This window comes from Rheinheimera marina (assembly GCF_042654345.1).
GTDB lineage: Bacteria > Pseudomonadota > Gammaproteobacteria > Enterobacterales > Alteromonadaceae > Pararheinheimera > Pararheinheimera marina.
Map to the genome: position 1 here is coordinate 1 of NZ_JBHSGB010000006.1, position 113,941 is coordinate 113,941.

At 52.3% G+C, this 113,941-nt stretch carries 112 protein-coding genes, 6 tRNA genes and 2 riboswitches (1 of these 120 cut by a window edge); of the genes, 55 read left to right on the top strand and 63 right to left on the bottom strand.

The window, feature by feature from the left end:
- The first annotated feature begins 73 nt into the window (after positions 1-73).
- Entirely contained in the window at positions 74-703 is a 630-nt protein-coding gene (locus tag ACFO3I_RS05900; RefSeq protein WP_377332529.1) for a TIGR01777 family oxidoreductase, read from the top strand.
- On the opposite strand, the gene ACFO3I_RS05905 is transcribed toward ACFO3I_RS05900, so the two are convergent.
- Entirely contained in the window at positions 694-3,174 is a 2,481-nt protein-coding gene (locus ACFO3I_RS05905) for an ABC transporter permease (protein WP_377332530.1), read from the bottom strand. The genes ACFO3I_RS05900 and ACFO3I_RS05905 overlap by 10 nt on opposite strands.
- Positions 3,164-3,880, bottom strand: coding sequence for an ABC transporter ATP-binding protein (locus tag ACFO3I_RS05910; protein ID WP_377332532.1), 717 nt, complete (start codon positions 3,878-3,880; stop codon positions 3,164-3,166). The genes ACFO3I_RS05905 and ACFO3I_RS05910 overlap by 11 nt, the downstream gene beginning before the upstream one ends.
- Between ACFO3I_RS05910 and ACFO3I_RS05915 the strand changes: the two genes are divergently transcribed.
- Positions 3,879-4,481: an arylesterase gene (locus ACFO3I_RS05915; protein ID WP_377332534.1), complete on the top strand. Its 603-nt coding sequence runs from the start codon at positions 3,879-3,881 to the stop codon at positions 4,479-4,481. The two genes, ACFO3I_RS05910 and ACFO3I_RS05915, sit on opposite strands and share 2 nt — an antisense overlap.
- A 65-nt stretch (positions 4,482-4,546) precedes the next feature.
- Here the strand turns inward: ACFO3I_RS05915 and ACFO3I_RS05920 are convergent.
- From ACFO3I_RS05920 to tkt, 16 genes are all read right to left on the bottom strand, one after another.
- Positions 4,547-4,622: transfer RNA gene (locus tag ACFO3I_RS05920), tRNA-Ala, on the bottom strand.
- A 22-nt stretch (positions 4,623-4,644) separates the two neighbouring features.
- Positions 4,645-4,720 (bottom strand) — tRNA-Glu (locus tag ACFO3I_RS05925).
- Positions 4,721-4,745: 25 nt separating this feature from the next.
- Positions 4,746-4,821, bottom strand: a tRNA-Glu gene (locus tag ACFO3I_RS05930).
- Positions 4,822-4,851: 30 nt separating this feature from the next.
- A tRNA-Glu gene (locus ACFO3I_RS05935) sits at positions 4,852-4,927 on the bottom strand.
- Between the two features lie 26 nt (positions 4,928-4,953).
- Positions 4,954-5,029: transfer RNA gene (locus ACFO3I_RS05940), tRNA-Glu, on the bottom strand.
- A gap of 22 nt (positions 5,030-5,051) precedes the next feature.
- Positions 5,052-5,127, bottom strand: a tRNA-Ala gene (locus ACFO3I_RS05945).
- A gap of 248 nt (positions 5,128-5,375) precedes the next feature.
- Complete coding sequence (locus ACFO3I_RS05950) at positions 5,376-6,641, bottom strand: tetratricopeptide repeat protein (RefSeq protein WP_377332536.1); 1,266 nt, start codon at positions 6,639-6,641, stop codon at positions 5,376-5,378.
- A 4-nt stretch (positions 6,642-6,645) separates the two neighbouring features.
- Positions 6,646-7,266 (bottom strand): energy transducer TonB, encoded by a 621-nt coding sequence (locus tag ACFO3I_RS05955; protein ID WP_377332538.1) that lies wholly within the window; start codon positions 7,264-7,266, stop codon positions 6,646-6,648.
- Between the two features lies 1 nt (position 7,267).
- The gene (locus ACFO3I_RS05960; protein WP_337840902.1) at positions 7,268-7,669 is read right to left on the bottom strand and encodes an ExbD/TolR family protein; all 402 of its coding nucleotides are present in this window, start codon (positions 7,667-7,669) and stop codon (positions 7,268-7,270) included.
- A gap of 13 nt (positions 7,670-7,682) precedes the next feature.
- Complete coding sequence (locus tag ACFO3I_RS05965) at positions 7,683-8,207, bottom strand: MotA/TolQ/ExbB proton channel family protein (RefSeq protein WP_377332540.1); 525 nt, start codon at positions 8,205-8,207, stop codon at positions 7,683-7,685.
- Complete coding sequence (locus tag ACFO3I_RS05970) at positions 8,207-9,571, bottom strand: MotA/TolQ/ExbB proton channel family protein (protein WP_377332542.1); 1,365 nt, start codon at positions 9,569-9,571, stop codon at positions 8,207-8,209. Before ACFO3I_RS05970 ends, ACFO3I_RS05965 begins: the two co-directional genes overlap by 1 nt.
- 6 nt (positions 9,572-9,577) lie before the next feature.
- Positions 9,578-10,549: a DUF3450 domain-containing protein gene (locus tag ACFO3I_RS05975; protein ID WP_377332545.1), complete on the bottom strand. Its 972-nt coding sequence runs from the start codon at positions 10,547-10,549 to the stop codon at positions 9,578-9,580.
- A 42-nt stretch (positions 10,550-10,591) separates the two neighbouring features.
- Positions 10,592-11,656, bottom strand: coding sequence for a class II fructose-bisphosphate aldolase (gene fba, locus ACFO3I_RS05980; RefSeq protein ID WP_377332547.1), 1,065 nt, complete (start codon positions 11,654-11,656; stop codon positions 10,592-10,594).
- A 103-nt stretch (positions 11,657-11,759) separates the two neighbouring features.
- Positions 11,760-12,938 carry a phosphoglycerate kinase gene (locus ACFO3I_RS05985; RefSeq protein WP_377332549.1) on the bottom strand — a complete coding sequence of 393 codons (1,179 nt, stop codon included), beginning with the start codon at positions 12,936-12,938 and terminating at the stop codon, positions 11,760-11,762.
- 32 nt (positions 12,939-12,970) lie between these two features.
- A complete protein-coding gene (gene epd, locus ACFO3I_RS05990) occupies positions 12,971-13,987 on the bottom strand; it encodes an erythrose-4-phosphate dehydrogenase (RefSeq protein ID WP_377333441.1) in 1,017 nt (338 codons plus the stop codon).
- Positions 13,988-14,047: 60 nt separating this feature from the next.
- The gene (gene tkt / locus ACFO3I_RS05995) at positions 14,048-16,045 is read right to left on the bottom strand and encodes a transketolase (protein WP_377332551.1); all 1,998 of its coding nucleotides are present in this window, start codon (positions 16,043-16,045) and stop codon (positions 14,048-14,050) included.
- 384 nt (positions 16,046-16,429) lie between these two features.
- Here tkt and metK point away from each other — a divergent pair, with 384 nt between their 5' ends.
- Positions 16,430-17,581, top strand: coding sequence for a methionine adenosyltransferase (gene metK / locus ACFO3I_RS06000; protein WP_377332554.1), 1,152 nt, complete (start codon positions 16,430-16,432; stop codon positions 17,579-17,581).
- Positions 17,582-17,769: 188 nt separating this feature from the next.
- Here the strand turns inward: metK and ACFO3I_RS06005 are convergent, their stop codons facing one another.
- Entirely contained in the window at positions 17,770-18,312 is a 543-nt protein-coding gene (locus ACFO3I_RS06005; protein WP_377332556.1) for a DUF7010 family protein, read from the bottom strand.
- A 296-nt stretch (positions 18,313-18,608) separates the two neighbouring features.
- On the opposite strand from ACFO3I_RS06005, the gene ACFO3I_RS06010 reads away from it, so the two are divergent.
- The 6 genes from ACFO3I_RS06010 to ACFO3I_RS06035 all read left to right on the top strand — a co-directional run bounded on the left by ACFO3I_RS06010 (position 18,609) and on the right by ACFO3I_RS06035 (position 23,261).
- Positions 18,609-20,174: an AbgT family transporter gene (locus ACFO3I_RS06010; RefSeq protein WP_377332557.1), complete on the top strand. Its 1,566-nt coding sequence runs from the start codon at positions 18,609-18,611 to the stop codon at positions 20,172-20,174.
- A gap of 107 nt (positions 20,175-20,281) precedes the next feature.
- Positions 20,282-21,010 (top strand): 16S rRNA (uracil(1498)-N(3))-methyltransferase, encoded by a 729-nt coding sequence (rsmE, locus tag ACFO3I_RS06015; protein WP_377332559.1) that lies wholly within the window; start codon positions 20,282-20,284, stop codon positions 21,008-21,010.
- A 34-nt stretch (positions 21,011-21,044) separates the two neighbouring features.
- The gene (gene gshB, locus ACFO3I_RS06020) at positions 21,045-22,004 is read left to right on the top strand and encodes a glutathione synthase (RefSeq protein WP_377332561.1); all 960 of its coding nucleotides are present in this window, start codon (positions 21,045-21,047) and stop codon (positions 22,002-22,004) included.
- A 12-nt stretch (positions 22,005-22,016) separates the two neighbouring features.
- Positions 22,017-22,574 carry a YqgE/AlgH family protein gene (locus ACFO3I_RS06025; protein WP_377332563.1) on the top strand — a complete coding sequence of 186 codons (558 nt, stop codon included), beginning with the start codon at positions 22,017-22,019 and terminating at the stop codon, positions 22,572-22,574.
- The gene (gene ruvX, locus ACFO3I_RS06030) at positions 22,574-22,999 is read left to right on the top strand and encodes a Holliday junction resolvase RuvX (protein WP_465269135.1); all 426 of its coding nucleotides are present in this window, start codon (positions 22,574-22,576) and stop codon (positions 22,997-22,999) included. Before ACFO3I_RS06025 ends, ruvX begins: the two co-directional genes overlap by 1 nt.
- The gene (locus ACFO3I_RS06035) at positions 22,992-23,261 is read left to right on the top strand and encodes a DUF1653 domain-containing protein (RefSeq protein WP_377332564.1); all 270 of its coding nucleotides are present in this window, start codon (positions 22,992-22,994) and stop codon (positions 23,259-23,261) included. The genes ruvX and ACFO3I_RS06035 overlap by 8 nt, the downstream gene beginning before the upstream one ends.
- A gap of 6 nt (positions 23,262-23,267) precedes the next feature.
- Here ACFO3I_RS06035 and ACFO3I_RS06040 read toward each other — a convergent pair whose 3' ends face one another.
- Positions 23,268-24,383 carry a PilT/PilU family type 4a pilus ATPase gene (locus ACFO3I_RS06040; RefSeq protein ID WP_377332566.1) on the bottom strand — a complete coding sequence of 372 codons (1,116 nt, stop codon included), beginning with the start codon at positions 24,381-24,383 and terminating at the stop codon, positions 23,268-23,270.
- A gap of 3 nt (positions 24,384-24,386) precedes the next feature.
- The gene (locus tag ACFO3I_RS06045) at positions 24,387-25,472 is read right to left on the bottom strand and encodes a type IV pilus twitching motility protein PilT (protein WP_377332567.1); all 1,086 of its coding nucleotides are present in this window, start codon (positions 25,470-25,472) and stop codon (positions 24,387-24,389) included.
- A gap of 27 nt (positions 25,473-25,499) precedes the next feature.
- Here ACFO3I_RS06045 and ACFO3I_RS06050 point away from each other — a divergent pair, with 27 nt between their 5' ends.
- From ACFO3I_RS06050 to hemW, 7 genes are read left to right on the top strand one after another with little or no spacing between them, the layout of a single operon-like run.
- Positions 25,500-26,186 carry a YggS family pyridoxal phosphate-dependent enzyme gene (locus ACFO3I_RS06050; RefSeq protein WP_377332569.1) on the top strand — a complete coding sequence of 229 codons (687 nt, stop codon included), beginning with the start codon at positions 25,500-25,502 and terminating at the stop codon, positions 26,184-26,186.
- Positions 26,183-26,998 (top strand): pyrroline-5-carboxylate reductase, encoded by an 816-nt coding sequence (gene proC / locus ACFO3I_RS06055; RefSeq protein WP_377332570.1) that lies wholly within the window; start codon positions 26,183-26,185, stop codon positions 26,996-26,998. Before ACFO3I_RS06050 ends, proC begins: the two co-directional genes overlap by 4 nt.
- A gap of 8 nt (positions 26,999-27,006) precedes the next feature.
- On the top strand, positions 27,007-27,549 hold the full coding sequence (locus ACFO3I_RS06060) for a YggT family protein (RefSeq protein ID WP_377332571.1): 543 nt from the start codon (positions 27,007-27,009) through the stop codon (positions 27,547-27,549).
- 3 nt (positions 27,550-27,552) lie between these two features.
- Positions 27,553-27,846, top strand: a complete 294-nt coding sequence (locus ACFO3I_RS06065; RefSeq protein WP_377332573.1) for a DUF167 domain-containing protein — start codon at positions 27,553-27,555, stop codon at positions 27,844-27,846.
- Entirely contained in the window at positions 27,843-28,268 is a 426-nt protein-coding gene (locus tag ACFO3I_RS06070) for a DUF4426 domain-containing protein (RefSeq protein WP_377332575.1), read from the top strand. The genes ACFO3I_RS06065 and ACFO3I_RS06070 overlap by 4 nt, the downstream gene beginning before the upstream one ends.
- Before the next feature lie 30 nt (positions 28,269-28,298).
- Entirely contained in the window at positions 28,299-28,895 is a 597-nt protein-coding gene (gene rdgB, locus ACFO3I_RS06075; RefSeq protein WP_377332576.1) for an RdgB/HAM1 family non-canonical purine NTP pyrophosphatase, read from the top strand.
- The gene (hemW, locus tag ACFO3I_RS06080) at positions 28,892-30,034 is read left to right on the top strand and encodes a radical SAM family heme chaperone HemW (protein ID WP_377332578.1); all 1,143 of its coding nucleotides are present in this window, start codon (positions 28,892-28,894) and stop codon (positions 30,032-30,034) included. Before rdgB ends, hemW begins: the two co-directional genes overlap by 4 nt.
- Positions 30,035-30,040: 6 nt before the next feature.
- Here hemW and ACFO3I_RS06085 read toward each other — a convergent pair whose 3' ends face one another.
- Positions 30,041-30,460 carry an HIT family protein gene (locus ACFO3I_RS06085; protein WP_377332580.1) on the bottom strand — a complete coding sequence of 140 codons (420 nt, stop codon included), beginning with the start codon at positions 30,458-30,460 and terminating at the stop codon, positions 30,041-30,043.
- 126 nt (positions 30,461-30,586) lie between these two features.
- Between ACFO3I_RS06085 and ACFO3I_RS06090 the strand changes: the two genes are divergently transcribed.
- From ACFO3I_RS06090 to ACFO3I_RS06110, 5 genes are all read left to right on the top strand, one after another.
- The gene (locus ACFO3I_RS06090; protein WP_377332582.1) at positions 30,587-32,419 is read left to right on the top strand and encodes a DUF885 domain-containing protein; all 1,833 of its coding nucleotides are present in this window, start codon (positions 30,587-30,589) and stop codon (positions 32,417-32,419) included.
- A gap of 118 nt (positions 32,420-32,537) precedes the next feature.
- Positions 32,538-33,500: a magnesium transporter CorA family protein gene (locus tag ACFO3I_RS06095; RefSeq protein ID WP_377332583.1), complete on the top strand. Its 963-nt coding sequence runs from the start codon at positions 32,538-32,540 to the stop codon at positions 33,498-33,500.
- A 17-nt stretch (positions 33,501-33,517) separates the two neighbouring features.
- Positions 33,518-34,864, top strand: a complete 1,347-nt coding sequence (locus ACFO3I_RS06100; RefSeq protein WP_377332586.1) for a magnesium transporter — start codon at positions 33,518-33,520, stop codon at positions 34,862-34,864.
- A 74-nt stretch (positions 34,865-34,938) separates the two neighbouring features.
- Positions 34,939-35,847 (top strand): 30S ribosomal protein S6--L-glutamate ligase, encoded by a 909-nt coding sequence (gene rimK / locus ACFO3I_RS06105; protein WP_377332587.1) that lies wholly within the window; start codon positions 34,939-34,941, stop codon positions 35,845-35,847.
- The gene (locus ACFO3I_RS06110; RefSeq protein WP_377332589.1) at positions 35,847-36,905 is read left to right on the top strand and encodes a succinylglutamate desuccinylase/aspartoacylase family protein; all 1,059 of its coding nucleotides are present in this window, start codon (positions 35,847-35,849) and stop codon (positions 36,903-36,905) included. Before rimK ends, ACFO3I_RS06110 begins: the two co-directional genes overlap by 1 nt.
- 60 nt (positions 36,906-36,965) lie before the next feature.
- On the opposite strand, the gene ACFO3I_RS06115 is transcribed toward ACFO3I_RS06110, so the two are convergent.
- Both ACFO3I_RS06115 and ACFO3I_RS06120 read right to left on the bottom strand, forming a co-directional pair.
- Entirely contained in the window at positions 36,966-38,141 is a 1,176-nt protein-coding gene (locus ACFO3I_RS06115; RefSeq protein WP_377332591.1) for an SIR2 family protein, read from the bottom strand.
- Positions 38,142-38,290: 149 nt separating this feature from the next.
- Positions 38,291-38,746 carry a DUF6998 domain-containing protein gene (locus ACFO3I_RS06120; RefSeq protein WP_377332593.1) on the bottom strand — a complete coding sequence of 152 codons (456 nt, stop codon included), beginning with the start codon at positions 38,744-38,746 and terminating at the stop codon, positions 38,291-38,293.
- A gap of 342 nt (positions 38,747-39,088) precedes the next feature.
- Between ACFO3I_RS06120 and ACFO3I_RS06125 the strand changes: the two genes are divergently transcribed.
- From ACFO3I_RS06125 to ACFO3I_RS06155, 7 genes are all read left to right on the top strand, one after another.
- Complete coding sequence (locus tag ACFO3I_RS06125) at positions 39,089-40,540, top strand: circularly permuted type 2 ATP-grasp protein (RefSeq protein ID WP_377332595.1); 1,452 nt, start codon at positions 39,089-39,091, stop codon at positions 40,538-40,540.
- A 3-nt stretch (positions 40,541-40,543) separates the two neighbouring features.
- Complete coding sequence (locus ACFO3I_RS06130; RefSeq protein WP_377332596.1) at positions 40,544-41,506, top strand: alpha-E domain-containing protein; 963 nt, start codon at positions 40,544-40,546, stop codon at positions 41,504-41,506.
- Positions 41,503-43,797 (top strand): circularly permuted type 2 ATP-grasp protein, encoded by a 2,295-nt coding sequence (locus ACFO3I_RS06135; protein ID WP_377332598.1) that lies wholly within the window; start codon positions 41,503-41,505, stop codon positions 43,795-43,797. The genes ACFO3I_RS06130 and ACFO3I_RS06135 overlap by 4 nt, the downstream gene beginning before the upstream one ends.
- A gap of 7 nt (positions 43,798-43,804) precedes the next feature.
- A complete protein-coding gene (locus tag ACFO3I_RS06140) occupies positions 43,805-44,686 on the top strand; it encodes a transglutaminase family protein (protein WP_377332600.1) in 882 nt (293 codons plus the stop codon).
- Positions 44,687-44,747: 61 nt separating this feature from the next.
- Positions 44,748-46,082: an amidohydrolase gene (locus ACFO3I_RS06145; protein WP_377332601.1), complete on the top strand. Its 1,335-nt coding sequence runs from the start codon at positions 44,748-44,750 to the stop codon at positions 46,080-46,082.
- Positions 46,083-46,194: 112 nt separating this feature from the next.
- Positions 46,195-48,066, top strand: coding sequence for a DUF885 domain-containing protein (locus ACFO3I_RS06150; protein ID WP_377332603.1), 1,872 nt, complete (start codon positions 46,195-46,197; stop codon positions 48,064-48,066).
- A 151-nt stretch (positions 48,067-48,217) separates the two neighbouring features.
- Positions 48,218-49,537: a TonB family protein gene (locus ACFO3I_RS06155; protein ID WP_377332604.1), complete on the top strand. Its 1,320-nt coding sequence runs from the start codon at positions 48,218-48,220 to the stop codon at positions 49,535-49,537.
- Positions 49,538-49,595: 58 nt separating this feature from the next.
- Here the strand turns inward: ACFO3I_RS06155 and ACFO3I_RS06160 are convergent, their stop codons facing one another.
- Complete coding sequence (locus ACFO3I_RS06160; RefSeq protein WP_377332605.1) at positions 49,596-51,179, bottom strand: MFS transporter; 1,584 nt, start codon at positions 51,177-51,179, stop codon at positions 49,596-49,598.
- Between the two features lie 144 nt (positions 51,180-51,323).
- Between ACFO3I_RS06160 and bdpA the strand changes: the two genes are divergently transcribed.
- Positions 51,324-52,814, top strand: coding sequence for a BAR domain-like protein A BdpA (bdpA, locus tag ACFO3I_RS06165; protein ID WP_377332606.1), 1,491 nt, complete (start codon positions 51,324-51,326; stop codon positions 52,812-52,814).
- 83 nt (positions 52,815-52,897) lie between these two features.
- On the opposite strand, the gene ACFO3I_RS06170 is transcribed toward bdpA, so the two are convergent.
- The 6 genes from ACFO3I_RS06170 to ACFO3I_RS06195 form a co-directional block, all read right to left on the bottom strand.
- The gene (locus ACFO3I_RS06170; RefSeq protein WP_377332608.1) at positions 52,898-53,656 is read right to left on the bottom strand and encodes a DUF2884 family protein; all 759 of its coding nucleotides are present in this window, start codon (positions 53,654-53,656) and stop codon (positions 52,898-52,900) included.
- Between the two features lie 95 nt (positions 53,657-53,751).
- Positions 53,752-54,264 carry an Lcl C-terminal domain-containing protein gene (locus tag ACFO3I_RS06175; RefSeq protein WP_377332609.1) on the bottom strand — a complete coding sequence of 171 codons (513 nt, stop codon included), beginning with the start codon at positions 54,262-54,264 and terminating at the stop codon, positions 53,752-53,754.
- A 9-nt stretch (positions 54,265-54,273) separates the two neighbouring features.
- Entirely contained in the window at positions 54,274-55,947 is a 1,674-nt protein-coding gene (locus tag ACFO3I_RS06180) for an Lcl C-terminal domain-containing protein (protein WP_377332610.1), read from the bottom strand.
- Between the two features lie 114 nt (positions 55,948-56,061).
- A complete protein-coding gene (locus ACFO3I_RS06185; protein WP_377332611.1) occupies positions 56,062-57,735 on the bottom strand; it encodes a DUF342 domain-containing protein in 1,674 nt (557 codons plus the stop codon).
- 74 nt (positions 57,736-57,809) lie between these two features.
- Positions 57,810-58,145 carry a hypothetical protein gene (locus ACFO3I_RS06190; protein ID WP_377332612.1) on the bottom strand — a complete coding sequence of 112 codons (336 nt, stop codon included), beginning with the start codon at positions 58,143-58,145 and terminating at the stop codon, positions 57,810-57,812.
- 64 nt (positions 58,146-58,209) lie between these two features.
- A complete protein-coding gene (locus ACFO3I_RS06195) occupies positions 58,210-58,878 on the bottom strand; it encodes a DUF2982 domain-containing protein (protein ID WP_377332614.1) in 669 nt (222 codons plus the stop codon).
- A 207-nt stretch (positions 58,879-59,085) separates the two neighbouring features.
- Here ACFO3I_RS06195 and ACFO3I_RS06200 point away from each other — a divergent pair, with 207 nt between their 5' ends.
- Together ACFO3I_RS06200 and ACFO3I_RS06205 are read left to right on the top strand one after the other, a co-directional pair.
- On the top strand, positions 59,086-60,135 hold the full coding sequence (locus ACFO3I_RS06200) for an efflux RND transporter periplasmic adaptor subunit (RefSeq protein WP_377332615.1): 1,050 nt from the start codon (positions 59,086-59,088) through the stop codon (positions 60,133-60,135).
- 3 nt (positions 60,136-60,138) lie between these two features.
- Complete coding sequence (locus tag ACFO3I_RS06205; RefSeq protein WP_377332617.1) at positions 60,139-63,246, top strand: efflux RND transporter permease subunit; 3,108 nt, start codon at positions 60,139-60,141, stop codon at positions 63,244-63,246.
- Between the two features lie 425 nt (positions 63,247-63,671).
- Here ACFO3I_RS06205 and ACFO3I_RS06210 read toward each other — a convergent pair whose 3' ends face one another.
- Positions 63,672-64,421, bottom strand: coding sequence for a substrate-binding periplasmic protein (locus tag ACFO3I_RS06210; protein ID WP_377332619.1), 750 nt, complete (start codon positions 64,419-64,421; stop codon positions 63,672-63,674).
- A 133-nt stretch (positions 64,422-64,554) separates the two neighbouring features.
- Positions 64,555-64,687: riboswitch (cobalamin riboswitch) on the top strand.
- A gap of 116 nt (positions 64,688-64,803) precedes the next feature.
- On the opposite strand from ACFO3I_RS06210, the gene ACFO3I_RS06215 reads away from it, so the two are divergent.
- The 9 genes from ACFO3I_RS06215 (at position 64,804) to ACFO3I_RS06255 (ending at position 71,843) form a co-directional block, all read left to right on the top strand.
- Positions 64,804-65,580 (top strand): ABC transporter ATP-binding protein, encoded by a 777-nt coding sequence (locus ACFO3I_RS06215; protein ID WP_377332620.1) that lies wholly within the window; start codon positions 64,804-64,806, stop codon positions 65,578-65,580.
- Complete coding sequence (locus ACFO3I_RS06220) at positions 65,577-66,542, top strand: FecCD family ABC transporter permease (protein WP_377332621.1); 966 nt, start codon at positions 65,577-65,579, stop codon at positions 66,540-66,542. Before ACFO3I_RS06215 ends, ACFO3I_RS06220 begins: the two co-directional genes overlap by 4 nt.
- Positions 66,543-66,552: 10 nt before the next feature.
- Complete coding sequence (gene cobT / locus ACFO3I_RS06225) at positions 66,553-67,593, top strand: nicotinate-nucleotide--dimethylbenzimidazole phosphoribosyltransferase (protein WP_377332623.1); 1,041 nt, start codon at positions 66,553-66,555, stop codon at positions 67,591-67,593.
- Positions 67,590-68,378: an adenosylcobinamide-GDP ribazoletransferase gene (locus ACFO3I_RS06230; protein ID WP_377332625.1), complete on the top strand. Its 789-nt coding sequence runs from the start codon at positions 67,590-67,592 to the stop codon at positions 68,376-68,378. The genes cobT and ACFO3I_RS06230 overlap by 4 nt, the downstream gene beginning before the upstream one ends.
- Positions 68,360-68,893, top strand: coding sequence for a bifunctional adenosylcobinamide kinase/adenosylcobinamide-phosphate guanylyltransferase (gene cobU / locus ACFO3I_RS06235; RefSeq protein ID WP_377332626.1), 534 nt, complete (start codon positions 68,360-68,362; stop codon positions 68,891-68,893). The genes ACFO3I_RS06230 and cobU overlap by 19 nt, the downstream gene beginning before the upstream one ends.
- Entirely contained in the window at positions 68,880-69,479 is a 600-nt protein-coding gene (locus tag ACFO3I_RS06240; RefSeq protein ID WP_377332627.1) for a histidine phosphatase family protein, read from the top strand. The genes cobU and ACFO3I_RS06240 overlap by 14 nt, the downstream gene beginning before the upstream one ends.
- Positions 69,480-69,492: 13 nt before the next feature.
- On the top strand, positions 69,493-70,095 hold the full coding sequence (cobO, locus tag ACFO3I_RS06245) for a cob(I)yrinic acid a,c-diamide adenosyltransferase (RefSeq protein ID WP_377332629.1): 603 nt from the start codon (positions 69,493-69,495) through the stop codon (positions 70,093-70,095).
- Positions 70,092-70,919: a cobalamin-binding protein gene (locus tag ACFO3I_RS06250; RefSeq protein ID WP_377332631.1), complete on the top strand. Its 828-nt coding sequence runs from the start codon at positions 70,092-70,094 to the stop codon at positions 70,917-70,919. The genes cobO and ACFO3I_RS06250 overlap by 4 nt, the downstream gene beginning before the upstream one ends.
- A gap of 300 nt (positions 70,920-71,219) precedes the next feature.
- Positions 71,220-71,843: a DUF5610 domain-containing protein gene (locus ACFO3I_RS06255; protein ID WP_377332633.1), complete on the top strand. Its 624-nt coding sequence runs from the start codon at positions 71,220-71,222 to the stop codon at positions 71,841-71,843.
- A 3-nt stretch (positions 71,844-71,846) separates the two neighbouring features.
- On the opposite strand, the gene ACFO3I_RS06260 is transcribed toward ACFO3I_RS06255, so the two are convergent.
- A complete protein-coding gene (locus ACFO3I_RS06260; protein ID WP_377332635.1) occupies positions 71,847-72,686 on the bottom strand; it encodes a hypothetical protein in 840 nt (279 codons plus the stop codon).
- Entirely contained in the window at positions 72,677-73,054 is a 378-nt protein-coding gene (locus ACFO3I_RS06265; RefSeq protein WP_377332636.1) for a PH domain-containing protein, read from the bottom strand. Before ACFO3I_RS06265 ends, ACFO3I_RS06260 begins: the two co-directional genes overlap by 10 nt.
- A 122-nt stretch (positions 73,055-73,176) precedes the next feature.
- Between ACFO3I_RS06265 and msrA the strand changes: the two genes are divergently transcribed.
- Positions 73,177-73,695 (top strand): peptide-methionine (S)-S-oxide reductase MsrA, encoded by a 519-nt coding sequence (gene msrA, locus ACFO3I_RS06270; RefSeq protein WP_377332637.1) that lies wholly within the window; start codon positions 73,177-73,179, stop codon positions 73,693-73,695.
- Positions 73,696-73,772: 77 nt separating this feature from the next.
- On the opposite strand, the gene ACFO3I_RS06275 is transcribed toward msrA, so the two are convergent.
- Both ACFO3I_RS06275 and ACFO3I_RS06280 read right to left on the bottom strand, forming a co-directional pair.
- Positions 73,773-75,563, bottom strand: a complete 1,791-nt coding sequence (locus ACFO3I_RS06275; RefSeq protein WP_377332638.1) for a TonB-dependent receptor domain-containing protein — start codon at positions 75,561-75,563, stop codon at positions 73,773-73,775.
- A gap of 38 nt (positions 75,564-75,601) precedes the next feature.
- Positions 75,602-75,819: riboswitch (cobalamin riboswitch) on the bottom strand.
- A 74-nt stretch (positions 75,820-75,893) separates the two neighbouring features.
- Complete coding sequence (locus ACFO3I_RS06280; protein WP_377332640.1) at positions 75,894-76,376, bottom strand: YajQ family cyclic di-GMP-binding protein; 483 nt, start codon at positions 76,374-76,376, stop codon at positions 75,894-75,896.
- Positions 76,377-76,457: 81 nt separating this feature from the next.
- Between ACFO3I_RS06280 and ACFO3I_RS06285 the strand changes: the two genes are divergently transcribed.
- Together ACFO3I_RS06285 and ACFO3I_RS06290 are read left to right on the top strand one after the other, a co-directional pair.
- Positions 76,458-76,820, top strand: a complete 363-nt coding sequence (locus ACFO3I_RS06285; protein ID WP_377332642.1) for a VanZ family protein — start codon at positions 76,458-76,460, stop codon at positions 76,818-76,820.
- The gene (locus tag ACFO3I_RS06290) at positions 76,817-77,698 is read left to right on the top strand and encodes a ketopantoate reductase family protein (protein WP_377332644.1); all 882 of its coding nucleotides are present in this window, start codon (positions 76,817-76,819) and stop codon (positions 77,696-77,698) included. The genes ACFO3I_RS06285 and ACFO3I_RS06290 overlap by 4 nt, the downstream gene beginning before the upstream one ends.
- 27 nt (positions 77,699-77,725) lie before the next feature.
- Here ACFO3I_RS06290 and thiI read toward each other — a convergent pair whose 3' ends face one another.
- From thiI to pomA, 3 genes are all read right to left on the bottom strand, one after another.
- Positions 77,726-79,189: a tRNA uracil 4-sulfurtransferase ThiI gene (gene thiI, locus ACFO3I_RS06295; RefSeq protein ID WP_377332646.1), complete on the bottom strand. Its 1,464-nt coding sequence runs from the start codon at positions 79,187-79,189 to the stop codon at positions 77,726-77,728.
- An 84-nt stretch (positions 79,190-79,273) separates the two neighbouring features.
- On the bottom strand, positions 79,274-80,212 hold the full coding sequence (locus ACFO3I_RS06300; protein ID WP_377332648.1) for a flagellar motor protein MotB: 939 nt from the start codon (positions 80,210-80,212) through the stop codon (positions 79,274-79,276).
- 11 nt (positions 80,213-80,223) lie between these two features.
- Positions 80,224-80,991, bottom strand: coding sequence for a flagellar motor protein PomA (gene pomA, locus ACFO3I_RS06305; RefSeq protein ID WP_377332650.1), 768 nt, complete (start codon positions 80,989-80,991; stop codon positions 80,224-80,226).
- 189 nt (positions 80,992-81,180) lie between these two features.
- On the opposite strand from pomA, the gene xseB reads away from it, so the two are divergent.
- From xseB to dxs, 3 genes are read left to right on the top strand one after another with little or no spacing between them, the layout of a single operon-like run.
- Entirely contained in the window at positions 81,181-81,423 is a 243-nt protein-coding gene (xseB, locus tag ACFO3I_RS06310; RefSeq protein ID WP_377332652.1) for an exodeoxyribonuclease VII small subunit, read from the top strand.
- Between the two features lie 3 nt (positions 81,424-81,426).
- Positions 81,427-82,311 (top strand): (2E,6E)-farnesyl diphosphate synthase, encoded by an 885-nt coding sequence (ispA, locus tag ACFO3I_RS06315; protein ID WP_377332654.1) that lies wholly within the window; start codon positions 81,427-81,429, stop codon positions 82,309-82,311.
- Between the two features lie 14 nt (positions 82,312-82,325).
- Complete coding sequence (gene dxs / locus ACFO3I_RS06320) at positions 82,326-84,191, top strand: 1-deoxy-D-xylulose-5-phosphate synthase (RefSeq protein WP_377332656.1); 1,866 nt, start codon at positions 82,326-82,328, stop codon at positions 84,189-84,191.
- Positions 84,192-84,212: 21 nt separating this feature from the next.
- Here the strand turns inward: dxs and ACFO3I_RS06325 are convergent, their stop codons facing one another.
- From ACFO3I_RS06325 to glyA, 10 genes are all read right to left on the bottom strand, one after another.
- Positions 84,213-87,245 carry a ligand-binding sensor domain-containing diguanylate cyclase gene (locus tag ACFO3I_RS06325; protein WP_377332658.1) on the bottom strand — a complete coding sequence of 1,011 codons (3,033 nt, stop codon included), beginning with the start codon at positions 87,243-87,245 and terminating at the stop codon, positions 84,213-84,215.
- Positions 87,246-87,276: 31 nt separating this feature from the next.
- Entirely contained in the window at positions 87,277-87,756 is a 480-nt protein-coding gene (locus tag ACFO3I_RS06330) for a phosphatidylglycerophosphatase A family protein (protein WP_377332660.1), read from the bottom strand.
- The gene (gene thiL / locus ACFO3I_RS06335; RefSeq protein ID WP_377332662.1) at positions 87,756-88,715 is read right to left on the bottom strand and encodes a thiamine-phosphate kinase; all 960 of its coding nucleotides are present in this window, start codon (positions 88,713-88,715) and stop codon (positions 87,756-87,758) included. The genes ACFO3I_RS06330 and thiL overlap by 1 nt, the downstream gene beginning before the upstream one ends.
- Before the next feature lie 30 nt (positions 88,716-88,745).
- Entirely contained in the window at positions 88,746-89,159 is a 414-nt protein-coding gene (gene nusB, locus ACFO3I_RS06340; RefSeq protein ID WP_377332663.1) for a transcription antitermination factor NusB, read from the bottom strand.
- Positions 89,160-89,162: 3 nt separating this feature from the next.
- A complete protein-coding gene (gene ribH / locus ACFO3I_RS06345) occupies positions 89,163-89,633 on the bottom strand; it encodes a 6,7-dimethyl-8-ribityllumazine synthase (protein ID WP_377332664.1) in 471 nt (156 codons plus the stop codon).
- Positions 89,634-89,712: 79 nt separating this feature from the next.
- Positions 89,713-90,822, bottom strand: a complete 1,110-nt coding sequence (gene ribBA / locus ACFO3I_RS06350) for a bifunctional 3,4-dihydroxy-2-butanone-4-phosphate synthase/GTP cyclohydrolase II (RefSeq protein WP_377332666.1) — start codon at positions 90,820-90,822, stop codon at positions 89,713-89,715.
- 24 nt (positions 90,823-90,846) lie between these two features.
- Positions 90,847-91,500, bottom strand: coding sequence for a riboflavin synthase (locus ACFO3I_RS06355; protein WP_377332668.1), 654 nt, complete (start codon positions 91,498-91,500; stop codon positions 90,847-90,849).
- Positions 91,501-92,634, bottom strand: a complete 1,134-nt coding sequence (gene ribD / locus ACFO3I_RS06360; protein ID WP_377332669.1) for a bifunctional diaminohydroxyphosphoribosylaminopyrimidine deaminase/5-amino-6-(5-phosphoribosylamino)uracil reductase RibD — start codon at positions 92,632-92,634, stop codon at positions 91,501-91,503. It abuts the gene before it with no gap.
- A complete protein-coding gene (nrdR, locus tag ACFO3I_RS06365; RefSeq protein ID WP_337840400.1) occupies positions 92,634-93,086 on the bottom strand; it encodes a transcriptional regulator NrdR in 453 nt (150 codons plus the stop codon). The genes ribD and nrdR overlap by 1 nt, the downstream gene beginning before the upstream one ends.
- A gap of 58 nt (positions 93,087-93,144) precedes the next feature.
- Complete coding sequence (glyA, locus tag ACFO3I_RS06370; protein WP_377332672.1) at positions 93,145-94,398, bottom strand: serine hydroxymethyltransferase; 1,254 nt, start codon at positions 94,396-94,398, stop codon at positions 93,145-93,147.
- Between the two features lie 226 nt (positions 94,399-94,624).
- On the opposite strand from glyA, the gene dinB reads away from it, so the two are divergent.
- The gene (dinB, locus tag ACFO3I_RS06375) at positions 94,625-95,677 is read left to right on the top strand and encodes a DNA polymerase IV (protein ID WP_377332674.1); all 1,053 of its coding nucleotides are present in this window, start codon (positions 94,625-94,627) and stop codon (positions 95,675-95,677) included.
- 99 nt (positions 95,678-95,776) lie between these two features.
- On the opposite strand, the gene ACFO3I_RS06380 is transcribed toward dinB, so the two are convergent.
- Together ACFO3I_RS06380 and ACFO3I_RS06385 are read right to left on the bottom strand one after the other, a co-directional pair.
- Positions 95,777-95,989: a cold-shock protein gene (locus tag ACFO3I_RS06380; RefSeq protein ID WP_031565533.1), complete on the bottom strand. Its 213-nt coding sequence runs from the start codon at positions 95,987-95,989 to the stop codon at positions 95,777-95,779.
- Between the two features lie 289 nt (positions 95,990-96,278).
- Entirely contained in the window at positions 96,279-97,595 is a 1,317-nt protein-coding gene (locus tag ACFO3I_RS06385) for a DEAD/DEAH box helicase (protein ID WP_377332676.1), read from the bottom strand.
- A gap of 127 nt (positions 97,596-97,722) precedes the next feature.
- Here ACFO3I_RS06385 and ACFO3I_RS06390 point away from each other — a divergent pair, with 127 nt between their 5' ends.
- The 5 genes from ACFO3I_RS06390 to ACFO3I_RS06410 are packed head-to-tail and all read left to right on the top strand — an operon-like array spanning position 97,723 to position 100,501.
- A complete protein-coding gene (locus ACFO3I_RS06390) occupies positions 97,723-98,265 on the top strand; it encodes a DUF2058 domain-containing protein (protein ID WP_377332678.1) in 543 nt (180 codons plus the stop codon).
- The gene (gene arfB / locus ACFO3I_RS06395; RefSeq protein WP_377332680.1) at positions 98,259-98,690 is read left to right on the top strand and encodes an alternative ribosome rescue aminoacyl-tRNA hydrolase ArfB; all 432 of its coding nucleotides are present in this window, start codon (positions 98,259-98,261) and stop codon (positions 98,688-98,690) included. The genes ACFO3I_RS06390 and arfB overlap by 7 nt, the downstream gene beginning before the upstream one ends.
- Before the next feature lie 2 nt (positions 98,691-98,692).
- On the top strand, positions 98,693-99,547 hold the full coding sequence (locus ACFO3I_RS06400) for a TraB/GumN family protein (RefSeq protein WP_377332682.1): 855 nt from the start codon (positions 98,693-98,695) through the stop codon (positions 99,545-99,547).
- Positions 99,547-100,053 carry a GNAT family N-acetyltransferase gene (locus ACFO3I_RS06405; RefSeq protein WP_377332683.1) on the top strand — a complete coding sequence of 169 codons (507 nt, stop codon included), beginning with the start codon at positions 99,547-99,549 and terminating at the stop codon, positions 100,051-100,053. The genes ACFO3I_RS06400 and ACFO3I_RS06405 overlap by 1 nt, the downstream gene beginning before the upstream one ends.
- Entirely contained in the window at positions 100,040-100,501 is a 462-nt protein-coding gene (locus tag ACFO3I_RS06410) for a YaiI/YqxD family protein (RefSeq protein WP_377332684.1), read from the top strand. Before ACFO3I_RS06405 ends, ACFO3I_RS06410 begins: the two co-directional genes overlap by 14 nt.
- Here the strand turns inward: ACFO3I_RS06410 and ACFO3I_RS06415 are convergent.
- The gene (locus tag ACFO3I_RS06415) at positions 100,476-101,210 is read right to left on the bottom strand and encodes a class I SAM-dependent methyltransferase (protein WP_377332685.1); all 735 of its coding nucleotides are present in this window, start codon (positions 101,208-101,210) and stop codon (positions 100,476-100,478) included. The genes ACFO3I_RS06410 and ACFO3I_RS06415 overlap by 26 nt on opposite strands.
- 25 nt (positions 101,211-101,235) lie before the next feature.
- Between ACFO3I_RS06415 and gloB the strand changes: the two genes are divergently transcribed.
- The 3 genes from gloB (at position 101,236) to ACFO3I_RS06430 (ending at position 104,124) form a co-directional block, all read left to right on the top strand.
- Positions 101,236-101,985, top strand: a complete 750-nt coding sequence (gene gloB, locus ACFO3I_RS06420; protein WP_377332687.1) for a hydroxyacylglutathione hydrolase — start codon at positions 101,236-101,238, stop codon at positions 101,983-101,985.
- A gap of 66 nt (positions 101,986-102,051) precedes the next feature.
- Positions 102,052-103,611 carry a LysM peptidoglycan-binding domain-containing protein gene (locus ACFO3I_RS06425; protein WP_377332689.1) on the top strand — a complete coding sequence of 520 codons (1,560 nt, stop codon included), beginning with the start codon at positions 102,052-102,054 and terminating at the stop codon, positions 103,609-103,611.
- A gap of 27 nt (positions 103,612-103,638) precedes the next feature.
- Entirely contained in the window at positions 103,639-104,124 is a 486-nt protein-coding gene (locus ACFO3I_RS06430; RefSeq protein ID WP_377332691.1) for a hypothetical protein, read from the top strand.
- A gap of 6 nt (positions 104,125-104,130) precedes the next feature.
- Here ACFO3I_RS06430 and ACFO3I_RS06435 read toward each other — a convergent pair whose 3' ends face one another.
- The 11 genes from ACFO3I_RS06435 to ACFO3I_RS06485 all read right to left on the bottom strand — a co-directional run.
- Complete coding sequence (locus ACFO3I_RS06435) at positions 104,131-104,346, bottom strand: hypothetical protein (protein WP_377332693.1); 216 nt, start codon at positions 104,344-104,346, stop codon at positions 104,131-104,133.
- Between the two features lie 47 nt (positions 104,347-104,393).
- Positions 104,394-105,032: a maleylacetoacetate isomerase gene (gene maiA, locus ACFO3I_RS06440; RefSeq protein WP_377332694.1), complete on the bottom strand. Its 639-nt coding sequence runs from the start codon at positions 105,030-105,032 to the stop codon at positions 104,394-104,396.
- A 57-nt stretch (positions 105,033-105,089) separates the two neighbouring features.
- A complete protein-coding gene (locus tag ACFO3I_RS06445) occupies positions 105,090-106,106 on the bottom strand; it encodes a fumarylacetoacetate hydrolase family protein (RefSeq protein WP_377332696.1) in 1,017 nt (338 codons plus the stop codon).
- A 4-nt stretch (positions 106,107-106,110) separates the two neighbouring features.
- The gene (locus ACFO3I_RS06450; RefSeq protein ID WP_377332698.1) at positions 106,111-107,259 is read right to left on the bottom strand and encodes a homogentisate 1,2-dioxygenase; all 1,149 of its coding nucleotides are present in this window, start codon (positions 107,257-107,259) and stop codon (positions 106,111-106,113) included.
- On the bottom strand, positions 107,252-108,325 hold the full coding sequence (gene hppD / locus ACFO3I_RS06455; protein ID WP_377332700.1) for a 4-hydroxyphenylpyruvate dioxygenase: 1,074 nt from the start codon (positions 108,323-108,325) through the stop codon (positions 107,252-107,254). Before hppD ends, ACFO3I_RS06450 begins: the two co-directional genes overlap by 8 nt.
- A 217-nt stretch (positions 108,326-108,542) precedes the next feature.
- Positions 108,543-110,105, bottom strand: coding sequence for a transcriptional regulator TyrR (gene tyrR / locus ACFO3I_RS06460; protein WP_377332702.1), 1,563 nt, complete (start codon positions 110,103-110,105; stop codon positions 108,543-108,545).
- Between the two features lie 126 nt (positions 110,106-110,231).
- Entirely contained in the window at positions 110,232-110,573 is a 342-nt protein-coding gene (locus ACFO3I_RS06465) for a 4a-hydroxytetrahydrobiopterin dehydratase (protein ID WP_377332703.1), read from the bottom strand.
- 25 nt (positions 110,574-110,598) lie between these two features.
- Positions 110,599-111,525: a phenylalanine 4-monooxygenase gene (gene phhA / locus ACFO3I_RS06470; RefSeq protein ID WP_377333444.1), complete on the bottom strand. Its 927-nt coding sequence runs from the start codon at positions 111,523-111,525 to the stop codon at positions 110,599-110,601.
- 20 nt (positions 111,526-111,545) lie between these two features.
- Positions 111,546-112,763 (bottom strand): methionine gamma-lyase, encoded by a 1,218-nt coding sequence (megL, locus tag ACFO3I_RS06475; protein WP_377332704.1) that lies wholly within the window; start codon positions 112,761-112,763, stop codon positions 111,546-111,548.
- Positions 112,764-112,918: 155 nt separating this feature from the next.
- Entirely contained in the window at positions 112,919-113,905 is a 987-nt protein-coding gene (locus tag ACFO3I_RS06480; RefSeq protein ID WP_377332706.1) for a TIGR01620 family protein, read from the bottom strand.
- A protein-coding gene (locus ACFO3I_RS06485) for a YcjX family GTP-binding protein (protein WP_377332707.1) crosses the window boundary here: on the bottom strand, positions 113,902-113,941 show its end. Its footprint extends 1,343 nt past the window's final position; 40 of the gene's 1,383 nt are visible here — the last part of the coding sequence; its start codon lies beyond the right edge, outside the window; its stop codon occupies positions 113,902-113,904. The genes ACFO3I_RS06480 and ACFO3I_RS06485 overlap by 4 nt, the downstream gene beginning before the upstream one ends.

A 113,941-nucleotide genomic window follows, 5' to 3' on the forward strand; every position in this document is an offset into this window, starting at 1 on the left:
AAAAGTGATCGGATAAAACCGAAATAGGCGATCGGATTAAACCGAAATGGGTGATCGGATTGGACCGAAATGAGTGATCGGAATCAGCCGAAGCATGCACCAGCAGGCCAGCAGGCCTCCTGCAGTTCTCATCAGCGGCTCAGCTGTTGGTTTCTACGGCCGACAAGGGCCAGAACCAGTCTTTGAGCAACATGGCTCCTTTTACCCTGAGTTCAGCCATGATGTCTGTGCGCGTTGGGAAAATCTTGCCAACAGAGCAGCCAGTGACCGTACCCGTGTTTGCCTGCTCAGAACCGGCTTGGTGCTCAGTTCTGAGGGCGGCGCATTAGCCAAAATGTTACCGGCTTTTCGTTTGGGGCTTGGCGGTGCTATTGGCACAGGGCAGCAGTATATGTCCTGGGTGCATTTGGATGACATGGTCGCGCTGATAGATTATCTGCTCACCCATTCAGAGTTATGTGGCCCTTTTAATGCTACAGCTCCAAGGCCCGTCACCAACCAGCAATTCAGTCAGTTGTTGGCCGCTCGGCTCGGCCGAAAGGCCAGGCTACCACTGCCTGCATTTGTTGTCAGGGCGTTATTTGGCGAAATGGCGGATTTACTGTTGTTTGGACAAAATGTCCAGCCGCAGCGTTTGCTGCAGGCTGGCTTTCAATTCCGTTATACCGCACTGAAAGACGCCTTGGCTGCGCTTCAGTTTTGAAGCGCGCGCCGCAGCAGTATATTGCCAGGTAAACGCAATAAACCCCTGAGCTGCCAAGCCCCCAGCAAAGTCACCAACGCAATGCCTGCGACCGGACCTAACCACCACAAGGTCCAGTTTGGACTGTAACTCAGTTCGAAGAAACGCTGTTGCACCATAGCCAACAGGAGCTCTGCCAGCGCCGTGGCAAAAAGCCCAGCCAGTGCACCTAAAGCAGCAAACTCCAACAGCATAGCTGAGCGTAAAAACACAGAGCTGGCTCCTAAGGTGCGAAGTGTTGCCAGCTCCTGCTCACGTTGTTCCAGCGTCGCCTGAACCTGAGCCACCAGTACCAGCACGGCAGCGGCCACAACTAGGATCAGGATAAAGCTAAGCGCCACCGAGACCTGCGCGATAATGTCATTCACTTGTTTCAGAATGGCGTCGACAGAAATCACACTGACGGTCGGGAATTGCCGGACTAATTGGTTTAGCAACTCTTGCCGCTCAGGGGCTAAGTAAAACGCCGTAATGTAAGTGGCTGGGAAGTTTTGCATCAGATCCGGCGACAGGATCATATAAAAATTCGGCTGCAGGTTATTCCAGTCAACGGTGCGGATACTGCTGATCTTGGCGTCAAACAGCTGACCGCCAATAGAAAACTGCAGTACATCGCCCAGTTTCAACTGCAACCGCTGCGCAAGTTCAGCTTCCACCGACACTTCGGCCTGGCTGTCCGATGCAAACCACTGCCCTGAGGTCACTCTGTTGTTTTCCGGCAGTTCGCTGACCCAGGTCAGATTCAACTCACGACCTACCCCTTCGCGTCGCTCCGGACCTTCTTTACTCGCCTCGTCGCGAAACAGCTCGCCATTGACGGCCAGCACCCGGCCAGGAACCATTGGATAAAAGCCAGTCAGACTGAGCTGCTCTTTGGCGGCTATCTGCTCCAGCTGTGTTTTATCCTGTGCGGTCAGGTTGACCAAGAACTGATTCGGCGCCCCTTGCGGCACCTGGCGTTGCCACTGCTCCAGCAGCTCAGCACGCAAGAAATACAACAGCAGCGTCAGAAACAACGCCAGCGTAAAGGTGATCAGTTGGAATGCGTTGGGCCACAAACGTCGGCGTAAATTCGCCAATGCCAGTTTCAACGCACTGCTTTGCCCTGCTGCCATAGGCCGGGCAATTTTTACCATCAAAGCGGCAAAACCCATCAGTACCGCCGCAAATACAGCACAAAGTAAAAACAAGGCGGTACTTAAAAATACGTCATCACTGAACAGCCACATCAGCGCCCAAATGGCGACAGCGCCACTGAGCAGATGGATAGGGTCCAGTTTCATCCCTTCGTGTTGCTGCCTTAAGACATTCAACGCTGGCACTGCAGCAAGACGCCATAAGGGCCGGGCCGAAAACAACAGTGCACAAATCAGCGCCGTCAGTACGCCAAGACCCAGAGGACGCCAACTAAATTGTGCTTCGTATTCAGGTAAATAGTAGCGGATACCAAACTGGCTCAATTCAACGGCAAGCTGCCCCAACACCAAGCCTGCAGCCACACTAAAAAAGGTCACCAGCGCCAGATGACTGCTGTAAAGCTTACGGGTCAGCCCTACCCCAGCACCCAAGGCTTTCATCACCGCCACCGAGCGCCTATGGCGCTGACTGTAGCGGCTGGCGGCAACGGCCGCTGCACAAGCAGCCAGTACAATACCCAGCAGTCCGGCCAGCAGTAAAAAACGCTCAGCACGGTCGACAGCACCTCCTATCGCCGATTGCCGGTCCATCGTCTGCCATTTGTCCTGCGGACCCAGCACAGTGTCCGTTTGTTGCTCCAATTGCCCCAGGCTTTGTGGCGAGCCGGCAAACATCTGACGATAACTGATGCGACTGCCTGGCTGAACCACCTGGGTTGCGGCGACATCATCTATATGCATCAATAAGCGGGGTTGACCGCCGAACACGCTTAAAGGCGCATCAGGTTCATTAATAATAAAACCGCCAACCTGCAAGCGGGATGCTCCCAATTCCAATTCATCGCCCAGCTTCAGGTGCAACAAATTGAATAAGCGCTCTTCAACAAACACCTGACCTGGCGAAAGCTTTAACCCTGGGATCACACCGGTTGGGCTGGTTCCCAGTTCAAGTGTGCCGCGCAGCGGATACTGATCAGAGGCAGCTTTGACCGCAGTCAATTGCATTTGGTCGCCAGCAAACACCATAGAGTTAAATTGCAGCTGCTGGGCAGAAGCTAGCCCCAACTGATCAGCAGCTTGCTGCACCTTTGGATTAAAACCGACCGATGAGCGCAGGATTTTATCCGCAGCGACAAAGTTGGCGCTGCGTTGGTAGAGTGCCGCACGAACTGATTCAGTAATGCCCGCCAGGCTGACCACAGTCAGCACAGCCAGAAATAACGCGAAGGCAATGACCCATAGTTCGCCGCGTCTAAGCTCACGCCAAAATAACCGCCAGGCTAATTTACCCCACATGACGCTGCGCCTCACTTTGTTCTGAACTAACCACAGTAAGCTGACCGGCATGCATCCGATACCTGAACTGACAACGCTGTGCCAGCTCGTCGTTGTGGGTTACCAATACCAAGGTAGTGCCTTGTTGGCTATTGAGCTGAAACAGTAAGTCTTCCACTTTACTACCCGTTGCATTGTCCAGATTCGCCGAAGGCTCGTCCGCAAACAACACCTGAGGGTTAGTGATAAAAGCTCGGGCAATGGCGACGCGCTGCTGCTCCCCGCCAGACATCTGGCCTGGATAAAAATCGGCTCTGTGTGATAACCCAACTTGTTCAAGTAATTCCAACCCTCGCTGCCTGGCCTCCCTCATGCCCGCCAGTTCAGCAGGTAAGGTGACATTTTCCAGTGCCGTGAGACTTGGCAACAACAGAAATTGCTGAAATACAAAACCGACAGTTTTCGCCCTTAATGCCGCCCGCTCATCTTCTGTCATCTGATGCAGGGGCTGGCCATTCAGGAAACATTCGCCGGAACTTGGGGTATCAAGCCCGGCCAACAGCCCTAATAACGTTGATTTGCCTGAACCGGACGCACCGACAATGGCAACACTGGCACCTGCCGGGATACTCAGGTTAATATCCTGAACTATGGTCAGTGTTCCTTCGGATAACTGCACCTTTTTAGTTAACTGTGTCGCAATGAGATCTGAAGTAGGTGTTGTCATGAGTCGTCTTATTTCTGTATTAGGGTTGGTGTGTTGTCTTTGCCTGCCCGCGCAAGCTAAAACCATGCTTATTCTGGGTGACAGCCTAAGTGCTGGCTATGGCCTGAGTCAAAGCCAAAGTTGGGTCAATTTGTTACAAAAAAAACTGACCGAACAACAAAGTGAGTACAAGCTGGTAAATGCCAGTATTAGTGGAGAAACTTCAGCCGGAGGCCTGGCCCGCTTACCTGCTCTGCTCACTGAGCACCAACCTGACGTTGTCCTCATTGAACTGGGAGCAAACGACGGTTTACGTGGTTTCCCTCTGCCTCAGTTGGAGCAGAACCTGTCTGCGCTCATTAGCCAGGTGCAACAATCAGGGGCTCAGGCGGTGTTAATGCAAATACGCATCCCGCCCAACTATGGACCACGTTATACCAAAGGTTTTACCGAGTTGTATGGCAACATAGCGACTAAAACAAAGGTTCAGCTCTGGCCATTTTTTATGGAACAGATAGCGTTAAAGCCAGAATGGATGCAAGCAGATGGACTACACCCGAACCTAGAAGCTCAACCAGTTATTGCTGATTTAATGCTGAGCAAGGTGCAAAGTCTAGAATAAAACTGTAAACAAACATAAATGAGCGGCCGATGGTCGCTTTTTTGTCAGAATTGAAAAATAGAGTTTGGTGGAGCTAAGCGGGATCGAACCGCTGACCTCTTGCATGCCATGCAAGCGCTCTCCCAGCTGAGCTATAGCCCCACAGCAGAAGGTCGTTCTGAAGTGGCGTCCCTTAGGGGATTCGAACCCCTGTTACCGCCGTGAAAGGGCGGTGTCCTAGGCCTCTAGACGAAAGGGACACTGGAAAATCGTGCTGTTCAGAATTGGCGTCCCTTAGGGGATTCGAACCCCTGTTACCGCCGTGAAAGGGCGGTGTCCTAGGCCTCTAGACGAAAGGGACACATATCTGAACTAAATTGACTTGAGCGCTTGGCGTCCCTTAGGGGATTCGAACCCCTGTTACCGCCGTGAAAGGGCGGTGTCCTAGGCCTCTAGACGAAAGGGACCAGGCAAACAAGTCATCAGATTTTAGTGGCGTCCCTTAGGGGATTCGAACCCCTGTTACCGCCGTGAAAGGGCGGTGTCCTAGGCCTCTAGACGAAAGGGACGGACAAACTAAAATCTTAAATTTGGTGGAGCTAAGCGGGATCGAACCGCTGACCTCTTGCATGCCATGCAAGCGCTCTCCCAGCTGAGCTATAGCCCCACACCAGTCGTGGCTTCTGCGTTTCAGCATTCCCCCACAAGACGCTGCGAATTCTAGGGGGAGGGGCCAATAGTGTCAACAGTTTTTTAGAACACCTTGATCGTTCGGGCATTTTTTAAACTAACTGCTAATTTGTTGGCCATTTACAGCAAAATATGTGCCCCACCCTGCCCTGAACAAATTTCCCCAATACCAAATAACAAGCATAAAAAAACCCCGCTTAGCGGGGTTTTTTAACTGGCAAGAACTTACAGATTGATGCCCTTCTTCGAAGCGCGTTCTTTAATGTAAGATTCCCATGCTGCCGCCTGACGACCTAATTTGGCGTCAGACTTGACCTTTTGCACTGCCTGATACGCATCGCGGAACTTATTCTGATAGAAATAAGCTTCTACCAAACTTAAGTACACTTGGCCCTGGTTTTTAACACCAGCGTTGATTGCATTGTTTAATGCAGTCACTGCGTCAGCGTATTTTTCCGCCAGGATCAGTGATGAACCTTGACGACGATAAGCATCGCCATCGTTATCCAATTTGGCCGATTCACCATAGTACTGTGCCGCTTTGACCATATCGCGCGAGTTCTGGAATGAACTGGCCATGCTATTCAGGATATTTTTTTCCTTTTTGATCAGGCCTGACTTCACATGCTTTTCCAGAATGCTGGCAGCTTTATAAGGTACGTTGGCGTTGGCGTACAGCTGAGCTAACAGCTTGTACTCGTTTTCAGTTTCTAACATGCCTTGCTTGTTAGCCACTTCTAACGTTACCAATGCCTTTTCGTATTGCTCCTCCAGGCTGTAGAACTGAGCCAGGTAAGTCCACCAGCGTTTTTCGCTTGGGAATAACTTGACTGTAGTTTCCAATACCTCGATCGCCTTTTTGTTGTTCTTCAGCTCGTAGTAAGCAGAGAACTTCAACGTATATGGACCAGCGTTTGGCTTCGTTGGATCCTGCGCAGCTATTGCTAAATCTGCAGGCTCGATAACCTTGGTATACTGTTTGGTTTCCATATAGGCGCTAGCAACACGTAAGTACACGTTTGCGTCTTTTTCGCCAGTAAAATCTAACCACTGGTTATAAGTTTTGATAGCTGGATTGAACTGCTTATCGCTTAACTGCAAGTCAGCCAACAGGCGTAACGCAGCAGCGTGGTCAGTAAAACTCAGCACGTCAGGTGCAATGGCTTTTTGTAAATAACCGATTGCTTTCTTCTCGTCTTTCGCCGCCCACATGTTACCAAGGAAACGGTTCAGATAAGCCTGGTCAAAAGTATTGCTGCTTTCAACGCCGTTTAAGGCTGCAATAGCTTCTGTCAGTTTTTCCTGACCATAAAGCTCATAGGCTTTACCTATGGCTTTACCAACTTTTTCACCAACAGCCTGAGACTTTTGGTTTTTACGGGCTTCAATTTTAGCGAAGTCCGGGGCCGCAACAGCGTAACTTCCCAATGTAGTGATACCAAAAGCGGTCATCACAACAAGAGCCGAAGCAATAGATGTTAATTTTTTCATCCGATTAACCTCCACTCTGATCTAAAGAGAAGTCTAACTGTACAACGATGCCTGGCTGTTGAACTGCTTTACCGTTCACTACTTTCGGAGTGTACTTCCAGCGTTTCAGAGCGCGGATCGCTTCACGGTCAAATACGCGTTTCGGATCAGCATCAACGACTTCAACTTCGCCAACACTACCATCTTCCAGGATGGTGAAACGCATTTTTACCCAGCCTTGAATACCGTCACGTGCAGCTTGCACAGGGTATTTAGGTTCGATACGAACAATCGGAGTCGCATCGCCATCCCGCATCATTGCTGATGAAGGGTCGCCTAAACCAGTGCTGGCACCACCAACATCCACTGAAGGCATGTTGAAAGCAATAGCACCACCAGTGTTTGACTGGTTAGGTTCAGCTACCGGAGCCTTAGGTGGCTGCGGTGGTGGCGGTGGTGGCGGTGGCGGAACACGCTGCCGTGTCTGAGCTTTTGACTCAGGCGGCGTCGTGTTGATCTCAATAACGATTTGTTCCTTTTGTGCATTGGTGAACATATCATCCCCGCCGATCAGGAATGCCATCAATACGTACAGGAAAAACGTTATTACCGCACCAAGCACCAGTGATAGTAATAACCGTACCATATTAGTTCTCCGATGCTGCAATCGAGATCTTATCGATACCAGCCAGTTTGATCTGGTCCATTACAGAAACCACAACACCGTGCTTCGCTTCTTTATCAGCTTGAACGATTACAGTATCAGTTGGAGACTCAGCTAACAGTTTCTCGATTGTCGCGCCTACGCGCTCAACGTCAACCGCACGCTTATCCAACCAAATCTCACCATTGGCCCGGATAGCAACGAAAATCGTTGCAGATGGCTTTTTGGTGGCCTGAGCTGCTTTAGGACGGTTTACGTCAATACCAGCCTCTTTAACGAAAGAAGTGGTTACGATAAAGAAGATCAGCATGATGAATACAACGTCCAGCATAGGCGTTAAGTCAATCGCTGCTTCTTCGGCTTCACGTCTAGTTTTACGTGCCATAAATTACTCTCTATCAATGATGAGGCATGCTGTCCGCCAGCTCGTGAACGGCCGCGCGCACCTTACCTTCCAATTTAGACGTTACGAATACACCTGATAACGCAGCAACCATACCGGCCATTGTCGGAATTGTTGCCATTGAAATACCAGACGCCATCAAACGTGGGTTACCAGTCCCTACCATCGCCATAATTTCGAATACTGCAATCATACCTGTTACGGTACCCAGCAGACCGACCATTGGACAGACGGCTACTAAGGTTTTGATTACATTCATACGACTATTCAACAATGTCGTGGCTTCTGATACCCAAGCGTCACGGATTTTGTGCGCATACCATGAGGTGGTGTCCTCACGAGCATTCCAGTCAGCAATGATCTTGTCACGCATGGCTGGATACTCTCGTGCGATAAACCACCAACGCTCTATCATCAATACCCACATGATGAAGAGGACTGCGGCAACTACATAAAGTACATCACCGCCGGTCGCGATAAAATCCCTGACAGATTCCCAAAGCTCTATCAGGCCATGCATTAAGCTTTCTCCTTCTCCGCATGAGCAGCGATGATACCAGCGCTTTGCTCATCCAGAATGTGCAGGATTGAGTTTGATTTGCTCTGTAACAGAGAGTGAATAAACAGCAGAGGCAGAGCACAAACCAGACCTTGAACTGTAGTTACCAGTGCCATTGAAATCTGACCGGCCATGATTTTCGGGTCACCAGTACCGTGCAGGGTAATTACCTGGAACGCACCGATCATACCGATAACTGTACCTAACAGACCCAGCAGAGGACCTACAGCAGCGATCAGTTTGATGATACCGATACCTTTTTCGATAGACGGAGTCTCACGCATGATAGCTTCGTCCAGTTTCAGTTCCAGGTTTTCCACGTCAACGTTTTTGTTGTCATGGTAAACTTTCAGGATACGGCCCAAGGCGTTGTCAGCAGTTGGGTTGTTGACGTTTTTCAACTGAGCTTTGATTTTTGCACCAGCAGCAGTCAGAGATGCCCAACGAACAGCACCAATTAACAGACCGATAATCAATAACACAGTGATTACATAACCCGGAGTACCACCTTGGTGGAACTGTTCTTCCAGAGTTGCTTCCTGAGTTTTCAAACGCAGTAAGTTGCCACCAGTTGGGTCAACAAACACTGGAGCTACTGTGCCAGCAGAGGCGTTTTTGAAGTTCAGCGCATCAGCAACAATGTAAGACTCAGGTTGTTTAACCAGAGGTTGCATTTCTTTGGTGTCTGCGTTGTATACCAGGTAACCGATGTCAGAAATCAGGTTGAATGCGCCTACACGAGTCACTTGAGCTGGAGCTGCGTTACCGTCCAAAGCAGTTACGCTGCCTTCGAACTTAGCAACTTTGGCAGATTCTGTCATTTCAGTCTGCAGAGCAATCCACAGTTCTTCCAGTTCAGAAATAGTTGGCAGTTCTTTCGCATCAGCCAGTTTCTTCAGCAGGTCTTCACGGCCTTTGAACTGAGCGCTGATGTTAGAAGTAGCGATACCACCAATAGTTTCAGTGGCTGCACCACGAACGATACCGAACATTTCACCCAGAGTACCCTGAGCATTGACCAGCTCCTGCTCTTTGGCAGCCAGCTTGGTTTCGTTATCAGCAAAAGCTTTAGTCAGGTTACGGCCACGAGCTTCTTCTGCAGAGAATTCAGCTTTCGCTTTGTTCAGCAGCGCTTGCTTGTCAGCACGATCAGACAGGAATTCCTGCTCACGTTGTTGATTGATACGGCCTTCAGCAGTACGGTCTTTTTTTACTTGTTCCAGCAGCTGGTCCAGTTTAGCGGTGTCAGCGGCGGCATTTAAGCACACACCAGCAGACAAGGTTACTGCAGCAGCAACGATTAAACCTTTAAACACTTTCTTCATTTATTCTTACTCCGCTGCAATCACTGGAAGTTTTAACAGTTCTGGGGCAGCTTGTTTACCCGCTACACGAATTGCCTTTTTAGTGGAATCCAGGTACTCAGGACCTAACTCTTCCCACTGACCAGATGTTTTGTTCCACATCCAGGCGTGTTTTTCGTCCAGAGACATGGCTAACAGAGCAACACGGCCTACGTAAACGTAGTTTGCAGTGATTTCCTGACCACCTGCATTCAGCTTATCAGTGTAAGTAACCAGAGCTGTGCCCAAATCTTTTTCGATTTGGTAGGCTTCCAATACCAAACGGTATTGCTCAGAAGTGTTCACAGAAGAGTTCGACATAACAGCACGCAGACGTTCAATGCGCTCTAAACGCTTGTGCAGGTCGATTGGCATATCTGCTTTGATGAAAGCTTCCAGTGTATCGATCATACGGTACATCAGTGGAACGATACCTTGCTTGGTACCTTCGATAGTACCAATTTGTTTGTCCAGAGAAGCTAAAGAAGCATCCTGATCAGCAACCAGACGGGCAACGTGGTCGTTGTATACTTTCAGGTTTTCAGTTTGTTCAACTAATTGACGGTACTCGGCCAGTAACTCCTGGCTTTGGTCAAAAATGTTGTTGATTTTTTCTTGAGACTGAACTGCAGCACGGATGTTTTGCTGACCGGCTTTGTGCAATTCCACCAGTGGATCTGCGGCGACTGAAGTGCTGGCCATTGCAAATGCTCCGAACAGAGCAGAGGCAACCAGACTCTTACGAATGTTATTGTTAGACATAGTTCCCAACCAATAATTGCTGATTAACGTAACCTGTTTTAGGAAGGTCATTTTTGTTACAAAATATGACCTGGTTAAAGGGTAAACCGCCCGCATCATTGCAGCAAAACCGCGGATTGTCAATATAACCAAGGCAATCCACGATGACAGTTTTGTTGCAACAAAAAGGCTATTTGACCCTTTGTTCGGACTTGGCAAAATGTTGCAATTATTCCATTAACTGCATACTAACCATTTTGCTTATTTTATGTTCTGAGTCAGTTGACCAGACTCATACATAGTGACCATCTTTTCCAGTGAAATGGCTTTAATTTTTGACGCGTGACCGGCAGTACCAAACGCCTGATAACGGTCTTTACAAATATCAGCCATCGCTTTGACTGATTCCTGCAAATATTTACGGGGATCAAACTCCGCCGGGTGTTGCGCCATAAAACGACGAATGGCACCGGTAGATGCTAAACGTAAGTCCGTATCAATATTGATTTTACGAACCCCATGTTTAATCCCTTCCTGTATTTGTTCGACCGGCACGCCATAAGTTTCCGGGATAGCGCCACCGTACTCATTGATAATGGCCAGCCAGTCCTGCGGGACTGACGAGGAGCCATGCATCACCAAATGCGTGTTTGGAATACGCGCGTGAATTTCTTTAATCCGGTCAATCGCCAGAATATCTCCTGTAGGCGGTCGACTGAACTTGTAAGCACCGTGTGATGTACCGCAGGCAATAGCCAGCGCATCAACACCGGTCGCTTTGACAAACTGAGCAGCTTCTTCCGGATCGGTCAGCATCTGGTCGTGACTCAATACACAGTCAGCGCCAATGCCGTCTTCTTCACCGGCAGCTCCAGTCTCCAACGAACCTAAACAACCTAATTCGCCTTCTACGGATACACCACAAGCATGCGCCATTTCCACAACTCGACGGGTTACATCTACGTTGTAAGCGTAATCAGCGGGTGTTTTCCCATCATCACGCAAAGAACCATCCATCATCACCGATGAAAAGCCCAATTGCATGGCGCGTTGGCACACTGCCGGGGAAGTACCATGGTCCTGGTGCATCACCACCGGAATATGTGGAAACTCTTCCACCGCCGCCAGGATCAGGTGACGTAAAAACGGCGCACCTGCATATTTGCGGGCACCGGCTGACGCCTGCACAATCACCGGGCTGTCCGTCGCATCAGCCGCCAGCATAATGGCACGCATCTGCTCCAGGTTGTTCACGTTAAAAGCTGGTACTGCGTAACCGAATTCGGCTGCATGGTCCAGCATTTGACGCATAGAGATCAGAGCCATAAGTCCTCTCTTATTTTGTAGGGTAAGGGTTAAGGTATGGCAGAGTCCGGCGTCATCTTCAGATGATCAAGTTATACCCGGACTGTACTGCCGATAATGTTAATTATTGTTTTGCTCGTTGTTCCAGAATCTCCACTGCTGGTAGTGTCTTCCCTTCGAGGAATTCAAGGAAGGCCCCACCACCTGTTGAGATATATGAAATTTTTTCAGCTACTGCATATTTGTCGATCGCAGCCAGAGTGTCACCGCCACCGGCAATAGAAAACGCCTCGCTTTGTGCGATGGCATCAGACAAGGCTTTGGTGCCGGCTTCAAAGCTGGCAAACTCGAACACGCCGACCGGACCATTCCATACAATGGTGCCGGCATTTTTTAAGATGTCGACCAGCGCTTTGCTGCTGTCAGGCCCGATATCAAATACCATATCATCAGACTCAATGGCTGACACGGCTTTGGTTGTCGCTGGCGTATCTTCAGCAAAGGCTTTGCCTGTCACAACGTCGGTAGGCACCGGAATAAAACCACCACGGGCTTCGGCTTGGGCCATCAGGCGCTTCGCTTCGGGGATTAAATCCGCTTCGACTAAGGACTTGCCGACGTTGTAGCCCTGGGCAGCGATAAAAGTATTGGCAATGCCACCACCCACAATCAGTTGGTCCACAATACCTGACAGAGAGTCCAATACGGTCAATTTGGTCGACACTTTTGAGCCACCCACAATAGCGACCAATGGGCGTTTCGGGTTCTTCAGCGCCGCCGCCAAGGCATCCAGCTCAGCAGCCAGTAACGGGCCAGCGCAAGCCACAGGCGCAAACTGAGCCACACCATGAGTGGTGGCCTGTGCACGGTGAGCAGTGCCAAAAGCATCCATCACAAAGACGTCACATAAAGCGGCCAACTGCTTTGACAGCGTTTCGTCATTTTTGCCTTCACCTTTGTTGAAGCGTACGTTTTCAAACACCACTACTTCACCGGCTTGCACTTCAACACCGTTCAGATAGTCTTTGACCAGGCGCACAGGCACAGTCAGCGCCTGATTCAGATAATCCACCACAGGAGCCATGGAAAACTCCTCCGCATATACGCCCTCCTCCGGACGGCCCAAATGCGAACACACCATCACTTTTGCGCCTTTCTGCAAGGCCAGTTCAATACTTGGGATGGCGGCTTTCAGACGTGCATCTGAGCTGACTTTGCCGTTTTTGATCGGCACATTCAGATCTTCGCGGATCAGGACACGTTTCCCCTGCAAATCCAGATCAGCCATTTTAATTACGGACATACACTAACTCCTGTGATTTGAACTTTGTGGTTTTAACTATTCATCATGGCTCTGGCGGTGTCGATCATCCGGTTGGCAAAACCCCATTCGTTATCACACCACACCAGACATTTGACTAATTTCTTGTGACTGACCCGGGTTTGCGAGCCATCGACGATGCACGAATGAGGGTCGTGGTTAAAATCGACCGACACTAAAGGTTCTTCGGTGTAATCCAGAATACCCCGTAAGCCACCTTCGCTGGCTTGCTGCAGTACCTGGTTCACTTGCTGAATATCCACATCCTTATGCAACGTCACACTTAAATCCATCGCGGTCACGTTGACGGTGGGTACCCTGACCGCTATTGCTTCAAAGCGCCCGGCCAGATGCGGCAGAATACGCTCAATACCTCGGGCAAGCTTAGTATCAACCGGAATTATCGACTGGCTGGCGGCGCGGGTCCGGCGCAAATCGCTGTGATAGGCGTCTATCACCTGTTGGTCGTGCATTGACGCATGAATAGTGGTGATGGTGCCGCTTTCTACACCAAAGGCGTCATCCAACACCTGCAGCACAGGGACAATGCAGTTTGTGGTGCAGCTGCCGGCAGAAACAACCGTCATGCTGTCGGTTAACAACTGCTGGTTAATACCAAAAATAACGGTAGCGTCTATATCAGTATCGGCAGTAGCAGGGTTAGAGAACAGCACCTTTTTTGCACCTGCAGCCAGATGCAATAAGGCGTCTTCCCGGGTATGGAATACACCTGTGCATTCCAACACCACGTCAATTGCCAACTCTGCCCAAGGCAGTTGGGCAGGATCAGCCTGACTAAAGAGTTGAATGCTGTTGCCATCAACCTTCAGTCGGGAGCCATCCAACTCAACCTGATGTGCAAAGCGGCCATGTGAGGTGTCGTATTTTAATAAATGCGCAATGCCGTTGGCATCGGCCAATTCATTGATTGCGACGACCTGAACCTGCTGCTGTTGACCACTTTCATACAAGGCCCGCAGAATATTACGGCCAATGCGGCCAAACCCATTAATAGCAACCCGAATTGTCATGCTGGTAAAACCGGCTCCTTCAATAAACAAAAGGGGCACGCATGCCCCTTACACCAGCCGTCAGGCCAGAAGTTCTTCAGCGGCAGCCACAACAGCTGCTGTGGTTATACCGAAGTAGTCAAACAGCTGTTCAGCCGGCGCCGATTCGCCAAAACTGTCCATACCGATGATTTTACCGGTCAGACCGACATATTTGTACCAGCTGTCTTTAATACCTGCTTCGACGGCAACACGTTTGGTTACTGCAGCAGGCAACACGGCTTCACGGTAGGCAGCGTCCTGTGCTTCAAACACGTCCGTCGATGGCATAGAGACCACACGCACCTGGTAACCTTTGGCCGCCAGTTGTTTTTGCGCCTGCACAGCCAGTTCCACTTCTGAACCTGTGGCAATCAGCACCAGCTCAGGTGATTTTTCTGAATCCACCAGCACGTAACCACCTTTGCGTACCGCAGCCAGTTGCGCCGCAGTGCGAGGTTGCTGAACCAGATTCTGACGGGTGAAAATCAAAGTGCTTGGCCCTTCAGTACGTTCAATCGCCGCCTGCCAGGCCACGGCAGACTCCACCGCGTCACAAGGACGCCAGTTCATCAGATTTGGCGTCACACGTAAGGCAGCCAACTGTTCCACAGGTTGGTGAGTCGGGCCGTCTTCGCCCAGACCAATGGAGTCGTGGGTATAAACAAAAATCACCCGCTGTTTCATCAGCGCAGCCATCCGCACCGCGTTGCGGGCGTATTCCATAAACATCAGAAAGGTGGCACCGTACGGGATAAAACCGCCGTGCAGCGCAATACCGTTCATAATGGCCGACATACCAAATTCACGCACACCGTAGAATACATAGTTACCGCTGGCGTCTTCTTTGGTTAACCCTTTCGAGCCGGACCAAATGGTCAGGTTAGAACCAGCCAGGTCAGCAGAACCCCCCATAAATTCAGGCAATAAAGGACCAAAGGCATTCAATGCATTTTGCGACGCTTTACGGCTGGCGATGGTCTGTGGGTTTGCCTGCAGCTGTTCAATATAGGCCTGAGATTTTTCAGCCCAGTCGGCCGGTAATTCACCACAACTGCGGCGTTTCAGTTCAGCAGCCAGTTCAGGGTACGCTTCGGCATAAGCCGCAAATTTGGCGTTCCAGCTTTGCTGCGCTGCCGCGCCTTTGGTTTTGCCATCCCACTGTGCATAGATGTCAGCCGGGATTTCAAAAGGTGCGTATGGCCATTGTAAAAACTCACGTGATGCCGCAATTTCAGCATCACCTAATGGAGCGCCATGGCAGTCGTGCGAGCCAGATTTATTCGGTGAGCCGTAACCGATGACGGTTTTACAGCAAATCAGCGTTGGTTTGTCAGTGACCTGACGGGCTTGTTCAATAGCAGCAGCAACAGCATCGGCATTGTGGCCATCCACTGCCGGGATCACGTGCCAGCCATAGGCTTCAAAACGTGCAGGCGTATTGTCGGTAAACCAGCCTTCAACATGGCCGTCGATGGAAATACCGTTGTCATCCCAGAAAGCGATCAGTTTGCCAAGGCCCAACGTGCCGGCCAATGAACAGGCTTCATGCGACACGCCTTCCATCAGGCAGCCGTCGCCTAAAAAGGCATAGGTATAATGGTCAACAATGGCATGACCGTCACGGTTAAACTGAGCGGCCAGTGCTTTTTCTGCAATCGCCATACCCACAGCGTTAGTAATCCCCTGGCCCAATGGGCCTGTGGTGGTTTCAACACCAGGCGCATAACCATACTCAGGATGGCCAGGTGTTTTAGAATGCAGTTGACGGAATTGCTTTAAGTCATCAATTGACAGCTCGTAACCTGATAAATGCAGCAGAGAATACAGCAACATCGAGCCATGACCATTCGACAACACGAAACGGTCACGGTTTGGCCAGCTAGGGTCTTGCGGGTTGTGTACCAGATAATCACGCCATAACACTTCGGCAATGTCGGCCATGCCCATAGGGGCGCCCGGGTGACCTGATTTCGCTTTTTGTACTGCGTCCATACTCAAAGCACGAATGGCATTGGTCAGTTGTTTGCGAGACGGCATCTTCTCTCCTGCTATCTTATTTGTGTTCACTTTGATCCAAGGGGGGCTGAAATTCATATATACAAAACTAGTACTGCTCTTTTAAAGCGATCTTGAGTGTGCACTGGCAGTTTGATGGGTTCATTTCTGTTTTTTTATATGACTTCTGTTTTTTTACATGGAAGCCCAAAGCTGGCGGTATTTTCACAGAGCCACACCCAAAGCGCAAATATAAATCCCTTTGCTGCTGGAGTTTTCCGGAGCTATGGCGATATAAAGAGACATTTAGCATGAAAGACGTCCGGGCGGCAAAAAAAACTAGAATTCAGCGTTCGCTTTCTCTAGAATACCGGCCCCAAAATACAGCGCCCTGGCGCATTAACAACCAACATGTGGAAAACGTAAATGGCACAACACATTTTTACCTCTGAATCTGTTTCTGAAGGACATCCGGATAAAATTGCCGATCAAATTTCTGACGCGGTATTGGATGCCATTCTGGAACAAGATCCGAAAGCCCGTGTTGCCTGCGAATCTTTCGTCAAGACAGGCATGGTGTTAGTGGGTGGTGAAATCACCACGTCCGCCTGGGTTGATATTGAAGAGCTGACCCGCAGCACTATTCGTGACATTGGTTATGTTCACTCAGATATGGGCTTTGACGCCAATTCATGCGCCGTATTAAGCGCTATCGGCAAACAGTCTCCTGACATCAACCAGGGTGTGGATAAAAAAGATCCACGTGAGCAAGGTGCTGGTGACCAAGGCCTGATGTTCGGCTACGCCAGTAACGAGACCGACGTGTTAATGCCGGCTCCTATTACCTATTCTCACCGTCTGGTGCAACAACAGGCAAAAGTGCGTAAAGATGGCACCCTGCCCTGGTTACGCCCGGACGCGAAATCTCAGCTGAGCTTTGTCTACGAAGATGGCAAGCCAGTCGGTATTGATGCGGTGGTCCTGTCCACTCAGCACTGCGACACCATTTCGACAGCCGACCTGCGTGAAGCCGTGATGGAACATATCATCAAGCCAGTTCTGCCAACAGAATGGCTGACCAGCAACACCAAATTCTTTATTAACCCGACAGGCCGTTTTGTGATTGGTGGCCCTATGGGCGACTGCGGTTTGACCGGTCGTAAAATCATCGTTGACAGCTATGGTGGTATGGCGCGTCATGGTGGCGGTGCCTTCTCTGGTAAAGATCCGTCAAAAGTTGACCGCTCAGCAGCCTACGCAGCCCGTTATGTAGCGAAAAACATCGTGGCCGCAGGTTTAGCTGACCGCTGTGAAATTCAGGTGTCTTATGCCATTGGTGTAGCTGATCCAACCTCAATCAGCGTTGAAACTTTCGGCACCAGCAAACTGAGCGAAGAGCAGCTGATTGCACTGGTTCGCCGTCATTTTGACCTGCGCCCTTATGGCCTGATTGAAATGCTGGACCTGGAACGCCCAATCTACAAAGGTACGGCGGCCTACGGTCATTTTGGCCGTAATGAGTTCCCGTGGGAACAAACTAATAAGGCCGACGCATTGCGTGCGGATGCCGGTCTGTAATAGCACCACCATCAATCTAAAAGGGAGCTTCTGCTCCCTTTTTTTATCTGCGGCGCCATCGGTGAACTGTAGTGAAACTTCACCGATAGTTGCATCAGAACCTCAGGTGGGGGTAAGTATCAGCCTTATAATTCATTGATTTTGAATAAAATAACCTTACGCCCTTCTATCCCAATAACAACTCGGGATCAGCTAAGCGCAACCACACGTCGCTGCATTTGCACCAGGGTAATCAGATAGCAAGTGACAGTGACTAAAGCTGCCGCCGTAATTGAATTCAGCGGCAACCATAAAAACGCAGCAAAAAGGCCAAAAGCGCGCATAAATAAATGCTGCAAACCCAAACTGTGCTGAATAATCCAGCCGTATAAAGGCCAGTGAATAGCTAAACCCAAGGCGAGACTATAAGGCACAAGTTTCGGCTGAACGAACAGCAAGATGATATGCAACACCCAGAGTGAGTTCGCCATAATGACCCCGGTTAACATCAGCTTACCTAAACTGTGGCCTTTCATAAAAAAGTCTTCATCACGCAATTTGGCAAATAACAACGCCAGCGGAAAAATACAACCCGAGCCAAACAACATCACCAGTAGGGTGGTATTAAAAGGTAAAACAAAACTCAAACCCAGGACTACAGACCAAAACAGGGTACCAGCCAGCGGCATCGACATAGAACGGTTTGTTCTTTGTTCAAAGCTTTGCCGCAGTTGGCTTAAAGTTAATTCCATCACACACTCCGTTGTTTAAAATTATGTAAAAATAATAGTGAGTAGCTATCCCACAATCAAACATTAAACAATTGATTTACAAGAAACAATCAAAAGTTAGCTTTGCACCATAGTCCAATGACAGCACAAAACGGACAAACAGGTCATGCACCTTTTAGCCTGAAAAGTTGGAATGAGCCTAACCACAACTCAGATTACCAACATCCGTCTATTTACCTGTGTCCAACAACTGGTTAAGGTAACATCTGCATTGATAACAACAAGTTGCCTCAGGCAACATGAAATGGAGAGCAATTGTGACCACCCAGTCCCCCACAGAAACCAGCAGTTGGCTAAACCGAAGCCTGAATGCAATAGAACGTATTGGTAACAAATTGCCGGATCCGGCCATCTTATTTGCACTGTTAATGGCCTTAGTGTGGCTGCTGTCCTGGGCTTTGTCTGGCGTTGAATTCACAGACATTGATCCGCGCACAGGCCAGGCGTTTCAAATTAACAATTTGCTGGCGGCCTCCTCCCTCACAGAATTTATGGCGAAAATCGTTGCCACTTTTGTCAGCTTTCCACCACTAGGGGTTGTGCTGGTCGCCATGCTGGGTCTGGGGGTGGCTGAATACACAGGCTTTATCAATGCTGCACTGCGCGGTATTTTAGCGGTCACCTCCAAACATTTACTGACTCCGGTATTGATAGCCGTCGGTATCCTGAGCCATGTGGCGGTCGATGCAGGCTATGTGCTGGTGATCCCACTGGGCGCCGTTATTTTTTATGCCGCAGGTCGTCACCCGCTGGCCGGTATCGCCGCCGCTTTTGCCGGCGTATCTGGCGGCTTTGCTGCCACCCTGTTGGTGCCTTCCAGTCTTGACCCACTGCTGGCAGGCCTGACCCAGGCTTCTGCCCGTTTATCTGCCGATCCTGCGGCCGCCAGCCTGGTGATTAACCCATTGAACAACTACTACTTCACCACCGCATCTGTGGTGGTGATTGTGCTGCTGGGCTGGTTTTTAACCGACAAAGTCGTGGAACCCCGCTTACAGAGCACTGTGATTGACGGTGACAAAGAGCAACTGCCAAGCATGGATCCGCTCAGCGACAATGAGCGCAAAGGCCTGCGTTTTGCGTTGTTGTCGATGCTGCTGGCCGCAGTGGCGCTGGTAGTCACGGCGCTGCCGGCTGATTCAGCCTGGCGTGGTGCGAATGGTGATTTGACCGCATCTTCCGCGCCACTGATGCAATCCATTGTGGCGCTCATTTTTGTGTTTTTCCTGCTGCCTGGCATTGTGTACGGTTACGTCTCCGGCAAGGTCAGTAACCATCGCGATGTGGTTCAGGGCATGACCAAAGCCATGAGTGGCATGGGTTACTACATAGTGATGGCGTTTTTCTGTGCCCAGTTTATCTATGCCTTTGGTCAATCGAATCTGGGCGCATTACTGGCCATCAAAGGTGCTAATTTCCTGCAGCAGATGGATTTCCCGATGGCGGTGAATCTGGTCGGCCTGGTGTTGCTGACCGCTGTGGTGAATTTACTCATTGGTTCGGCGTCTGCCAAATGGGCGCTGATTGGTGCCGTGCTGGTGCCGATGCTGATGCAGCTTGGCGTTTCGCCTGACTTAACCCAAGCGGCGTATCGGGTGGGCGATTCGTCCACCAATATCATCACGCCATTGATGCCTTATTTTCCGTTAATCGTGGTATTTTGCCAGAAGTACGTCAAATCGACCGGTATCGGCACGCTGGTGGCATTGATGTTGCCTTATTCAGTTAGTTTTCTGATTTGCTGGACCAGCTTTTTAATTCTGTACTGGAGCCTTGGTTTGCCGCTGGGTATAGGCGCCAGCTACGTCTACCCAGCGCCCTAATCGCCTCAATTTAAAGCGCTTATAATGCCAGCAGCCGGGGTTGCTGGCATATTCAACTGCCGCACAGACTGCTACCATAGAGCATCACGAAGTTTGCCGGATGACTTATGCGTATCCCCCGTATTTATCACGATCTTTCCATTGCGCTGAACACCGAGTTTGCGCTGTCTGAGGACGGCAGTAATCATATAGGCCGGGTGTTACGAATGACCGCAGGGCAGCCCCTGCAGCTGTTTAATGGTGATGGCCAGAACTACGACTGTCAGATCAGCCGTGTCGAGAAAAAAGCCGTTTATGTGCTCTGCACCGCCCAAACAGCGAACCCGGTGGAGTCGCCCTTAGCCCTGCATTTAGGTCAGGGCATTTCGCGTGGCGACCGGATGGATTTTGTCATCCAAAAAGCGGTCGAACTGGGCGTTACCGAAATTACCCCCCTCTTTACCGAGCGCTGTGGCGTCAAACTGGACGCCGAGCGATTGGATAAACGCACAGAGCAGTGGCAAAAAATGGCGATTTCGGCTTGTGAACAATCGGGCCGCAGTGTCGTTCCCACTATCCATCGTGCTTTGCAGCTGAAAGACTGGCTGGCACAACCAACAAAAGATTTAAAGCTGACCTTGGATCCATGGACTGACGCCACCATTAAAACCATCAGTGGCAGCCAACAAATCCGGCTGGTCATTGGCCCTGAAGGAGGCTTCAGTGACGTCGAAGTCGCTCAGACAAAGCTAGCTGGTTTTCTGCCCGTGCGCTTGGGGCCTCGGGTGTTACGGACTGAGACTGCAGCTTTGACGGCCATCAGTGCACTGCAATTGCAATTTGGCGATCTGGCCTGAAACCGGCCACACAGCAGACAACAAGGAACAAAGAATGATTAAACTCGGTATCGTGATGGACCCCATCAGCGCCATCAATATTAAAAAAGACTCCAGCTTCGCCATGTTGCTGCAGGCGCAAAGCCGTGGTTATCAGCTGCACTATATGGAAATGGCCGACTTGTATTTGTCTGATGGCCAGGCCCGAGCCCGCAGTCGCTTGTTGTCTGTGCAGCAAAATGCCGAGCACTGGTACGATTTTGGCGGCAGTCAGGACATCGCGTTAAGCGACTTAGACGTGATCCTGATGCGCAAAGACCCACCGTTTGACACCGAATTCATTTACGCCACCTACATTCTGGAACGGGCTGAAGACGAAGGCACGCTCATCGTCAATAAGCCGCAAAGCCTGCGTGACGCCAATGAAAAGTTGTACACCAGTTGGTTCTCACAGTTTACCCCGAAAACCCTGGTTACCCGAGATGCGGCCCGTTTGAAGGCGTTTTATCAGCAAGAGCAGGATGTGATCCTCAAACCTCTGGATGGTATGGGCGGTGCCTCTATTTTCCGCTTAAAGCCAAACGACGCCAATGTCAGCGTGATTATCGAAACCCTGACCGAACACGGCAGCCGTTATGCCATGGCACAGCGTTACATTCCTGAAATTACCGAAGGCGACAAACGTGTGCTGGTGGTTAATGGCGAACCGGTGCCCTATTGCCTGGCCCGTATCCCAGCCTCAGGAGAAACCCGTGGCAATCTGGCTGCTGGTGGCCGCGGCGAAGCCAGACCTTTGTCCGAGTCGGATTGGGCTATTGCGCTTGCGGTAGGTCCCACACTCAAGGCCAAAGGGCTGATTTTTGTTGGTCTGGATATTATCGGTGACAAACTGACCGAAATTAATGTGACCAGCCCAACCTGTATCCGAGAAATTGAAGCGGCATTCCCGGTCAGCATTACCGGCATGCTATTTGACCAGATTGAGCTACTGTTAAGCCAGAAAGCCCAACATTAAGTCCGAGGTAGTATGGACAATCTGCAAAACCATTTATTAATCGCTATGCCCACGCTGGAAGATCCTAACTTCAAACGCAGCGTGACTTATATTTGCGAGCACAATGCCGAAGGTGCGATGGGCATCGTGATTAACCACCCCATGTCGGTCACTGTGGCGGACTTATTGTCTCAGTTGCAAATTGAGTTCGACCCACAGAGCAAAGCAGCCAAAGCACAGGTTTGCGCAGGTGGTCCGGTGCAAAATGACCGCGGTTTTGTGCTGCACTCACCGCAGCAAGGTTACGCCAGCAGCATGCAGCTGAACAATGGCCTGATGGTGACCACCTCCAAGGACATTCTGGAAAACCTGACCACAGCACAAGGCCCACAGCAGTTTATTCTGGCGCTGGGCTATGCCGGCTGGAGTGCAGGACAGCTGGAGCAGGAAATTGCCGACAACAGCTGGCTGGTGATCCCGGCTGACAACCAGATTATTTTTGAACTGTCGCACGCAGAAAAATGGCAAGGCGCGACCCATAAGCTTGGCATTGATGTCTGGCAAATATCCCCTCAGGCAGGTCATGCCTGATGAGCCAGACTGTCCTTGCCTTTGACTATGGCACGAAAAGTATCGGGGTGGCTGTCGGTCAGAGCCTGACAGGTACAGCCTCGCCACTCAAAGCCCTGAAAGCCAATGACGGCATTCCGAATTGGCAGCAGATTGAAGCGCTGCTCAACGAATGGCAACCGGATTACCTGGTGGTGGGTTTACCGCTGAATATGGACGGCACCGAACAGCCTTTAACAGCCAGGGTACATAAGTTCGTCAACCGGCTGCATGGCCGTTTTGGTATGCAGGTAAAAACCCAGGACGAGCGGTTAACCACTGTAGAGTCGCGTTCACAATTATTCGCCGAAGGTGGTTATCGCAAGTTGAGTAAAGACGCAGTCGACAGTCAGTCCGCCAAGCTTATTTTAGAAAGCTGGTTTGAAAATGGTGGCGCTTATGACTAAAACCGTAGCCGCCACAGCCCAGCTGCGCGCCGGGCTCTACCAGCATTACAAAGGGCCTTACTACCAGCTGATTGATACAGTGAGGCACAGTGAAACCGACGAGCTGCTGGTGTTGTACCGTGCCTTGTATGGTGATTTTGGCTTGTGGGTGCGGCCAGTCACTATGTTTACCGAGCAGGTGCAAACAGAGACAGGCCTGAAGCCACGTTTTGCCTTTGTGAGCGCCACAGTGCCGGCTGTACTCAGTCCACAGGCCAGCTGAGGCAGCTCAGCGGTCCATCAGACCTGCGATGGTCACGCCGGACAAGCCACCAGCGCCGCTCTGGCCACTTTGCAGTTTCATCATCAGGCGCAAATCATTAGGTGAATCTGCGTAGTGCAAGGCGTCACTCTGGCTGATTTGACCACTGCTGTATAACTCATAAAGTGCCTGGTCAAAGGTCTGCATCCCAAGCTCCCGAGATTTCGCCATTACCGCTTTGATTTCGCCGATTTCGCCGCGTTTGATTAAATCGGCCACCAAAGGCGAATTCAGCAGCACTTCTATCGCCGCCACCCGTTTTTTTCCATCCGCGGTTGGCACCAGTTGCTGGGCAACGATAGCGCGTAAATTCAGTGACAAATCGAACAACAGCTTGCCATGCTTTTCTTTTGGCACCAGGTGCATAATACGGTCAATCGCCTGATTGGCATTGTTGGCATGCAGTGTCGCAATACACAAATGGCCGGTTTCGGCAAAAGACAAGGCGTATTCCATGGTGTCCTGGCTGCGAATTTCACCAATGAGGATGACGTCCGGCGCCTGGCGCAATGAGCTTTTCAGCGCCGCTTCAAAGGATTCCGTATCAATGCCTACTTCCCGTTGGGTCACCAGGCTCTGACCATGTTCATGCACAAATTCAATCGGATCTTCGATGGTGAGGATATGTCCCCTCGCCTGCTGATTGCGGTGACCAAGCAATGCCGCCAGCGAGGTTGATTTGCCTGCCCCTGTGCCGCCGACAAACAGCACCAGGCCACGTTTGGCCATAATGATGTCTTTGAGCACAGTCGGCAGGCCCAAGTCCTCCGCTTTCGGGATGGTCGTGACGATACGGCGCACCACCATACCGGCCTGATCGCGCTGCCAAAACGCCGAAACCCGAAAACGCCCGGCTTCATTGGCAATGGCGAAATTACATTCTTTGTCTTTTGCAAACTGTTGCTGTTGCTTGTCTGTCATGGCGGCTTTTACTAACGCCAGCGATGCGTCAGCACTAAGCACTTCTGTCGCAATAGGCTGCATTTCACCATTGATTTTTGCCGACACCGGCAGGCCCGCTGTGACAAACATATCGGATGCACCGCGGCTCACCATCTGATGCAAAGCGTCTATCAGTTGCATAAGTTACCTCGTAAATCCGCCAAAACCGCTGCCGGCGCCCATACCGCCGGCCAAACCAAAACTGTTTTTGTCCTGCGCTTTGGCCAAAGCGTCCTGGTGACTGACCAACCCGCGGCTGACCAGACTTTGCAGGCACTGATCCATGGTTTGCATGCCGTGAGCGGCGCCGGTCTGAATGACTGAATACATCTGAGCAATTTTGTCTTCGCGGATCAGATTACGAATGGCTGGCACGCCCAGCATAATTTCGTGGGCAGCTACCCGGCCACCGCCGGTTTTCTTCAGCAGTGTCTGTGAAATGACCGCCCGCAAAGATTCAGACAACATGGAACGCACCATGGCTTTTTCTTCACCGGGGAACACGTCAATAATCCGGTCGATAGTTTTTGGCGCCGAGGTGGTATGCAAGGTGCCAAACACCAAATGACCGGTTTCCGCCGCTGTCATCGCCAGCCGGATGGTTTCCAAATCCCGCATTTCACCCACCAGTATCACATCCGGGTCTTCCCTAAGCGCAGAGCGCAGTGCGTTACTGAAACTGTAGGTATCACGGTGCACTTCGCGCTGGTTAATCAGGCTTTGTTTGTTCTGATGCACAAACTCAATCGGGTCTTCAATGGTCAGAATATGGTGGTGTTTGGTCGCGTTAATATAATCAATCATCGCCGCCAGTGTGGTGGATTTACCTGAGCCGGTCGGCCCGGTCACCAGCACCAGCCCACGCGGGTTTTCCGCAATACTGCGAAACACATCCGGAGCGTTTAACTCATCCAGCGTCAGCACTGTGCTCGGAATAGTGCGCAGTACAGCCGCAGCGCCGCGGTTTTGCACAAAGGCATTGACCCTAAAGCGCGCCAGTCCCGGCACTTCAAAGGAAAAATCACTTTCGAGTTTTTCTTCGTATTCTTTGCGTTGTTTGTCATTCATAATGTCGTAAATCAACGCATGCACGGCCTTGTGATCAAGCGCCGGAATATTCAGTTGGCGCACATCGCCATCCACCCGGATCAGCGGCGGCACCCCGGCTGATAAATGTAAATCCGAGGCTTTATGTTGCACACTAAAGGCCAGTAATTCGGTAATATCCATGGGCTAACTCCACACCTTAGACAGCATATGACAGACAACATAGCAGAAGCGCTGCAACGGACCCAACAGGCAATTCAACAAATTAAGCTCGAACATCAGCTGCGCCAGGACGCCCGGCTCATTGCCGTCAGTAAAACCAAACCCGCAGAGGCAATAGCAATAGCCTACCAGGCCGGTCAGCGCGCCTTTGGCGAAAACTATGTGCAGGAGCTGCAGGCCAAAGCACAACAGCTGGCGTCACTTTCCGGCATTGAATGGCATTTTATCGGGCCTATTCAGTCGAACAAAACCCGTGATATTGCCCGCTATGCCGATTGGGTTCACAGCGTCGACCGGCTAAAGATTGCCGAACGATTGTCGGCGCAGCGCCCGGCAGAGTTAGCGCCGTTAAAAGTTCTGCTGCAAATTAATATCAGCGCAGAAGAAAGCAAAGCCGGGGTGGCGCCTGAGGACATGCTGGCACTGGCGCAAGCGGTGGCCGCGTTGCCGGGCCTTGAATTGAAAGGCCTGATGGCCATCCCGGAGCCGGGCAATGGCCCAGCCGCCTTTGCCCGGATGGCCAAACTTTCCGCGCAGCTACAACAACAGCAGCCACAGGCGACTGAATTGTCGATGGGCATGTCAGATGACTGGCCGGACGCTCTGCGTTGTGGCGCAACTATGATACGATTAGGCACAGCTATTTTTGGTGCCAGGGATTACAGCAACAGATGAGAGATAACACAGTCGCCTTTATTGGCGCAGGCAATATGGCGCAGTGCATCATCGGCGGTATGGTGCGTCAGGGCTACCCGGCAGAGAACATCATTGCCGCCAATCGCAGCCCTGAAAAGCTGGACAAACTGCAACAGGATTATGGCATCCAGATCACCACAGACAACCTGGTTGCCGCCCAAAAGGCCGATGTGATTGTGCTGTCGGTCAAACCACAAATGATGGCAGACCTGTGTCGGCAGTTGGCCGAACAAGCGCCGGAATGCAAAGAAAAACTCTTTATCACAGTGGCCGCTGGATTGCCGGTCAGCCGCTATGAAGAATGGTTAGGTCAGGTACGGCTGGTCCGCGCTATGCCGAACACCCCTGCCCTGGTTGGGCTTGGCGTTACCGGCTTATTTCCAAGTCGCTGCTCTGTTTACGAGCAGTCCTTTACCCAGGATATGTTTGCCGGTACAGGCCAGACAGTCTGGCTGGAACAGGAAGCACAAATTAATTCGGTGATTGCCGTCTCTGGCAGCGCCCCCGCCTATTTCTTTTATCTGATGCAAGCCATGCAACAGGTGGGTGAAGAGCTTGGTTTTAGCCCGGAGCAAGCCAAAGCCATGGTCGCGCAAACCGCGTTAGGTGCTGCCACTATGGCCAGTCAGTCTGAACTTAGCTTTGAACAGCTGCGCGCCCAAGTCACCTCCAAAGGTGGCACGACTCATCAGGCCATTGAAACTTTTAAACAACACAACCTTGAAACCACTGTAAAAGCCGCCATGATGGCAGCCATCAGCAGAGCCGAAGAAATGGCGAAAACTTTATAAGGCGAGTTATGACAGACGCATTGTTTTTTCTGGTAAGTACAGTCATTAAACTTTATCTGATGGTGGTGGTACTGCGCCTCTGGTTGCAGGCAGCCCGCGCCGATTTTTACAACCCGTTCAGCCAGTTTATTGTCAAAGCCACCAACCCAGTGGTGATCCCTCTGCGGCGCTTTTTGCCCAGCCTGGGCGGTTTTGATACCGGCACCTGGTTACTGGCTTTTGTTATTTGTTTATTGCATGTGTCCATTACGCAGTTTTACCAGATGGGTCAGCTGTTCGTTGCGTACCTGCCGTTAGGCGCCTTGGTACTGCTGGTGACAGAAATACTGCAACTGCTGTTCTGGATCCTGGTGATCCGTGCATTGCTGTCCTGGTTCAGCCAGGGCAATAACCCGATGGAATTAGTGCTGATGCAGCTGACTGAGCCTTTGTTACACCCAATCCGCCGCGTGATCCCGTCTATGGGCGGCCTTGACTTATCAGTGCTGGTGCTGCTGCTCGGCCTGCAATTTGTGCAAATCCTGCTGCAAAACCTGCTGCGTGGGTTCTAAATTGTGCTGAAACCTCTGCCCGGCGGCGGCTACGAATTACGCTTGTATATTCAACCGGGCGCCAGCCGGGATCAGCTGGTGGGCCTGCACGATGGCGCTATTAAAATTGCCATTAAGGCGCCGCCGGTCGACGGCAAAGCCAATGCCTATTTACAGCAATTACTGGCGGACTGGTTTGGCGTGCGTAAAAATCAGTTACAGCTGATCAGAGGCGAACTCAACCGGCAAAAAACCTGGCATGTCAGCCCGCCTTGCCAGCTACCCGCAGAATTCAGTCCTTATCTGGAGTCGTCATGAAAACTTATCTGTTAGCCCTGCTGTTTGCTGTTTCACTGTTTTCAGGCACCAGCCAGGCAGAACAAAAGCAGGCCTTGGGCCCATGGGATGTGCACTACATTGCCTTTGACAGCACCCTGCTCGACCCCGCCATTGCGAAAAACTACGGCATTGAGCGCAGCAGCTTTAATGCCCTGCTGAATATTTCGGTGCTACGCAGCAACGACCAACAGGCACAGCAAGTAGAGCTCAGCGGTAAAGTGCGTGATCTCATGGGTAAAACCACGGAGCTCAGTTTTAAACAAGTGACAGAAGGTGACGCCATTTATTACCTGGCCCAGCTGCCGGTGCGCAATGAGCAGCACCTGACGTTCATTATTGATATCCGTCAGGGCACCACACAACAGCAACTGCAATTCAGCCAGACCTTCTATACCGAATAAGCCTCAACAGGCAATGACGCAGGATACCAAATGCAAACGTTAGTACTGGCCACCAGCAATAAAGGCAAGCTGGCAGAGCTCGCCGACTTATTGGCACCTCTGCACTTTGACGTGCAACCACAATCCGCCTTTGCCATCGACGATGCGGTCGAAGACGGCCTGAGCTTTATTGAAAACGCCATCTTAAAAGCACGCCATGCCAGCCGTTCGTCTGGCTTACCGGCCATGGCCGACGATTCAGGACTAGCGGTGGATGCGCTTGGCGGTGCACCTGGTATTTATTCGGCCCGTTATGCCGGTGAGCATGGCAATGACCTGGCCAACCTGACCAAACTGCTGGCTGATTTAACCGAAGTGCCGGCAGGAGAGCGTCAGGCGCAGTTCCACTGTGTGCTGGCTTTTGTCCGCCATGCCGACGACCCGGTGCCAGTGATTGCGCATGGTATCTGGCGCGGTCAAATCGCCTTTGCAGCCACAGGTAGCCACGGCTTTGGGTATGACCCGGTATTTTTGCCGGATGATGCTAACGGCAGCGCTGCCGAATTAACCCCCGCAGAGAAAAAACAGCTTAGCCACAGAGCCAAAGCGCTGAAACTACTGCTGGCCCAGTTACAGGTTACGGCATGAGCCTGCACCTGCCGCCGCTGTCGCTCTATATCCATATCCCCTGGTGTGTGCAGAAGTGTCCCTATTGCGATTTTAACTCCCATGCGGTGAAACAAGGCATTCCGGAGCAAGAATATCTGGCGCATTTGCTGGCTGATTTAGAGCAGGATTTAGCTTACGTGCAAGGCCGGGCCATCCACAGCATTTTTATCGGTGGTGGCACCCCAAGCACCTTCAGTGGCGACGCCATTCAGGCGCTGCTCGATGGTGTGCGAGCCCGGTTGACGCTCGAGAGCGACTGCGAAATCACCATGGAAGCCAACCCTGGCACTGTGGAAGCCGGTCGATTTGCCGCTTATGTGCAGGCCGGTGTCAGCCGGTTTTCGATTGGGGTGCAGAGCTTTCAGGCTGACCAGCTCAAAGCACTGGGCCGCATCCATAACTGCGATGAGGCCAAAGCCGCAGCACAACTTGCAAAACAGTTACCACTGCAAAGCTTTAATCTGGATTTAATGCACGGCCTGCCACAACAGGATGTGGCGGGAGCTTTGGCTGATTTAACCCAAGCCATTGCCCTGCAGCCACCGCATTTGTCCTGGTACCAGCTCACTATCGAACCCAATACCGCCTTTGCCTCCCGTCCGCCGGTGCTGCCGGAAGACGAAGCCTTGTGGGATATTCAGGAGCAAGGCCACGCACTGTTGACGGCCCATGGTTACCAGCAATACGAAACCTCCGCCTATGCCAAGACTGGCTTTCAGTGTCGGCACAATCTGAACTACTGGCGTTTTGGCGACTATCTGGGCATAGGTTGTGGCGCACACGGCAAAATCACGCTGCCAGAGCAACACAGCATTATCCGCACAGTGAAGATTAAACACCCTAAAGGCTACATGGATTTAAGCAAAGGTTATTTGGACAGCCGCACTGCGGTGGCTGCAGAAGACCGGCCTTTTGAGTTTTTTATGAATCGTTTTCGCTTGCTTGAGGCCTGCCCGCAAAGCGATTTCCCGGCACTGACCGGCCTGCCGTTAAGCGAGGTCGAACCTGCGCTCGCCAAAGCGGCCACTTTAGGTTTACTGGAGTTGACAGAACACCACTGGCAGATCACCCCCAAGGGGGTGCGCTACCTGAATGATTTACTGGAACTCTTTCTGTAAAGGTTGTTAAAGCGCGGCTGCGATTTGCGCGGCCAGCGCTTTTAACTCGTCCATATTGCCCAGTTCGGCCTGATGGCCTTTGAGCGCAAACACCGAACATGGCAGTAAGTGAAAATGAGCGTGCGGTACAGTCTGTCCAATGCCAGCGCCATTTTGCTGAAACAACGTTATGCCGGGTGCGTCCAGCGCCTTCACAATCGCCTTCCCCACTTTTTGCACTGTTTGCATACAGGCAAGACTGGCCTCTGCAGACAATTCAAACACAGTCACCGCCGCTTCTTTTGGGATCACCAGCACATGGCCACGAATTTGCGGCATGATGTCCATAAACGCCAGTGTCTGCTCGTCTTCATAGACTTTAAAAGCCGGAATTTCACCACGCAGAATACGGGCAAAAATATTGTTGTCGTCGTAATTTTGTGACATTAAACACCTCCATTCACTCAAGCCACTAGCTTACCGCAGCCAGGTCAGTTCTGAACAGACAAGGCTTGAAACAAAGCGCCACAGATGGTGTAGTACCAGAAGAATGACAACAATCAGGATGAACCCATGAAACACCATGCGCTTGCTGCAGCTATTGCTGTCGCCTTACTTAGTGCCTGCAACCCGACAACCAATACTCCAACCGGAACGCCGACAGAACAAAGCAGCACTGTGGCACAAAGTGAAAACGAAAAAGCCGATGCTTTGTTTGACGCCATTTTTGATGAGCAGGTGGCCACCAGCCCGGAAACCCAGACCTCATTGGGCCAGAAAACCAACTACGACCAATGGGATGATTTGTCTGACCAGCGCCGGCTGGCGGATTTGGAGATGACCAAACAGCAGCTGCAGCGCTTAGCCGCGCTCAATGTCAAAAGCTTAGACAGCCAACGTCAACTAAGTTTACAGCTACTGCAAAGCCAGTTACAGCAGCAACTGGACGGCGACCGCTGGCATTTGTATAGCTACCCGGTCAATCAGATGTACGGCGTGCACTCCAATGTGCCGGACTTACTGATTAACCAGCACCGCATTGATAACGAGGCCGATGCCAAAGCCTATATTGGCCGCCTGAAAAACGTCTTGCCGTACTTTAAACAACTGCAGCAGCAACTGCAGGTTCGCGCCGACGCTGGCATTTTGCCACCCAAGTTTGTGTTCGCCCATGTGATAGGTGCCAGCCGTAACATCATCACCGGCGCGCCTTTTGATGGTGATTCGGACAGCACCTTGCTGGCCGATTTTCGCGGCAAAGTACAGAAGCTGGAGCTGGAGCAAAGCGCCAAAGATTTATTGGTCAAAGAAGCCGAACTGGCACTGACCGGCAGCGTAGCACCAGCCTATCAGAGCCTGATTGCCTACCTGACTGAACTTGAAAAAGTAGCTGGCACAGAAGACGGTGTCTGGCGCTTCAAAGACGGCAATGAATTTTATGCCTACCGACTGAAAAACATCACCACCACCGACTACAGCGCAGAGAAAATCCACCAACTGGGCTTGTCTGAAGTGGCACGTATTCACGGCGAAATGAAAGCCATCATGCAAAAAACCGGCTTTAAAGGTGACTTGCAGCAGTTCTTTGCTTTTATGCGTGATGACCCCCAGTTTTATTACCCGGACACGGCCGAAGGTAAAACCGCTTACCTCGCCGAAGCCACCCGGGTGATTGACGACATGAAAGGCCGGCTGGACCAGCTGTTTATCGTCAAGCCGAAAGCCGATCTGGTGGTCAAAGCCGTGGAAGCCTTCCGTGAGCAATCCGCTGGCAAAGCCTTTTATCAGCCACCAGCTGCGGATGGCAGCCGGCCTGGCACCTATTACGCCAATTTGTACCGGATGAATGGCATGCCGAAGTACCAGTTGGAAGCGCTGGCCTACCATGAAGGTATTCCGGGCCACCATATGCAAATCGCCATAGCGCAGGAGCTTGAAAATGTACCGAAGTTCCGCCGTTTTGGCCGCTATACCGCCTACATCGAAGGCTGGGGTTTATACACAGAGCAACTGCCCAAAGAGATTGGTCTGTACCAGGACCCCTACTCTGACTTTGGCCGTTTAGCCATGGAGCTGTGGCGGGCCTGCCGTCTGGTGGTGGATACAGGCCTGCATGACAAAAAGTGGAGCCGTGAGCAAGCCATTCAATACCTGAAGGACAATACGCCGAACTCTGAAGGTGAAGCCATCAATGCCATTGAACGTTACATCGTCATGCCGGGCCAGGCCACTGCGTACACTGTGGGTATGCTGAAATTGCTGGAACTGCGCGAAAAAGCCAAAACAGCACTGGGCGATAAATTTGATATCCGCCAGTTCCACGACGTGGTGCTGAAAAACGGCGCACTGCCGCTGGATACCCTGGAACTGATGGTCAACCAGTACATCGCGGCGAACCAAAGCTAAACTGCTGAAAATACCAGCAAACCGTTCTGCAACAGGGGCTGTGCATTTGCATTAAGCCCCTGTTTTTCTTATGCTGAGCTCAGTTTTGCTGTCTCAGACGCCAGCCGCGGACTCCCTTATGATTGAACTGCATCAGTACTGCCCGGAACAACAGCAATGGCAAATTTGTGATTTTGCCTCTGTGCGTTTGCCGCTGCTGAGTGGCAGCCGTTTCTGGATCAATCTGACTGACGCCAATCTGCAGGAACAGCAGCAAGTGCTGGAGTTTTTCCGCATCCACCCGGTGATTGCCGAAGACTTTTTGCGTGACCGCCACCCGCCTAAACTGGAAGTCAGCAATGCGTTTCAACTGCTGATCTTACGTGGCTTTGCCAGCGCAGATTTCTCCGATTACCCGGGCCACAGCCAGATTAACATGCTGTTTAACGACCAGGTGATGCTGGTGAAATTTTACAGCCCGCTGCCTGCGCCACAAATTCTGCTGCCCTTCAGCAGCCTTAAAGGGCTGGAAACCAGAGGCTGGGCCAAGCAATACATTCATGCAATCGCAGCGTCTTACCTGCACAAGCTGATCCAGTTTGAAGACGAATTAGGCGAGCTGGAAGATGCCATGCAGAGCAACGGCAATGACCAGCGCATGGCGCAAATTATGAAGTTCCGCTCGGTGTTTCGCAAAATTGACCGCAACCTGGCGTATCAGAAAGACATCTTTGCCGACTTGCTGTTTGACGAAGACGACAGCCACCCGTTCCGGCTGCTGTTTGAGCGGGTCGAGCTGCGTGATTTTTATGAAAAGTTTGAGCGGCTGCACAGCATGGTACAAATGTACTATGACCAGTTATCCGATTTAGTTGACGGCTATATGTCGACCTCGTCGCACCAAATCAACGAAAAAATGAAGGTGCTGACTATTTTGACCGCGGTCTTTGTGCCGCTGACCTTTATCGCGGGCATCTACGGCATGAATTTTAAATACATGCCTGAGCTTGAAATACAGTGGGGTTATCATCTGACATTGGCGGGTATGCTGATACTGGCGCTTGGGTTATTGGTTTGGTTTAAAGTTCGCCGGTGGTGGTAACAGCCAAGGAGTTTTAGATGGTCGAAAATACACCGCTGGATATTGAAGAAATCGTCCGTGACAGTTTCGATGAAAACGAAACTGAGCAGCTGGCCGAACGTCTGGAAGAACTCGAACCGGAAGAAATAGCCTTCGCGCTGGAAGCCATGCCGCTGGAGCAGCGTCTTTCCACCTGGCTGACCTTATCGAACGAGCAACAAATTGAATCCCTGACCTATATGCGGGTCGACGCCCGGGTCAATATTTTCAAACAACTCGACACCGACCAGTTACAGACGCTGGTGGCCGAAATTGACGTTGACGACTTGATTGAGCTGCTGGACGAACTGCCGGACCATATTTACCAGTACGCCTGCTCCCGACTGGATTTGCAAGAGAAGCAATGGCTGGACCAGGCGCTGACCTACGACGAAGAGCAATGTGGCCGTTATGCCGACCACGATGTGCTGATCCTGTCGAAAAACGCCAAAGTGCGTGACGCGGTGCGGCTTTTTACCAAACTGGAAGAAGACGCCGAATACCAGGAAGCGCTGTTTGTGGTGGACCGCACCGGCCGTTATGTCGGCTTATTGCATGGCATTCGTTTATTAGGCAAACCCAATCATTTGCCTGTGGTTGGGTTGATTGACGATGAGGCACCTGTGGTGAGGGGCGCGATGGATTTGGACGAAGGCTCCGACATGGTGGCTCGCTCTGGCTACAGCGCACTGGCGGTGCTCGACGATGAAGACAAGCTGCTCGGCCGCTTGTCCATTGGTGAAGCACTGGAAAACGTGCGGCGCAGCCTGGAAAGCCAGTTTATGCACACCGCAGGTTTAGGCGAAGAAGAAGACTTATTCGCCCCGGTGATCCAAAGTGCCAAACGCCGCGCTTTATGGCTTGGTATTAACCTGCTGACCGCCTTTCTGGCCGCCTGGACCATTGGCCTGTTTGAAGCCACCCTGCAGCAAGTGGTGGCACTGGCGGTGCTGATGCCCATTGTCGCGTCGATGGGCGGCATTGCCGGCAGCCAGACGCTGACCCTGATAATCCGCGGCCTGGCACTTGGCCAAATCACCCCGCAAACCTACTGGACCTTATTCCGTAAAGAACTCAGTGTCGGCGCAATGAATGGTGTGCTCTGGGCCCTGGTGATAGCTGGCACCACCTACCTCTGGTTTGGTGACTGGATTATTGCTGCGGTGATAGCAATGGCCATTGTGATTAATATATCCGTGGCCGCCTTGTCTGGGGTGGTGATCCCGGTTTGGCTGGAGAAAGCTAAAATAGACCCGGCGCTGTCGGGCTCAGTCATTCTAACCACAGTGACAGACGTCATTGGTTTCTTTGCATTCCTCGGGTTAGGCTCATTATTTTTACTGTAATTTTTCAGGCACTTGCTGCTAATTGCCTGAGGCCCCACTACAATAGGCCCAGATAAACTGGCGTGAGTGCCCGGATGAAAATTGCAGTCTTATCACGTAACCGTGAATTGTATTCCACCCAGCGGCTGGTCGAAGCCGCCGAAGCCCGTGGCCATCAGATTGAGGTCATAGACCCGCTGATGTGTTACATGAATATCAACCAGACCCGTTCGGCCATCCACTACAAAGGCCGCAATCTGGATGGTTTTGACGCTGTGATCCCACGGGTCGGCTCGTCCATTACCTTCTACGGCACCGCCGTACTGCGCCAGTTTGAAATGATGGGCGTTTATGCGCTGAACGAATCCGCCGCCATCAGCCGCGCCCGCGACAAACTCTGCTCCTTGCAACTGCTGGCGCGTGACGGCATCGGCCTGCCTATTACCGGCTTTGCGGACAAACCAGGTGATATCCCCGACTTAATTGACATGGTGGGCGGCGCGCCGCTGGTGATTAAACTGCTCGAAGGCACCCAGGGCATTGGCGTGGTGCTGGCCGAAACCCGCACCGCTGCCGAAAGCGTCATTGAAGCTTTTATGGGGCTGAACGCCAATATTCTGGTGCAGCAGTACATCAAAGAAGCCAATGGCGCCGACATCCGCTGCTTTGTCATAGGCAACAAAATTGTCGCCGCAATGAAACGCCAGGCCAAAGCCGGTGAGTTTCGCTCCAACCTGCACCGCGGCGGCACCGCCAGCCTGGTCAAACTCAGCGCCGCCGAAAAACGCACCGCGCTGGCGGCAGCCAAAAGTATTGGGCTGGAAGTGGCCGGGGTGGATATTTTGCGCTCCAACAATGGCCCGGTGGTGATGGAAGTGAACGCCTCGCCGGGCCTGGAAGGTATTGAAGGCGCCACCGCCATTGATGTGGCGGGCCTGATTATCGACTACCTGGAACAGCAGGTGGAAAAACAGCAAAAACGCAGCAAAAAGAGGAAAGTCTGATGCTAAGCAGCCCCACTCAGACCGATTTTGAACTGGCTGGCAGCCGGATCAAAGCCGGCAGCCGTGCTGTGGTCGATATCCCTTTTGGCAAACTCTACACCCACACCGAGTTGAATATAGGCGCCCATGTGCTGCATGGTAAGCGGCCTGGTCCGGTGCTGCTGGTCACCGCCGCTTTGCATGGCGACGAAATTAATGGCGTGGAGATTTGCCGCCGTTTGCTGAAAATTCCCAAACTGAACCAGCTCAAAGGCACGCTGATTGTGGTGCCTATTGTGAACACCTATGGTTTTGTCCAGCAAAGCCGCTATTTGCCCGACCGGCGCGATTTAAACCGCAGCTTCCCCGGCAGTGAAAAAGGCTCGTTAGGCAGCCGCATGGCCTGGCAATTTACCGAACATATTTTAAAGAAATGCCAGTTTGTGATTGACCTGCACACCGGCGCCATTCACCGCAGCAACCTGCCGCAGGTGCGCGCCAGTGCCAAAGATAAAATGGCGCTGCAAATGGCCGAAGTCTTTAACGCCCCTATTATCGTTAAAGCCGCCAGCCGCGATGGCACCATGCGTGGCACCGCCAACAGTCTGGGCATTCCTATTGTGCTGTACGAAGCCGGCGAGGCGCTGCGTTTTGATGAACAGTCCATCAATATTGGCGTGCGTGGCATTCTCAATGTAATGCAGCATTTGGGTATGCTGGCTGGCCGTAAAACCGCGCCACGCACTCAGTCGTTATTTACCAAAAAAAGCAGCTGGGTACGTGCCGAACATGACGGCATTGCCCGCTACTACGTCACGCTGGGCCAGGCGGTGCAACAAGGCGATGTGCTGGCGCATATTTACAGCCCCTACTCCGACTTTGAAGTGGCCGTCACCGCCAGCTTCAGCGGCATTGTGATAGGCCGCAATAACCTGCCGTTGGTCAATGAAGGCGAAGCCCTGTTTCATATTGCCGAAGTGAGCGAACTGGACGAAGCGGAAAAAACCCTGGACGCCATCGTCGACGAAGTAGACGCCGCAATGCCGCCTGTTCTGGGAACTGAAATTAGTTTGGTTTAACGTCCGCGTTTGCGGCTCGTATGGAGCGCAGCGAAAGAGCAATCCGGCAATATGCGGTTGTTAGGCGTATCTTGACTGGTTAAAAATAAACTCGACTGCATCCACAGAAAAACCATCTGTATAGACCTCTGCCTTTTCATAATCAATAAATCGATATCTTTCGAGCAATTCATCTTTACCTTCTTTGTCCGTCCTAAAGTCAACAAGCTTTACATGATTTTTATAGAAATCTAAAAGTGGTTGATCCCAGGCCACTTCTTGGAAATTAGATATCATTCTATAGAGGCATATTCGAAGATAATCATCGTGTAAAGGCAGAGAGAACCCGATAATTGATATACCCAGGTTCATGCCTCCCGCACGCCCCGAGCCCCACCAAAAATCCAAAAACGGGTTTGCATAGACAATTTTCATATGAGATGGCGAGAGAATCATAGGTATCGCAGGCGGATCGTAATTTCCGTAAAAAAGATCTATGTTCTTTAATCTGTAGATATTTAGTAGCGGATCATCTTCATTTCGTGGCCCATCAACTAACGGATATTGGCCATATTTATCATTATTATTAAAAATTGGATCGTTAGGCCGCCCATCTACATCTTGTTTTTTAAAAGCTTCTAAGCCATGAAGATAGGACTTGTTACTGAACCAATCCAACGACCCATGCAGCTTCAAGATCGTAACTTCATCTCGGGAATCATCAACGGTATTAAAACCATCACCAATCTTTCCATAACGCTGCGGGAACAGCCTGTAAGGCTTGCCAACATATTCAAGAGCTCGCTCAAGAACAACGTCGTAATTTAGCGTTATAACAATGTCTTTTACCGACAGCTTCTCAGCAAATTCATAATACTCTTGCGGCAATGAATCCTTGCTCGGTGTCCTTTCATGAATTATCTGCCCAATATACCTTTTTACAAATAGCTGCGCAGCATTGCCATGTTCACTTAAGGTATCACTACCCTCTAGCCCGAGAAAATGCTCAATGTCGAGAAACGACATAAACTCTTCTAGATCTATAGTATCAATAGTTAGCTCAATACCATCGCTTCTTCTTCTGTAATCTATATAGTCCTGAACCGCCCAATGAAAACGATTGTCTTTTCCGTATGATCGTTCTACTCGCCTGACAACTTCGGGGTATAACTCTGCAGCGGTAGGAAGCCCCGCAGGAACTGAAAAGCCAGCCCCAAGCACAAAAATGCGAAATCCGGGATGTTCTTTACTCAACACTGCACCCTCTTTTATTTCTTTAATATCAGCCAAAGCACGTTTGAGCGTTTTTTCCCTTCAACTTTTTTCCAATTCTATCCATGACTTATTAAGGCTTAACTCCTAGCTCACAAAAAATGCGAGCGCAGCGAGTATTTTTTCCGGTGGAGCTACTTGTTAGCTCTTTTTGGAATTCGCTCATTTTCAGGAACCTCCGCATTCAACTTCTTTAGCGCCGAAAGAGTAACTGAGTGTAAATTTGTCTTAGTGGGCTTCCTTCCCTTTACTGCATTCCAGGCCACCGAGCCAGGGCCATTAAATATTTCTGTGTATGTACCGTTAGAATGAACTTTAATACCGATATAGTAATGAGGTATGTGGTCTACTGGAAATGTAAGGGAACTCTTCATTGTTGTTTTTATTTGAACTCTTCGACCATCAGATGTTTCACCATCATGATGCTTTTCAAGGCCTTCATATAGTTCCAAGTCGTAGTCTTCTTCGACCAGAATTTCACCAAGGTCACCAACAAGCCTTCCATCAAGTGTGAACTTTTTCTTTGGGTAAGACTTGTGTAGTTCCTCTACAATCTGGAGCATGTTTTTCACTGCTTGATGGATTTCCACTCGATATCCTTCTATAGAGCTAACATTTGTATCACGCGCATGCGCGTTTGGCTTCTTAGACCAGTGCGCAGCAATGGTTAACAATTTCCTAAATTCAATCATTTCCCAAGATTTGTCCAGCATTTGTTTACAGCATCTCCCATCTGCCGGTGTTTTAGCTCTGCTTGCCTGTTCACCAGTCAAGTTCTGTATTCATAGCAAGCGCGTGCAAAGGTGAGCTCACCCAAGATAGAGCCAGCACTCCCCCCAAATTGCTGTTGGCACAGGCTTTGCTCTTTACCCTGATAGAACAACAGCAGCGCAGGGGTTGCACCTTTGCCGCTTCAGGGAACAGGAGAGCCTATGAGTCAGTCCGCCTTTCAGGGTTACCAGAGCACACCGGGGTGTTTTGATGAGCTGGTCGACAACAGCGGCCAGGCTCGCCCTCCGGCGGGTGGCATCAGCCGTTTTATTAACCGCCATGGACCAGACGAGCTTTGCCAAAGACAAGAGCTTTTAAATCAAACGATTAGCTCTATGGGCGTGTGTTTTACTTTGTATTCAGAAGGCCAGAATATCGACCGGGCCTGGCCGCTGGATGTGGTGCCCCGCACTATTCCTTACACCGAATGGCGCCAGGCCAGCGCCGGCCTGATGCAGCGTTTACAGGCGCTAAACCTGTTTATTGACGACCTGTACCATGAGCAAAAAATCCTCAAAGACGGCATCCTGCCGGCTGATTTAGTGCTGGAGTCACGCAATTACCTTGCACCATGCCGGGGCATTTCGCCCCGTTATGGCGTCTGGGCGCATATTTGTGGCACTGATCTGGTTCGCGACGGCGATGGCCGTTTTCTGGTACTGGAAGATAACCTGAGGGTGCCGTCCGGCGTGTCCTATATGCTGGAAAACCGCACTGTGATGAAACGGGTGTTTCCCGAGCTGTTTGCCGACTCCTTTATTTACCCGGTCGACGACTACCCGCACCAGCTCTGGCGCATGTTGGCCTCACTATCGCCGCGTCAGGGCGAAACACCCAACATAGTCGTACTGACACCAGGGGTGTTTAATTCCGCTTACTTTGAGCACAGCTACCTGGCCCAGCAGATGGGCGTGGCGCTGGTGGAAAATACCGACTTGCTGGTGCAGGACGACACCGTCTATATGAAGACCTTGCGTGGCCTGCAGCAAGTGGACGTGATTTACCGCCGGGTGGACGATGTGTTTATTGACCCTGAAGTGTTCAGGCCAGATTCGGTGCTTGGCGTGCCGGGCCTGATCCGGGCCTGGGCCAAAGGCCAGGTGGCTATTGCCAATGCGCCGGGCTCCGGTGTGGCTGACGACAAGGTGATTTACGCTTATGTGCCGCAGATCATTGAGTATTACCTTGGCGAAAAACCCAAAATAGACAATGTGCCCACCTACCTCTGCCTGGATGAAAAGCAGCGCCAGTACGTGCTGGCCAATCTGGATAAGCTGGTGGTGAAACCGGCCAATGAGTCCGGCGGTTACGGCATTCTGATTGGCCCCCGCGCCACAGAGCAGGAACGCCAGCAAATGGCGGAGCAAATTAAGGCCAACCCGCGCAATTTTATTGCCCAGCCAACCCTGGCCTTGTCGACAGCGCCCACGCTATGCGACGGCGTACTGGAGCCGCGGCACCTGGACTTACGGCCTTTTATTTTGCAAGGCGCTGAGCTTTACTGCACCACAGGCGGATTAAGCCGGGTAGCATTAAAACGCGGCTCTTTAGTCGTTAACTCATCGCAAGGTGGCGGCAGTAAAGACACCTGGATCATCAATGACGAGGTTTAACCCATGTTACTGAAATCACTGGATCACGTATTTTGGTTAGGCCGCTATCTGGAGCGGCTGGACGACACGGCCAGGCTTATTAATGCCACCAGTCAGCTGCTGATTGACAGCCACAAGGACAGCCAGGTCAGCTGGCCTTTACTGATTGACGTGTTGGGTGAAGACAGCCAGCAGCTGCTGGCCGCCGCAGCGCGCGATGAAGGCCTGACCACAGAGCAGCAGGTGATGCAGCTGCTGTTAACCCGGGCCGAAAGCCCGCTGTCGCTGCGATCAGTGTCGACCGCGCTGAAAACCAATGCCCGCACCATCCGGCCTTTGCTACCACGCGATATGTGGGAGGAGCTGAACGCACTGGATTTATTTATCCAGGCCGAATGCGCCAGCCTGCCAAGCCGCCAGCAACGTTACCGGCTGATGAGCGAAATTACCCGCCGTTGTCAGATGGTCGTTGGTGTGCTGGACGGCACTATGCTGCGCTCAGACGCCTTCGACGCCTTTAACCTTGGACGTCATCTGGAGCGGGCAGACATGACCACCCGCATTATGGACGTGATGGTGCTGCAACAGCTGCAGCCCACCGACATTAAACGGCCGCGCTTTCGCTGGCTGTCGGTGCTGAACGCGCTCGGCGGTGTTGAATCCTACCAGTACTACCAGGCGCAGCACGGCGGCGACGCCGATGCGGTTGACTATTTATTGGGTTATGCCGATTTCCCCCGCTCCATTCGCTATTGCCTGAACCGGGTGGCCGCGTCTGCCAAAGCCATGCCGCACAGCAGTGCCATTTTGCAGCAAGTCTGGCTGCTGCAGGACCTGATCCAAACCGAACAATTGGGCGAATTATCCACGGCGCAACTGCACCAGTTGATTGACCACATACAGTCAGGGCTGATTTTACTGCATCAGGTGATCCTGGCTGCAGGCTCGCTGGAGCACGCACATAATCTGGACCAACTGACCGCATGACGGCAGTTCCGGACCCGCTTGAACTCTGGTGGGCGTCCTGCTCTGCGGCCGAACAGGCGCAGCTGCAGCAGGAGCTCAACCGTCAGTTGCAGGACTTAAACCCGGCAGCAGCCCAACCGCATTTGCTTGCTGTGCAGCCACTGCTGCTCGGAGCTGATGAATGGCGGCCACTCAGCCGGGCACTGCTGCAGCGGCATCGGCTGTACAACCTGATCCTGGCCGACCTGTACGGCGAACAACAGTTGCTGCAACAAGGCCTGTTGCCAGCAGCAGAACTGCTGAGCAGCCCTTTGTATCAACTGCCCTGCCACCGGCTGATGTCTGAACACCACCACTGGCTGACCTTGTTTGCTATGCAGGTCAGCCGGATGAATGATGGCCGTTTTTTTGTCCGGCAGCATCTGGCGTGCCCGGCCGGGCTTGGACTGGTGGTGCAGCACCGGCTGGCGATGAATCAGCTGCCATTACCGGCCAGCAAACTGCCGGAGCGGCTGCATCTGGCGCAATTTTTCCGTGATTTAAAACAACTGCTGCGCGGCACTGATGAAGCCAGCGACCAAAGTGGCGTGCTGAGCACAGGCAAAGGGACTCAGAATTATGCAGAACTGAATTTTTTAGCCGGTTACCTGGATTTGCCCTTGCTGCAAAGCGCCGATCTGATGTTTAAAGACGGTACTTTGCACCTGAAAACAGTCGCAGGCTTAAAACCTGTGGCGTCTTTGCTCTGCGCTCTGCCCGACGCGGAAACCGACGCGCTGGAGCTTAATAACACGGGTCTGGGGGCAGCCGGCCTGGTGCAAAGCATCCGCCAGGGCCAGCTCACACTGATCAATCCACCAGGAGCCGGGTTGGTTCAGCACCCTTTGCTGCAGTTGTTTTTAGCCGAGCTTTGTCCGGTTTTACTGGGGGAACCCTTGTTGCTGCCGTCGCTGCCCAGCTATTGGGGCGGTCAACACGACTTGCTGCCTTATCTAACCCCGCAGAGCGAGCTTTATCAAATCAGTACCGATCAAAGGCTGCACTGGGAGGCCCTCACCACAGAACAACAACAGCACTGGTATCAGCAGGTACAGCGGAACGGCAAAGATTTTGTGGTGCAACAGCTGTCTGTTGGCCCAGGCGGCGGTCTGCCGCCGATCCGCTTGCAGCTTTTTAGTCTGCAGCAACAGGACCAGCTGACTTTTTTGCCCGGTGCTCTGGCACAACAACAGCTCGAGGCTACAACAGGCCCAGCCAGCTTGCAGTTCCGTGACGTTTGGTTTGAAGGCCAGTCGGCGGATCAGCAAAGTCTGTGGCGCTCCAGCCAGCAACAGCTGCGGCTAAACCGCAATTCTGGCGTATTGCCAAGCCGCATTGCCGACCATTTATTCTGGTTAGGCCGCTACAACGAACGGCTGAATCTGATGAGCCGAGTGCTGCGCCAGTTGGTGCAAATGGCCACTCTGGAGCAGCGCTTACGGCCGGCTGACAGTGAGCTGTTACTGCAATTCTGTTTGTTTGCGAATGGTGCGGGCGGCGCGGAATATGCTCCCGGTCTGCCGGCCGGACTGGATTGGCTATGCGACCCAGCCCGGCAAGGCAGTCTGCCACAAAGCTTAAATTCACTGCTTTTTAATGCAAAGTCAGTGCAGGAGTACTTTAGTGAAGACAGCTGGTATGTGCTGGAACAACTGCAGAGCCAGACCTGGCCGCAGCAGCTCAGCAGCCAGCCAGCCCTGCTGATCCGCCAGCTGGACCAGCTGCTCCTGCTGCAAACCGCGATTTATGGCATGAATAACGAAACCATGACCCGCACGCCGGGCCTGAATTTCCTGCAGGCAGGCCAGCAGCTGGAGCGGGCCTTACAAATGAGTCATTTACTGCAACTTTGTTTTACTCAGCCAACCAGTATCAGCGCCAGCCAGCAAGAGGCCTTACTGCGCCTGACCGATACCCAAATGACGTACCGGCGGCGTTACGGCTCAGAGTTACATCCACTGGCGGTGCTGGATTTACTGCTGCTCGATGACAGCACCCCCCGTTCGGTCAGTTACCCTCTCTGTCAGTTGGACGGGCTATTGGCGTTATTGCCGGATAACGACGGCCTGCCCCAGCTCACATCGGCCTTGCAGCAGCTCAGACTGCGGCTGACCACAGACGCCAGCCTGCTGCTGCAGCCTGATCTGACCGCCAGTGCAGAACTGCAGTTCTTGCTGAATCAACTGCAACTTGGCCTGCGGGAACTGTCTGAACAACTCACCCGTGGCTACTTCAGCCATGCCGAGCCCAGCTGGCGCTGGCAGCGATTTTGAGGCCCTGATGACAAGCTATCGGATCCGTCACCTCACCAGGTACAGCTACCAGTACAGCGTGGCAAACAGCTACAACCTGATCTGTTTACAGCCGGTCTCCGATCCGGTTCAGCAGCTATGCAGCTTCAGCTTACACACGGATCCTGCGGCACGGCTGTACCCACAGCAGGATTGGTTTGGCAATCACAAACACCTGTTACATTTACCCCACAGCCACAACGGACTTTGCGTGGTTGCAGAATCAGTAGTGCGGTTGTCGGAGCCCGTATTGCGCAAGCCATCAGGCCAGCCCTGGACAGCAGCGCTTGGCTTTCCCCAATCTTCGGGCCAACAAAGCCTGCAAGCCGAACTTTGCCGCAAAGCCAGCCCCATGCTGCCGGACCTGGCAGTCAGTCAGCAGTTTATTCAGCCATTGGCCGACCCCGGCCTGACAATTGCTGAGCTTGCCTGCGCGCTAAATGAGAAAATTTATCAGCAATTTGACTATGACCCCGAGTTCAGCACTGTGGTCACGCCCATCAGCGAGGTGTTGCACCACAAACGCGGCGTCTGTCAGGACTTTGCCCATCTGGCGATTGCCTGCTTACGCAGCCTGGGCTTGTCGGCCCGTTATGTCAGCGGTTATCTGGAAACCGAAGCGCCACCCGGTCAGCCAAAACTAACCGGAGCCGATGCCTCCCACGCCTGGTTTGAAGTCTGGTGCCCGGAGCAAGGCTGGCTTGGTTTCGACCCGACCAACAATATGCAGCCAAACGGGCGTCATCTGGTGTTAGCGCGGGGGCGGGATTACAGCGATGTGGTGCCGCTCAAAGGCCTGGTGCTGGGTCACGGCGACCATCAACTGAGTGTTGAGGTAGATGTCATGCCAATTACTGCGGATTTCAGTTAAGGTAAGTCAGTTCTGCAACAAGAAATAGCAACACCTTCAAAAATAACAATAAGGAATACTGATGAAACTGCATCCTTCCACTTTACGACTTTCCGTACTAATTCCCGCGCTTTTGTGCAGCACAGTCCTGCACGCTCAAAACCTGAATGACGCCATTGCCGCCGACTACAACAAAAACCTGAAAGGGTTATTTGAGCACCTGCACCAGAACCCTGAACTGTCCTTTATGGAGTTCAAGACGTCAAAGCGGCTGGCGGATGAGCTGACCACCTTAGGCTACGAGGTCACTCCAGGTGTCGGCAAAACCGGTGTGGTGGCCATTCTGAAAAACGGCAAAGGCCCTATGGTGATGATGCGCGCGGATATGGACGCCTTGCCGGTGGAGGAAAAATCCGGTTTGCCTTATGCCTCTAAAACCAAAAGCAAAGACTGGTTTGGCAAAGAGGTGTCGGTGATGCACGCCTGTGGTCATGATATGCACGTCACCAGCCTGGTGGGTACAGCGCGGCAAATGGTACGGCTAAAAGACCAATGGTCCGGCACCCTGATGCTGATTGGTCAACCTGCCGAAGAGTATACGGGCGGCGCCATTGGCATGCGCAACGACAAAATTTATCAGAGGTTTGGCACACCGGACTATGCGATGGCGCTGCATGTCTCCAGCGAAATTGAAGCCGGCAAAATAGTGGCGGTGGAAGGATCACCCTTTTCCGGCGTCGATTCTGTCGATATCGAAATCCCGGGCGTTGGCGCGCATGGCGCCAGCCCACATCGTGGTAAAGATCCAATAGTGCTTGGCGCACAAATCGTCATGGCGCTGCAAACCATTGTCAGCCGTGAAATTGCGCCCAAAGAGCCAAGCGTCATCACTGTAGGTTCATTTCACGCGGGCTCTAAACACAACATTATTCCGGACTCTGCTCACCTGCAGCTGACTGTGCGCAGCGACACTGTCGAAACCCGAGACCAGTTAATTGCCGCCATTGAGCGCGTTGCGGTGAATATGGGCCGTGTCGCAGGTATGCCGGAAGATAAGCTGCCCAAAGTCACAGTAGACCCGCAGCCGATGCCACCAACCATTAACGACATTCCGTTGACCCAGCGACTGAAAACCAGTTGGACTCAGCATTTTGGCGCAGACATTTTTGACCAGAAATTTAAACGCCTTGGTATGGGCGCCGAAGATTACCCGTTTTTAATTCAGAACCCGACCATTCCTTCGGTCTACTTCCAGATTGGCGGCACGCCGAAAGCAGCCTTTGAGGCTGAGCGCACCGGCGGCGCTGCAGTGCCCAGCCACCACAGCCCACTGTTTAAAATCAGCCCTGAGCCAGCCATACGTTCTGGCGTGGAAGCTACTGTGGTCGCCATGCTGGAACTGATGCCGAAAACCTGAGCAGGCGTGCAACAGAGTGTTACAAAATCGGGTTCACCTGCCGGGTAAAAACCGGTAGGCTGAACCTGAGCCGAAGTAAATCAAAAGTACAACTAAAAGAAGGAATGCACACGTGCGTAAAACTCTTATTGCCCTGGCCGTTACCGCACTGGTCAGTGGTTGCAACCCAGCCCAGGAAAAAGCCACTGAAACAACGCCAGCCGCCAGCACAGCTGCAGAAAGCACAACGGCTGCAGCCCAGTCGGAATCTGAACGCCTGAATCAATGGTTTGAAACCAAATACGAAGAGCAGCTGCAAATGAGCCCGCTGCAAATGACCTTTTTGGGTCGCAAAGATAAAAACGACCAGATTGATGATGTCAGCGAAGCGGCTGAAGATCAGCAGCTGGCCTGGCAGGCTGCCACTGTGGAAGAACTGAAAAGCCAGTTTGATTACAGCAAACTGGATATGGAAGCCAAAACGTCTTACGACCTGTGGATTTACCAGTACGAACAAGCGCGCGACGCAGCAGCCTTTCGGGTAAATAGTTATGTATTTAACCAAATGCAGGGTGTCCACGCCTTACTGCCACAAATTATGATTAACTTCCATAAAGTCGACGAAGTGGCGGATATGGACGCCTATATCAAACGTCTGGGCGGTATTGCCAAAGCCATTGCTGAACTGCAGCAACGCGCGGCCAAACACGCCGAAGCAGGTGTACGGCCACCACGTTTTGCTTATGAAGGTGTGATTGAGCAGGTCAACAATCTGCTGACAGGGGCGCCTTTTACCGAAAGTGACAAAGATGCACCACTCTGGGCCGATGCCAAAGCCAAAATTGAAAGCCTGAAAAAAGCCGACAAACTGGATGATAAAAAGGCAGACCAGCTGTTAGCCGACGTAAAATCTGCGCTGACCACCCAGTTCCAGCCATCTTACCAGGCACTGGCAGCATTCCTGACCAGTGAGCTGGACAAAACTGCGGTCAACCCAACTGGTGTATCTAACCAGCCAAATGGTGTGGCTTACTACAACCATCGCCTGAAAAACTCCACCACCACCTCACTAACGGCCGACGAAATACACCAGATCGGTCTGAATGAAGTGGACCGTATCACCAAAGAAATGATTGCGATCAAAGACCAGGTGGGCTTTAAAGGCGACCTGCAGGAGTTCTTTAAGTTTATTAAAACGGACCCGCAGTTCTTCTATCCGGACACGGACGAAGGCCGCAATGCTTACCTGAAAGACTCGGAAAACTACCTGGCCTTTATTCAGCAAAAGCTGCCAGAGTACTTTGGTATTCTGCCAAAAGCGCCGCTGGTGGTAAAACGGGTGGAAGCCTTCCGTGAACAACCGGGCGCTGCTCAGCACTATTTCCCGGGTACACCAGATGGCAAACGCCCGGGCATTTATTACGCGCACCTGTCTGATATGAAACAGATGCCAAAAAATGAAATGGAAGCCATTGCCTATCACGAAGGTAGCCCTGGTCACCATATGCAAATCTCTATCGCGCAGGAACTGAAGTCTGTGCCGACCTTCCGCACTCAGGCAGGTTTTACCGCTTATGTCGAAGGCTGGGCACTGTATTCTGAAGTGCTGGCCAAAGAAATGGGCGCATACCAAAGCCCATACACCGACTTTGGCCGTTTAATCACTGAGATGTGGCGTGCCGTGCGCCTGGTGGTAGACACCGGCATGCATGCCAAAGGCTGGACTGAGCAGCAGGCTATCGACTACTTCAAAGCGAAAACCCCGGTGGCGGAAGGCGCTGTGGTGTCTGAAGTACGCCGTTATCTGGTGTGGCCAGGTCAGGCGACCGCCTACAAAATTGGTATGCTGAAAATCCTCGAACTGCGCGCCAAAGCCAAAGAGCAGTTAGGGGACAAGTTTGATATCCGTGGTTTCCACGACACAGTACTGGGCGGTGGTGCCCTGCCGCTGGACGTACTGGAAAAACGGGTGCAGAACTGGGTAGATACCGTGAAAGCGGCTTAACAACACAGCTTGTACCTGGTTTTAAATGGCCCTGCTACAGACAAAGAGCAGGGCCATTTTTTATTTAATTCTGAGAAGGTTAACGCTTGTCCACTCAAAAGGCACAGTGTTAACATCCGATTTTCATTTGGATTATTAATAAGGACATTAGATGCGGTATTCATTACTCGCTGCCAGCCTGCTGCTAAGCAGCATGGCGCACGCCGACCTGCTGGACGCGTTAAAACATTACGAACAACAAGACTTTGCCAAAGCAAGAATTGAGTTCAGCCAATTAGTTCCGCTGGGCAACGAAATGGCCGCTTTTAATTTGGCCGCTATGTACCATAACGGTGAAGGCACTGAGGCCGATCCGGTGAAAGCACTGGCCTATTTTCAGTTGGCGGACCAATTGGGTGACAACAGAGCGGCAGCTATTGTCAGCAAATTATCGGCCAGGCTGTCTGCCGGACAGCAGCAGCAAGCCGCCACTCTGGTCAGCCAATTGCTGACACAAGTGCAGATCCAGGAGCTGGGTCCGAAGGAATCCAATAAAACCGAATTTCCGGAGGCGATTAAGCGTCATGAACCTCAATACCCCGAAGAGGCGGCCAAAAGGGGGCAGTTTGGCTATGTCGTAATGCGCTTTATCGTCGATGAAGAAGGCAAAGTGCCGGTCGCAGAAGTTCTGGGCTCTTACCCGGATAAAGTCTTCGACCGCAACTCGGTCCGTGCATTAAGGCAGTGGCAATACGCCGCCACAGGTAAAAAGCACCAGGCACAGGTGCTGCTGACCTATAGCCTGGGGCCGGTCTCCGAATCGAAGGTGAATAAGATCATCAAGGAACATAAGCTGCTGGATTACGCGATCGCCGGTTCTCCGACCCACCAATATGCGCTGGGTTCATTGCTCGACCTGGTGACCACCAGTTCGTATTACTTTATAGATATCGACAAGCAGCTGCCGCTGGATCCAAATCAGGGGCTCCCTTCTGAACTCTATAACACCAAACGAAGCCTGTATTTCAAAGCTGAACTGCCTGGTTTTGCTGGCAATGCTAAAGTCAGCGCCAATGCCGATGGCATCATTACCAAAGTGCTGAGCGCGGCCAACCAGGACCTGGCAAAGGTATCACAACAGCTGGTGGGAAAATCGCTGGGCAACAAAGCCACTCAGGGGAACTACCATCTATGGGCAGAACCGGGCAAAGATGCACGGGTGCAGCCTGTTATGACCTTGTCGCAACTGCACAGCCCCAATTATTGGTGGGGCATGGCTGCCAAAAACGGCAATCTGGACGCACAACGTCGATTAGCGGCTTTCTCCGGGCAGTGGGAAAACTACCTGCTGCAGCAAAACGACCCGCAGGTGCAAACCTGGTCTGGGGTACGGCAGATCCTGGAAGGGGATAAAGCCGCAGGCCAGTTGTTACTGGACAAAGCCATAGCGCAAAAATACGCAACGGCGGCAGAGCTGAAAGCCGCTCTGTAATCGCTTTGCAGACAAAGGCCAGCTCCCCCTGGCCTTTTTGTTTTTATTGCGCCCCCCGCTAACGACTGCTGACTTCCTGCTGCAGTTGCTCCAGTGTCTTTCCGCGGGTTTCAATACCATGGCGTTTCAGCTCCAGCGCGGCGCCAACCAAAGCTATCGCAATGGCTAATGCCGAATACCCCAGTTGTTCAAACCATCCGAGCACCCCAACCCCGGCGCCTAAAATGCCGCCAAATTTGGAGCTGGCGGCGATCAGGCCAGAGCCGGCACCACGCAGCTCCACCGGGTAAATTTCAGCGGCATAAGGGATCAGCATCGCAATCACACCACTGGCGCTGACCAGCAGCAGGGCGATAGCCACAGCAAGCGCTGTTGGCTGATAGAGTTGCCAGAAATCAAAGGCCACAAAGGCCATCAGCGAAAAGGCGGTCAACCATAAAAACAGCAACAGGGTTTTGATGCTGCTCCAGCTGTGGTACAGCCAAATCACCACAAAAACAGCAGGCACAGCCATCAGGGCCGATTTAGCGATAATAGCACTGGCTTCTTTGGCCAGACCCAGTTCGCCCAGATTCACCGGCAGCCAGAGCAGAAAACCGAAGTTCACCAGACCCCAGGCAATACCTGCCAGCACCAGGCCAATGCTCAGTCCTGCATAAGGCCCTTGCCATAAGTCCTGAAAGCCAGCTTTTTTGCTGTCGGCCTGCACTTCGGCCACCACATGGCTGTGGCCCTGTCCGTCGCTGCCAAAACGGGCCAGCACCGCCCTCGCCTGCTGCTCCAGCCCTTGGCTTGCCAGATAACGCGGCGATTCGGGCATATAACGATTCAGAAAAATCAGCAACAAACCTGTCGGTAACCCCAGCAGCCACAAGACCCGCCAGCTGAACATCGGCTCCAGCACGGCGGCAGAGCCAGCCGCCACGAGGTAACCGCCAGCGGTGCCTATGCCACCCAATGCCACCAGCAACCAGCCGCGGTGGGCTGCAGGAATGGTTTCCGCCATCAGAGTAAAAGTAATAGGCAACAAGCCTCCCGCCGACATGCCCATTAAAAAGCACATGATCAGGTTCCACTCAAAACTTGGCATGGCGCCACAAATAGCGGTGCCGATAAACATCAGTGCCGACAACAAAATAGCAGCACGGCGGCCAAATTTATCCGCTGCTATGCCCCAAAGCACTGATCCGACCGTAGTCCCTGTCAAGGCGACAAGCGCCAATGTGCCTGCCGTTTTGCTGTCAATTTCATACTCGGTCTTCATACCAGGCATCACAAAGCCCAGCGTGGCAGGTTTCATCACATCCACCACCACAGCCACCAGCAACACCAACACTAAGGTCCAGTGTTCTTTATTGAGCGGCAATTGGTCTGCGACATGAAACTGCAATGCGCTGCGTTCGGACTGGCGCAAACTGGAAAGCCGGGGCATCAGGCCATAAGTTGCCAGCAAGAGTCCAAACGGGATCAGCCCCATGCCTATCAGCATGTTGCTGTCCATCGGCATGCCCACCATCTGATAGTTCATATGCACCGAATGCAAAAACATAGGTACGTGACCAAGCACACCTAAGGTAATAGCCAGACACCCAAGCCAAAAAGCCACCGGGTGATAAAACTGCAAACCTGCACTAGGAGACATATGTTATTCGCGGTTAAAATGAAAAACGCAGTGTAAAACAGCCGGTTATCGAACACAATTCCCCCTGATTCAGCCAGGGTACAGTTTGATTTGAACAGACTGATGCAGTAGGTCGGTCCCATTATCAGGATGCAAAAATTTGTTATGCGTGTTGCCTTCAGCTCTGTAGCTTTAGCCGTTTTGTCTCTGACTTGCCAGGCGTCAGAGCTGGTGTTTCTGGCCGATTTTGACAAAGACAATCAGCCGCTGACCATTCTGGCCGGCTGCCAGTTGGATCAGTCCAGCCCCAAAGCCGGTTCTTCAGCTCTGCTGTGTCAAAATGGCAGCAGTGCGCTGGTGACTCGCCAGCCTGTGGCCGAAGCTGGTTTACTGGAGTTCTGGGTCAAACCAGAAACCGCTTTTACCAGCTATAAGATTAATGTGTTGAGCTCGGCATCGGTCAGTGTCGGAGCTGAGTGGCAGCAAATCGGCCTGATTGAAGTCAACCCAGGCCAGGAAGGTTACACAGCGCATCGGTTGTCGATTGATGACCCGGGCCGCAAATACATCCGGCTGGATATGGAATCCCAGCACGGCTCTGTGATGCTGGACCAGCTCAGTATTCAGCGTATTTTGCTGGACACTGCTCTGCAGAAAAATGAGCAGCGCATTATCACCGGTATTCTGGACAAACTGCAGACTAATCAGAATTACGAGCTGAAAAAAGAAGCGCTGCTGGGCCTTGGCAACAACTACGCCGCCCAGTTGGAAACCCAGCGTCAGTATCTGGAGTATGCCAACGGTATTTACTCCGGCATCACCTTTGTACTGGCAGGATCTGAGCGCAACAAAATGTCCAACCCTATGGCTTACAGTTCATTCCGTACTATTCTGGCCGACGCTAAACGCGTCAGCTCACCGTTGCAGCAAGCCCGGTTGAATTCCATGGTGAAGCCATTCAGCGATTTAGGCACCGCGACCTTAACCGTGGTCAGCGGCGGTTTGTATGCCGCTTTTGCCGAACCCTTTAAATCCTTTTTGGCCACTGCTTTTGATAAATCAAATTACGACAATGCCGATTTAAGCCGCAAAGACCGTAAGTTTGCCGAAGAAAACGGGCTGAAGGTCTACGAAAAAGCCGAACAGTTCTTAAATGAACTGGAAAAAGAACTGGTCCAGGTGCAACAACTGGAGAACGACCTGCAAAACATGCAACGGCTGGTCGACAGTTTCCGTAAGGATTTGGACAAACACCTGCGTGACTACGTGCAGCATGCTGGCCTGGCCCGCACCCAGGAAAACTACAGTCGGGTGATGAGCAAAGAAGAGCAAGTGCGCGCCAGGATTGCCGGGGAAGTCAGTAGTTCAGTCGGTAACAGAGCAGTGACTTTACTCAACAGCAATGACTCAACTGAACTTATCCAGTACATGCTGAAAACCTCAGCTCAGCTCGAAGGTATGCAGGAGTTTAAGGAGCGCTTTAATCAGATCACCTCCGCCGCCATTACCTTCTACGATAAGTTCGAAAGCTCAGTGGCCAGTGAGAAAAACCCCTTTACCGACGCTAAGGACAAAGCCGCTTGGGAGGCACATGCACAAAAGGCACGAACTTACATTCGCCAGTCCAAAGAAGCATTCAGCAAAGCCTATATGTAAGGCATGAGATGGATGTCAGTGCAGTTGGATGCACGTCACAGAGGCTGACATCCAGCTGGCTGTTCTGGAGAGCGTTAAAGAGCTTAGGGTTTGGCAATAATCACGTCATACTGCACCAACTGTGGTACCCGTTGTTGCAGTTCGGTTTCAATTTGATCCAACTCAGTCAGCCGCTGGCAAAATAACGCCGACTTCTGCTCCAGCTCACCGGCTTTCTGATCCAGGCCACTGTTAATTTTACTGACCAGTTCACCCAGTGGTTGCCAGTTCGGGCTTTCGGTGCGCTCAAAGTTATCGTCGCTCTGACGTAATGCATCCCGCAGCGCTTCCCACACAGCGCCAACCGTTTGTTTAGCCAGGTTTTTTAGCTGATGTTTCAGCTCACCATGTAAGAAGGAATCCAGTTCATGAAGACTTTGCGGTGCCAGGTAAAAATGGTCACCACTGCGAACAAAACGGGAAGTCAGTTGGTAGGTTGATTCGCGGATCAGCTGTTGCCATTCTTCCTGCTGCGAACTATCGCCCAGGCCTGACAACATACTTTCAATGGCGCTCAGACCAAGCTCTACCCCATCCACTGCGATGCCCACCACCTCAGGCACAAACTTACGCAGCAAATGGGAATAACGTTGCAATAACTCCTGCTCTTCTGCCGTCAGCGTGATCCACTCTCCCCGGATAAACAGCTGTTTGTCGTTATTGATCTGAAAGGCGGTGCGGTTGGCCGTTTGTACCCGGATTTGCTCAGGCGAAATTAAAATACCATGACGAAACGCCATGGCACATTCATCGGCCCAGCTCGAGCCGCTTATCACCAGACAGACCATCATCAACCAACGCACGGGCATGCTCCTTCAGATTTCACACGCCGAGCTTAACGGAAGTGCAGCATAAAAGCAGCCTGTCTTGGCGCACAGAGTCCGTTATTTATCGCCAGTTACTCGTCACTGAAGCGAACCAAGCGGACATACAACTGCGCATTTTTGGTTTTCAGGTTATTTTTTCCACTGTACATCGCAACAGCAAAGGCCTGATTGGCTTCATTGGCCGCTGTGGTGCCAGTCCAGATATTTTCACTGTTGGCACCAGGGAACAGACTTAACCGCAAGGCTGGGTCGACACAACCCCGATTAATAATGCTCTGCACTTCTTTTGCATTGGGTAAACGCCAACTGCTGAAACCACCTAAATCCTGACGGGCACTTTCCAATAAAGCGTCCGCCCAGGTCAGCTGCTGCGGATTACCCGTGCAACTTTTGCTGCTGCTGTCCCAGCTCTGGCCAACCAGGCAAGCCGACCACAGCAGCCGGGTTTTACTGTCCAAAACCGTGCCGTCACTATTCAGAGTGAACTGGCTGAAGTCGATGGCATCTTCAATGGTGCTGTAACAAATCTGCGCTGCCTGTAATGGCAGACTCAAGCTCAGCGCCAACATCAATGTGAATTTCATCTCGCACTCCTAAGGGCTTCTGACCAGGCGAACATAGCCCAGCTGAGATACTTGTTTCGGTAAGCTGTTGTCATTGCCATTCTGGATATTAAACACCCAGGCTGAAATACCGCCGCCGCCTTCTGCACTGGTTTCGCTGGTCCAGTAATACAGATTGTTTTGCAACGTTAACGCGGGTTCATAGCGGAAAAACGATGGGTCCAGTAAGTGCGCCTGGCCACGGCGGCTAAAATCGGCCAGCGACATCAGCTCAATCAGCGTCGGCAAGCGCCAATTAGACCCACCACAATAAACAGCGGCGTTCACTTCATCGACAAAGGTCTGAGTGCCGCAATCTGAGGCGCTGGGGCAGCTGCTTTGTGCTGGCGCTGCGACACCTGCAACATCACCGTTCCCTTCTGCAGAGTTAACAAAGCTGTATCTGTTGTTAGCGGCCCTTAAGGTGGTATTCGGTGCAGCGGCCAGCACCGGTTCTTTCAGTTCCCAAATAAGCCCAGTGACATTATCCCGCACACAAGAAAAGTCAGTGGCGTCATCCGAGACTTCATCGCCGTTTTCATCCAGCTTGGTAAAGTCAAATGCATGCTCACCCCGGCCAATTTTGCGTAAATAGGGGATCACCGCGTCCCGGCCGTGATCGGCATCCTGACGGGGAAAGGCTGCATTGCCACAAGGAATGGCCGCGCTCAGGTCGTAACACTCTGTCATGCCAGTATCAGGCAGACTGCCCAGCACCGCATTGACCACAGAAACAATGACGGTGTCTGTGGCCTGCCTCGATGCACTGTCCGTCACGGTCAGCCGCAGTTCAATCTCCGACGTGCCAGCCACATCCGGTGCGATAAAACTGGCCAGACATTGGTTAGCATTTTGCAGCACCAGACTCTGGCCACGGACCTGACTCCAGCTGCAGCTGAAACTGCCTGCACTACTTTGTGAGCCGCTGCCATCCAGTTGCACCAGGGAAAACTCCCGCACCTGCTGATCGGCTCCTGCATAGGCATAGACTGTGGTGGAACTGGCCCGGACAGGCACTTTAATTTCAGTGCTGTGACTGCTGTTTTCATCGTCAGTCACGGTCAGCTTAAAGCCAAGATCAGTGGCACTGCTCACCAAAGGCGCGGTAAAGCTGGCGACCTTACTGCTGGCACCAGCTAATACCACAGTGGGGCCTGAGACTTGCTGCCAGCTATAGCTGCTGATACTGCCGTCTGCATCGGGGTCATAAGAAGACGCTGCAGAGAGTTCGACCTGCTGACCCAATGCCACAGGAACAATGGAGGGTTTGGTTAACTGGGCCACAGCAACTGGTGCGGTGTTGACCGGCAGAACTTTCACCTGCACTTCATCGGTACGTACCAAGCCCGACGGGCTGGTGTAACTGACCTGGAACGCCAATACTAATTCGGTTTTAGTGGTGGGAGCCGTCAGAGTTACACTGGCCGTCGTGGCGGGCATGCCTGTCAGGGTGGTGCCGGTCAACTGACGCCAGCTAAAGCTGCCGCCGGTGGGGTCGGCGACCGCGGTCAGTGTGAAGCTGTTGCGCTCATTCACGCTTTGATCTGTCCCTGCGTTCACACTGGCAAGGCTTGTTTCCGTGCCACTGTCATCACCACCACCACCGCCACAGGCCAGTAATAGCGCACTCACGCTTAGCACTAATACGATATTTTTTATATTCATTCAGCTCTAATCCTTTGCACTGGCCAGCAGTCAGCCAATTGACACCTTAGGTTCAGAAACGTAATGAAGCAATAATCAGACCAACGTCAGAGTTCATCCCTGCGCTGACTGAAATTACAGGAAGGCCTCCACCACTACCCCCTGATCGCTCAGACGGATCCGTGATGGGCCATACTCACGGCGGGTACGTGTCAGTTCCTGTCCAATCTGGCACTCAACACCGGTAAAGAGTTTCTGTCGTGCTTCGACAGCGACAGCCAGCAATAATTGGCGGCGATTTTCTTCCAACTGCTTAATATCGGCAATAAAGGCGGCAGCAATACGCCGCTGCTCTTCGTAGTCCTTGACCATGGCTGTCAGTTGTTCCAGCACCGCAGGTGAACGTTCCATTTGCTTCATCTGCTCAACGTGCGTTTTAATTTCTTCCATCTCGCCTTTCAGTTCGAGCAAGGTTGTTTTAAGCACGCTCTGCTTTTCCAGAATAGGATCCATCAGACGGTTTAAACGGATTTTCAACAGGCTGCCGGACAGCGCGCCAAGCTCACCGCATTTGAGGCTACTGCCGAGGTAATAACTGCCACCAACGATTTTGCCATTGATCTTATCAGGCGCGCCAGCCAACACCTCCGACGCCTGCACATCACAATGCAGCAATTGTTTCGTTGCATTGAGCAGGCCATCACATTCAAACTGAACGTACTGCGCAAGCGTGCACTGAATATTGCCTTTGGCGCGGATCACCGTGCTCAGTTGAGCACTGTGATCGTCGTTAATCTGATGGCCAATGGCGGCACCACCAATACTGACATCACCACCGGACTCCAGCAAAGTGCCTTCAAACACACCTTTGATAAATACATTGCCGCCCGCCACGACTTTCATCGCTTCGGCCACATCGCCATTAATCACTACAGCGCCTTTGAAAATAATATGCCCGGTACTGGCGTCCACTTTGCTGCAGACAAAGACCTCGTCCACTGTGACCGCTGCTTCAAGCAAGCGAGGCATGCCATCTCTGACCGCCAACAGCACATTGGAGTCGTCAGCACTGACTTCGGCACCATCACCGGCTCCCCAGGGTTTCTCCTGCCCATCCAGCGCCTGCAGCGCCTTGCCTGTGACCGTCATCCCCGACTTGCCTTTGGTCGGCGGCATACGCCGCATCAGAATATCTCCGGCTTTCACCGACGCAATCACACCGAAATCCCGTAAGTCGACTTTTCCTTCGCTTTGGGCGACAGGTTTGCGGATACGATTGCCCATATCGCTGATTAAGGGTTCAAAAAACGAGTCTTTACCGGCTTCTGCGTGTCGGCCAATGGCAATAACCGCCCGCACTTTGCTGCCGGCATCTGCCCTGCTGGCATGTGCAACCAGTTGTAAGATCTGTTCTTTTTGAAAACCGAAGACAATACCTGCTTCCTGCCCAGCTTTCACCACATCATTGGCGGACACAGGTTGTCCGCCAAATGCGGCAATAATTTCGGCAGTAGCGGACATGGCATCATCGGACAGCATGATGTTCAGAATGGCAGGTTTGCGCTGTGCAACCTTGTATTTGAGGACATAGCCTTCGCTCTGAAGCTGTTGTTTGATTTTCTGCTGGATTTGCTTGTATTCGACGACAAGATTGCTCAGTTGGTCGAGCAGTATCAGACAACGGCCATAACCGGCCTGTTCTAACTGTTCTTTGATAGTGGCATCACTGATATCAGTCAACGAGACTGGTATTTCAACAAAGACCAAATCGTCTTTCAGACTAAACTGACAAGCAATGGCGTCTAGCATAAAGGTCCTACAACCAGAAAAACCACCTGATACCAAAGGCGGTTCTGTGTTTAACAACCGGACTCAGCAGAGGGTTAAATGTAGTTTTCCTGATGAATACGGATAAACAAATCTGTACCTACTTTACTGTAGTCAACTTTATATTCTTTATTATTAAGCGCTTGTACAAACAGCAGGGTCTTGTTTTCACCAAATACATCACTGCTTGAAATATCAACCATTTCTAAATACCGCGCTTTAGCGTCGGCTTTGTTGGCTGGCAACTCTTCGTCAAATATTCTCACCCCATGACGGGTGGCCACAATGACCGGGTCGTTGTTGTCATTCACGATCACTAAATCCACCTTTTTTTGCTTATGGATTAATGTGTTACGACCACTGACCAGAAAAGGCTTTTCATAATTATTCATAACAAAATTACCGTGTACTCACTTATTTTTTCACCGCCATTATGATACAGCAGGATGCAGGTGTCTAGGTGACTGTATTCTCTGAATATTGTAGCCGAAGCTGATTGATAGTCCGGCAAAAAAACTGTGGATTTTCTCCCAGTGCATTCAGAGGAATATAGAGATCAAATCCAATCAGTTGTCGGAGCGTCTGCATGCGCGATCCAAACATTCCTATCACCCCTTTATACACTTTCCCTTCCACCTGACAAGGGTTAGTTTCGAGCAGAAAGGCGGATGGGCATTGGCCAGTCGGACAGTTTTGCCCGACCGCACTTAACAACAGGTTACGCTGCTCCATCAGCAGCGCCACCGCCAGACGCGGACTCAGCCTTGCTAAAAACGGGCTTTGCACTTTGAGCTTTATTCCAATATAGGCAAGTTCTCTGCCATTGAGTTCAGGCACAGAAACCAGGCTGAATTCTTGCCAGGGTAGCAACCACTGGCCTTTACGATGGTAAAAGGTCAGCCCCTGTTCAGTGGCTTCAAGCACCAGCCAGGGTTCAGTCAGACGGGCATAAGCCAGCACCAGCGCCACCACACATGCCAACAGCAACATGGCCCATGCGGTTGCGGGCAACCAGTCCCGAAACAGCAACAGCGCCAGCAGCCACAGCAATAAAAGGCCGCAGGACCAGAGCAATAAACTGGCGCCACCTTTGGCGGTTTTCGCCTGAAACTGCAACGGGGTCATGCGCTGTACCACCAATAAAACAACAACATGGCCAGCGCCCAAATGATAAGAAACCGCATATTCAGGCAAAACTGACAGGTTTTTTCTGACATTATCTCTCCAATACGACCAATACCTGAGTCACTGCGATAACAGGGCATACGGAATGGCTATTCTTCCCTACAATAACCCGGCTTTACAAAAATAAACAAAAACGGAGTACAAGTGGTGCAAAAAAACTCTCGGCTGATTTGGTTGATGCTGGTCGGAATGGCTGCATTTATTGGCTATTTAATTCTACAAAATCAAACAATTAAAAAAGAATCTTCAGCCAAAAGCACAGTGGTACAGGTGAAATCCCAAACGGCTGAGTTAAGCAATTTAAAACGCCAGGTGCAGAGTTTGGGCACTGTGCTGGCCAGTGAATCCATCCAGGTCGTCAGCAATGCCAGCGATTACATCACGGTACTGAATATTAATGAAGGCCAGACGGTCGAAAAAGGCGCGCTGCTGGTGCAATTGCACGACGTGGAAGAACGGGCCAGAGTGGCGGAGTTAACGGCTCAGCTGACCGAACAAAAACGTCAGCTGGACAGATTAAAGAACTTGACCCGCACCCAGGCCTCAGCTCAGTCATTGCTGGACGAACAACAAGCCAAAGTGAACACCACACTGGCACAGCTGGATGCAGTCAAAGCCCGCCTCAATGATTTAACTATTAAAGCGCCGTTCAGTGGTGTACTGGGCCTGCGTCGCGTCAGCCAGGGTGCTTATGTCAGTGCAGGCACTGTGCTGACCACGCTGGATGATTTAAGCCAGGTGCGCGTCGAATTCAGCGTTGCCGAACAGTATCTGGCCCAGTTAAAACCTGGTATGCAGGTGAGCAGCGACAGCGTGGCTTATCCGGGCCAGCCGTTTGAGGGCCAGATTAAAGCCATTGATACCCGACTGGACCCGATCAGCCGCTCAGTGCGGGTACACGCCATGGTGCCAAACCCGGACCAAAAATTACGTCCGGGCATGCTGCTGACCGTGAAAGTCACACTGGATCAGCAACCGGCCATTCAGATCTCAGAAAAAGCGCTGGTCCCCCTGAAAAACAAACAGTATGTCTATGTGATTCAGCCGGATAACACAGTGGTTCAGACCGAAGTCGAAATCGGTCAGCGCCTGCCTGGCCTGGTGGAAATCAGTCAGGGTCTGACCCCGGGTCAACAGGTGGTCGTCGAAGGCACACAAAAACTCCAGACAGGTACGTCTGTGACCGTGGTGGAGTAAGTTATGTGGTTATCTGATGTCTCAGTGAAACGTCCTGTCTTTGCGACAGTGATGAACCTGCTCCTGCTGATCTTCGGTATCGTCTGCTTTAGCATGCTGCCGCTGCGCGAGTTTCCCGATATTGACTCGCCTATCGTCACTGTCAGCACCGATTACCCTGGTGCGTCGGCAGAAATTGTGGAAACCAAAATTACCCAGCCGATTGAAGATCGGATCTCCGGGGTGGAAGGCATTAAGAACATCACGTCGAACAGCCGTGATGGCCGCTCCAATGTCACCATCGAGTTTAATATCAACCGCGATATAGACGCCGCCGCCAATGATGTGCGGGAACGGGTGTCCCGTATTCTGGATAATCTGCCCGACCAGGCCTACCCGCCCGAAGTCTTTAAAGCCGATGGCGACGACGACACCATTGCCTGGTTTGTACTGAACAGCGAGACCATGACCAGTCTGGAGCTGTCCGACTATGCCGACCGCTACATTGTCGAACGTTTTTCGGTGGTCGACGGGGTGGCGCGTATTCAGATTGGTGGCGAACGCCGGTATGCCATGCGAATTTGGCTGGACAAAGACGCCATGGCCGCCCGTGGCGTCACAGTGCAGGACATTGAAACTGTGCTGCGCAATGAAAACGTCGAGCTGCCGGCCGGCGAAATTAAATCGCAGGAACGGGACTTTACCGTGCGGGTGGTACGCACCTACAAAACCCAGCAGGATTTCCGCCGTCTGGCGATTAAACGCGGCGCCGACAATTACATTGTGCGCTTAGGCGAAGTCGCCAATGTGATTTTAAGTTCGGAAGACGAAGAAAGTGAATTCCGTGGCGACGGCAAAAACCTGCTTGGCATCGGCATTATTAAACAGTCCAAGGCCAATACGCTGGATGTGGTGCGTAATGCCCGCGCTGAGATGGAGAAAATTAAAGAAAGCCTGCCCGCCGGCACCACCATTGAACCAGGCTATGATTCGTCGCTCTTTATCGCCGAATCCATTCATGAGGTGTACAACACGCTCGCCATCGCGATGCTGATGGTGGTGTTGGTGATCTTCATGTTCCTTGGCAACCTGCGCGCGACCTTTATTCCGGCCATTACGGTGCCTGTCGCACTGGTGGCCGCCGTGACCGTGCTGTTTGCGCTGGATTTCTCCATTAACCTGCTGACCCTGCTGGCCATGGTGCTGGCGATAGGTCTGGTGGTGGACGACTCCATCGTGGTGCTGGAGAATATTTACCGCCGCATTGAGCAAGGCGAAGCGCCACTGCTTGCGGCTTATCGCGGTACCCGCGAAGTTGGTTTTGCCGTTATCGCCACCACCCTGGTGCTGATTTCAGTCTTTGTGCCTTTGGTCTTTATGCAAGGCGAGCTGGGGAAACTTTTTACCGAATTTGCGCTGGCCGTTGCGGCGGCCGTGGCCTTCTCCGCATTGACCGCCCTCACCCTCTCACCAATGCTGGCCAGTAAACTACTGAAACACCAAAAACGCGAGTCGCGCTTCAGTGCTGCCATGCACAAAGGCTTTCATGCGCTGGAAGCCGGTTACCGCAACCAGCTGGAAATGGTGACTCAAACACGCTGGCCCACCTTTGCCGTGCTGCTGCTCAGTCTGGTCGCCAGCGTGCTGCTGCTCAAAATGCTGCCAGGTGAGCTGGCACCGCAAGAAGACCGCGGCACCTTCTTCGTCAATATGAATGGTGCTGAAGGCGCCAGCTATCAGAACAACAGCAAAAACATGCGGTTGATTGAAGATGTGCTGATGCCCTACTACCAGAATGGTGAATTTAACCGCTTGTTGATCCGGGTACCTGGCTGGGGCAACAGTGGCGGCGTCGCGATTGTCGGCACTGAGAACTGGAATAATGGCAAACGCCGCACCTCGGAACTGATGCAGGAAGTGGCTGGCAAGCTGAATGAACTGCCGGATATCAAAGCCTTTACCTTTATGCGCAGTGGCTTAGGCGGCGGCCGCGGTGGTGGCCGTCCTGTGCAGTTCGTGATTCAGGGCAACACCTATGAAGAGCTGTCGCGCTGGCGGGATATTGTGCTGGAAAAAGCAGCCGCCAATCCAAACCTGCAAATGTTGGATCATGACTACAAAGAGACGGTGCCGCAGGTGCTGGTTGAAATTAACAGTGAACGCGCCGCCGACTTAGGCATCTCGGTTGGCGCCGTAGGACGGGCGTTAGAAGCCATGTTGGGCGGCCGTCGTGTCACCACCTTCCTCGACCGCGGCAAAGAATATGATGTGCTGCTCGAAGGCGAAGACAAAGACTTTGCCCGCCCCGGCGCTATCAGCAATGTCTATGTGCGTGCCACTGAGTCTGGTCAGTTGATCCCGCTGGACAACCTGGTCACCTTAAAAGAAGAAGCCACGACTTCGGCACTGAACCGCTACAACAGAATGCGTGCTGTCACTATTACCGCAGGTCTGGCACCCGGCTATAGCCTGGGCGAAGCGCTGGAGTTTCTGGAAACCGTGGTGAAAGAGAATATCGAAGGCACCGTTGGTATCGACTATAAAAACGAGTCCTTGCTGTACAAAGAAAGCGGCGAATCCACAGCACTGATCTTTATGCTGGCCTTATTGGTGACCTACCTGGTACTGGCGGCTCAATTCGAAAGCTTTATTCACCCGCTGGTGATTATGTTGACGGTGCCGCTGGGATTAGTCGGTGCGCTGGCTGGTTTGTATCTGGCCGGGATGACGCTGAATATCTACAGCCAGATTGGTCTGGTGATGCTGATTGGTCTGGTGGCGAAAAACGGCATTCTGATTGTCGAATTCGCCAACCAGTTGCGCGATGCCGGTGTGGCCTTTGAAGAGGCGATCAAAAGAGCAGCAGCGCTGCGCTTACGCCCTATCGTAATGACCGCCTTTACCACAGTGATGAGCGCAATCCCGCTGATCGTCACCACAGGGCCGGGCTCAGAAAGCCGGATGGTGATTGGGATGGTGATTTTTGCCGGCGTTGGCATTGCCACCTTACTGACCATTTACGTGGTGCCTGTGGCCTATATGGTGCTGGCGAAACACACCGGCTCTCCGGAGCAGTTGAGCCGGGAGCTGGACATACTGGAGCAACAAGCCGGGCCGGAAAAGCTGGATTAACAGCGACAAAGAAGCAAAAAAAGCCGTCTGTTGACTAATGCCAGTCAGTTAAGCTGACTGGCATTATTTTTTACGGTGCAGTATCAGGATTCCCCTGAACTAAAACAATAAACTAACAGAGTCTATCCAAAACGAGGGAAGGCAAAGAACTAAGCAGCCCCTGTGAGGGTGATTGCGGGCTTTCGATAAGCCAACAATTTGGCTTATCGCCGCAGGAACGCCTTTGGCTCCGCAAAAGGCCTGATGCCGAACAACACGCTACGCTGCCCCCCAGGGATGGGTTTACGGCGTGGCTGCGTGGGCTTTGCCTTTTCCGCTGCAGCTGAACCAAGCTAGTGAATAGATAAGCAGTTTTTGCATAAAAACTGCTTATCTGACTGGCATTACGTCTGTTGACGGCTTTTTTACCTGACTTCGAACACTATTTACCAGCGCATCGCCTGAATACGGCTGACTTCGCCGCTTTGTTCCATCTGCTGCCACGCCTGTTGCAGGCTGTCCAGCTGGGCTGCCGTCAGCGCCTTTTTACTAAAACCAAAGTACACCGGGCTTTGGTACACCAGCAGCAGTTTTTGGTAGTTGTTGGCATCCTGGTAGCCTTTGTGCTGCCAGTAATCCAGCACGCTTTCATCTTCCAGAATGGCATTCACCCGTTTCGCCCTGAGTAGCGCCAGCTTGTCCTGAATGCCGCTGATCACCACCAGTTGGCGGGCGAAGGCAGGCTGTTGTTTCAGCTGATCAAACTCCTCACCGTAGTAGGCGCCATTGAGCTCAGCAATGCGGCCGTAATCCAGCTGCCCAGCCAATTGCTGCATCGACTGAATAGGCGGCAACTGCTTAGGGTCACCAATTAACCAAATCCGTTCGGTATGATGAGGCCCGATAAACACCACATCCTGTTCCCGGCTTTTGGTTTTACTCATCTGACTGACCACAGACAACTCGCCGCTTTTTAACTGCTGCAGTGAGCGCAACCAGGGGCTGTTGACATAACGCAACTGACAACCGCTTTTTTCAGCCAGCCGCTGCAACAAGGCCACACTCTGTCCTGTCCATTCCGAGCCTTGCTGCATCAGATGCGGCGGAAACTCCGCCTCGACGGCAAAAGACAGCTCACATGCAGGCACAGCCCGCGCTGCCACCATTGTCCCTATCAACAACCAAAGTAAGCGCACAACCCAATTCCATATTCTCTGTTCCACCGGTTACTATGGCAGCGTGCCCGGCAAAGCGCCAGAGCCCAGACATCGGAAAAAACCGTTTAGGGTCAGATATTTTCAGTGACCGTGCTGTGGTCAGCTGCTAGACTGGCGTCCAGCTGAAAATGGGTGTCAGGCCAGTCCTGACTTCACAGGGAAAGAGGTGAAAATCCTCTGCTGTACCCGCAACTGTAAACTGCCCCGCAGTGAGCCAGATCGCCTGCCCTTTTCAGTTCAAAGGCGCTGCGTAAGCAGTCCACAGTGCGGGTCTACACTGTGCCGTCATTTTGCAGAATAGCTCTGCCTGCGGCTGGTGTTCACACCCACGTCACTTGGGTGTATCAATCAAGGACAACAGTTGGCTCTGGTACGATTTAAACAAGTCCGGCTTGAACTACAGCAACAAGCGGTACTGCATTCCGTTAGTTTTGAGCTGCAGGAGCGACAGTTTGTCGGCCTGATCGGCCCCAATGGTGCAGGCAAAACCTCGTTGCTTCGGCTGTTGCAGGCCGAATACCAGCCAACCAGCGGCCAGATTGAGCTGGACCAGCAACCTCTTCAACAGTACAGCCGGCCAGAGCTGGCCAGGCAGGTTGCAGTGGTCAGCCAGTTGCCTGGGCATTTATTCGATTTAACAGTGCAGGATGTGGTCCTGATGGGGCTGATCCCTCACAAAAAGCTGTGGCAAAGCACCAGCGCAGCGGACTACCAGCTGCTGCAACAGCAGTTAGACCGAGTGGGCCTGCTGCACAAACAGCAGCAGCCGTTTGCCCGTTTGTCTGGTGGCGAACAACAACGGGCCCTGCTTGCCAGAGCCCTGCTGCAACAACCGAGGTTGCTGTTGCTGGATGAACCAACCAATCACCTCGACCCTTATTACCAGCACCAGATGATGCAGTTGTGCAAAGCGCTGGGCATTGCGGTTATAGCCAGTATTCACGATTTAAACCTTGCGTCCTGTTACTGTGACCGGCTGTTATTGTTGCATCAGGGCCAGTTAGTGGCCGATGGCCCGGTGGAGCAGGTGCTGACCACCGAGGTGCTGCAGCCGGTGTTTCGCAGCTATTGCCTCGTTGATCAGAACCCATTTTTAGCCAAACCCCGCGTCAACTTTGGCCATCCGGAGTGGTTATGACACAGAAACTCCGTTGGGGACTGCTACTGCTGGCACTGTTGGCTGTGCCTGTATGTTCATTGCTGACCGGGCCTTTGGCGCTCAGCTGGTCTGCGCTCTGGCAGGCCCCTGACCCAATGACCGCCACTGTGCTGTGGCAAATCCGGCTGCCGCGTATTTTATTGGCGATGGTGGCAGGTGCCGGCCTGGCGCTTTGCGGCGCTTTGCTGCAGAACTGCTGTCGGAACTCGCTGGCCGATCCTTATCTGTTTGGTGTGGTTTCAGGCGCTGCCTTAGGCGCCACACTGCACCAGCTGGTGCTGCCGCACTGGCCAGGGGCTTTGGCATTTTCTGCTTTTGCCGGTTCAAGCCTGGCCATTTTGCTGGTGCTAGTGATCAGCCGACTGGGCTCTGGCCAACGGCTGGAAACGCTGCTGCTTTGTGGTGTGGCCATCAGTTTTTTATTCAGTGCCTTGTCCAGCGCTCTGCTGTATATCTCAGAGCCCTTTGCCGCCAATCGGGTGATGTTTTGGTTGCTCGGCAGCCTGGCCCAGGCCAGTTATGCCGATTTACAACTCAGTGTGCCATTGCTGTTAGTGCTGCTGGCTGTCAGCCTGCTGTTTCGCCGCCAGCTTGACGCTTTGCTGCTGACTGACGAAAGCGCCCGCAGCCTGGGCGTACCTGTGACTGCGCTGCGGCTGATGCTGTTGCTTGGCTGCGCAGCCCTGACGGCCGTCATTGTCGCCTGTTGTGGCGGCATCGCCTTTATTGGTCTGATGGTGCCCCACCTGGTGCGCCGGCTGTTTGGTCTGTCGAGCATTGCCCTGGTTCTGGGTGCTACAGGCCTGGGTGCGGTATTTTTATTAGCAGTCGACACTTTGTCCCGCTCTGCTTTTCCCAGCCAGGAACTGCCGGTTGGCGTACTGACATCCGCGATAGGCAGTGTGTTTTTTTTCAGTTTAGTGCTCAGGCAAAAGCTCTGAGGAGAGCCCGATGACCTTTGATATCCAGGTGCTGGACCACAGTAAAGCCCCCGCTATCCAACAGCGGATCGATCAGAAAACCAAACCGCTGGGCGCCTTGGGCCAACTGGAAACGCTGGCGTTGCAACTGGCGCTGATGCAGCAACAGCAACATTTACAACGTCAGGCGCCGCTTTTGTTGATTTTCGCCGGCGACCATGGCATCAACCGGCACCAGCTCAGTATTGCGCCAAGCATAGTCACCACCCAAATGGTGCATAATTTTCTCAGTGGCGGCGCCGCAGCCAATTGTTTTTGCCGCAGTTTTGCGGTGGATTTAATGGTCGTCGACTGCGGCATTCTGACCGATTTGCCAGCACAGCCCGGATTCATTAAACAGCGTCTTGGCGAGAGCACGCAGGATTTCAGCCTGCAGCCAGCCATGAGCCTTGAGCAAGCCAACAGCGGAGTCCAGCTGGGTTACGAGCTGGCCCGCTCGCAATTGAATTCAGGCTATGATCTGTTGCTGCTGGGTGAAATGGGCATCGCCAATACCAGCAGTGCCGCCGCGTTGCTTTGTGCAGCAACGGATATTCCACTGTACAGCTGCGTGGGTTTTGGTACCGGCATCAGCCCGGAGCAATACCAACGCAAAGTCAGCCTGATTGAGCTGGCGCTGTCGCGCCCTTACGCCAAAGACCCCGTCAGCTTGTTGGCTGAATTTGGCGGCTTTGAAATTGCTCAGCTGACTGGTGCCATCCTTGGCGGTGCCAGCCGGGGTTGCCCTGTAGTGATCGACGGTTTTATTGTCACAGTCGCTGCCATTCTGGCCTGCCAGCTTGACCCGGCCTGCCGCGATTACCTGATTTTCGCTCACCAGGGCGCAGAAACCGGCCACAGAGCAGCCCTGACCCAACTAGAAGCCTCTCCGCTGCTGGACTTGTCATTACGGCTAGGCGAAGGCACTGGTGCCGTGTTGGCCTGGCCGTTAATTCAGGCTGCGCAGAGTTTTTTTAATGAGATGGCCAGCTTCGAAAGCGCAGCCGTAACCGACGTGGTCAGTCAGCCATGAGTGTTCTGCTTCGGCAATGGCAGCTGTTTTTGCTAGCGCTGGCGTTTTTCAGCCGCTTGCCGGTGCCTGCCAGCCTGCCCTACAGCGCCGAACGGCTAAATCAGTCCAGTCGTTATATTTGTCTGGTCGGTTGGTTGCTGGGTGCGCTGCAAGCGCTTCTGCTGCTCGCGTTGCTGCAGCTTTTTAGCCCGGCTATTGCCGTGTTGCTGATGCTGCTGGCAGGCCTCATCCTCACCGGCGTATTTCATGAGGACGGCCTGGCGGATACCGCCGATGCGCTGGGAGGTGGCCAGACACTGGAGCAGAAGCTCAGCATTTTAAAAGACAGCCGCATTGGCAGTTACGGCACCGCAGCTTTTGTGTTGGTAATGCTGCTCAAGTGGCAAAGTTTACAGGAGCTGGCGGGCGAGGCGGTCCGGGCTGTGCTGGTGGTGGCGACGTTATCCCGCCTGATGCCGGTGCTGCTGATGAGTAGCCTAAACTATCAGCAAGCTGATGCGGTCAGTAAAACCAAACCGCTGGTGACCAAAACCAGCAGTCGGAACCTTGCGCTGAACCTGCTGGTGGTCTTGCTGCCGATGCTGTGGCTACCCTGGTCGCTCAGCCTTAGCTTAGTGGCAGTGCTGCTGCTTGGGTTTTTATTGTGCCGGCGCTACTTCCAGTCACAACTCGGCGGCTACACCGGTGATTTATTGGGTGCGTCGCAGCAAGTGACGGAGGTCGCCTTGTATCTGGTCTGGTTACTGGTTTCCACAAGGAGTTCGGCATGGCCACATCTACTCTGATCCTCGGCGGTTCCCGTAGCGGAAAATCTGCGTTTGCTGAACAGTTGCTTGCCTCGGCTGAGGATGTATTTTATCTCGCCACAGCCACCGCCGTGGACGATGAAATGACCCAGCGGATTTTGCAGCACCAGCAGCAAAGACCCGGCCACTGGACTGTACTGGAGGTGCCGTTATTGCTGACCGAAACCCTGCAATCCTTATCGGGTCAGCATGCCACTGTGCTGGTTGATTGCCTGACACTCTGGCTGAATAACCAGCTGTATCGGTCTCCGGAGCAAGACTTTCGTCAATTACGCCAACGACTGGCCGACGCAGTGACCAGCTTTGACGGCCGGCTGGTGCTGGTTAGCAATGAAGTCGGTGCCGGTGTGATCCCGCTGGGGCCAATCAACCGCCGCTTTGTTGATGAACAGGGTTGGCTTAACCAACAACTGGCCGCCTGTTGTGATCAGGTGGTGCTGGTCTGTGCCGGTTTACCGCTTTACCTCAAAGGTCAGCCTGATGCAGCAAATTGATTTAGTCCGGCATGGTCCGGTCGACAGCCCGGCAGGCTTGTTCGGTCACACCGATATTGCGTTAGCCGAAACAAACCCGGTCTGCCTGCACTGGCTGGCAGAGCAACACTACCACCGTGTGGTCAGTTCGCCATTACAGCGCTGTCACACAACAGCCCGGCAACAGGCCAACCGATTGCAGCTGGCTGAGACAACTGAACCGCTGCTCAAAGAAATGCACTTTGGCCGCTGGGACGGCATGCAGTACTCTGAACAGCACCCGGACTGGCCAGCACTCTGTCAGTTCTGGCAAAACCCATTGCAGCACAACCCGCCGGATGGCGAGACACTGCAAGAGTTTATTCAGCGGGTGCAACAAGGTTTTGAGCTGCAAAGCCAGTGGCAGCAAGGTCGCCAGCTGTGGCTGGTGCACGCCGGCGTGATCCGGGTGATCCTGGCCGCCATCTTAGCCATACCTCAACAGCACCTGCCCTGGTGGCAACAATTGTCGGTCGGCTATGGCAGTGTCAGCCGTATTCGCCGCCTGACCCCAGATTCGCCCTGGCAGCTGCTGTGTATGGCTGCACCGCTTCCCCCATCCGATTAAGAGACAGAGCCTTATGGATCAGAACTACAAACAACAACGCCACAAAGAGCGTCAGCAACAACTTAAAGCTGAGGTGGATAAAAAAATCAGCGCCGCCACCCAAGACAAAGCGCTGATGCTGGTATTAACCGGCGATGGCAAAGGCAAATCCACCGCAGGATTCGGCACTGTCGCCCGGGCTGTAGGCCACGGCCTGAACGCCGCCGTGGTGCAATTTATCAAAGGCAGCTGGGACTGCGGTGAACGCAACCTGCTGCAGCAGCATGGCGTGGAGTTTGCCGTGATGGCCACCGGCTTTACCTGGGAAACGCAAAACCGCGACGCTGACATTGCTGCCGCCGAGCAGGTTTGGGCCCAAGCGGAAGCCTTCTTAAAAAACGACCAACTGCAACTGGTGCTGCTGGACGAGCTGACGTACATGCTGAGTTACCACTATCTGGATCTCGACCGGGTGATCCAGGCGATAGAACAACGCCCAGCCACTCAGCATCTGGTGATCACCGGTCGCAACTGCCACCGGCGTTTAATTGAGATGGCCGATACCGTCAGTGAAATTCAGAATATCAAACACGCCTTTGATGCCGGCATTCAGGTGCAAAAAGGAGTGGACTGGTGAGAACCTTCATTTGCCTGGCCGCCTTGCTGGCCTTTCAGGTGCAGGCACAAGCGCAGCGCATTGTGGCGCTGTCACCGCATTTGGTCGAGCAGCTGTATAGCATTGGTGCTGGCGACAGTCTGGTCGCCGCCACTGAACATGCTGATTACCCGGCTGCGGCGAAACAGTTGCCACGGGTTGGCAACTATATGCAGCTCAATGTTGAGCAAATTCTGCTGCTCAAACCAGATCTGGTGTTGGCCTGGACGGATGGTAATCCTGCCGCCGATATCAGCCGTTTGCGGGCACTCGGGCTGAATTTGGTGGAATCTAACCCGCGCCAGCTTGACGATATCGCCAAAGAGCTGCGCCTGTTGGGTCAACTCACCGGCCACACAGAGCAGGCCGGGCAACAAGCCGATGCCTTTGAACAGCAACTGGCCACACTCAGAGCCCGCTATCAGCAGCAAAGCAAAGTCCGGGTCTTCTATGAGTTATGGGCCGACCCGCTGTCGACTGTGGCCAACCAGGCCTGGCCGCAACAGCAACTGGCACTTTGTGGCGCCGAAAACCCCTTTGCTAACGCCACAGGTGACTACCCCACAGTGGGGCTGGAGCAGGTACTGGTCAGCCAGCCGCAATTGATTATTCAGCCCAATTCCGCTGAGGAGAAGCGCTCGTTATTTGACTGGTCACGCTGGAAAGAGCTGCCCGCTGTGAAATACCAGCAGTTCAGCACACCCAATTCGGACCTACTGCACCGCACCACCACCCGTATGCTCAGTGGCACAGAGCAGCTTTGTCAGGATATTGATAAAGCCCGCAAGTTTTACCAGACCCATTAGGCCACGTCCTTTAAGGTTGGCCTTGCGGTCAACCAAAGCTCCCGGCTTTTTTAGCGCCACCTTCCCTGGCGGCGCCCCTTGGGGTTGCGCTTCGCGCAATGAAAAATTGCTCCCGGCAATTTTTTGTGAAGATCCGTCCTTGGTCTTCCCCCTGCGGGCCGTTGCTTCGCAACGTCAAAAATTGCTCCCGGCAATTTTTTGCCACCCCGGGTTAAAGTTTTGCCGGTGATGGCCGAAACAAGGATACAACCCAGGCGTGGTCTGGCTATACTGACCACAGTCACAGCACAGGAGAGCTTTATGTCGTCCATCAATAGCCTGAGCAACAGCAACGCTCAGTCCGCTAACAGCAGCAATGCCACTGAAGAAAGCAAAGACAAAAAGCTCACTGGCTTCGAGCAGTCCCGGCTCAACAAACAACAGCTCAACGCCTCCATTATGGAAAGCCAGCTCAATCTGACCACGGGCGACGAGAGCAACTCCTTAAAGCTGCTGTACAAAACCGCTTTAGAAGGCATTAACAAAGAGCTGGAAGAAGAATTTGGCCCCAATGCGGCGCAAAAGATTAAACAAAGTGAGGTCGACACCTCACCAGAAGCCACCGCAGACCGCATCGTCAGCTTTGCAACGGCGTTTTATCAGAAATACAAAGAACAAACTCCGGACATGACAGAAGAAGAGCGGCTGGATAAATTTTTATCCATCGTCGGTGGCGGCGTCGACACAGGCTTTAAAGATGCCCGCGACATTCTGGATGGCCTTGGCGTATTAAGCGGTAAAGTGGCCGATGATATCGATAAAACCTACAGCCTGATCCAGGACGGTTTTGCCCGCTTCCGCGAATCTATTCTGAATCCCAACAAGGACGACGAACTGGCAACTGAAGTTGCCGCGAACACCAAAGACGAACTGACTAAAAGTTAAGTACTACCAGTGAAGGAGCCGGTACAGACTGGCCGGCTTATACCCCACTTCACTGCTCAGCCACAGCTGCCCTGCTGGGTCCACACAGGCTCCCTCCACTTGTGTGTCCACTGGCAGCTGTTGCTGTTTAATCAGCTTGCCTTCGCCATCCAGTAACGCCATCCAGACTTCAAATTTCCCTTGGATCATTTGCCAGAACCGCTGCTGGGGTGGCGCATAACCAACCAGCACTAGCTGATCCGTTCCAGGTACAGCACTGGCATCCGTCACCAAAAACGGTAGCGTCACTTCATAACGCGGTTGCGGCAAGGATTGCTCTGGTGCCGAGCTGTTGATTGGGTAAAAACGCGCGGTCAGACTCTTCCAACTTTTGCTCACCAGCCAGAGTTGTTGCTGCCAGTACACCAGGCTTTCAAAATCTACATCATGCTGGTACGGCAGACTGCTGCTCTCAGGCATCCGGATCCGGATGCGTTGTTCCGGTTTTAACTGCCGGTTCAGGCCGTACAGCTGCAGCTCAGAGCGGCTGCCATCGTTGTTGCCAACATCCGCCAGCCACAAGACATCCCCTGCCCAAGCCAACGCCTCCCAGTCTCTGTTCGTCAGTTTCAGCGCTTGCTGGCGCTGCAACTGAGCGGAGAAACTGAGCTGAAATACTTCGGCTTTATTGCCGGAGTCATTCAGACTCCACAAGCTGCCGTGCTCACAACTAAGAGCTGAACTCTCCCCAAGAGCCACTGGCAAAGGCTGAACATTTAAAGACGATTCAGCCGCTGGTGTGGGTACGCAGCCCGACATCAGCGCCATCAGGCTGTAGCCGGCAATGGCGGACGTTAAGCGCAACAATACTGCACCAGCGCCTTTTGCACATCGAGAATGGAACTGTCTTTGCTGAAGGTTTTGACAATGGGGGCATCCGAACTGCTCAGCCAGATCTTTAAATCCGATTCCAAATCAAAGTGGCCTTTGGTTTCAGCGGCAAACCGCACTACAGCGCGGTAAGGCACCGACATAAACTCACGTTTGGAACCTGTCAGTCCCTGCTTGTCGACCAGGATCAACCGTCGGTCAGTAAACACGATCAGGTCGCGAACCACTTTATACGCCTGCCGCACTTTTTCATCCGCCAACAGAATTTGTTGTAAATCCTGCTCCACTTCTGCCAAATCAGCAGCCCCGGCATTGCCCAATAAAGCGCCTAACAAGCTCATACTCACCTCCATTGAAAACCCAAGCCTAAAGCAGCAAGGCCATGGCTGGCAAGACAGGCTTCATGCTGTTGATTGAATTCCGGTACACTAAGAACTATGTCCAGTTTGAATTGGGGATCACAATGGAAATTGCAACCTTTGGTGCCGGCTGTTTTTGGTGCATCGAATCGGCCTTTAATCAGCTCAAGGGCGTATCGGCACTCAGTGGTTATATGGGCGGCCATACTGCAACACCGGATTACCGCTCTGTTTGCAGTGGCACTACAGGCCATGCTGAAGTCGTTCAGGTTCAATTTGATCCGGCCATTATTCGCTATGACGACTTACTGCAGATTTTTTGGTTTTTACATGATCCAACCACGCTCAACCGTCAGGGTAATGATGAGGGCACTCAGTACCGCTCTGTGGTGTTTTACCATACCGATGCGCAGCGCCAGTTGGCTCTACAGTCAAAAGACGCAGAACAGCAGAGATTGCCGCAGCCCATTGTCACTGAATTTAGCCCGGCGGCAGTGTTCCACCCGGCTGAAGATTACCACCAGGGCTACTACGGGCAAAATCCGCACCAGCCCTATTGCAGCTTTTTGATCGCCCCAAAACTGGCGAAATTCCGCCAGCATTTTGCGGCATTATTGAAATAAATAGCAGTGGGGTCAGGTCTTGTATTTTGCATTGAAACGCAAAATACAAGACCTGACCCCACTGCCGACCCCACTGCTTAGAAGCGGCTAATCACCTGCAATGACCATTCGGAACCCGGCGCTGCATAACCTGGTACATACTGGTAATCTTTGTTGGTCAGGTTTTCCAGCTTCAGCGCCATTTCCCACTTCTGACTGGCTGTCCAGCTCAGGCCCGCATCCCACAAGGTAAAACCACCCTGTACCGGTGTGCTGTAGTCGCCTGTGGCAAAATCACTTTGGTAGCGGCTATTCACAAAAGCACGCCATTGTTGCCACTGGTAAGCCCCTTGCCAGAACAAGGTGTGGCGCGAACGTTTAATCAACCGCTCGTCGGTAATGTCATCTTTGGCATCTGTGTAGCTGTAGTTCAGTTGCTGGCTGAATGCCTGCCATTGCTGGGCCAGGCTTAATTCGGCACCCTGAATTTTGGCTTTACCTACGTTAGCTGGTAACCAGTTGCCCGACTCGTCCGGCGCCCATTGCACCAGGTTATCAACATCCTGCTGGTACAGGCTGCTGTCGAGCTGCCAGCTTTTACCGCTGTAGCGCAGACCTAACTCATGAGACAAGGCATGCTCTGGTTGCAGCAATGGATTGCCGCTGTACGGGTAATACAGGTCATTAAAAGACGGCGCTTTAAATGCCGTGGCACGACTCAGGCGCAGTTGCCAGTCGGCGGTTAGCTGATAACCCGCGGCCAGTTGATAGGTATTCTGATGCCCATACTGGCTCTGTTTATCATGGCGAACCGTCCCGTCCAGCAACCAGCCGACGTGCTGATAACTTAAACCGGCAAACAGCGCTTTATTGATGCGTGAGTCCACCTCGTAGCTGGTGCCATACACGTCTTCCTGATACCAGTTCACACCGGCAAGTGCTTTGAGCTCGTTGGTCAGACTCTGACTGTACTGATAATCCAGTTCATCACGACGGGTCTGAAACAGGCTGTCCGGGCTGTCGTTGCCAAAATTCAAATCGGCATTTTTCTGACGGGACAATTTCAGCTGTTGCTGGCTCTGGCCAGTGCTGTAGTTCCAGCCCAAGCTGGTCAGGTCGGTCTGGATATCGGCCTGATCAGTGCCGCCCCAGGTCGGGTCGGCATCGTACTGCAGGTCTTGCTGCAAACGCTGATGGTCCAGACTCCAGTCGCCAACACTGCTTTGATAAGCCGCAGCCACTTTGCCAAAACGCTGAACATAACCGTCTTCATCCGGCTGCGTTCCGGGGCGAATATCAAAACCATCGGCCCGGGCAACGCCCAGGTTCGCACTGAGGCTCAAATCGCCACTGCGCACTGACGTGGCAATATCAGCCTCTCTGTTGCCATAGCGGCCAGCTTTGACGGTCAGCTGGGTCTGTTCAGCCTTGCGGGTTGTGATGGCAATCACCCCTGAGACGGCATCAGACCCATACAAGGCGGCCTTTGGCCCCTTAATCACTTCTACCTGCTCAATTTGCTGCAAAGGCAGCTCAGCCAACGAGGCATACCCTAAGGTCGCTGCGCCAATACGGACACCATCAATCAGCACCAGGGTATGACCCGAAGCGCCCCCCCGAATATAGACGGAGCTGGCATGGCCTTTGCTGCCGTTACGGCTAATTTGCACTCCAGCGACTTGTGCCAGTAAGGCCGGCAAATCGACCACTTGCGCCTGCTCAATGGCCTGACGGTCCAGCACTACCACAGAGGAAAGTTGCTGGGCGACAGGGGCGGACTGACGATTGGCATACACCGTCAGATGTTCAAATGGATCCTGACCTGAATCGGCCAGAACAGTAAACGAAGACATAGCCACAGCTGTGGCCAACGCGGAATAACGCACCATGAAAAGACTCCTGCAGGACGCCCACCGCGCCTGATTTAGGTTGATAGGTCTTTCAGGCCGGTCTCCGGGCTGACCTCAGGCAATCTGCAATCACAGGTCCTTCCCATTGGCTGGATGCCAACAGTGGACACTGCAATCAACCGGCAAGAACCGGCTCTGGGGTGTACCGTTGCGGGGGCAGCTCTGGATTTACACCAGATTCCCGTTTCACACCACCACTGTGTTGTGGCAGCGCACCTGAAAAAAACGCGGCCACAGTGTAGCGGCCGCAATTAAAAAGTCAATTAGAAATCCAGACGTCTAAAAATAATAGCGACTGGTCAGAATGAATTAGTCGCGGAAGTTCTGATACTGGAATGGCTGGCCTAAATCGCTGGCGCGGATATGGGCAATAGCTTCCTGTAAATCATCACGTTTTTTGCCGCTGACCCGCACTTCATCGCCCTGAATGGCCGCTTGTACCTTTATTTTGCTGTCTTTCAGCATTTTGACGATTTTCTTCGCCATCTCAGTCTCAATGCCTTGTTTGACACTGACCAGCTGGCTGTAGGTCTTGCCGGAATGCACCACTTTCTCTTCGGTAAACGAACGCACGTCCAGGTTACGTTTCACTGCTTTGGCCAGAAACATTTCAAACATTTGTTGCAACTGGTATTCCGATTCCGCCGTCATGCTGACTTGTTTGTCTTTCAGCTCAAAGCTGGCCTGAACGCCTCGGAAGTCGAAACGGGTGGCTAATTCACGGTTGGAGTTTTCCACCGCATTTAAAATTTCCTGTTGTTCCACTTTGGATACGATGTCAAAAGACGGCATAGGGCTTCTCCTTGTTTTGGCTGGTGATTATAACGTTAAAACTGATACAATCCGAGCAGGTCTTTTTACAACGAGCTCTGTGTGAAACGTCATCTTTATCATGTGATCTGTCTGCTGGGGTTTGCTGCCGTTACCTATGGCTTTCTGACAGAAATCAAAAACAGTGGTCTGAACCTGAACCAGTACGACAAGCATCTGCACTTTGTCATTTTCTTTGGTCTCTCGGCATTGCTGCAATGGAGCTATAAACCCAGGTTGTGGCAGGCCGTGTTGTTACTGGCCAGTTATGGTGTCGCCATTGAGTGGCTACAACAAACCTTTACCCGCGGCCGTAAAGCTGACCTGTGGGATTGGGTCGCCGATCTGGCCGGGGTTGCCACTTTCTACCTGCTGTTTTACATCTGGCGAGTCTGGCGTATTCGCCGCCACGGTCACCGGCTGTGACCCAGGCATGGACTGTGGTGGGCCAGGGAGCTATCGGCTTGCTGGCCGCCAGTCGTTTGCATCTGGCTGGTTACCAGGTGCAACTGTTTCGCCGCACTGCAGGGCCCTTTCGTTATCAGTTTGAGCAGGCGGACGCCCTGCATTCTATCCAACTCAACGCCGCCCAAGCGCCAATTTCGCTGCTGTTAGTCCCGGTGAAAGCCTATGCCGTGCTGAGCGCCCTGCAGCAGTTACTGCCCTTACTCAGCCCTGACGCACAAATTGCGCTTTGCCACAATGGCATGGGCAGCATTGAACAGGTGTTGCCCTTGTTACAACCGCAACAAGGCTTGTGGTTTGTCAGCACCAGTCAGGCCACCTTTAAACCCACTGCGCAGCAGATCAGGCACAGTGGCCAGGGCCCGTCTTACCTTGCCTGTATCAAAGCAACAGCGCCGCATTATGCGGACCTTGTGCGCTCAGCAATGGCGGTGGCTTTTGAACCTTTAACACCAGTTGACGATATTCAACCTTTGTTGTGGCGGAAATTGGCCGTTAACAGCGTGATTAACCCGCTGACTGCTTTGCATCAGGTGCCAAATGGTGAATTGGCCAAACCAGAATTTCAGCCGCAGATCAGCGCGTTGCTTCAAGAGTTTATTGAGGTTGCAACAGCATGCGGTCAGAAGTTTGAGTTCGACGAAATCAGCACACAGGTCCAATCGGTGATCCATAACACCGCGGCCAATTACTCATCAATGCAGCAGGACAAAGCCCATGGCAGGCCGCTGGAACTGGACGCCATTACTGGCTACCTGTTAAAGCGGGCGAAAGCGGCAGGTCTGACCCTGCCGACACATCAGGCCTTGTATCAGGCCCTGCACCAGCAGAGCCTTTAGCAAAGACCCAGCGAAGAAAAAGACGCGTTAGATGCTGTCGTCACCGCGGTACACACCGACGTTCTTGTAACCTTGTTCGGCCAGTAACAACGCCTGTAAGCGGCTCATTACGCCACGCTTGCAGTACAGGAAGTACTGCTTGTTCTGATCCAAAGCTGAAAATTGTGAAGCCAGACGGAAAAACGGCAGCTCCTGCACCTGATGACTGGCCTGCAGTGGTTGATCATCGGCTTCTTCCGGCGCCCGGATATCCAGGATCACCGCATCTGCCGCCATCTGCTGTTCATCCAGCACCGTTTGCACCTGCTGATCGGCCTGGTATTCGACGGTGCGGATATCCATCACTTTGGCGTCGATGGCCAGTTGCTCCAGCATGGCCAAATCCAGCGCTTGTTCGGCACGCTCCACGTCGGACAATTTGGCACTGACCGTCGGGTTCTTCGAAATCACACCACAGTACTCTGGCATGGTTTTCGCCATATCTTCAGCGCCAATTTTGCGGCATAAATCAACAATTTCCTGTTTGTCCTGCGCCAGTAACGGCCGCAGCACCAGGGTTTCAGTGGCACGGTCAATCACGTTCAGGTTGGTGATGGTCTGGCTGGCCACCTGACCAATACTTTCGCCTGTCACAACCGCCTGGATCCCCAAACGCTCGGCCACCACAGCAGCGGCGCGCATCATCTGACGCTTCAGTACCACGCCCATCAGGCCATTGTCGATTTTCTCGAGGATTTCATTCACCACAGGGGCAAAATCAACGCTGACAAATTTCACCTTATGGGACAACGAAAACTTCTGCCACAGGTAGAACGCCATTTGCCGCACACCGGTTTCATGCGCCGGACCACCCAGATTAAAAAACAGGTAATGGGTGCGTAAGCCTTTACGGATCATCAGGTAACTGGCCACGGCCGAGTCAAAACCACCGGAGATTAATGACAGCACATCGGTCTGGCTTGGAATTGGAAAACCACCCATACCATCATAGACTTCGCTGACCAGCAGCAGCTTATCTTTGCGGATTTCCAGCAGCACAGTAACATCCGGCTTTTTCAGCTGAACCCGCGCCGATTCAATATGCTGGTTCAAGCCACCGCCAATGTAGCGCTCGGCGTCCAACGAGCTGAACTCATGATTGCCCTGACGACGCACCCGCACACAAAAGCTTTTGCCTTCCAGCCGCTCGCGATACACCGGCAGTACTTTTTCAAAAATGTCGTGCAATGAACTGAAGCCGCTCGATTGCATGGCCATAAATTGCAAAATGCCGGGAATGCATTGCAGGTGTTCCACCATACGTTGCTGCAACCTGGCGTCATCCGACGGACAGCGCACCACCAGATGGTCGTAATTATTTTGAACCTTCACTTCCGGGTGCAGGCGCAACAAAATGGTTTTTAAGTTTTGTTCCAGTAACTTCGTTTGACGCTTACGCACCGACTGCGATTTAATCGAAATTTCCGGATGCAGTTTAATTAAAAATTCCATCAGCTGACTCTGTACTCAAAAGGGGCCTGCACAAAAGGGCCTGAAAAAGAAAGGCGCGGATTATACCGCGCCCTGCCCCGACTGTCAGTTGCTTTGAGGTTTGGGCTCCAGACTTATAGGTTCAGACTCTTTGGCCTTGCCTTGCATAATGGAAATTTCAACCCGACGATTACGTTTGCGGTTGTCTGGACTGTCATTGGGCACCAGTGGCCTGGTATCGGCATGCCCCACCACCACCAGCCGGTTTTTATCAAAACCTGGTGCCTTGATCATTTCTGACGCCACCGACACGGCCCGGGCAGCGGATAAATCCCAGTTATTGCTGTGCAGCTCGTCTGCAACCTGGTCGTCGTCGGTATGACCGGACACAGTAATTTCACCCGGCACATCTTTAATCAGCGCGCCAATTTCCTGGATGATCGGTTTAAAGCGAGGCTGTAAAAAGGACGAACCGGACGGGAAAGAGCCGTTTTCACGGATACGGATAATGATCTGCTGGCCCAGCGATTCCAGCTCAATAGCACCGTCCATAATTTGCTTTTCCAGTTGTTCAGCAATTTTTTTCAGCAGCTCGTTGGTTTGCTCCTGCATTTCACCAGCCATAGACTCTGGGTTGTCCAATGGCTCTTCGGCGGTGCTGGTCGACTGACCTCCGGTTTTATCTTCGCGTTGTTCCTGCCGGCCACCGGCCGAATCTTCTTTGCCCGCCTGGAAGTTCAGCATTTGCTGGGTCATTTCCACCGTTTGTTGCTGAATCGAATCAATAGGCGTTGGATCAGGGCGGCCAGGGCGAAACTCCATTGCAATCACACTGGTGCCTTTGGGAATATCTTTTACTTCAATTTTGTTTTGCACACCAAAGGCATATTGCATGGAACCGGCAATTTGTTTGAACTTGAGTACGTCCATCTCAGAAAACGACAGTAGCAACACGAAAAAACACATCAGCAATGACATTAAATCGGCAAAGGTCCCCATGTAAGCTGGCAAGCCGGGAGGCGGGCATTTTTTACATTTTGCCATCAGATCAGCTCCTACTCGGCCGGTGCCACTTCACGTTTTTTCGACGCCAGATAATTACGCAACAGACTCTCGATCACTTTAGGGTTCTGCCCATCCTGAATGCCCATAATGGCGTCCAGGATCAATTCACTGTTGGTTTTCTCTTCTTCGTTGCGAACTGCCATTTTTTCAGACAAAGGCAGGAAAATACAGTTGGCCTGAATGGCGCCGTACAAAGTTGTTAACAAAGCAACCGCCATAGCCGGGCCTATGGCTTTCGGATCCGACATATTCGACAACATCGCCACCAGACCAATCAGGGTGCCGATCATGCCCATTGCCGGACCCAGGTCACCCAGTTGCTTAAAAACACCTATGGCTGCTTCATGCCGGCTATAGGTCAGTTCAATATCTTTTTCCAGCGTGCCACGTACCACATCCGCATCATGACCATCCACCAGCATATTGATGCCTTTTTGCATAAAAGGGTTTGGGATTTCAGCCTCTTCCAATGCAAGGAATCCGCCTTTACGGGCAGAGTCAGCCAGCTGAACTGCTTTTTCTATCAGCTCTTCCGGCGACTCAATCTTAAACATAAAGGCTTTGCCAATGGCCTTCATCGCGTCAGCCAGTTGCGAAAAGGTGAACTTCATGATCACCGCAGTAAAACTGCCGCCAAATACAATAACGATAGACACGAAGTCGTAGAACATGCCTATGCTGCCACTGGAGCTGAGCCACATAGCCCAGACCATCATGCCCATAGTCGCAATCAAACCTATGACGGTTGCTAAATCCACGGTTTATCCCCCAAAAACGACCGGCAAATTTTCGGTTTTATCTTAGCTTATAATGAGTTATCGGCAAAACTATGGGATAGTTGAACAAGAATTTCAGTGCTCAACTGATTTATCCTTTCCCAAGCTGCAGCAGATTGCTCATAATAACGCGCTCAGCTTGGGTTGCACACCGACTTTCGGGCAAAAACAATGACAAAGAAAAAAACAGATTTCAGCCAATTCGAACAAGGCTTGTCCGAACTGGAGCAGATAGTACAGCAACTGGAACAAGGCGATCTGCAGCTTGACCAGGCGCTGGCACAATTTGAACGTGGTATTACGCTAGTCCGCCAGAGCCAGCAGCAGCTGCAAGCCGCTCAACAGAAAGTGCAGATTTTGCTGGAACAGCAAGGTGAAGAATCGCTGCAACCATTCAGCGGTGCAGAGGATTAACACATGCTGGTTGCCTTATCTCATTATCAACAACGACTGGAACAGCAACTGACTCAGCAACTGGACGCCCGCCCCCTGACGGACCCGGTGCTATTGCAAGCCATGCGTTACAGCCTGTTGCTTGGCGGTAAACGCCTGCGCCCTTATTTAGTCTACAGTTGCGGTCAGATGCTCGGTGCCAGCCTGACCGATCTGGACGGTCCTGCTTGTGCTATTGAAGCGCTGCATACCTACTCGCTGATCCATGACGACCTGCCTGCCATGGACAACGATGACTTGCGCCGCGGTAAACCGACCTGTCATAAAGCCTTTGATGAAGCCAACGCCATTCTGGCCGGTGACGCGCTGCAGGCGCTGGCCTTTGAATGGCTCAGCCTGCACCCGTACCAGAATGTTGCGCCCAACCGCATTGTCGCTATGGTGCAACAACTGGCGTTGCAATCCGGCTACAACGGCATGTGCGGTGGTCAGGCCATCGATTTGGCGCACACAGATAAAAAGATGACGCTGGACGCGCTGGAGCAGATGCACCAGTTAAAAACCGGCGCCTTAATTGAGTGCGCCATTCGCTTTGCCTATCTGGCAAGCCCGGTCGACAACGAGCAGCATCTGGCTGCACTGGTCCGCTACAGCCGCGCTATTGGTCTGGCGTTTCAGGTGCAGGATGACATTCTGGATATTGAAGGCGACACCGCCGTGCTTGGCAAAACCGCAGGCTCCGATCAGAAAGCCAACAAAGCCACCTACCCCGCTTTACTGGGTCTGCCACAGGCAAAACAAAAGGCAATTCAGCTGGTCGAACAAGCTCAGGCTGAGTTACACTCCTTGCCTTATGACACCACAGCACTGGCCGGACTGGCGCAGTATGTGATCGCTCGACAGTATTAATACAGGCATTTTTCATGGCTTCAGAAGTTCACGATTTTTCTCTATTGGCCCAAGCCAGCTGGCCAGCTGAACTCCGTCAGCTCCCTCAGGATCAGCTGGTTCAGCTCTGTGATGAGCTGCGCGCTTTTCTGCTGAAAACCGTCAGCCAGAGCAGTGGCCATTTTGCTTCAGGTCTTGGCACCATAGAACTGACGACTGCACTGCATTATGTGTACAACACTCCATTCGACCGCCTGATTTGGGACGTCGGCCACCAGGCCTACCCGCACAAAATTCTGACAGGACGCCGCGACCAGATGCACAGCATCCGGCAAAAAGACGGCCTGCATCCGTTTCCCTGGCGTGAAGAAAGTGAATACGATGTGTTGAGTGTCGGTCACTCAAGCACCTCGATCAGTGCGGCTTTGGGCATGGCCATTGCTGCCAGAGCAGAACAAAAAAACCGCAAAGTCGTGGCCGTTATTGGTGATGGCGCTATTACCGCTGGTATGGCGTTTGAGGCGCTGAACCATGCCGGTGAAGTGAAACCCGACATGCTGGTAGTGCTGAACGACAACGAAATGTCGATTTCAGAAAACGTCGGTGCACTGAACCGCTATTTTGCCCGCATTTTATCCGGAAATTTCTACACCAACCTGCGCGAAGGCGGTAAAAAAATTCTGCGTAATGTGCCACCTTTGCATGAGCTGGCCAGTCGCGCGGAAGAGCACTTTAAAGGCATGGTCACCCCTGGCACCTTTTTCGAAGAGCTGGGGTTTAACTACATTGGTCCGATTGACGGCCACGATGTGGTGAGTCTGGTCGACACCATTCGCAATATGCGCAACATGAAAGGCCCTCAGTTGCTGCATGTGGTGACGAAAAAAGGCAAGGGCTACCTACCTGCGGAAAAAGACCCTATTGGTTACCATGCGGTCAGCAAATTTGACCCAACAGCCAATAAACAACCCGAGAAAAAAGCCAGCAAACCCAGCTTCTCCAATGTGTTTGGTCAGTGGATTTGCGATATGGCGGCCGCCGACAGCAAGCTGATGGGCATTACCCCGGCGATGCGTGAAGGTTCGGATCTGGTGCGTTTTTCCCGCGATTTCCCGGAGCGTTACTTTGATGTCGCCATAGCAGAACAGCATGCAGTCACATTGGCGGCAGGTATGGCGATTGAAGGCCTGAAGCCTGTGGTCGCCATTTACTCCAGCTTCCTGCAGCGCGGCTATGATCAACTGATCCATGACGTAGCACTGCAAAATCTGGATGTGCTGTTTGCGGTGGACCGGGCTGGCGTGGTCGGTGCCGATGGCCCAACTCACCAGGGCGCCTTTGATATCAGCTTTATGCGCTGCATCCCAAATATGCTGGTGATGGTGCCGTCTGATGAAAACGAATGTCGTCAGCTGCTGTATACCGGCTATATGCACCAGGGCCCAGCTGCAGTGCGTTACCCTCGTGGTGTCGGTTCTGGTATCACACCAGAGGCTCAGATGCAGGCACTGCCGGTCGGCAAAGGCCTGATTCGCCGTCAGGGCGAGAAAGTCGCATTGCTGGTGTTTGGCCCACTGCTGCAACAAGCCATTCCAGTCGCCGAGCAGTTAAACGCCACTTTGGTTGATATGCGTTTTGTTAAACCACTGGATCAAACACTGTTACGGACCTTAAGTCAGGACCACAGCCATTTTGTCACCATTGAAGACAATGCGTTGATGGGCGGCGCAGGCTCAGCCGTTAATGAGTTCTGCATTGCCGGGCAATTGCCGGTGCGCCTGTGCAACCTGGCGCTGCCGGATCAGTTTATTAAACACGGCACTCAGGAGCAGATCTATGCTGAACTGGGCCTGGACAGCGCAGGTTTACTGCAGTCCATTCAGAGTTTTCTGGCCCGTTAATTGTTGCGGTACAGCTATCGCTTAAGGGCGATAGCTGTACACTTCAAACCAGGCCATGCCATCGGCCAGCAATTTCTCCACCAGCTGCTCAATATGACCGGCATCTTCAAACTCAAAGGCATCCACCTGAGCATCAAAACTCAAACAGGCATTGCCATTACGTCCAGATACTTTCACCCGTTTGCCGGCAATTTCGGCCAGCTGCAGCGAGATCTCCCAGGAGATCAGTTGCCCACCCAACAAGTCCAACGGGAAGCAGGCATAACCAATAGAACAGCTTAACGCCAATGACTGTCCGTCTGGTGTGACAAACAGGTGTGCAGCCAGCTTCTGATTCCATTGACGGGCATAATCAGCCACTGCCGTTTGCTGCACATCACGCAGTACCAGCACAAACTGCTCTCCAGCATAGCGCACGACATAATCCGCTCCGCGGCTCTCCCGCAGCAATAAAGCACTGACTTGCTGCAGAATAGCGTCACCCACACTGTTGCCATGCATGTCGTTAATTTGCTTAAAGTGATCCAAATCCAGATGCAGCAACGCCATGCACTTGCCTTGCTGCAACATGGTTTCACGGTTCTGCTGGTACTGCTCGGCGTCTTTCGGCAGCTGTTCAAACAAGAAGCGTCGGTTGCGTAAACCTGTTAACGCGTCCTTATGGGTCAGTTGCTGCAGTTGTTCATTCAGCTCATACAAGCGCTCGTTGCTGCTTTGCAACTCCGACGTTCGCTGGCTCACCAGCTTACTGAGCTCCTGTTGCTGCTGAATGCTCTTGCGCCGCCATCCCCAGGCAGATGCATACAACAGCAACAGCAGCAGCAATACCCACAATCCCTGATACACCAGGGTTTCGTTGAATAACCGAGGAACCACCAATTCCAGATGTTGCTGCTGTTCAGCCGACCAGGCTTGCCCGCTATACCTGGCCTGCAACTCAAAGCTGTAAGCACCGGGTGGTAAGTTGGTATAAATGGCCTCGCGCCGTTGTCCTGCGTATTGCCAGAGTTGATCAAAACCGTTCAGGCGATAGCGAAATTCGACGTCGTTGCTCTTCCGGAACTCCAGCGCGCTGTAATGCAAAGAGACATTGCGGTCGGACAATTCCAGCACCAGCCGATGTTGTTCTGGCTGCAGCAGGTAAACCTCCCGCCCAACCACAGACTGCAACAAAGGTTTCAGTTTTTTATCCGACAAAGCTTTCAGGTCAAGTGGTACTGCCACCAGACCTTTTAAACTCGGATACCACAGCTGGTTTTGCCACAGCGCAACTTTACTGTGACCAGAGCCGTTGCAGCACCGCCCAGGGGCTGCGCCAAGCTGACGGTCATAAGGGGTCAGCACCTGTTCAAATGGGGGAATATGCTCTTCGTCCCCATCAAGCTCTGCGGCGTTCACTCTGAAAATGCCTTTGAGCGAGCTGGCCCACAGCAGCTTGGCTTTTGCGTCAAACCACAGACTAACTACAGGCTCCTGCGGCAAACCATTACTGCTGGAAAACTGTCGCCATAACCCAGCCACAGAGCGGACAAACAAGCCATCATCCAGCGTAGCGACCAGCAAACGTTTGTCTGGCAAGGTTAAAATAGCCGTAATATAGGCGCCGTATAAGGAGGTGCCGACCCCAACTCTGCTGAGCTTTTGCTGCTCATGCCAATACAAGCCGCCTGTCGTCCCCACATACAAACCTGCCCTGGTCGCTTCAATCACTGTGACAAAATTAGATTCCAGTTCGGCATTAAATGATGCCGCTTCTAAGCGCTGGCCATCGTAATGGAACAGACCGGTTGCACCACCAAACCACAGGCCACCTTGCAGGCTTGGCTGCACAACCCGCAACTGAACGTCTGCCAGCCCGGCAAAGGGTTGACTGAGCTGGCCACTGTCAGGGTCAAACCTCAGTAACCCCCGGTCGGTGCCTAACCAAAGTTGTTGCTGAAACTCTGACAAGTCATAGACATTGCGATTCGCCAGCTGCTTGTCGTTCAGCCAGCTATGGAACTGTAAATTCTTGTCCAGCAGCCCAACGCTGCTCTGGGTCGCCAGTAACAGTCCACGTTGCTCTGGGGAATAGCGCACCGAGCGCACTATCGCGTCCCGCTGTCCCTGGCCAACCACTCGCTTTATATGACCAGGTGACGCTCGGAACAGACCTTCACTGAAGCTGGCCAGCCAGATATTCTGTTCGCTGTCTTCAAACACATCACTGAACCAAGGCGAGCTGCTCAGTTCGTCTGAGTTGATCCGCTGCCACTGTTCTTTCGCCTGGCGGTAATACAAGGTGTTATAACTCGACACCCAATCATTGCCGCGACTGTCACGAAATAAGGTGTACACGGGTGAGCTGTCAGTGTGGGGTTCAGGACAGACTTCCAGCTCCATGTTGGCATTCAGATGGAAATAGCCAGACTCGCTGGCCAGATGCAAACTGGTACCGGTCCAGAGCAAATCATAAATTGGGTGCTGTTGCAGCTGAGTAGGTAGTGGAATGCTCAACACCTTCAGATCAGGGCTGATACGATGCAAATGATGCGCTGTACTGACCCAGACATCATCCCCCGCCTTTCTCAGCTGCACCACTGGCTCTTTAATCAGATCAATACGGCTGACTTTCCCTTGACTGACCCTGAACAGGTTCTCGGCCGCGACCCAAACGGCCTGATCAGCCATCTGCACTATGGAGGTCACTTCAGAAAGTATTGGAAAGCGTTCAAATTTCAGGCTACCCGGGTCCACCCCAGCCAGGCCTGCTTTGGTGCCTATCCATAAGTAGCCAGAAGTGTCCAGCAACAACTGATTAATCGAGTTACTGGGTAACTGCCGGATCGTTTTCGAGCTATAGGTGACAAATTGCTGACCATCAAAACGATTGAGCCCATAGGAGGTGCCAACCCAGATGTAGCCTTGCAGATCTTGGCTGACCGCGCGTACAGAATTTGAAGACAAGCCATCAGCGCTGGTCCAGTGTTTGACGTCAAAATCGTAAATGGAAGAAGGCTGGGCAGACAGCCAGAAAGCACAGAGCGCACAGCACAGAGCCAGCCAATAACGCACAACAATCACCGAGTTAAGTTAAAAAATTATCTTAACCAAAAGGCAGGTAAGGCACCAGCAACAAAATAACAGCCAGTGACATCGCACCAGCCAGCATATCGTCCAGCATAATACCCAAGCCACCTGGCACCTTATGGTCCAACAAGCGGATAGGCCAGGGTTTGACGATATCAAAGAAGCGGAACAACACAAATGCAGCCAGTAAATACGGCCATTCGAACGGTAAGGTCCACATGGCCAGGCTAAAGCCAGCCACTTCGTCCCAAACAATAGCGCCGTGGTCATGCTCGCCGATATCCTCAGCGGTTTTACCACAGACATAACAGCCGAGCAGAAACAGCAAACCAACCCAGACCAGTGCCAGCCATGGCGACATTTGCGATTGCAGCCACACCAAAGGAATAGCCGCCAGCGTGCCAAATGTGCCGGGGGCTTTAGGCGCCAGACCGGAACCAAAACCGAGCGCCAGAACGTGCGTCCATTTCTTTAAATCAAAAGCAGGCTTGCTCATCAGAAGTGCTCAAAGCCTTTGTGCTGGTACTGCAACAAGGATTCCCCTTGCTTCAGCTCCAGTTTGCCAGCGACACCGGTGATCCGGCCAATACAGGTCACAGGCACACCATAAGGAGACAACAATACATCCAGTGAGCTGCGGCGGATTTCTGGTACAGTAAACAGCAGTTCATAGTCTTCTCCACCCGACAAGGCCAGCTGTAATGCCTGTTCTGGGCTGCAGCTGTCTTTTAACGCCTGCGACATTGGAATGCGGCTGACATCGATGGAAGCGCCGACACCTGAACGCCGCAGTATATGGTGTATATCACCCGCCAGACCGTCCGACACATCCATCGCACTGCTGGCAATGGTGCGCAGCGCCTGACCCAAGGCAACACGAGCTGTTGGGTAATGAAAACGTTGCAGCAAATGGGCGCGGTGTTTTTTACTGACTTCCACTTGGTTTTGCACCAGTTTCAAGCCCAAAGCCGCATCGCCTAAGGTACCAGTGACATAGAGATAATCACCGACTTTGGCACCGGCGCGGGTCAGCGCTTTGCCTTTAGGCACCTGACCTTTGGCAATCATGGTCAGCGACAACGGACCTTTGGTGGTATCGCCACCAATCAGCTGGCAGTTGTAGTAATCGGCCGTTTCGCTTAAGCCTTCAGCAAAAGCCGTCAACCAGGTTTCATCGACATGAGGTAAAGTCAGGCCCAACGATAGCCAGCAGGGTTCAGCCCCCATAGCCGCCAGGTCGGATACGTTGACTGCCACCAGCTTATGGCCTAAAGCGCGGGGGTCCACATCAGGAAAAAAATGAGTACCTTCAATCATACTGTCGGTGGTCACCACCAAATCACAGCCTTCCCGGACCTGAAGCACAGCCCCATCATCACCAATACCTACAGTGACGTCGGGCCGCTGGCGACCGGCCTGTGCAAAACAACGCTGAATTAACTCAAATTCACCCATAAAAAAGCCGACTTTCGCCGGCTCTCCATTTTATTCAGTCCGTAGGCGTTTAACCGCTTTATCCAGAATGCCGTTGACAAACTTATGGCTGTCTTCGGCGGCAAAGGCTTTAGCCAGCTCAATCGCCTCGTTGATCACCACTTTGTACGGTACATCCACACGGTATTTCAACTCGTATGCTGACACCCGTAACACGGCTTTTTCGACCAGATCAATCTCTTCAAATGGACGGTCTAAAAATGGCTTCAGGATCTCATCCAGAGTGCCATGGTGCACGGCGACTCCGCGCAGCAGGTCTTGAAAATAACCGACATCCAGATGTTTGGTATTTTGTTCCAGCAGTAATTGCTGTTCGATATCACCGACAGGGTTCTTACTGACCTGCCAGCTGTAAACGCCTTGAACGGCCAGGCTTCTGGCCAAACGACGTGCATTAGGTTTCATGCATTATTCCTGGATCTGCGCTACCACGTTAACCATCTCTAAAGCGGACATGGCAGCTTCGCCGCCTTTGTTGCCCATTTTAGTACCGGCACGTTCGATCGCCTGTTCAATACTTTCAACGGTCAGAACGCCAAATGCGACAGGGACGCTGTACTGCATCATCACCTGAGCCAGGCCTTTGGTACATTCGCCAGCGACATACTCAAAATGTGGCGTTCCACCACGGATCACTGCGCCCAGCGCAATAATCGCGTCATATTTTTTACTGGCAGCCACTTTCTGTACCGCCAGTGGCATTTCAAAAGCGCCAGGTACGCGGATCACAGTAATATCCTGGTCAGCAATATCACCGACACGTTTTAACGTATCAACAGCGCCTTCCAGTAAGCTTTCCACGATAAAGCTGTTAAAACGGGCGACCACAATAGCGAATTTTTTTCCTTTGGCGGTTAAGCCAGCTTCAATCACTTGCATGGAAAATCCTCATTGCACCTGGGTTTGAAAAAAACGGCGGCAATAATACCACAACAGCTTCAAATCACCGCTCGTTTTTTTAGTCAGAAACGTAATCCACCACTTCCAGGCCAAAACCTGACAAGGCATGGTATTTTTTCGGTTGACTAAGCAAGCGCATCTTCTTCACGCCAAGGCTGGCCAGAATTTGCGAGCCAACGCCAACATTACGCGACGCGCCTTTCCACGATGCTACCGCGGCGCGCTCGCCTTTGTCTTCAGCTTCAAAAGCGCGCACAGTTTCGATCAGCTCGTCTGCTTTTTCATTTTTACCCAGCAGCACCAGCACACCGCCCTCTTCTGCCACCCGCTTCATCGCACAGTGCAACGAGAAACTGCGGTTGGCACCACGGTCAGACAACAACAAATCGCTGAAGGTATTGTGCAAATGCACGCGCACTAACGCCGGTTGCTCGGCGTCGATAGTACCTTTCACCAACGCAAAGTGGATTTGATTGTCGATGGTGTCACGGAAGGTGTGCAGCTGAAAATCACCAAATTCTGTTGGCAGGTTGCAGCAGGCTACTTGTTCAATAGTGGTTTCATTCAGGTTACGGTATTCAATTAGATCGGCAATGGTGCCAATTTTAACACCGTGTTTTTTGGCAAATAGTTCTAAATCCGGCCGGCGCGCCATAGTGCCGTCTTCATTCAACACTTCAACAATAACGGCCGCAGGTTCTAAGCCCGCCAGCCGAGCCAGGTCGCACCCTGCTTCGGTATGACCAGCCCGCACCAGCACACCGCCATCCTGCGCCATCAACGGGAAAATATGACCAGGATAGACAATATCGGTTGGTTTGGCATCACGCGCTACGGCGGCTTTGACAGTGCGGGCGCGGTCGGCTGCCGAGATGCCGGTGGTCACGCCTTCCGCAGCTTCGATTGACAAGGTAAATGCGGTGGCGAAAGGCGACAGGTTTTTGTCCACCATCAATGGCAACTTCAGCTGCTCACAACGCTTTTTAGTCAGCGTCAGGCAAATCAGGCCACGGCCATGGGTCGCCATAAAATTAATAGCGTCTGGCGTCACATAGTCGGCCGCCATCACCAGATCGCCTTCGTTTTCCCGGTCTTCATCGTCCATCAGGATCACCATTTTGCCCTGACGAATATCTTCGATAATTTCAGCTGGTGTATTTAATTGCATAGTCGGGTCCAGGTTCAGAGGGGATCAGACAAAACCCCGTTGTTGTAATAAGTTCAGCGTCACGCCTGAGCTTTTTGACTCAGCGCTGTTGGCACTCAGCAAGCGTTCCAGGTAACGGGCGATTAAATCGATTTCCAGGTGCACCTGACTGCCCGCTTTCAGCGTAATTAAGGTGGTTTCTTTGGCGGTGTGCGGCACTATGGTCAGCCGGAACTGGCCGGCAGCCAGCTCGTTCACTGTCAGGCTGATGCCGTCGACGGTAATGGAACCTTTTTCGGCAATATAACGCGCCAGCTCGGGGGCCATCTCGACCCAGACTTGCCAGGCTTCGCCATAGGTATCAATCCGCAGAATTTTACCTACGCCATCCACATGGCCACTGACCAAGTGCCCACCTAAGCGGCTGGTCGCCAGTAAGGCTTTTTCCAGGTTAACCTGCTGGCCGACTTTGTACTGACCAAACAAGGTTCGTTTCACCGTCTCGCCAGACACATCGGCACTGAAACTTTGCGGCCCTAAAGCCGTGACGGTCAGGCAAACACCATTAGTCGCAATACTGTCGCCCAGCTTCACGTCGGAAAAATCCAGTTCAGCGGAGCCAATGGTCAGCTTCAGATCCTTGCCTTTATGCTGTAGCGCCGTGATGCGGCCTTTGGCTTCAATAATTCCGGTAAACATTTATGGCTCCTGTAAGCAGGCCCGCAATTTAACATCAGGCCCGAGGCACTGGGCTTGTTGCCACTGCCAGCGTGGTGCATCCTTCAGGTGGCTCAACCTGGCGAGCTGCATTAACGGCTGAGCGCCCGCACCAAGCAACACTGGCGCCTGATACACAATTAACTCATCCACTAACTGCTGCTGCCACAAGGACGATGCCAGCCTTGCGCCAGCTTCCACCCAAAGGTCGTTAATTTGTTGTTCGGCCAACAGCGCGAGCAGTGCCTTTAAATCCAGCTGGCCATTTTCTTCAGGCACCGCCAGATAACGGACTTGACCATCCGTTGCGGCAGAACTGGTCAATTCTGCTGCTGTGTGCTGATTGCTATGGATTAGCCAAATGGGGCCGCCGGATTGAAATAACAACTCTTGTCCGGTTAACTTCAACTGACGGTCAAGAATAATACGCACGGGTTGCCGCACGCTGCCGTCAGATAAAGGCGTGATCGGAGCCGCTTCTGCACGCACGGACAAGCGCGCCTGGTCCTGTAAGACAGTGGTTGCTGTCGATAAAATTGCATGGCAGGCCGCGCGCTCCACTTGTACATCAGCCCGGGCTTCTGGCCCGGTTAACCACTGGCTTTCGCCATTCGCCAGCGCAATGGCGCCATCCAGACTGCAGGCTAATTTTAACTTCAGCCACGGGCGCTGCCGTTCCATTCGGCTGAGAAAACCAGGGTTCAGCGCTCTGGCCTGCTGTTCATACAAGCCCACCTGGACATCAATGCCCGCATTTTGTAGCAGTGCAATGCCTTTGCCCGCCACCAGTGGGTTCGGGTCCAGCATCGCGACCACCACCCGGCTCACTCCTGCATCAACCAGCGCCAGCGCACAAGGACCGGTGCGGCCATAATGACTGCAAGGTTCCAGCGTCACATAGCAGGTCGCCCCTCGGGCCAAAACGCCAGCTTGGCGCAGCGCATACACTTCGGCATGTGGCTGACCCGCCTGATGGTGATAACCAGAGCCGACAACTTGCTGATCTTTGACCACCACAGCACCGACGTTTGGATTGGGCGCCGTGGTAAAACGGCCCTGCTGTGCCAGTTGCAACGCTTGTTGCATAAACTGCTGGTCCGCCACTGACCACTGCATTACTGATCACCTAAGCGGGCTATTTCTTCACCAAACTCGCGGATGTCTTTAAAGGAGCGGTAGACTGAGGCAAAGCGCACGTAGGCCACTTTATCCAGCTTGACCAGCTCATCCATAATCAGGGTGCCAAGCAACTCGCTCGGTACTTCACGCTCGCCGGTGGCACGTAGCTGGCTTTCAACTTTGCTGATCAGCGACTCGACCTGCTCGGTCGGCACCGGACGTTTTTCCAGTGCCCGCATCAGGCCCAGTCGTAATTTAGTGTCATTGTAAGGTTCACGCGAACCATCACGTTTAATGATACGCGGCATCACCAGTTCAGCGGCTTCAAAGGTGGTAAAACGTTCATGGCAGGCACCGCATTCGCGGCGACGCTTGACCTGGTAACCATCTGCTACCAGACGGGAATCAATAACTTTGGTGTCGTCGGCCCGGCAAAATGGACAAAACACTTGGAGACTCCTGAAAAAAAGGCCGCTCTGGGCGGCCATCTTAACACTGCTGACAGGATCAGGCATAGACCGGGAAACGGCCACACAACTCTGACACCTGACCACGGACTTTGTCGATCACCGCGGTATCACCACGGCTGTCCAGTACATCACAGATAAAACCGGCTACCTGACGGGCTTCCGCTTCATTGAAACCACGGCGAGTAATAGCCGGAGTACCGATGCGCAGACCAGAAGTCACAAACGGAGAGCGCGGGTCGTTAGGAACTGAGTTTTTGTTCACAGTAATGTGCGCCAGGCCTAACCAGGCATCGGCTTCTTTACCCGTGATGTCTTTGTCAATCAGGTCCATCAGGAACAAGTGGTTCTGCGTGCCGCCAGACACAATTTTGTAGCCGCGTTTTTGCATTTCTTCGCACATGGCCACAGCGTTTTTCAGCACTTGTTGCTGGTAGGTTTTGAATTCTGGTTGCAGTGCTTCTTTAAATGCCACAGCTTTCGCCGCAATCACGTGCATCAGAGGACCGCCCTGACCACCTGGGAATACGGCAGAATTCAGTTTCTTTTCGATTTCTTCGTTTTTACGCGCCAGGATCAGACCGCCACGTGGACCAGCCAGCGTTTTGTGAGTGGTCGTGGTTACCACATCAGCCACCGGCACCGGATTTGGATACAGACCTGCAGCCACCAGACCAGCCACGTGCGCCATGTCCACCATCAGGTAGGCACCTACTTTGTCCGCGATGTCACGGAAACGTTGCCAATCAATAATACCTGAATAAGCAGAGAAACCAGCGATGATCAGTTTTGGCTTGTGTTCCAAAGCCAGCGCTTCAGCCTGGTCATAATCAATCACACCAGTTTCCGGGTGCAGACCATATTGAACCGCTTTGTACAGTTTGCCAGATGAGCTGACGGTCGCGCCGTGAGTCAGGTGACCACCGTGCGCCAGGCTCATGCCCAAAATGGTATCGCCGGCACTTAATAAGGCTAAGAAAACAGCAGAGTTGGCTTGTGAACCAGAATGCGGTTGCACGTTGGCGTAATCAGCACCAAACAATTCTTTGGCACGGGCGATCGCTAAATCTTCAGCAACGTCCACGTACTCACAACCACCGTAGTAACGCTTGTGTGGGTAACCTTCGGCGTATTTATTGGTCAGTTGAGAACCCTGAGCTTGCAGTACCCGCGGGCTGGCATAGTTTTCAGAGGCAATCAGTTCGATGTGCTCTTCCTGACGACGGGTTTCGTTGGTAATGGATTGCCATAATTCCGGGTCGAAATCGGCAATGTTCATTTCACGCTTTAACATGCTTGCTCCTTGAATCGCCAAAAGGCTGGGCTGATCAAAAAAATTGGCGCTATTCTACATCGAAAATCCACCGGATGCATCGATAAAATAGACGTCTAAACATCTAAATCAACTTGTAGGAGCAGTCAGATTGAGTTGGCTGTCTTGCACAGGAAGTCTTTGACATTTCGCAAGCACTGTCTAAAATAACAGCTGTATATATACACAGCTAATTTGGGTGGGGCTGATGAGAAAAATTATTCATATCGATATGGATTGTTTTTATGCCGCGGTGGAAATGCGTGACAGGCCCGACTGGCGCACTATCCCACTGGCCATTGGCGGCAGCCGTCAGAGCCGGGGAGTGATCAGCACCTGCAACTACCCTGCCCGCGCTTTTGGCGTACGCAGTGCAATGCCAACTCATCAGGCACTGAAACTCTGCCCTCATTTATTACTGTTGCCTGGCAATATGGAAAAATACAAAGCTGCCAGTTTGCAGATCCAAGCCATTTTTCATCGCTATACCGACAAAGTGGAACCCTTGTCGCTGGATGAAGCTTATCTGGATGTGTCCGATAGCTCTCTTTTTAATGGCAGCGCGACCCGTATTGCCGAAGATATTCGCCGCACTATTGTACAGGAAACCGGCCTGACTGCTTCTGCTGGTGTCGCTCCGAATAAATTTCTAGCCAAAATAGCCAGCGATGAAAATAAACCAGACGGTCTTTTTGTATTAAGGCCTGAGCAAGTCAGCGATTTTGTCAGAACCTTACCCCTGCACAAAATACCAGGCGTAGGTAAAAAGACAGCCGAACGCCTGGCGTTGCTTGGTTTGTATCACTGTGCAGATGTGCAAAAGGCGCCACTAAAACAGCTGATCAGCCATTTTGGCAGTTTTGCCGAAACCCTGCTGGAACGCAGTCATGGGGTGGATGAACGCCAGGTCAAAAACGACTACCCACGTAAATCTGTCGCTGTTGAACACACTTATGATCAGGATTTGCCGGATCTTGTTGCCGGGGAGCAAAGCCTGCTGGAATTGCTGCCGAAGCTAAGGCGACGGATAGAACGCTGCGATGCGGCCCCCTTTATTCAGAAAATAGGCATCAAACTTAAGTTTGCCGATTTTCAGCAAACCACAGTAGAACGCAGTCAGAATGAACTGGACTTCCTGACGCTGAAACAATTACTGCAACAGGCCTGGTCACGGGGCGAAGGGAAAAAAGTTCGGTTAGTCGGGATCCATGTGGGGCTAAAAGATCAACACGCTCAGGCACAGTTAACTCTGGCTCTGTAAAACAACAAGGTTCAGCACTTAGGCTTTAAATCCAAATAACAGATATAAAAAAACCGGCATTAAGCCGGCTTTTCCAGAAGCTTCGTCAACTTAGCGCTATTAAGCAACTACAGTTACGTTTTCTGCTTGAGGGCCTTTTTGACCTTCAGTGACTTCGAAAGTCACTTTCTGACCTTCAACCAGAGTTCTGCGGCCAGTACCGTTGATAGCGCGGAAGTGTACGAATACATCTTTGCCGCCTTCGCGCTCAATGAAACCAAAACCTTTATCTTCGTTGAACCACTTAACGGTACCGGAAATTAATTGTGACATAACATTCTCTTACTTAAACTAAATTTGCCGAGTCATCGGCGACTTTAAATATTACCGGCCACGTTGAGCTAGCACATATTTCAACCCCATTATCAGTGAAGCCACCAGAGGGGTCAATACTTATCACTGGATCAACAGAAAAATAGTTGTTTCTCCATTGGCCGTTCCGGTTACTTGACTTTAATTCTCAATAAAAACAAGTTACTGCATAGTCAATTGATGAACAAAGCGTCAAAGTAACTTCCCGAGTGTAACACTTTTTTCCGAATAAAAAACAACCAAAAGTAAATTAATTGTTCTTTTTACGTACAGGCATCAAACCATCATCGCCGCCCTGGAAAAACTTCGCTGCAGCAGGCTTTTTCGTTTTCTGTGTTGGCTTACGTTTTGGAGCTGGTGCTTTTTTGGTTGCAGCCGCATTTTTCGCCGTCTTCGGCCCATTGGAGGTTAAGACCACACCTTTAAAACGAGCGACTAATCCTTCCACTTCAACCATTGGCAAGGGCTGGCGTAAGAAGGTTTCTATCTCACAAAATGATTTCCAATCCTTGGGCCCGACCAATGAGATGGCGACCCCCTTTTGACCAGCTCGCCCAGTGCGGCCGATACGATGGACGTATTCTTCCGCATGTTTCGGCAGGTCGAAGTTCACCACATGGCTGACTTGCAGTAAGTCCAAGCCACGTGAGGCCACGTCTGTGGTGACCAGCGCTTTGTAACGACCAGACGCAAATTCCTGCATCACCTGATTCCGTCTGGCCTGGCTTAATTTGCCACTTAGCCCAACAGCAGGCAGACCTAATTGGTCACATAATAATGCCAGCCGTTCGGTATCCTCGCGGGTGGCCGTGAACAGGATCAGCTGTTTGATATCTTCAGTCGAAGCAAAGTGTTTCAGCAGCGCTTCCTTATGAGTCAGATGGTCCGCAAAATAACAACGCTGGCTTATATCTTCATGCTGCTGGTGAGATGCGCCGACAGAAACCCGGTGTGGGCTTTTCAGTAACGCCATCGCCAGCTCGTTCACTTCGGTGTTGTCCAAGGTAGCGGAAAACATCAGTGTTTGACGCAGTCTGTGGCTGGCCGCTTTATTGATAGCGGTCAGTTGTGGCATAAAACCCAAATCCAACATCCGGTCTGCTTCATCCAGGATCAGTAATTCCAACCCGGCAATAAACAAACTTTTATGTTCCAGATGGTCAGCCAATCGTCCTGGCGTGGCCACAATAATTTGTGGCTGACGTTTCAGCAGTTTTTCCTGATCATTGAAGTTTTCGCCGCCGACGATCAAAGCACTGTTCAGCGGCGTGTTGGCAACAAACAAGCGTAAGCGTCCATAAACCTGATGCGCCAGTTCGCGGGTTGGTACCAGAATTAAGGCCCTGGCATCCTGCTTGGCCAATGGTTTACTGCGTAATAACCGTTGCATCATTGGCAACAAGTACGCCAGCGTTTTACCCGACCCGGTCTGCGAAGAAACCAGCAGGTCTTTTCCTGTCATCGCTGCCGGAATAGCTTCTTGTTGTACTGTGGTTGGTTGGGCAAAACCCAAATGCTGGACCGAACGCACTAAACGTGGGTCGAGCCTGAAGTCCTGAAATGCCAAAATAATTCGCCTGTCCGGTGAAAAGATAGCGTTATGATACCTGATTTACGCCAAGGCCGTTACTGCATTGCTTGGCAGAGCTCGCTGCACATGAAACAATACAGGCAAGACAGTACAGGATTGCATTATGAGTAAATCACTTCAGGAGCAGTTGCTCAAAGCTGGCCTTGGCAATGCCAAAACAGCCAAAAACATCAATAAACAGAAACATAAAGAACGGGTGCAAGCCGGTAAAAACGGCACCGTGGTCAACGAGGCTTCTGTGCTTGCTGAACAAGCTCGCCAACAGCAGCAAGCTCGCGATCAGGAATTAAACCGCCAACGCAAAGCGGAACAGGACCAAAAAGCCATTCAGGCACAGGTAAAACAGCTGATTGAGCTGAATAGTATCCAGGCCAAAGGGGACCTCGCCTACAACTTTACCGACGGCAGCTTGGTAAAACGCTTGTACATCACTACCAAAGTGCAGTCCGAACTTGGTAAAGGCCAAATCGCCATCGCCCGCCAAGGCGAAAGCTATCACCTGATCCCAGTGAAAGTGGCTGAAAAGATCCAACAACGACTGGCTTCAGCCATTGTGGTACTCAACAGCACCAACCAGAGTGCCGAAGTTCAGGCGGAAGACGACCCGTATGCCGCTTACCAGATCCCGGATGATTTAATGTGGTAGAACGCTATCCCGTAGTTGCAGGCGTCACCCTGAGCGCGGACGAGCTGGAATTCAGCTATGTGCGGGCCCAGGGCGCTGGCGGACAGCATGTGAATAAAACATCCACAGCGGCGGTGCTAAGGTTCGACAGCCAACAAAGCAGTTTGCCAGATTGGGCCAAGCAGCGCCTGCTGAACTATGCCGACGACCGCATCACCCGTGAAGGCGTCGTGCAGATCAAAGCGCAAAGCAGCCGCAGCCAGGAACAAAATAAACTGGATGCCATAAATCGCCTGGTCACACTGCTGCAAAAAGCGCTCTTTGTTGAAAAAGCCCGTCGGGCAACCCGCCCAACGCTTGCCTCAAAAGTCCGTCGGCTGGATGGCAAAAAAGCTCAGCAACAGCGCAAACAGCAACGCGGCAAAGTTCGTTTGCAGGAAGGATAATTATGTTCGGACGCCTGGTTCCCCTCTTTTTTCTGGTGCTGCTCAGTACTGCTGCTCAGGCCAACAGCCTGTGGCAGGTCACTAAAGGCAGCCAACGTTTCTACCTGGCTGGCACCATCCATCTGCTCAGTCCGGACGATTACCCTTTACCTCAACCTTATGACCAGGCGCTGGCTGAAAGCACCCAACTGATCCTTGAAACGCCATTGGACCAGCTGGAAACCCCGGAAGGGATAGCCTTGCTATTGCAACGTAACCGCTACCCTGATGGCGAAAATTTACTGCAGCATCTCAATCCGGCATTGGCCCAGCAATTGAGCACGTTCTGCCAGCAACACAAATTGCCGTTGCAACAAATCAGTCGCTTTAAACCGGCCTTTGCCGCGCTGATGCTGACCAGCACCCAATTGCAACAGCAAGGCGCCACAGCGCCTGGGCTGGACAAGTACCTGATGCAACAAGCCAGTCCAAAATCCATTCCACATCTGGGATTTGAAAGCGTGGAACAACATCTTGTTGTGCTGGATAAGTTGAATCAGCAAGGGGCGGAAGTGCTGATCGAAAGTACCTTGCAAGACCTGCAGAGCAGTCAGCAGGATTTTGCTGCGATGAAACAAGCCTGGCGTCAGGGCGACGTCGATGCACTGGAAAAATTGTTTCTGAGCGACTTATTCAAATACCCGGAGCTGTATCAAATCCTGATCCTTGAACGCAATCAGGACTGGTTGCGTAAATTACCCGCCTTAGTGAATGGCAAACCCAGTTTTATTGCCGTTGGCGCTTTGCATCTGGTCGGTAAAGATGGGCTGCTAAAAGCACTGCAACAACAAGGCTACCAGATCAGGCAGGTGCAGTAATGGCCGCAATGCAACTGCGCTCAGCCTTACCGGAGCAGGTCACCAATCTTGGCAACTGGTTGCCTGATCAACAGGCGATGGACTTGTGGGGCGGCCCTGGGTTCAGCCACCCACTGCGGCCATTGCCTTTTTTGCAGCAGCTTTATTTGCCAGGTACTCAGAGTTATTGGCTGATGCAGCAGCAACAAGCGGTGGCCTTTGGTCAGCTGTGTGACCGCTTTGACCGCCATCATCTTGCCCGTTTGCTGGTGGCGCCGTCTAAGCGTGGGCAAGGTCTTGGGAAAGCATTAGTGCTGGCATTAATTCAGCTCGGGCTGAATGAGCACAAGCAAAAGGACTTTTCGTTGTTTGTACACCGGCACAACCAGCGAGCTCTGCACTGTTATCAAAGCTTAGGTTTTCAGTTTGCGGCTCAGCCAGACTATGACAATCCAAGTCTGTATTTTATGACGATGAGTCAGGCGCAAGCCCGCCAACTTTTGGAGCTTTACAATGATTTGGCTTGATGCGGACGCCTGTCCTGTTGTCCTGCGTGAAATGCTGTTTCGTGCCGCAGAGCGCACCAAAACCAACCTGCAGCTGGTAGCCAATCATCGGCTACCCGTACCGAAAAGCGCATTTATCCGAGCCATTCAGGTTGAACAGGGCTTTGATGTCGCCGACCACCATATCAGTTCAGCCATCTGTGCGGGAGACTTGCTGATCAGCAATGACATTCCGCTGGCAGCGGCCGTGATAGCCAAAGGTGCGGTATGTCTGACCACCAAAGGCCAATTGTTGGATAGTCAAAATATCAGTGAACGGCTGGTGGTGCGTGACCTGGCAGACGAGCTACGCGGCAGCGGTGTGCAAATGCGAGGCCCTGCCCCGTTGTCTCAGGCTGACAAACAGCAATTTGCCAATCAACTTGACCGCTACCTGCAACGCGTCAGCCAGAACTCTGGCGGGCGCTGATGCCTTTAACCGCCGGCTGAAAAGACGGGATTTTTTGCCATTTAGGACGAATGGGTGTCAGTGGATGTTCCCGCTTGCGGGCAATGAGCACATAGCAGGCTCCGAAATACCCCAGGTACCGTTCACACCAGCGCTGCCAGCCACTGTCGGCTTTGTAATGCCCCAACAAGCCGGACCAAAAAAAGCGCTGTTCATGAATAAGCTCAAACCCCAATAAGTGCAGCCAATCCCGCACCCGACCTGGCGTAAAAAACCGGCCAGACCAAGGCAACTGTTGCTTCACACCAGGCCACAGCTTCAGCAAACCTGCATTACTCAGCGGATTGTACCCCGTCAATAACACATACCCATTTGGCATCAGCACCCGATGCGCTTCCCGCACTATGTGGTGCGGGTCTGGGTAAAACTCCAGGCAATGCGCCAGCAACACCGCATCAACCGCATGTTCAGTCAGCGGCAAGGCGTCAGGTTCTGCCAGTAAACTGCAGGTCGTTTCGTCTGTACCCAAACGGATTTGGTGTTTGATAGGGCATAAACTACTGTCCAGTTCAGAGCTGAGCGGGCCCACTTTAAGCAAATGGTAGCCAAAAATACGTGGCCACCAGGCATTGAGCTGCTGCTCTATGGCATTGGCCATCCAGCGGCCTTGGGGCAATTCAGCCCAACTTTGCGGTAAAGGGCTGCTGTGGTAACTTAATGCGGGTTTCATAAGGCTGCCGTTGGGATAAAAAATGATGTCTGAGCCTGTCGCTCTGCCTGCGTTTAAGGATAACTACATTTGGTGCCTGCGCCAAGAGAACAAGGCGCTGGTGGTCGACCCTGGCGATCCGCAGGTGGTGCTTGATTATATGCAGGCAGAACAACTGCAGTTGGATATGATACTGGTCACCCATCATCACTGGGACCATGTCGATGGCATTGCGCAGTTGCAACAGCGGTATCCAAAAGCACGTGTCATACTGCCAGCCACAGAACAAGAAAAAATATTGGCCCGGGGTGAAGCGGTTCGCCATGGTGACTGTATTGACTGGCATCAGTATCAGTTTCAGGTGATGGCCGTACCGGGCCATACTCTTGGCCACCTGGCTTATTATTGTCAGCCATGGCTGTTTTGCGGCGATACGTTGTTTAATGCCGGTTGTGGCCGCCTGTTTGAAGGCACTGCCGAGCAGATGTGGCAAAGCCTCAGCTCACTGATGGCACTGCCTGCTGACACCTGGTTGTTTCCAACCCATGAATACACCCTGGCCAATCTGGAATTTGCGCTTTGGGCGGATCCACTGAACACCGCGCTGCAACCTTATTTGGTGAAATGCCAGCAGTTACGAGCACAGAACCAGGCCACACTACCAACGTTATTGTCCGATCAACTGCGGATCAATCCTTATCTGAGGGCAGTGGATCCGGCGCTGCAGCAGCACTGGCAGCAGGCAAACGCGTTGGAATTATTCAGTTTTTTCCGCCAGCGTAAGGATCAATGGTAGCGGTTAACTTGCAATTCAGACTTGAGTGGGTAACATACTTGTCTTTGTTGTTTTTGGAACCGCTTTATGCTGAATAAACTTTATGTCGCCGTTGCAGCGGCCTTACTCGCCAGCTGTGCAGCGCCAAAGTCTGTGCAAGCACCAGAGCCTGAAGCAGAGATCAGTGTTGATCAGCCAGTCCGGGATAAAGCGGCCACAGCCCAGCAAGTCGCCAATGCGCTATGGCAAGACGCCGAGCTGTCGCCGTTAGCGCCGGACAGCAAGCTGCAAAGTTACGACAATTTGTGGCAGCGGGCCATCGCTCAGTTCAGTCTTGACGTACCCAGCGGAAATCGTGAAATCGAGCAACAAATTCGCTTTTATCTGCGCAATCAAAAAGTACTGAAAACCGCCACAGAAAACGCCGCACCATTTTTATACCACCTGATCACGGAACTCGAACGGCGCAATATGCCGCTGGAGCTTGCACTGCTGCCAATCGTCGAAAGTACCTACAATCCTAAAGCAGGCAGCGTGTCCGGCGTATTGGGCATTTGGCAGTTCAGTGCAGGCACAGGTCGTAACTTCGGCTTAAAGCAAAACGCCTGGTATGACGGACGCCGGGACGTGATGGAATCCAGCCGGGCTGCTTTTGATTATTTAAAATATCTGTACAGCAATGTCGACCAGGATTGGCTGAGTGCCGTTGCTGCCTTTAACGCCGGCGAAGGCCGGGTGTTTAAAGCACTGGAGCGCAACAGATACAGTGCCCGCCCAACCGACTTCTGGTCTTTGCACTTGCCTAAACAAACCACCAGTTATATCCCCAAGTTATTGGCGTTGGCCGAGCTCTTGAAACATCCGGACAAATACGCGATTTCAGTGCCAGCGATTGCCAATAAACCTCAAAGCCGGGTGCTAAAAATTAACAGAGGGTTGGATTTGCCTTTGACCGCTGAAGTGTTGGGGATCAGTCTGGACGAATTAAAGCGCCTGAACCCGGGCTTCAAAGCCAATGTGGTACCACCAGCCAGTTATCAGTTGGTGGTGCCAATTGATAGCCCACTGGACAGTAAACAGCAACTAGCTGCACTGCCTAAAGTGAAGGTGGCTCCAGTTGCCACCACCAGCACCAGTGCTGGTGGACAGTACAAAGTCCGCTCGGGTGACAGCCTGAGTAAAATTGCAGCGCAGAACAAAATCTCTGTCAAAGCGCTTCAGCAGGCGAACCAACTGAGCGGTACAAAGCTCAAAGTGGGACAGCTGTTAACAATCCCTGGGTTGGTGTCTGAACCAGCGCAAGCCAAAACGACTAAAGTGCAGACCAGCAGCCAGTATCAGGTAAAATCTGGCGATAACTTGTGGCTGATAGCGAAAAAACTCAATGTCAGCACCGCGGATTTAAAGCGTTGGAATCAACTGAACGACGCCTCCAGTTTAAAGCCTGGTCAGCTGTTAAAAGTGAATGCGGTGTCGTCAGACAGCAAAACAAAGAAAATGACCTATCAGGTCAAAGCAGGTGATTCTCTGGCCAGCATCGCGCAGCGTTTTAAAGTAAAAGTTACAGATATACTGCAGTGGAATGGCCTGAAGGCCGATAACTACATACAGCCCGGCCAGGAACTGACGCTCTATCCGGCGGGTTAATGTCCAAGTTGTAGTGGAGATAGTCTGATGAAACAACTGCTGACATTCGTTCTGGCAATCTGGCTGCCCGTCAGCTGGGCCGCCTTTGAAGTGCCTGGCAACGGAACTATGACCCTGGCCAAAGGCGAAGCACAGCCGTTGACCTTCAGCTTCGCCTACAAGCAGTCCAACAGCGGTTTTGTATTTCAGGCAGGTCGACAGCAGGTGGAAGTGGCCGACGTTCCGGACAAATATACCCTGGCGTTAGTGCTGCATCAGGACAAAGAGGTGTGGATCACCGACTGGGTCAACCAACCTATCCAATCCTTTGATTGGACCATCGGCAGCTATCATTTGGTACTGGAAAAAAACAGCGACCCGAAAGATGCAGCCAAAGCGCGGGGTGGTTACGTGCTGAAGGTGAATGACGACAAGTATTTCTTTCACAAAAACATGGCGCAATTGAAATTTCATTTCGACGCCAAGGGCTTAAAAGATCTCAGCATCGAAGGTATGTTCTCGCCTGGTCGTTAACCTCTGTTAACTCTCTTTGTTGGTTGGTTCTTTCTGCAGCTGCAGTGCTGGCAACAAGCCCCACAGCATACAGACCAGCGGCGCCGCCCAATGAAACCACCAATGTAGCTCCCTGCTCTGCCCCTGCACTAACAACACTGCAGAAACAATCAGCTGAAAACTAAGCCCGGTCAGCCCACAATAAAACAAGGTTTTGTTTAACCAACGTACAGGTAACTTCATACAAGCTCCCAACGGCATCACAGGCCGCCAGAGTACCGCAAATCAGCTTATTGTGCATCCAGCTGCTGTTCCGGTGCCGCCTGTAGAAATGCAGGCTGCTGCATACAATGCTGATAAATTTTCTGCAGTGTCGGGTAACCCGTCATATCCAGATTAAAACGCAGCGCATTGTAAATTTGTGGTACCAGACAAAGGTCGGCCAAAGTCACTGAATTACCAAAGCAATACAGACCAGCACTGGCCTGCAGACGCTTTTCCAAAGCGCTAAAGCCGGTATGCAACCAATGATGGATCCAGGCCAGCTTTTGTGTTTCATCCACCGCCAGTGTACCGGTCAGGTACTGCAACACCCGCAGGTTATTCAGTGGATGGATATCGCAGGCAATATCCAGTGCCAGAGCCATCACTTGGGCCTTGAGCCATGGGTCCGCAGGCAATAAAGCGGGCTCTGGGTACAGCGCCTCAAGGTACTGAATTATCGCCAGCGACTGGTTCAGGCTGCCCTGCTCCAGCTCAAGCGCAGGCACCAGTTCGGCCGGGTTACGTTGCTGGTACCCTTCGCTATGCTGCTCGCCGCCATTGTTCAGCAAATGTACTGGTATCTGGTCGACTTGAATACCTTTAAGAGCAAGTGCGATGCGCACCCGAAAGGCGGCGCTTGAGCGCCAATAGGTGTAGAGCTTCATCAGATCCTCCATAAAAAAGGCTACCTTGCGATAGCCTTTGTATTTCTGCCTGGCCGGTTAGCCTTGCGCTTTAACCACTTGTTGTTCGATAGCACCAAACACGGACTGGCCATCGTTATCAAACATTTCAATCCGAATGCGGTCGCCAAACTTCATAAAAGCCGTTTTCGGCGCGCCATCACGGATAGTTTCAATCATCCGTACTTCGGCAATGCAGCTGTAGCCTACACCGCCTTCCTCTACGGATGTGCCCCAGTCTGTACCTTGCTTATTCGACACAGTGCCGGAACCAACCACAGCACCAGCGCCAAGGCGACGGGTTTTGGCCGCATGGGCCACTAACTGACCGAAATCAAAGGTCATATCCACACCGGCATTGGGTTTACCGAAGAGTGTACCATTCAGATGAGAAACCAAAGGTAAATGCAGTTTAGCGTCTTGCCAGTCGGCGCCTAATTCCTCAGGTGTAACGGCAACAGGGCTGAACGCTGACGCCGGTTTGGACTGGAAAAAGCCGAAGCCTTTGGCCAGTTCATTCGGGATCAGGCCCCGCAACGATACGTCATTGACCAGCATCACCAGCCGGATTTTTTCGCGCGCTAATTCAGGGGTAGCCGCCATCGGCACATCATCGGTGACCACGGCGACTTCACCTTCAAAATCGATGCCGTAGTCTTCACTGACCACATCAATCTCATCACGTGGGCCGAGAAAATCGTCTGAGCCGCCCTGGTACATTAACGGGTCGGTCCAGAAGCTTGGTGGCATTTCACTGTTACGGGCTTTACGCACCAGCTCTACATGGTTGACGTACGCACTGCCATCAGCCCATTGATAAGCCCGCGGCAGTGGTGACTCACAAGCAGCTTGATCGAAAGCGGTTTCACCTGCCACGGCACCGCGGTTCAGCGCCTGATACACCTCTTGCGCCTGAGGAGCCAAAGTGCTCCAGTTATCCAGCAGTTGCTGCATAGTCACAGCGACGGCCGGAATGGCAACGCAACGGCTTAAATCCTTGCTGACCACAACCAGTTGGCCATCACGCTGGCCATTTTTTAAGGATGCTAACTTCATTGACTTATCCTTCCGCCTGTACAGGTTTAATTTTCCAGCTGTTTACGTAGTCCGGGTTTTCGGTGGCCATTGCCGCCGCGCCCATTTCCAGCGCATCGCGGGTGTCCAACATCACTGCCACTTCATCGGTAAACTTCTTGCGGTACTCGCGACCGGCCTGAAATGCTTTCGGATGCGGACCATGGGTAAAACCAGCCGGATGAAAGGTCACCATGCCACGTTCAATATTGTCGCGGCTAAAGAAATCACCGGCGTGATAAAACAGCACTTCATCGTAGTCATCATTATTGTGATAAAACGGCACTTTCAGAGCGCCCGGGTCGCTTTCAATCGGGCGAGGTACAAAAGTACAGACCACAAAACGTGATGCCACAAAAGTGGTATGCGCCGATGGCGGTAAATGGTAACGGTGGCTCATTAATGGCCGGATATCGCGCCAGTTAATCCGCATCACGGTTAAATCACCATGCCAGCCAATCGCATCCAGTGGGTTGTAGGGATAAGTCATCACCGACACCTGATTGTGTCGTTTGACCTGCACTTGAGTAGACTGCTCCGAATACTGCGCTTTAAAGGCCTCGTCAATTTTCGGGTGGTCCAGCATCGCCGGGTCAAAGATGGCGTGATTCCCCACCAGGCCTTTTTCCGGTAACTGATACGAATCGTTGGTCGCTTCAATCATCAGTAAGAACAACGGCTCTGTCACTTCCAGCCGCCACATGGTGGAACGCGGGATCACCACGTAATCACCGTCGCGCAGTGTCAGGTGACCATAGTCGCAATAAAGCTCGGCCGAGCCCTCATGCACAAAAAGCAGCTCGTCACCGTCAGCATTACGCACCAGATACGGCATCGACTGCGTCAGGCGCCAGGTGCGCATTTTGCAGTGCGCATTGTGCAGCAAAAACGGCACTTGCCAAGGCGACACATCCTGGTTGTCGCTGATGTTGTTAAAGTTAAACAACCGGGGTTTTAATGGCCCCTGCCAGTCACTCCAGCCGGTTGGGGCATGGGTGTGATGGAAATGCGCCGCCGGGCCAAAAAAGCCACTGCGGCCGGTTTCACGCTCATAAATGGCCTGCTCCGGAAAATCGGCATGGGCCTGACGTGAAATTTCGCCTTCTTTCAATGGAAAAGACGCCCACTTACGCATCTTGCAGCACTCCGCGACGGATCTGATCTTCTTCAATGGATTCAAACAGCGCTTTGAAGTTACCTTCGCCAAAGCCTTCGTTGCCTTTGCGCTGGATAATTTCAAAGAACACCGGGCCAATCACGGTTTGGGTAAAGATTTGCAGCAGGATGCCATCTTTCATTGGAGCGCCGTCGATCAGAATACGCAGCTCTTTTAATTGCTCCAGATCTTCAGTGTGGCCTTCGACCCGGGCATTCACACGTTCGTAGTAGGTATCTGGCGTTGGCATAAAGTCCATGCCGCGCTCACGCAAGGTGCGGACTGTCTGGTAAATATCATCGGTGGTGAGCGCAATATGCTGAATGCCTTCGCCTTTGTATTCGCGGATAAATTCTTCAATCTGTGATTTGTCATCCGAAGACTCATTGATTGGAATACGGATTTTGCCGCAAGGGGCAGTCATGGCTTTGGACACCAGACCTGTCAGTTTGCCTTCAATGTCGAAATAACGAATTTCGCGGAAATTACCGATGCGCTCATAAAAACCGGCCCAGACCGCCATATTGCCACGGCGTACGTTGTGCGTCAGATGGTCAATGACCTCCAGACCCACCTGGTTTTTCGCCATGTCGTCTTGCCAGTTGTCGTAGAATTTAAAGTCCACGTCATAAACCGAGCTCTGGCCATAACGGTCAACAAAGTACAGTAAGCTACTGCCAATCCCGTACACAGCCGGAATATTCAGCTCCATTGGGCCCACCTGGTTTTGGTAGTGCTTGGCGCCATTGTCGACCGCATTTTTCAGCGCAGCCGCGGCGTCTTTGACACGGAAAGCCATGGCACAAACGCTGGGGCCGTGCTCAGCAGCAAATTTTTCCGCCTGAGAGTTAGGCTCCCCATTGACGATAAAATTCACATCGCCTTGTTTGTACAGCCAGGCTTCTTTGGAGCGGTGTTTGGCGACTTCAGTAAACCCCAGCGATTTAAACAGGTTCTTCAGGTTTTCAATGCCCTGTTTGTCGGCGGCTGTGTACTCTACAAATTCAAAGCCATCGGTTCCCAACGGATTTATCGGATCGAACATCATAATTCTCCTGCAGTTGCACCCTGTAATTTTGGCTTATCTTGCTTGTTGCGATAAAAAAAGGAAGATGCGGTTGCAATGCAGGCTTCACCGAGAAAAACCGGCTTTTTGTACAGTTCTGCTGACAAAACGATGCTTTTTCAAAAAAATGCTGAAAAAAAGCTCCGAAACAGGGTTCGGAGCTGATTTTTTGTATCCATAGCACTACAAAGCGTGGCTAAATTTTTACGCTTTTCTTGCTGATGCCGTAATCACGCAGTTTATTCGCCACAGCCGTATGGCTTAACCCGAGTTTTTTGGCCAGTTGGCGTGAACTTGGGTAGGCAGGAAACAATTTTCGCAGTAAATCCGCCTCAAAGGCTTTGACCGCTTCATCCAGGGTGCCTTCAAAATCCTTTTCCAGGTAGCCCAGATCGCTGGTGTAACTGGGTAGCTGCAACTGGTCTTTATCCAGCTCATTGCTTTCAAGCAGTGTCACAGCACGGTACAAGGCATTTTCCAGTTGCCGTACATTGCCAGGCCATGGGTAATGTTGCAAAAAGTGCTCGCAGGCTTCGGTTAACCTGGGAGACTTGCGGCCCAGACGCGCGGCAAAGCGGGCAATAAAATGCTCGGCCAATGGCACCACGTCTTGCTTACGCTCGCGCAGCGGCGGCAAGGTCAGGCTCAGCACATTAAGGCGGTAGTACAAGTCCTCACGGAATTTTCCTTCCTGTACCATGCTGGGTAAATCTTTTTGCGTGGTGCAAATCACCCGTACATCCACCCGCACTTCGTTTTCGTCGCCAACCCGGCGGAAACAACCATCCTGCAAAAAACGCAGCAGTTTGGTTTGCAGTTCGCGGGACATCTCTCCCACTTCATCCAAAAAGACCGTGCCTTTGTTGGCTTGTTCAAAAATGCCTTTTTTCGCATCAGTGGCGCCCGGCATCGCATTGGGGCCATGACCAAAGAGTTCGGATTCAGCCACATTGTCGGGCATCGCCGCCATATTGACTGCGAGGAAAGGTTTGCCACTGCGGCCGCTTGCAGCATGGCAGGCGCGCGCCAGCACTTCTTTGCCGGTCCCTGTTTCGCCCATAATCAAAATGGGTGCGTCCAGCTGTGCCATTTTTTTCGCTTCCCGCACCACTTTTCGCATCAGATTGCTGTGCGCATGCAGATTGTTAAAGCTTTCCTGATCGCCTTTTTTAAACACCACCATCTGCTCGCCCAGGCGGCTCTCGGATTTCAGATTGAGCACAGCGCCCGCCAGCGTTTCCTGCTCCTGCTCACCGGGCACCATTACCGGCAGCAAATCGGCAATAAACTTTTTGTTCTGAATTTCCACCCGTCGGGTCTGCGCCAATACATCGTCCCCTTCCAGCCAGCGGCTTAAATTGAACCCTTTCAGCAAAGGCGTCAGCAGATGCCCTTCAACTTCATCCCGTTGCAATGACAAGGCGTCCAACGCGGCTTCGTTGATAATGGTGACATGGGCTTTGCTGTCAACGGCAATAATACCGTCCGGTAAAGTGCGAAGCAGGGTCGTCAGTTCGTTGTGCTCACGCTCTGAAGGCAAAAAAGCTGTGGTTTTCACATCATCCACGCCTGCCAGCCGACGAATTTTCGCCATCAGCTCCTGAAAGGTGCCGAACTCAATACCGGGGAATGACACATAGATACGGCCCTGCAACGGGTCGACTTCGATACCGCGTAAATCAAGCTGATAGCTGACCAGGATTTGCAACACTTCCTGGGCTATGCCCAGTCGGTCCTGGCAATGGATTTCTAACCTCATAAGCAACAACCATGTTTAAGTTCAGGTTAGGCCTATGATACGGCAGGGTAAGCAGAAGAAACCAGAGTAAATTGTAAAGAATTATGCACGGCTCCGCGCCTTTGCCAGCAACGGAGCCGCTTTTGCTTAGGCACTAAGCAGCTGGTCTGTTTTGGCGGCGCAAATAAAGTCGTTTTTATGCAGGCCTTTAATTGAATGGGACCACCAGGTCACAGTCAGCTTGCCCCACTCCAGCAACAGTGCAGGATGATGGCCTTCTGTTTCAGCCAGCTCCGCCACTTTGTGGTGAAAGGCCCAGGCTTGTTTGAAGTTTTTAAACTTATAAACGCGCTCCAGCTGCAGAATGTCATCCCGTACCACAGGTGTCCAGTCCGGGATCTGACGGATTAACACCGCCAGTTCGTCGTCGCTGACTCGTGGCGCATCGGCACGGCAGGCTTCACATTTTGCTTGGGTTAAATCAGACATGAGTATTTTCTCTTTTTCTCAGCATTTAGCTGGCTTGTTTTTGTTTAGGAGGAAACTTGGCAGCATGCAGCCCCAGCGATTTCGCTTGTTGCACCAGCGCCATTAAATCCAGCTTGGAAATATCAAACAGATCATCAATCGACTGCAACATAAAGTACACCGGCTGCATAATATCGATGCGGTATGGCGTCCGCATCACATCGAGCGCGTCAAAGCGATGGCGTTCTGGCACTTCAGATGCAAAGGCATATTGGGTTTCGCCTGGTGAGGACAAAATACCACCACCGTAAATCCGCAGCCCCTCAGCGGTATTAAGCAAGCCAAATTCAATGGTAAACCAGTACAAACGGGCCAGATACACCCGTTCCTCTTTACTGGCGGCCAGGCCCAGCTGGCCGTATCTGTGCGTAAACTCGGCAAAAGCCGGATGCGTCAGCATGGCGCAGTGGCCGAAGATCTCGTGGAAAATATCCGGCTCCTGCAGGTAATCGAACTCTTCCCTGCTGCGGATAAAGGTTGCGACCGGAAATTCTTTATTGGCCAGCAACTGGAAAAAGCGGTCGAAGCTAATGAGCGCCGGTACTTCAGCACAGCGCCAGCCGGTGCTTTGTTCCAGCACCGCATTTACCTCAGCTAATTGCGGAATGCGGTCCTGTGGCAAATTCAGTTTCTTTAAGCCATCCAGGTATTCATTGCAGGCTTTGCCTTGGATGCAAGACAGCTGCCGACTGATCAGTTCTGACCAGATCTGGTTCTCTTCGTCGCTCCAGTGAATGACGCCTTGCTCATCCGACTGCCTGGATACATAACTGCTGCTTTTACTCATAACTACCCTGGTTTGAAATTTTTTACTGCGGCCTTCGGCCTGCTTATTGTCGCGGCCGATACTAGTGGATTGGACCGCGACTGTTAACCCATGGTTGTGGAGTGCCCCGCCCGGCCGCTTGGTTATTTTGTAAAATAAACGCTACATCAAGCCGTTTTTAGGCTGGTCGTCTGGCGTTGTTGCAGCTTTTTCAGTGCCTGCGCCAGGTCGGCGATAATATCGTCCTGATGCTCCAGCCCAACTGAAATACGGATCAAACCATCACTAATACCCGCCATGGCCCGCTCTTCCGGGCTGTATGGGCTGTGAGTCATGGACGCAGGATGTTGTATTAAGGACTCGGCGTCGCCCAAGCTGACGGCCAATGACAGCAACTGGCACTGATTGATAAAAAACCGGCCGTCATCCAACGAGCCTTTCAGTTCAAATGCCAGCACGCCGCCTGCACCTTTCATCTGGCCGCCCAAAAACTGATGCCCAGGATGCGACGGCAAGCCTGGGTAATAGACGGTGGCAATGGCCGGGTGTTGCTCCAGGTATTCTGCCACCGCCTGCGCATTCTTCAGGTGCCGCTCCAGCCGCACCGACAAAGTTTTCATACCGCGCAGAATCAACCAGGCATCGTGCGGACTGATGGTGGCGCCCATATCTTTTAAGGTGGTGAGCTTAATGGTTTGGATCATCTCAGCAGAGCCAACAATGGCACCCGCCACTACATCGCCATGGCCATTTAAGTATTTGGTGGCACTATGCACAATCAAATCAATGCCAAACTCAACCGGGCGCTGCAATAAAGGTGTCAGAAAGGTGTTGTCCACCACCGAGATCAGCTGATGGCGACGGGCAAAATCGCCGACAAAACTCAGGTCGATCACCGTCAGCGTTGGGTTAATTGGCGTCTCGATAAACAGCATTTTGGTGTTGGGCCTGCGCGCCGCTTCCACCGCCTGCGGATCGGTAAAGTCAACAAAACTGACGTCAATTCCATAGCGGGCAAATTGATGATTAAAGAGCGCAAAGCTGCAGCCATAAATGGCTTTACTCGCCAGCAGGTGGTCACCCTGCTGTAAAAACGCCAGAGTCGCGGCGGCGACAGCCCCCATCCCAGTGGCGGTGGCAGCCGCATCTTGCATCCCTTCGAGCGCTGCCAGTCGTAGCTCCAGCTCGCGGGTAGTCGGGTTGCCGAGCCTGGTATAAATGTAGCCTTCTGCTTCACCGGCAAATCGGGCTGCACCTTGTTCGGCGCTGTCAAATACGAAGGTTGACGTCTGGTATAGAGGGGTGGTCAACGCCCCGTGCGGGTGGGTTTCCGGTTTCCCGGCGTGAATACATAAAGTTTCGGCATGGCCGTACTGCGTGGTCATAAAACACCTGTTGCGTGATGAGTTTGTTTTATTGTTCTTTGCTTTATCTAAGCAAAAGACCTTCATACACAACAGGCATATGGACATCTGAGGGGCCGAAAATCAGCCGGTGTCCCCTGACCACAGCAGACGAAAGTGTCAGAAATTATTGACACTCACTGATGGGCTTTACCGCTGAGACGCAGCACCAGCGCACGTCCCAGCTGGCTCAAACTGAGTTTTTCCTGCTCAGGTAACGGCACTGGTCGTAATAAGTGCTGCGCTGCCAATCCAAGCCTGGCCACCAGTAAACCGGCAATCAGCCCCTGGCCGGCCCGCGCTGATAGTCTGGAGGTCAGCTCTGTGCCAATAAAATCAGCAGACAGGTCCAGCGCCAGCTCCGAACCGCCAGCCCAGACCAAAGAAGCAAACAACCGCTTGATTAACAGCAGGCTACGCAATTGCCCCACACTGGCGCCATAACTTTCGGCAATTTGACGCAACATGCGGCTGCTGCGCCACAGTACCAGCAGTAAGTCCGCCAACACAAAAGGCGACAAAGCCACCGCCAGACTGGTATCGGCGGCGGCCTGATGGATCTGTTGCTGCACTTGTTTATCCAGCGGCTTTAGCACCGTCAGGTCAAATAACTGCAGCACTTCTTTATCACTGTGCTCAGCGCGCACTTGCCGCCGGAATAGCTGCTCTGAGGCTGGCGCAGCAGGCAACTGCCTGACCATCTGCTCGCACAAAGGCAAGGCTTCGCCATATTGCATGCTCTGGCTGATTCGCTCAGCGCTCTGCTGCCATTTTGCACCTTGTTGCAACCGGCGCCACAGGCGGTACTCCCGGCCCAGCAAAAACAACACCAAACCGGTCAGGCTAAGCGCGACCGCGGCACTAAAAAATGTGCCGGGCCCGGGCTGCCGGACCAGTTGCAGCAGCGTATCTATCAGCTGCCAGACACCATAAGCTGACACTGACAGTAAGGAGAGCGCCAGCCAGCGCGCTAACGAACGGCTGGGCTGCACAGCAGGGCCAGCCGGCTCGGGCTGCGTCTTAACAAAGTCATCGGCCTTAAACTCTTCCGCCTGTACAGGCAAGGTTTTCGCTTGCGGCTGCAGCTCTGTTTCAAACTCGACAGCGGGTTTTAATGGTTTCATCCGAGTTTATCTCCAAGTAAAAACTCCAGCGCGTGG

Excerpts from the sequence above, each read along its gene's own strand:
- ACFO3I_RS06025 (WP_377332563.1), top strand. The coding sequence starts at position 22,017 with ATGGACAATCTGCAAAACCATTTATTAATCGCTATGCCCACGCTGGAA.
- ACFO3I_RS05985 (WP_377332549.1), bottom strand. The coding sequence starts at position 12,938 with ATGTCCGTAATTAAAATGGCTGATCTGGATTTGCAGGGGAAACGTGTC.
- hemW (WP_377332578.1), top strand. The coding sequence starts at position 28,892 with ATGAGCCTGCACCTGCCGCCGCTGTCGCTCTATATCCATATCCCCTGG.
- cobU (WP_377332626.1), top strand. The coding sequence starts at position 68,360 with ATGGCCACATCTACTCTGATCCTCGGCGGTTCCCGTAGCGGAAAATCT.
- ACFO3I_RS06125 (WP_377332595.1), top strand. The coding sequence starts at position 39,089 with ATGAGTCAGTCCGCCTTTCAGGGTTACCAGAGCACACCGGGGTGTTTT.
- cobO (WP_377332629.1), top strand. The coding sequence starts at position 69,493 with ATGGATCAGAACTACAAACAACAACGCCACAAAGAGCGTCAGCAACAA.
- ACFO3I_RS06155 (WP_377332604.1), top strand. The coding sequence starts at position 48,218 with ATGCGGTATTCATTACTCGCTGCCAGCCTGCTGCTAAGCAGCATGGCG.
- ACFO3I_RS06450 (WP_377332698.1), bottom strand. The coding sequence starts at position 107,259 with ATGCGTAAGTGGGCGTCTTTTCCATTGAAAGAAGGCGAAATTTCACGT.
- ACFO3I_RS06185 (WP_377332611.1), bottom strand. The coding sequence starts at position 57,735 with ATGCTAGACGCCATTGCTTGTCAGTTTAGTCTGAAAGACGATTTGGTC.
- ACFO3I_RS06205 (WP_377332617.1), top strand. The coding sequence starts at position 60,139 with ATGTGGTTATCTGATGTCTCAGTGAAACGTCCTGTCTTTGCGACAGTG.
- ribH (WP_377332664.1), bottom strand. The coding sequence starts at position 89,633 with ATGCAAGTGATTGAAGCTGGCTTAACCGCCAAAGGAAAAAAATTCGCT.
- ACFO3I_RS06100 (WP_377332586.1), top strand. The coding sequence starts at position 33,518 with ATGGTCGAAAATACACCGCTGGATATTGAAGAAATCGTCCGTGACAGT.
- ACFO3I_RS06230 (WP_377332625.1), top strand. The coding sequence starts at position 67,590 with ATGAGTGTTCTGCTTCGGCAATGGCAGCTGTTTTTGCTAGCGCTGGCG.
- ACFO3I_RS06300 (WP_377332648.1), bottom strand. The coding sequence starts at position 80,212 with ATGGCAAAATGTAAAAAATGCCCGCCTCCCGGCTTGCCAGCTTACATG.
- ACFO3I_RS06085 (WP_377332580.1), bottom strand. The coding sequence starts at position 30,460 with ATGTCACAAAATTACGACGACAACAATATTTTTGCCCGTATTCTGCGT.
- ACFO3I_RS06415 (WP_377332685.1), bottom strand. The coding sequence starts at position 101,210 with ATGAAACCCGCATTAAGTTACCACAGCAGCCCTTTACCGCAAAGTTGG.
- ACFO3I_RS05955 (WP_377332538.1), bottom strand. The coding sequence starts at position 7,266 with ATGGTACGGTTATTACTATCACTGGTGCTTGGTGCGGTAATAACGTTT.
- ACFO3I_RS06090 (WP_377332582.1), top strand. The coding sequence starts at position 30,587 with ATGAAACACCATGCGCTTGCTGCAGCTATTGCTGTCGCCTTACTTAGT.
- ruvX (WP_465269135.1), top strand. The coding sequence starts at position 22,574 with ATGAGCCAGACTGTCCTTGCCTTTGACTATGGCACGAAAAGTATCGGG.
- ACFO3I_RS06410 (WP_377332684.1), top strand. The coding sequence starts at position 100,040 with ATGATTTGGCTTGATGCGGACGCCTGTCCTGTTGTCCTGCGTGAAATG.
- ACFO3I_RS05910 (WP_377332532.1), bottom strand. The coding sequence starts at position 3,880 with ATGACAACACCTACTTCAGATCTCATTGCGACACAGTTAACTAAAAAG.
- ACFO3I_RS06380 (WP_031565533.1), bottom strand. The coding sequence starts at position 95,989 with ATGTCACAATTAATTTCCGGTACCGTTAAGTGGTTCAACGAAGATAAA.
- ribBA (WP_377332666.1), bottom strand. The coding sequence starts at position 90,822 with ATGCAATTAAATACACCAGCTGAAATTATCGAAGATATTCGTCAGGGC.
- hppD (WP_377332700.1), bottom strand. The coding sequence starts at position 108,325 with ATGTTCGATCCGATAAATCCGTTGGGAACCGATGGCTTTGAATTTGTA.
- ACFO3I_RS06110 (WP_377332589.1), top strand. The coding sequence starts at position 35,847 with ATGCTAAGCAGCCCCACTCAGACCGATTTTGAACTGGCTGGCAGCCGG.
- tkt (WP_377332551.1), bottom strand. The coding sequence starts at position 16,045 with ATGCCGTCTCGCAAACAACTGACCAATGCCATTCGTGCTTTGAGTATG.
- ACFO3I_RS06140 (WP_377332600.1), top strand. The coding sequence starts at position 43,805 with ATGACAAGCTATCGGATCCGTCACCTCACCAGGTACAGCTACCAGTAC.
- ACFO3I_RS06275 (WP_377332638.1), bottom strand. The coding sequence starts at position 75,563 with ATGGTGCGTTATTCCGCGTTGGCCACAGCTGTGGCTATGTCTTCGTTT.
- ACFO3I_RS06425 (WP_377332689.1), top strand. The coding sequence starts at position 102,052 with ATGCTGAATAAACTTTATGTCGCCGTTGCAGCGGCCTTACTCGCCAGC.
- ACFO3I_RS06175 (WP_377332609.1), bottom strand. The coding sequence starts at position 54,264 with ATGAAATTCACATTGATGTTGGCGCTGAGCTTGAGTCTGCCATTACAG.
- xseB (WP_377332652.1), top strand. The coding sequence starts at position 81,181 with ATGACAAAGAAAAAAACAGATTTCAGCCAATTCGAACAAGGCTTGTCC.
- ACFO3I_RS06130 (WP_377332596.1), top strand. The coding sequence starts at position 40,544 with ATGTTACTGAAATCACTGGATCACGTATTTTGGTTAGGCCGCTATCTG.
- ispA (WP_377332654.1), top strand. The coding sequence starts at position 81,427 with ATGCTGGTTGCCTTATCTCATTATCAACAACGACTGGAACAGCAACTG.
- megL (WP_377332704.1), bottom strand. The coding sequence starts at position 112,763 with ATGACCACGCAGTACGGCCATGCCGAAACTTTATGTATTCACGCCGGG.
- ACFO3I_RS06180 (WP_377332610.1), bottom strand. The coding sequence starts at position 55,947 with ATGAATATAAAAAATATCGTATTAGTGCTAAGCGTGAGTGCGCTATTA.
- bdpA (WP_377332606.1), top strand. The coding sequence starts at position 51,324 with ATGCGTGTTGCCTTCAGCTCTGTAGCTTTAGCCGTTTTGTCTCTGACT.
- ACFO3I_RS05950 (WP_377332536.1), bottom strand. The coding sequence starts at position 6,641 with ATGAAAAAATTAACATCTATTGCTTCGGCTCTTGTTGTGATGACCGCT.
- msrA (WP_377332637.1), top strand. The coding sequence starts at position 73,177 with ATGGAAATTGCAACCTTTGGTGCCGGCTGTTTTTGGTGCATCGAATCG.
- proC (WP_377332570.1), top strand. The coding sequence starts at position 26,183 with ATGAGAGATAACACAGTCGCCTTTATTGGCGCAGGCAATATGGCGCAG.
- ACFO3I_RS06405 (WP_377332683.1), top strand. The coding sequence starts at position 99,547 with ATGGCCGCAATGCAACTGCGCTCAGCCTTACCGGAGCAGGTCACCAAT.
- ACFO3I_RS06035 (WP_377332564.1), top strand. The coding sequence starts at position 22,992 with ATGACTAAAACCGTAGCCGCCACAGCCCAGCTGCGCGCCGGGCTCTAC.
- ACFO3I_RS06435 (WP_377332693.1), bottom strand. The coding sequence starts at position 104,346 with ATGAAGTTACCTGTACGTTGGTTAAACAAAACCTTGTTTTATTGTGGG.
- tyrR (WP_377332702.1), bottom strand. The coding sequence starts at position 110,105 with ATGAGGTTAGAAATCCATTGCCAGGACCGACTGGGCATAGCCCAGGAA.
- metK (WP_377332554.1), top strand. The coding sequence starts at position 16,430 with ATGGCACAACACATTTTTACCTCTGAATCTGTTTCTGAAGGACATCCG.
- ACFO3I_RS06355 (WP_377332668.1), bottom strand. The coding sequence starts at position 91,500 with ATGTTTACCGGAATTATTGAAGCCAAAGGCCGCATCACGGCGCTACAG.
- rsmE (WP_377332559.1), top strand. The coding sequence starts at position 20,282 with ATGCGTATCCCCCGTATTTATCACGATCTTTCCATTGCGCTGAACACC.
- ACFO3I_RS06390 (WP_377332678.1), top strand. The coding sequence starts at position 97,723 with ATGAGTAAATCACTTCAGGAGCAGTTGCTCAAAGCTGGCCTTGGCAAT.
- glyA (WP_377332672.1), bottom strand. The coding sequence starts at position 94,398 with ATGTTAAAGCGTGAAATGAACATTGCCGATTTCGACCCGGAATTATGG.
- ACFO3I_RS05905 (WP_377332530.1), bottom strand. The coding sequence starts at position 3,174 with ATGTGGGGTAAATTAGCCTGGCGGTTATTTTGGCGTGAGCTTAGACGC.
- maiA (WP_377332694.1), bottom strand. The coding sequence starts at position 105,032 with ATGAAGCTCTACACCTATTGGCGCTCAAGCGCCGCCTTTCGGGTGCGC.
- ACFO3I_RS06465 (WP_377332703.1), bottom strand. The coding sequence starts at position 110,573 with ATGTCTGATTTAACCCAAGCAAAATGTGAAGCCTGCCGTGCCGATGCG.
- ACFO3I_RS06430 (WP_377332691.1), top strand. The coding sequence starts at position 103,639 with ATGAAACAACTGCTGACATTCGTTCTGGCAATCTGGCTGCCCGTCAGC.
- ACFO3I_RS06255 (WP_377332633.1), top strand. The coding sequence starts at position 71,220 with ATGTCGTCCATCAATAGCCTGAGCAACAGCAACGCTCAGTCCGCTAAC.
- cobT (WP_377332623.1), top strand. The coding sequence starts at position 66,553 with ATGACCTTTGATATCCAGGTGCTGGACCACAGTAAAGCCCCCGCTATC.
- dinB (WP_377332674.1), top strand. The coding sequence starts at position 94,625 with ATGAGAAAAATTATTCATATCGATATGGATTGTTTTTATGCCGCGGTG.
- ACFO3I_RS06400 (WP_377332682.1), top strand. The coding sequence starts at position 98,693 with ATGTTCGGACGCCTGGTTCCCCTCTTTTTTCTGGTGCTGCTCAGTACT.
- epd (WP_377333441.1), bottom strand. The coding sequence starts at position 13,987 with ATGACAATTCGGGTTGCTATTAATGGGTTTGGCCGCATTGGCCGTAAT.
- ACFO3I_RS06095 (WP_377332583.1), top strand. The coding sequence starts at position 32,538 with ATGATTGAACTGCATCAGTACTGCCCGGAACAACAGCAATGGCAAATT.
- thiL (WP_377332662.1), bottom strand. The coding sequence starts at position 88,715 with ATGGGTGAATTTGAGTTAATTCAGCGTTGTTTTGCACAGGCCGGTCGC.
- ACFO3I_RS06280 (WP_377332640.1), bottom strand. The coding sequence starts at position 76,376 with ATGCCGTCTTTTGACATCGTATCCAAAGTGGAACAACAGGAAATTTTA.
- ACFO3I_RS06160 (WP_377332605.1), bottom strand. The coding sequence starts at position 51,179 with ATGTCTCCTAGTGCAGGTTTGCAGTTTTATCACCCGGTGGCTTTTTGG.
- thiI (WP_377332646.1), bottom strand. The coding sequence starts at position 79,189 with ATGGAATTTTTAATTAAACTGCATCCGGAAATTTCGATTAAATCGCAG.
- ACFO3I_RS06135 (WP_377332598.1), top strand. The coding sequence starts at position 41,503 with ATGACGGCAGTTCCGGACCCGCTTGAACTCTGGTGGGCGTCCTGCTCT.
- ACFO3I_RS06265 (WP_377332636.1), bottom strand. The coding sequence starts at position 73,054 with ATGAGCTTGTTAGGCGCTTTATTGGGCAATGCCGGGGCTGCTGATTTG.
- ACFO3I_RS06050 (WP_377332569.1), top strand. The coding sequence starts at position 25,500 with ATGACAGACAACATAGCAGAAGCGCTGCAACGGACCCAACAGGCAATT.
- ACFO3I_RS06190 (WP_377332612.1), bottom strand. The coding sequence starts at position 58,145 with ATGAATAATTATGAAAAGCCTTTTCTGGTCAGTGGTCGTAACACATTA.
- gshB (WP_377332561.1), top strand. The coding sequence starts at position 21,045 with ATGATTAAACTCGGTATCGTGATGGACCCCATCAGCGCCATCAATATT.
- ACFO3I_RS06145 (WP_377332601.1), top strand. The coding sequence starts at position 44,748 with ATGAAACTGCATCCTTCCACTTTACGACTTTCCGTACTAATTCCCGCG.
- nusB (WP_377332663.1), bottom strand. The coding sequence starts at position 89,159 with ATGAAACCTAATGCACGTCGTTTGGCCAGAAGCCTGGCCGTTCAAGGC.
- rimK (WP_377332587.1), top strand. The coding sequence starts at position 34,939 with ATGAAAATTGCAGTCTTATCACGTAACCGTGAATTGTATTCCACCCAG.
- gloB (WP_377332687.1), top strand. The coding sequence starts at position 101,236 with ATGTCTGAGCCTGTCGCTCTGCCTGCGTTTAAGGATAACTACATTTGG.
- ACFO3I_RS06060 (WP_377332571.1), top strand. The coding sequence starts at position 27,007 with ATGACAGACGCATTGTTTTTTCTGGTAAGTACAGTCATTAAACTTTAT.
- ACFO3I_RS06195 (WP_377332614.1), bottom strand. The coding sequence starts at position 58,878 with ATGACCCCGTTGCAGTTTCAGGCGAAAACCGCCAAAGGTGGCGCCAGT.
- ribD (WP_377332669.1), bottom strand. The coding sequence starts at position 92,634 with ATGCAGTGGTCAGTGGCGGACCAGCAGTTTATGCAACAAGCGTTGCAA.
- ACFO3I_RS06045 (WP_377332567.1), bottom strand. The coding sequence starts at position 25,472 with ATGGATATTACCGAATTACTGGCCTTTAGTGTGCAACATAAAGCCTCG.
- ACFO3I_RS06005 (WP_377332556.1), bottom strand. The coding sequence starts at position 18,312 with ATGGAATTAACTTTAAGCCAACTGCGGCAAAGCTTTGAACAAAGAACA.
- dxs (WP_377332656.1), top strand. The coding sequence starts at position 82,326 with ATGGCTTCAGAAGTTCACGATTTTTCTCTATTGGCCCAAGCCAGCTGG.
- ACFO3I_RS06480 (WP_377332706.1), bottom strand. The coding sequence starts at position 113,905 with ATGAAACCATTAAAACCCGCTGTCGAGTTTGAAACAGAGCTGCAGCCG.
- fba (WP_377332547.1), bottom strand. The coding sequence starts at position 11,656 with ATGGCTCTGATCTCTATGCGTCAAATGCTGGACCATGCAGCCGAATTC.
- ACFO3I_RS06330 (WP_377332660.1), bottom strand. The coding sequence starts at position 87,756 with ATGAGCAAGCCTGCTTTTGATTTAAAGAAATGGACGCACGTTCTGGCG.
- ACFO3I_RS06445 (WP_377332696.1), bottom strand. The coding sequence starts at position 106,106 with ATGAAGTTAGCATCCTTAAAAAATGGCCAGCGTGATGGCCAACTGGTT.
- ACFO3I_RS05915 (WP_377332534.1), top strand. The coding sequence starts at position 3,879 with ATGAGTCGTCTTATTTCTGTATTAGGGTTGGTGTGTTGTCTTTGCCTG.
- ACFO3I_RS05970 (WP_377332542.1), bottom strand. The coding sequence starts at position 9,571 with ATGAAGAAAGTGTTTAAAGGTTTAATCGTTGCTGCTGCAGTAACCTTG.
- ACFO3I_RS06240 (WP_377332627.1), top strand. The coding sequence starts at position 68,880 with ATGCAGCAAATTGATTTAGTCCGGCATGGTCCGGTCGACAGCCCGGCA.
- ACFO3I_RS05965 (WP_377332540.1), bottom strand. The coding sequence starts at position 8,207 with ATGCATGGCCTGATAGAGCTTTGGGAATCTGTCAGGGATTTTATCGCG.
- ACFO3I_RS05960 (WP_337840902.1), bottom strand. The coding sequence starts at position 7,669 with ATGGCACGTAAAACTAGACGTGAAGCCGAAGAAGCAGCGATTGACTTA.
- ACFO3I_RS06070 (WP_377332575.1), top strand. The coding sequence starts at position 27,843 with ATGAAAACTTATCTGTTAGCCCTGCTGTTTGCTGTTTCACTGTTTTCA.
- ACFO3I_RS06040 (WP_377332566.1), bottom strand. The coding sequence starts at position 24,383 with ATGCAACTGATAGACGCTTTGCATCAGATGGTGAGCCGCGGTGCATCC.
- ACFO3I_RS06220 (WP_377332621.1), top strand. The coding sequence starts at position 65,577 with ATGACACAGAAACTCCGTTGGGGACTGCTACTGCTGGCACTGTTGGCT.
- rdgB (WP_377332576.1), top strand. The coding sequence starts at position 28,299 with ATGCAAACGTTAGTACTGGCCACCAGCAATAAAGGCAAGCTGGCAGAG.